Source organism: Micromonospora sp. C95 (assembly GCF_018070465.1).
Classification (GTDB): domain Bacteria; phylum Actinomycetota; class Actinomycetes; order Mycobacteriales; family Micromonosporaceae; genus Micromonospora.
In genome coordinates this window covers 1-115,343 of the sequence record NZ_JAGPXT010000017.1, presented here as the reverse complement: position 1 = coordinate 115,343, position 115,343 = coordinate 1, and the positions used below count along the sequence as shown (strand labels likewise).

General features: G+C 70.6%; 95 protein-coding genes and 2 pseudogenes (1 of these 97 running past the window's edge). 43 read left to right on the top strand and 54 right to left on the bottom strand.

The genetic code is table 11. The features are described from left to right. Together KBX00_RS19610 and KBX00_RS19605 are read left to right on the top strand one after the other, a co-directional pair. On the top strand, positions 1–989 hold the 3' portion of the coding sequence (locus tag KBX00_RS19610; RefSeq protein WP_210829037.1) for an ABC transporter permease subunit. It extends 775 nt beyond the left edge of the window; the window shows 989 of its 1,764 coding nt (coding positions 776–1,764); the start codon falls outside the window, past its left edge; its stop codon occupies positions 987–989. After that, the gene (locus tag KBX00_RS19605; protein ID WP_210829035.1) at positions 986–3,370 is read left to right on the top strand and encodes a hypothetical protein; all 2,385 of its coding nucleotides are present in this window, start codon (positions 986–988) and stop codon (positions 3,368–3,370) included. Before KBX00_RS19610 ends, KBX00_RS19605 begins: the two co-directional genes overlap by 4 nt. Before the next feature lie 8 nt (positions 3,371–3,378). On the opposite strand, the gene KBX00_RS19600 is transcribed toward KBX00_RS19605, so the two are convergent. Together KBX00_RS19600 and KBX00_RS19595 are read right to left on the bottom strand one after the other, a co-directional pair. Next, a complete protein-coding gene (locus KBX00_RS19600; protein WP_210829033.1) occupies positions 3,379–3,981 on the bottom strand; it encodes an MBL fold metallo-hydrolase in 603 nt (200 codons plus the stop codon). Positions 3,982–4,064: 83 nt separating this feature from the next. After that, a complete protein-coding gene (locus tag KBX00_RS19595; protein ID WP_210829031.1) occupies positions 4,065–4,601 on the bottom strand; it encodes a MarR family winged helix-turn-helix transcriptional regulator in 537 nt (178 codons plus the stop codon). A 109-nt stretch (positions 4,602–4,710) separates the two neighbouring features. Here KBX00_RS19595 and KBX00_RS19590 point away from each other — a divergent pair, with 109 nt between their 5' ends. After that, a complete protein-coding gene (locus KBX00_RS19590) occupies positions 4,711–6,297 on the top strand; it encodes an LLM class flavin-dependent oxidoreductase (RefSeq protein ID WP_210829029.1) in 1,587 nt (528 codons plus the stop codon). 157 nt (positions 6,298–6,454) lie between these two features. On the opposite strand, the gene KBX00_RS19585 is transcribed toward KBX00_RS19590, so the two are convergent. The 5 genes from KBX00_RS19585 to KBX00_RS19565 form a co-directional block, all read right to left on the bottom strand. Next, on the bottom strand, positions 6,455–7,324 hold the full coding sequence (locus tag KBX00_RS19585; protein WP_210829082.1) for a carbohydrate ABC transporter permease: 870 nt from the start codon (positions 7,322–7,324) through the stop codon (positions 6,455–6,457). Between the two features lie 71 nt (positions 7,325–7,395). Further along, positions 7,396–8,433: an ABC transporter ATP-binding protein gene (locus KBX00_RS19580; RefSeq protein WP_210829023.1), complete on the bottom strand. Its 1,038-nt coding sequence runs from the start codon at positions 8,431–8,433 to the stop codon at positions 7,396–7,398. After that, entirely contained in the window at positions 8,430–9,761 is a 1,332-nt protein-coding gene (locus KBX00_RS19575; RefSeq protein WP_301548242.1) for a sugar ABC transporter substrate-binding protein, read from the bottom strand. Before KBX00_RS19575 ends, KBX00_RS19580 begins: the two co-directional genes overlap by 4 nt. Beyond that, entirely contained in the window at positions 9,758–10,609 is an 852-nt protein-coding gene (locus KBX00_RS19570; RefSeq protein ID WP_210829021.1) for a carbohydrate ABC transporter permease, read from the bottom strand. Before KBX00_RS19570 ends, KBX00_RS19575 begins: the two co-directional genes overlap by 4 nt. Positions 10,610–10,635: 26 nt before the next feature. Beyond that, entirely contained in the window at positions 10,636–13,425 is a 2,790-nt protein-coding gene (locus tag KBX00_RS19565) for a sialidase family protein (protein ID WP_210829019.1), read from the bottom strand. A gap of 153 nt (positions 13,426–13,578) precedes the next feature. Between KBX00_RS19565 and KBX00_RS19560 the strand changes: the two genes are divergently transcribed. Further along, entirely contained in the window at positions 13,579–14,436 is an 858-nt protein-coding gene (locus tag KBX00_RS19560) for a pentapeptide repeat-containing protein (RefSeq protein WP_210829017.1), read from the top strand. A gap of 105 nt (positions 14,437–14,541) precedes the next feature. On the opposite strand, the gene rnhA is transcribed toward KBX00_RS19560, so the two are convergent. Continuing rightward, positions 14,542–15,021 carry a ribonuclease HI gene (gene rnhA / locus KBX00_RS19555; protein WP_210829015.1) on the bottom strand — a complete coding sequence of 160 codons (480 nt, stop codon included), beginning with the start codon at positions 15,019–15,021 and terminating at the stop codon, positions 14,542–14,544. Positions 15,022–15,162: 141 nt separating this feature from the next. On the opposite strand from rnhA, the gene KBX00_RS19550 reads away from it, so the two are divergent. Beyond that, positions 15,163–15,699, top strand: a complete 537-nt coding sequence (locus KBX00_RS19550; RefSeq protein ID WP_307868921.1) for a GNAT family N-acetyltransferase — start codon at positions 15,163–15,165, stop codon at positions 15,697–15,699. Here KBX00_RS19550 and KBX00_RS19545 read toward each other — a convergent pair. Continuing rightward, positions 15,693–16,967, bottom strand: a complete 1,275-nt coding sequence (locus KBX00_RS19545) for a lycopene cyclase family protein (RefSeq protein ID WP_210829012.1) — start codon at positions 16,965–16,967, stop codon at positions 15,693–15,695. The genes KBX00_RS19550 and KBX00_RS19545 overlap by 7 nt on opposite strands. A 128-nt stretch (positions 16,968–17,095) precedes the next feature. Then, on the bottom strand, positions 17,096–17,698 hold the full coding sequence (locus tag KBX00_RS19540) for a hypothetical protein (protein ID WP_210829011.1): 603 nt from the start codon (positions 17,696–17,698) through the stop codon (positions 17,096–17,098). Between the two features lie 722 nt (positions 17,699–18,420). On the opposite strand from KBX00_RS19540, the gene KBX00_RS19535 reads away from it, so the two are divergent. Beyond that, positions 18,421–18,912 carry a hypothetical protein gene (locus KBX00_RS19535; RefSeq protein ID WP_210829010.1) on the top strand — a complete coding sequence of 164 codons (492 nt, stop codon included), beginning with the start codon at positions 18,421–18,423 and terminating at the stop codon, positions 18,910–18,912. A 129-nt stretch (positions 18,913–19,041) separates the two neighbouring features. Then, complete coding sequence (locus KBX00_RS19530) at positions 19,042–19,656, top strand: class F sortase (protein WP_210829009.1); 615 nt, start codon at positions 19,042–19,044, stop codon at positions 19,654–19,656. Here the strand turns inward: KBX00_RS19530 and KBX00_RS19525 are convergent. Then, positions 19,628–20,173 (bottom strand): hypothetical protein, encoded by a 546-nt coding sequence (locus KBX00_RS19525; RefSeq protein ID WP_210829008.1) that lies wholly within the window; start codon positions 20,171–20,173, stop codon positions 19,628–19,630. The two genes, KBX00_RS19530 and KBX00_RS19525, sit on opposite strands and share 29 nt — an antisense overlap. 238 nt (positions 20,174–20,411) lie before the next feature. Between KBX00_RS19525 and KBX00_RS19520 the strand changes: the two genes are divergently transcribed. Continuing rightward, complete coding sequence (locus tag KBX00_RS19520; RefSeq protein ID WP_307868916.1) at positions 20,412–20,828, top strand: YchJ family protein; 417 nt, start codon at positions 20,412–20,414, stop codon at positions 20,826–20,828. Positions 20,829–20,834: 6 nt separating this feature from the next. Here the strand turns inward: KBX00_RS19520 and KBX00_RS19515 are convergent, their stop codons facing one another. The 5 genes and pseudogenes from KBX00_RS19515 to KBX00_RS19495 form a co-directional block, all read right to left on the bottom strand. Then, complete coding sequence (locus tag KBX00_RS19515; protein WP_210829073.1) at positions 20,835–22,061, bottom strand: MFS transporter; 1,227 nt, start codon at positions 22,059–22,061, stop codon at positions 20,835–20,837. A 658-nt stretch (positions 22,062–22,719) separates the two neighbouring features. Next, positions 22,720–23,365 (bottom strand): annotated as a pseudogene (locus KBX00_RS19510) (hypothetical protein); the annotation flags it as partial. Between the two features lie 152 nt (positions 23,366–23,517). Then, the gene (locus tag KBX00_RS19505; protein ID WP_210829006.1) at positions 23,518–24,198 is read right to left on the bottom strand and encodes a lytic polysaccharide monooxygenase; all 681 of its coding nucleotides are present in this window, start codon (positions 24,196–24,198) and stop codon (positions 23,518–23,520) included. Between the two features lie 307 nt (positions 24,199–24,505). Further along, positions 24,506–25,369: a hypothetical protein gene (locus KBX00_RS19500; protein ID WP_210829005.1), complete on the bottom strand. Its 864-nt coding sequence runs from the start codon at positions 25,367–25,369 to the stop codon at positions 24,506–24,508. Positions 25,370–25,415: 46 nt separating this feature from the next. After that, complete coding sequence (locus KBX00_RS19495) at positions 25,416–27,098, bottom strand: serine/threonine-protein kinase (RefSeq protein WP_210829003.1); 1,683 nt, start codon at positions 27,096–27,098, stop codon at positions 25,416–25,418. A gap of 238 nt (positions 27,099–27,336) precedes the next feature. On the opposite strand from KBX00_RS19495, the gene KBX00_RS19490 reads away from it, so the two are divergent. Further along, the gene (locus tag KBX00_RS19490) at positions 27,337–27,627 is read left to right on the top strand and encodes a hypothetical protein (RefSeq protein WP_210829002.1); all 291 of its coding nucleotides are present in this window, start codon (positions 27,337–27,339) and stop codon (positions 27,625–27,627) included. Positions 27,628–27,731: 104 nt separating this feature from the next. Here the strand turns inward: KBX00_RS19490 and KBX00_RS19485 are convergent, their stop codons facing one another. Next, entirely contained in the window at positions 27,732–27,944 is a 213-nt protein-coding gene (locus KBX00_RS19485; RefSeq protein WP_210829001.1) for a hypothetical protein, read from the bottom strand. Here KBX00_RS19485 and KBX00_RS19480 point away from each other — a divergent pair. After that, positions 27,934–28,908 carry a hypothetical protein gene (locus tag KBX00_RS19480; protein WP_210829000.1) on the top strand — a complete coding sequence of 325 codons (975 nt, stop codon included), beginning with the start codon at positions 27,934–27,936 and terminating at the stop codon, positions 28,906–28,908. The genes KBX00_RS19485 and KBX00_RS19480 overlap by 11 nt on opposite strands. Here the strand turns inward: KBX00_RS19480 and KBX00_RS19475 are convergent. Together KBX00_RS19475 and KBX00_RS19470 are read right to left on the bottom strand one after the other, a co-directional pair. Further along, complete coding sequence (locus KBX00_RS19475) at positions 28,798–29,490, bottom strand: hypothetical protein (protein ID WP_210828999.1); 693 nt, start codon at positions 29,488–29,490, stop codon at positions 28,798–28,800. The genes KBX00_RS19480 and KBX00_RS19475 overlap by 111 nt on opposite strands. A 159-nt stretch (positions 29,491–29,649) precedes the next feature. After that, positions 29,650–30,966, bottom strand: coding sequence for a hypothetical protein (locus KBX00_RS19470; protein WP_210828998.1), 1,317 nt, complete (start codon positions 30,964–30,966; stop codon positions 29,650–29,652). A gap of 152 nt (positions 30,967–31,118) precedes the next feature. Here KBX00_RS19470 and KBX00_RS19465 point away from each other — a divergent pair, with 152 nt between their 5' ends. Genes KBX00_RS19465 through KBX00_RS19455 form a run of 3 tightly spaced genes read left to right on the top strand, consistent with a single transcriptional unit; the run spans position 31,119 to position 33,330 of the window. After that, complete coding sequence (locus KBX00_RS19465; RefSeq protein ID WP_210828997.1) at positions 31,119–31,835, top strand: FadR/GntR family transcriptional regulator; 717 nt, start codon at positions 31,119–31,121, stop codon at positions 31,833–31,835. Beyond that, complete coding sequence (locus KBX00_RS19460) at positions 31,832–32,659, top strand: sterol desaturase family protein (protein ID WP_210828996.1); 828 nt, start codon at positions 31,832–31,834, stop codon at positions 32,657–32,659. Before KBX00_RS19465 ends, KBX00_RS19460 begins: the two co-directional genes overlap by 4 nt. A gap of 38 nt (positions 32,660–32,697) precedes the next feature. Beyond that, positions 32,698–33,330, top strand: a complete 633-nt coding sequence (locus KBX00_RS19455; protein WP_210828995.1) for a lysoplasmalogenase — start codon at positions 32,698–32,700, stop codon at positions 33,328–33,330. On the opposite strand, the gene KBX00_RS19450 is transcribed toward KBX00_RS19455, so the two are convergent. Both KBX00_RS19450 and manD read right to left on the bottom strand, forming a co-directional pair. Further along, a complete protein-coding gene (locus KBX00_RS19450) occupies positions 33,324–35,153 on the bottom strand; it encodes a long-chain fatty acid--CoA ligase (RefSeq protein ID WP_210828993.1) in 1,830 nt (609 codons plus the stop codon). The genes KBX00_RS19455 and KBX00_RS19450 overlap by 7 nt on opposite strands. Before the next feature lie 230 nt (positions 35,154–35,383). After that, complete coding sequence (gene manD / locus KBX00_RS19445; RefSeq protein ID WP_210828991.1) at positions 35,384–36,613, bottom strand: D-mannonate dehydratase ManD; 1,230 nt, start codon at positions 36,611–36,613, stop codon at positions 35,384–35,386. A gap of 175 nt (positions 36,614–36,788) precedes the next feature. Here manD and KBX00_RS19440 point away from each other — a divergent pair, with 175 nt between their 5' ends. Then, positions 36,789–37,406, top strand: coding sequence for a hypothetical protein (locus tag KBX00_RS19440; RefSeq protein WP_210828990.1), 618 nt, complete (start codon positions 36,789–36,791; stop codon positions 37,404–37,406). 84 nt (positions 37,407–37,490) lie between these two features. Here the strand turns inward: KBX00_RS19440 and KBX00_RS19435 are convergent, their stop codons facing one another. After that, positions 37,491–38,480: a CehA/McbA family metallohydrolase gene (locus KBX00_RS19435; protein WP_210828988.1), complete on the bottom strand. Its 990-nt coding sequence runs from the start codon at positions 38,478–38,480 to the stop codon at positions 37,491–37,493. Positions 38,481–38,612: 132 nt separating this feature from the next. Then, positions 38,613–39,692, bottom strand: a complete 1,080-nt coding sequence (locus tag KBX00_RS19430; protein WP_210828987.1) for a cellulose binding domain-containing protein — start codon at positions 39,690–39,692, stop codon at positions 38,613–38,615. Positions 39,693–40,159: 467 nt separating this feature from the next. Here KBX00_RS19430 and KBX00_RS19425 point away from each other — a divergent pair, with 467 nt between their 5' ends. Genes KBX00_RS19425 through KBX00_RS19410 form a run of 4 tightly spaced genes read left to right on the top strand, consistent with a single transcriptional unit; the run spans position 40,160 to position 43,434 of the window. Further along, on the top strand, positions 40,160–41,173 hold the full coding sequence (locus tag KBX00_RS19425; protein ID WP_301548241.1) for a hypothetical protein: 1,014 nt from the start codon (positions 40,160–40,162) through the stop codon (positions 41,171–41,173). Further along, a complete protein-coding gene (locus KBX00_RS19420) occupies positions 41,170–41,625 on the top strand; it encodes an ABA4-like family protein (protein ID WP_210828986.1) in 456 nt (151 codons plus the stop codon). The genes KBX00_RS19425 and KBX00_RS19420 overlap by 4 nt, the downstream gene beginning before the upstream one ends. 4 nt (positions 41,626–41,629) lie before the next feature. Continuing rightward, complete coding sequence (locus KBX00_RS19415) at positions 41,630–42,811, top strand: sensor histidine kinase (RefSeq protein WP_210828985.1); 1,182 nt, start codon at positions 41,630–41,632, stop codon at positions 42,809–42,811. Beyond that, on the top strand, positions 42,808–43,434 hold the full coding sequence (locus KBX00_RS19410) for a response regulator transcription factor (RefSeq protein WP_210828984.1): 627 nt from the start codon (positions 42,808–42,810) through the stop codon (positions 43,432–43,434). Before KBX00_RS19415 ends, KBX00_RS19410 begins: the two co-directional genes overlap by 4 nt. A 6-nt stretch (positions 43,435–43,440) precedes the next feature. Here the strand turns inward: KBX00_RS19410 and KBX00_RS19405 are convergent, their stop codons facing one another. The 6 genes from KBX00_RS19405 to KBX00_RS19380 all read right to left on the bottom strand — a co-directional run bounded on the left by KBX00_RS19405 (position 43,441) and on the right by KBX00_RS19380 (position 50,117). Continuing rightward, positions 43,441–43,743 carry a MoaD/ThiS family protein gene (locus KBX00_RS19405; RefSeq protein WP_210828983.1) on the bottom strand — a complete coding sequence of 101 codons (303 nt, stop codon included), beginning with the start codon at positions 43,741–43,743 and terminating at the stop codon, positions 43,441–43,443. Beyond that, a complete protein-coding gene (locus KBX00_RS19400; protein WP_210828982.1) occupies positions 43,740–44,855 on the bottom strand; it encodes a sialidase family protein in 1,116 nt (371 codons plus the stop codon). The genes KBX00_RS19405 and KBX00_RS19400 overlap by 4 nt, the downstream gene beginning before the upstream one ends. 139 nt (positions 44,856–44,994) lie before the next feature. Beyond that, on the bottom strand, positions 44,995–45,501 hold the full coding sequence (locus KBX00_RS19395) for a hypothetical protein (protein WP_210828980.1): 507 nt from the start codon (positions 45,499–45,501) through the stop codon (positions 44,995–44,997). Further along, positions 45,491–47,293: a RyR domain-containing protein gene (locus KBX00_RS19390; protein WP_210828978.1), complete on the bottom strand. Its 1,803-nt coding sequence runs from the start codon at positions 47,291–47,293 to the stop codon at positions 45,491–45,493. Before KBX00_RS19390 ends, KBX00_RS19395 begins: the two co-directional genes overlap by 11 nt. 133 nt (positions 47,294–47,426) lie before the next feature. Next, positions 47,427–49,040: a flavin monoamine oxidase family protein gene (locus KBX00_RS19385; protein WP_210828976.1), complete on the bottom strand. Its 1,614-nt coding sequence runs from the start codon at positions 49,038–49,040 to the stop codon at positions 47,427–47,429. Between the two features lie 96 nt (positions 49,041–49,136). Beyond that, positions 49,137–50,117, bottom strand: coding sequence for an NAD(P)-dependent alcohol dehydrogenase (locus tag KBX00_RS19380; RefSeq protein WP_210828974.1), 981 nt, complete (start codon positions 50,115–50,117; stop codon positions 49,137–49,139). 253 nt (positions 50,118–50,370) lie between these two features. Here KBX00_RS19380 and KBX00_RS19375 point away from each other — a divergent pair, with 253 nt between their 5' ends. Further along, positions 50,371–52,545, top strand: a complete 2,175-nt coding sequence (locus tag KBX00_RS19375; RefSeq protein ID WP_210828972.1) for an AAA family ATPase — start codon at positions 50,371–50,373, stop codon at positions 52,543–52,545. Positions 52,546–52,576: 31 nt separating this feature from the next. On the opposite strand, the gene KBX00_RS19370 is transcribed toward KBX00_RS19375, so the two are convergent. The 3 genes from KBX00_RS19370 to fxsA are packed head-to-tail and all read right to left on the bottom strand — an operon-like array spanning position 52,577 to position 57,676. Beyond that, entirely contained in the window at positions 52,577–53,593 is a 1,017-nt protein-coding gene (locus KBX00_RS19370) for a hypothetical protein (protein WP_210828970.1), read from the bottom strand. Positions 53,594–53,604: 11 nt separating this feature from the next. Then, a complete protein-coding gene (fxsT, locus tag KBX00_RS19365; protein WP_210828968.1) occupies positions 53,605–57,507 on the bottom strand; it encodes an FxSxx-COOH system tetratricopeptide repeat protein in 3,903 nt (1,300 codons plus the stop codon). Then, a complete protein-coding gene (gene fxsA / locus KBX00_RS19360) occupies positions 57,494–57,676 on the bottom strand; it encodes an FxSxx-COOH cyclophane-containing RiPP peptide (RefSeq protein ID WP_210828966.1) in 183 nt (60 codons plus the stop codon). Before fxsA ends, fxsT (KBX00_RS19365) begins: the two co-directional genes overlap by 14 nt. Before the next feature lie 276 nt (positions 57,677–57,952). On the opposite strand from fxsA, the gene KBX00_RS19355 reads away from it, so the two are divergent. The 3 genes from KBX00_RS19355 to KBX00_RS19345 are packed head-to-tail and all read left to right on the top strand — an operon-like array spanning position 57,953 to position 61,289. Beyond that, positions 57,953–59,152: an FxsB family cyclophane-forming radical SAM/SPASM peptide maturase gene (locus tag KBX00_RS19355; protein WP_210828964.1), complete on the top strand. Its 1,200-nt coding sequence runs from the start codon at positions 57,953–57,955 to the stop codon at positions 59,150–59,152. A 17-nt stretch (positions 59,153–59,169) separates the two neighbouring features. Then, positions 59,170–60,465 (top strand): HEXXH motif domain-containing protein, encoded by a 1,296-nt coding sequence (locus KBX00_RS19350; protein ID WP_210828963.1) that lies wholly within the window; start codon positions 59,170–59,172, stop codon positions 60,463–60,465. A gap of 35 nt (positions 60,466–60,500) precedes the next feature. Next, positions 60,501–61,289, top strand: coding sequence for a hypothetical protein (locus KBX00_RS19345; protein ID WP_210828961.1), 789 nt, complete (start codon positions 60,501–60,503; stop codon positions 61,287–61,289). Positions 61,290–61,307: 18 nt separating this feature from the next. On the opposite strand, the gene KBX00_RS19340 is transcribed toward KBX00_RS19345, so the two are convergent. Both KBX00_RS19340 and KBX00_RS19335 read right to left on the bottom strand, forming a co-directional pair. Continuing rightward, positions 61,308–62,423 carry an erythromycin esterase family protein gene (locus KBX00_RS19340; RefSeq protein WP_210828959.1) on the bottom strand — a complete coding sequence of 372 codons (1,116 nt, stop codon included), beginning with the start codon at positions 62,421–62,423 and terminating at the stop codon, positions 61,308–61,310. Between the two features lie 57 nt (positions 62,424–62,480). Beyond that, positions 62,481–62,870, bottom strand: a complete 390-nt coding sequence (locus KBX00_RS19335) for a MerR family transcriptional regulator (RefSeq protein WP_210828957.1) — start codon at positions 62,868–62,870, stop codon at positions 62,481–62,483. Between the two features lie 64 nt (positions 62,871–62,934). Between KBX00_RS19335 and KBX00_RS19330 the strand changes: the two genes are divergently transcribed. After that, on the top strand, positions 62,935–63,525 hold the full coding sequence (locus tag KBX00_RS19330; protein ID WP_210828954.1) for an NADPH-dependent FMN reductase: 591 nt from the start codon (positions 62,935–62,937) through the stop codon (positions 63,523–63,525). 17 nt (positions 63,526–63,542) lie between these two features. Here the strand turns inward: KBX00_RS19330 and KBX00_RS19325 are convergent, their stop codons facing one another. Beyond that, positions 63,543–64,832, bottom strand: coding sequence for a serpin family protein (locus KBX00_RS19325; protein WP_210828952.1), 1,290 nt, complete (start codon positions 64,830–64,832; stop codon positions 63,543–63,545). Positions 64,833–65,049: 217 nt separating this feature from the next. Next, complete coding sequence (locus KBX00_RS19320; protein ID WP_210828949.1) at positions 65,050–68,766, bottom strand: AAA family ATPase; 3,717 nt, start codon at positions 68,764–68,766, stop codon at positions 65,050–65,052. 379 nt (positions 68,767–69,145) lie between these two features. Between KBX00_RS19320 and KBX00_RS19315 the strand changes: the two genes are divergently transcribed. Continuing rightward, entirely contained in the window at positions 69,146–69,832 is a 687-nt protein-coding gene (locus tag KBX00_RS19315) for a hypothetical protein (protein ID WP_210828947.1), read from the top strand. Here the strand turns inward: KBX00_RS19315 and KBX00_RS19310 are convergent. Further along, positions 69,827–70,030, bottom strand: coding sequence for a hypothetical protein (locus KBX00_RS19310; protein ID WP_210828946.1), 204 nt, complete (start codon positions 70,028–70,030; stop codon positions 69,827–69,829). The genes KBX00_RS19315 and KBX00_RS19310 overlap by 6 nt on opposite strands. Next, on the bottom strand, positions 70,027–70,326 hold the full coding sequence (locus tag KBX00_RS19305) for a hypothetical protein (RefSeq protein WP_210828945.1): 300 nt from the start codon (positions 70,324–70,326) through the stop codon (positions 70,027–70,029). The genes KBX00_RS19310 and KBX00_RS19305 overlap by 4 nt, the downstream gene beginning before the upstream one ends. A 302-nt stretch (positions 70,327–70,628) precedes the next feature. On the opposite strand from KBX00_RS19305, the gene KBX00_RS19300 reads away from it, so the two are divergent. From KBX00_RS19300 to fxsT (KBX00_RS19285), 4 genes are all read left to right on the top strand, one after another. After that, entirely contained in the window at positions 70,629–71,516 is an 888-nt protein-coding gene (locus KBX00_RS19300; protein WP_210828944.1) for a helix-turn-helix transcriptional regulator, read from the top strand. Next, a complete protein-coding gene (locus tag KBX00_RS19295) occupies positions 71,509–71,721 on the top strand; it encodes a DUF397 domain-containing protein (protein ID WP_210828943.1) in 213 nt (70 codons plus the stop codon). Before KBX00_RS19300 ends, KBX00_RS19295 begins: the two co-directional genes overlap by 8 nt. A 176-nt stretch (positions 71,722–71,897) precedes the next feature. Further along, the gene (locus KBX00_RS19290) at positions 71,898–72,197 is read left to right on the top strand and encodes a trypco2 family protein (protein ID WP_210828942.1); all 300 of its coding nucleotides are present in this window, start codon (positions 71,898–71,900) and stop codon (positions 72,195–72,197) included. 3 nt (positions 72,198–72,200) lie between these two features. Continuing rightward, positions 72,201–78,395: an FxSxx-COOH system tetratricopeptide repeat protein gene (gene fxsT / locus KBX00_RS19285; protein WP_210828941.1), complete on the top strand. Its 6,195-nt coding sequence runs from the start codon at positions 72,201–72,203 to the stop codon at positions 78,393–78,395. 44 nt (positions 78,396–78,439) lie between these two features. Here the strand turns inward: fxsT (KBX00_RS19285) and KBX00_RS19280 are convergent, their stop codons facing one another. From KBX00_RS19280 to KBX00_RS19260, 5 genes are all read right to left on the bottom strand, one after another. Then, positions 78,440–80,017 (bottom strand): serine/threonine-protein kinase, encoded by a 1,578-nt coding sequence (locus KBX00_RS19280; protein WP_210828939.1) that lies wholly within the window; start codon positions 80,015–80,017, stop codon positions 78,440–78,442. A 101-nt stretch (positions 80,018–80,118) separates the two neighbouring features. Beyond that, positions 80,119–83,178 (bottom strand): type I restriction endonuclease, encoded by a 3,060-nt coding sequence (locus KBX00_RS19275; protein WP_210828931.1) that lies wholly within the window; start codon positions 83,176–83,178, stop codon positions 80,119–80,121. Further along, complete coding sequence (locus tag KBX00_RS19270; protein WP_210828929.1) at positions 83,175–84,461, bottom strand: restriction endonuclease subunit S; 1,287 nt, start codon at positions 84,459–84,461, stop codon at positions 83,175–83,177. The genes KBX00_RS19275 and KBX00_RS19270 overlap by 4 nt, the downstream gene beginning before the upstream one ends. Further along, positions 84,458–86,419 (bottom strand): class I SAM-dependent DNA methyltransferase, encoded by a 1,962-nt coding sequence (locus KBX00_RS19265; RefSeq protein WP_307868904.1) that lies wholly within the window; start codon positions 86,417–86,419, stop codon positions 84,458–84,460. The genes KBX00_RS19270 and KBX00_RS19265 overlap by 4 nt, the downstream gene beginning before the upstream one ends. A 118-nt stretch (positions 86,420–86,537) precedes the next feature. After that, positions 86,538–88,460 carry an N-6 DNA methylase gene (locus KBX00_RS19260; RefSeq protein ID WP_210828925.1) on the bottom strand — a complete coding sequence of 641 codons (1,923 nt, stop codon included), beginning with the start codon at positions 88,458–88,460 and terminating at the stop codon, positions 86,538–86,540. A 99-nt stretch (positions 88,461–88,559) separates the two neighbouring features. Here KBX00_RS19260 and KBX00_RS19255 point away from each other — a divergent pair, with 99 nt between their 5' ends. The 6 genes from KBX00_RS19255 to KBX00_RS19230 all read left to right on the top strand — a co-directional run bounded on the left by KBX00_RS19255 (position 88,560) and on the right by KBX00_RS19230 (position 95,491). Beyond that, entirely contained in the window at positions 88,560–89,129 is a 570-nt protein-coding gene (locus KBX00_RS19255; protein WP_210828920.1) for a DUF4352 domain-containing protein, read from the top strand. A 106-nt stretch (positions 89,130–89,235) separates the two neighbouring features. Then, positions 89,236–90,888 carry a DUF6119 family protein gene (locus tag KBX00_RS19250; RefSeq protein ID WP_210828919.1) on the top strand — a complete coding sequence of 551 codons (1,653 nt, stop codon included), beginning with the start codon at positions 89,236–89,238 and terminating at the stop codon, positions 90,886–90,888. Between the two features lie 62 nt (positions 90,889–90,950). Next, positions 90,951–91,319: an MmcQ/YjbR family DNA-binding protein gene (locus KBX00_RS19245; RefSeq protein ID WP_210828917.1), complete on the top strand. Its 369-nt coding sequence runs from the start codon at positions 90,951–90,953 to the stop codon at positions 91,317–91,319. A gap of 69 nt (positions 91,320–91,388) precedes the next feature. After that, positions 91,389–91,982 carry a dihydrofolate reductase family protein gene (locus KBX00_RS19240; protein ID WP_210828915.1) on the top strand — a complete coding sequence of 198 codons (594 nt, stop codon included), beginning with the start codon at positions 91,389–91,391 and terminating at the stop codon, positions 91,980–91,982. A 394-nt stretch (positions 91,983–92,376) separates the two neighbouring features. After that, on the top strand, positions 92,377–94,488 hold the full coding sequence (locus tag KBX00_RS19235) for a PQQ-dependent sugar dehydrogenase (protein WP_301548240.1): 2,112 nt from the start codon (positions 92,377–92,379) through the stop codon (positions 94,486–94,488). Between the two features lie 19 nt (positions 94,489–94,507). Beyond that, a complete protein-coding gene (locus KBX00_RS19230) occupies positions 94,508–95,491 on the top strand; it encodes a sugar phosphate isomerase/epimerase (RefSeq protein ID WP_210828913.1) in 984 nt (327 codons plus the stop codon). Positions 95,492–95,958: 467 nt separating this feature from the next. Here KBX00_RS19230 and pdxY read toward each other — a convergent pair whose 3' ends face one another. The 6 genes from pdxY to KBX00_RS19200 all read right to left on the bottom strand — a co-directional run bounded on the left by pdxY (position 95,959) and on the right by KBX00_RS19200 (position 101,070). After that, positions 95,959–96,810, bottom strand: coding sequence for a pyridoxal kinase PdxY (pdxY, locus tag KBX00_RS19225; RefSeq protein ID WP_210828912.1), 852 nt, complete (start codon positions 96,808–96,810; stop codon positions 95,959–95,961). A gap of 78 nt (positions 96,811–96,888) precedes the next feature. Next, a complete protein-coding gene (locus KBX00_RS19220) occupies positions 96,889–97,854 on the bottom strand; it encodes a zinc-binding alcohol dehydrogenase family protein (RefSeq protein WP_301548239.1) in 966 nt (321 codons plus the stop codon). After that, entirely contained in the window at positions 97,854–98,216 is a 363-nt protein-coding gene (locus tag KBX00_RS19215; RefSeq protein WP_210828911.1) for a hypothetical protein, read from the bottom strand. The genes KBX00_RS19220 and KBX00_RS19215 overlap by 1 nt, the downstream gene beginning before the upstream one ends. Then, on the bottom strand, positions 98,213–99,076 hold the full coding sequence (locus tag KBX00_RS19210; protein WP_210828910.1) for an extradiol ring-cleavage dioxygenase: 864 nt from the start codon (positions 99,074–99,076) through the stop codon (positions 98,213–98,215). The genes KBX00_RS19215 and KBX00_RS19210 overlap by 4 nt, the downstream gene beginning before the upstream one ends. Positions 99,077–99,088: 12 nt before the next feature. Beyond that, on the bottom strand, positions 99,089–99,877 hold the full coding sequence (locus KBX00_RS19205; RefSeq protein ID WP_210828909.1) for a citryl-CoA lyase: 789 nt from the start codon (positions 99,875–99,877) through the stop codon (positions 99,089–99,091). After that, entirely contained in the window at positions 99,874–101,070 is a 1,197-nt protein-coding gene (locus KBX00_RS19200) for a CaiB/BaiF CoA-transferase family protein (RefSeq protein ID WP_301548238.1), read from the bottom strand. Before KBX00_RS19200 ends, KBX00_RS19205 begins: the two co-directional genes overlap by 4 nt. 186 nt (positions 101,071–101,256) lie before the next feature. On the opposite strand from KBX00_RS19200, the gene KBX00_RS19195 reads away from it, so the two are divergent. Then, a complete protein-coding gene (locus tag KBX00_RS19195) occupies positions 101,257–102,714 on the top strand; it encodes an amidohydrolase family protein (RefSeq protein ID WP_210828901.1) in 1,458 nt (485 codons plus the stop codon). A 31-nt stretch (positions 102,715–102,745) separates the two neighbouring features. Further along, the gene (locus tag KBX00_RS19190) at positions 102,746–103,594 is read left to right on the top strand and encodes an IclR family transcriptional regulator C-terminal domain-containing protein (RefSeq protein WP_210828897.1); all 849 of its coding nucleotides are present in this window, start codon (positions 102,746–102,748) and stop codon (positions 103,592–103,594) included. Between the two features lie 177 nt (positions 103,595–103,771). On the opposite strand, the gene KBX00_RS19185 is transcribed toward KBX00_RS19190, so the two are convergent. From KBX00_RS19185 to KBX00_RS19175, 3 genes are all read right to left on the bottom strand, one after another. Next, complete coding sequence (locus KBX00_RS19185) at positions 103,772–104,776, bottom strand: MerR family transcriptional regulator (protein ID WP_210828895.1); 1,005 nt, start codon at positions 104,774–104,776, stop codon at positions 103,772–103,774. A 6-nt stretch (positions 104,777–104,782) separates the two neighbouring features. Next, on the bottom strand, positions 104,783–105,451 hold the full coding sequence (locus KBX00_RS19180) for a HEAT repeat domain-containing protein (RefSeq protein ID WP_374225329.1): 669 nt from the start codon (positions 105,449–105,451) through the stop codon (positions 104,783–104,785). A 105-nt stretch (positions 105,452–105,556) separates the two neighbouring features. Beyond that, positions 105,557–108,004, bottom strand: coding sequence for a M14 family metallopeptidase (locus KBX00_RS19175; protein WP_210828893.1), 2,448 nt, complete (start codon positions 108,002–108,004; stop codon positions 105,557–105,559). Positions 108,005–108,332: 328 nt separating this feature from the next. Between KBX00_RS19175 and KBX00_RS19170 the strand changes: the two genes are divergently transcribed. The 3 genes from KBX00_RS19170 to KBX00_RS29390 all read left to right on the top strand — a co-directional run bounded on the left by KBX00_RS19170 (position 108,333) and on the right by KBX00_RS29390 (position 110,636). Beyond that, on the top strand, positions 108,333–108,656 hold the full coding sequence (locus KBX00_RS19170; protein WP_210828891.1) for a hypothetical protein: 324 nt from the start codon (positions 108,333–108,335) through the stop codon (positions 108,654–108,656). A gap of 49 nt (positions 108,657–108,705) precedes the next feature. After that, entirely contained in the window at positions 108,706–109,185 is a 480-nt protein-coding gene (locus KBX00_RS19165; protein ID WP_210828889.1) for a hypothetical protein, read from the top strand. A 77-nt stretch (positions 109,186–109,262) separates the two neighbouring features. Then, complete coding sequence (locus tag KBX00_RS29390; protein WP_307868899.1) at positions 109,263–110,636, top strand: MFS transporter; 1,374 nt, start codon at positions 109,263–109,265, stop codon at positions 110,634–110,636. On the opposite strand, the pseudogene KBX00_RS19160 reads toward KBX00_RS29390, so the two are convergent. Further along, positions 110,632–111,492 (bottom strand): annotated as a pseudogene (locus KBX00_RS19160) (zinc-dependent alcohol dehydrogenase family protein); the annotation flags it as partial. The gene KBX00_RS29390 and the pseudogene KBX00_RS19160 sit on opposite strands and share 5 nt — an antisense overlap. A gap of 633 nt (positions 111,493–112,125) precedes the next feature. On the opposite strand from KBX00_RS19160, the gene KBX00_RS19155 reads away from it, so the two are divergent. The 4 genes from KBX00_RS19155 to KBX00_RS19140 all read left to right on the top strand — a co-directional run bounded on the left by KBX00_RS19155 (position 112,126) and on the right by KBX00_RS19140 (position 114,338). Next, positions 112,126–112,671: a hypothetical protein gene (locus KBX00_RS19155; protein ID WP_210828887.1), complete on the top strand. Its 546-nt coding sequence runs from the start codon at positions 112,126–112,128 to the stop codon at positions 112,669–112,671. A 446-nt stretch (positions 112,672–113,117) separates the two neighbouring features. Further along, positions 113,118–113,429: a hypothetical protein gene (locus KBX00_RS19150; RefSeq protein WP_210828886.1), complete on the top strand. Its 312-nt coding sequence runs from the start codon at positions 113,118–113,120 to the stop codon at positions 113,427–113,429. A gap of 2 nt (positions 113,430–113,431) precedes the next feature. Next, positions 113,432–113,827 carry a nuclear transport factor 2 family protein gene (locus KBX00_RS19145; RefSeq protein ID WP_210828885.1) on the top strand — a complete coding sequence of 132 codons (396 nt, stop codon included), beginning with the start codon at positions 113,432–113,434 and terminating at the stop codon, positions 113,825–113,827. A 37-nt stretch (positions 113,828–113,864) separates the two neighbouring features. Further along, positions 113,865–114,338 carry a MarR family winged helix-turn-helix transcriptional regulator gene (locus KBX00_RS19140; RefSeq protein ID WP_210828884.1) on the top strand — a complete coding sequence of 158 codons (474 nt, stop codon included), beginning with the start codon at positions 113,865–113,867 and terminating at the stop codon, positions 114,336–114,338. Between the two features lie 332 nt (positions 114,339–114,670). On the opposite strand, the gene KBX00_RS19135 is transcribed toward KBX00_RS19140, so the two are convergent. Beyond that, a complete protein-coding gene (locus tag KBX00_RS19135) occupies positions 114,671–115,030 on the bottom strand; it encodes a hypothetical protein (protein WP_210828883.1) in 360 nt (119 codons plus the stop codon). Positions 115,031–115,343 lie beyond the last annotated feature (313 nt).

Below are 115,343 nucleotides of genomic sequence, written 5' to 3'. Positions count from 1 at the left end.
GGGACGAGGCGGCGGTGCTCTCGCTGCGGATCTGGCAGACCTCGGGTGCGACGACCTCCGGCGAGGGCGCCGCCCTGGGCGTCGTCTGGCTGGTCGCGGTGACCGCCGGCATGCTGGTGGTGGCTCTGTTCGTCCGGCAGGCGTGGCCGCCGCCGCAGCAGCCGGCGGGCGGCGCCGTGACCGCGCCGCCACCGCGCCGGGTGGTCCGGCTGCTCGCCGGGGGTGCGGCGATCGCCTGGCTGCTGCCGCTGGGGGTGTTGGCCGCCACGTCGTTGCAGAATCCGGTGCGGGCGGCGACCGACGGCTGGTGGTCCGGCCCGCCGGGTCTGGACTCCTACCGGGCGGTGCTCAGCGGCGCGGAGCTGTGGCGCAGTCTCGGTTTCACGTTGGTGCTCGCCGTCGTCGTCACCGCTGCGGTGCTGGGCGTCGCGCTGCTGGCCGCGTACCCGCTGGCCTGGCTTACCGGGCCGGCCGCCCAGATCACCGGCCTGGTGCTGATGGCCGCGGTGGTGGTCCCGGTGCAGGTGATCGCCGGCCCGCTCAACGAGGTGCTCGGGCTGGCGCTGTCCTCCGGCACGGCCCGGGGGGTGGCCCTGGTGCACATCGCCCTGGGTGTTCCGTTCGCCGTGCTGGTGCTGCGCAACGCCTTCGCCGATCTGCCCGCCGACCAGGTCCGTGGCGCGCGGATCGGCGGGCGGCACTGGTGGGGCACGTTGCGCCGGCTGGCCCGGCACAACCGCACCGCGCTGGTGGCGGTGGCGGTCCTGGAGTTCGTGCAGGTGTGGAACGACCTGGTGGTGGGTCTGCTGTTCAGCGGGCCGGACGCTGCGCCGCTCGGGTTGTTCCTCGCCGGGCAGACCCGTGGCTTCGTGGCCGGCAGCGGCACCCTCGCCGCCGGTTGCGTGCTCGCCTCGATTCTGCCGGTGCTGGTGTTCGTGCTGGCCCGCCGGCAGGTGGTCGCCGGACTCGTCGCCGGGGGTGTGCGATGACCGGGCCGCCACCACGGCGGCCCGGCCAACGGTCACGGCTGTTGAGCGTGCTGCTGGCCGCCGGCGGGGTTGTCGGCGCCGGCGTCAGCGCCGTGCTCGGCAACGTCACCGGCAACCTGATCTCCGACCTGTCCCTCACCGTTCTCGGCTCGGCGAGCCTGGGGCTGGCGGTGCTCGGGCTGGCCGCTTCCTTCCTGGTGGAGTGGCGGCGGCGGCAACGCGAACAGCTGCTTGCCGGCGAGGAGACCGAGGCCCGGGCGAGCAGCGGTGCACCGACGCTGCCCTGGCCGGCCGGGTACTCCGGTCGGCGGGGCCAGGCGGAGGCGGTGGTGGCCATGCTCGCCCCGGAACACGCGGTGGCGGTGGTGGGCCGGCGCGCCGTCGGTACGTCCTGGTGCGCGATCCAGGCGGCGAACCTGAGCCGCGCGGACTTCCCCGACGGGCAGTACTACCTCGACGTACGCCGGGACGGCCGGGCCCACTCTCCTCGGGAGGTGCTGGCCGCGCTGGCCCGCATCGTCGGCACGCGGGCGCCCCGGTCCGGCCGACCGGACGACCTCGCCGACGCCGCAGACGAACTGCGCGGCCAGTTGGACGGCCGCAAGGTGCTGCTGGTGCTCGACAACGTGGACGCACCGGCGCAGGTCCGGCCGTTGCTGCCGCCCACCGCGCGGGACTGCCGGTTGCTGCTGGCCGGCACCGGCCGGCTCGCCGCGCTCGACGGGGTGGTGGCTTACTGGCTGGCCGAGCCGGAGGTCGACGATGCGGTGGAGATGTTCGCCGACGCCGGGGCGGCCACCGCGGTGGCCCGCCCACACCGCCCGGACCCGCGCTCCGACCCGGCGGTACGGGCCGTCGTCGAGCTGTGCGGACGGCAGCCGCGCGCGGTGACGGAGCTTGGCCGGCGCAGCGCGCAGCACGGCTGGCGGCCTGCCGACGTGCTGCACGCGCTGCACCGCGCCGCCGACACACCTCCGCACCAGCGGGTGGGCGGGTCACCGGTGACCGGGCTGGTCACCGCCCGCGACACCGCATACCACGCGCTCGGCGGCGAGGCTCGGCGGCTGTGGCGGTTGCTGTCGCTGAGCCGGGTGCCGCTGGACCGGGCGACCATCGCCGCGCTCGCCGGACGACGGCCGCACCGGGTCGCCACCCTGCTCGACGAACTGGCCGACGGTGCCTTCGTCGTCGGCGCGCCCGGCGACCGGTACGAGGTTCGTCCGCTGCTCGCCGGTTACGCCAGGATGCACCTGCGGGACGCCGAGCCGGTGCACCGGCGGGTCACCGTGCAGGCGCGGCTGACCCGGCACCTGGCCCGCCGGGCCGAACAGCAGGTGGCCGCGCTGGCGGCCGGTGCGCTGGACCGTGACAAGCGCCTGTCCGACGATGATCCGTACGGCTGGTTGGACCTGCACCAGGAGTTGCTGCTGGCCGTGGTGAAGGTGCCGGCCGGCGCGGTGGAGACGCTGCCGCGCCGGGTACGGGACTGGTGGTTCCGGCTGGCCGTGGCACTGTGCGGCTGGCTCGCCCACACCGAACGGCTCGACGAGTGGGAGGACGTCTGCCGGACGGTGCTGGCCAATCCCACCGCCCAGGACCGGCCGGAGATCGCCGGTTGGGCCCACAACGAGCTGGGTGTGCTGCGTCGCCGCCGGCACGACCCGTACGGTGCGGTGGCCGCGCTCAGTCTGGCGGTGGCCGGGCAGGGCCGCCGGGGTACCGCCCAGGCGCGGATGAATCTCGGACTGGCTCTGCTCGACCTCGGGCGCACCGACGAGGCGGTGGAGCATCTGGAGTTGTCGCGACGGCACCGGGCCAGCGCCGATCGCGCCGGTCAGGCGCTCAGCGACCTCGGGCTGGGCGCGGCGAGGCTGGCGCGATACGAGCTGGAAACCGCGCACGACCTGCTGGTACGGGCGGCGAACTCGTTCCGTTCGCTCGGCGACGCACGTGGCTACGCGGCGGCGTTGACGAATCTGGTGCTGGTCCACTCGGCGATGGGCGAGCACCTCGACGCGGCACAGGCGTGGCGGGCCGCGCTGCGGGAGTACGAGTCGCTCGGCGATCCGACCAACCGGGCGGTGGCGCTGCTCAACGCGGGCGTGGCACTGCTCGGCGTGGCACCGGGGCAGGCCCGCCAGGCGTACGAGCTGCTGGCCGAGAGCTGGCGGTTGCGCGAGGGTGGCCGCCCGGACGCCGGGCTGGGCCGGACGCTGTTGCATCTGGGCGACGCGGCGGCGGCGCTCGGTGACGACGAGGAGGCCCGTGGGCGCTGGGCGGACGCGGCGGACATCTGCGCGGTGGCCGGCGACGAGGAGGGTCAGCAGGCCGCCGACGCCCGCCTGGGCGGTGAGCGCTCCGCCGAGCCTCGCCCGGGATGACCGGAGGTTCAACGGGTCTCGCCCGGCGCGAGGTAGCGGTAGCCCGGTACGGTCTCGCCGAACCAGCCGTTGACGCTGGCCAGGCCACGCTCGTTGAGCTGCGCGTCGTGGATCGGGAGAACCTCGGACGCGTCGACCCCGACGGCGAAGTCGATCGCCTCGGTCAGCTTCAGCCAGGACGCCTGCGCCGGCACCAGCAGGGTCCGCACCGGCCGCTGCGGCGGGGCCAGCGAGTCACCCGGGTGGTAGACCGCGTCGGCGACGAGATAGCCGAGGTTGGGACAGTCGGGCTGCCCGCCGTGGATGGTGGCGTGCCGCCCACCCACCGCGGTCACCTCGATGCCGGCGGCGGTGAACCACTGCCCCGGCCGCACCCGGGTCACCGGTAGCGGCGCCAGGTCCGGTAGGGCGGCGCCCTCCGGCGCGAAGACCGGTACGCCGAGGCCGGCGAGCCGGAGCACGTCGATGTGGTCGGTGTGCTCGTGGCTGACCAGGACGGCGTCCGCGCCGACCAGGGCCCGCGGTTCGCTCCAGGTGCCCGGATCGATGACCAGCACGACGCCGTCGTGTTCGAGCCGGACGCAGGAGTGCGTGTACTTCGTGATCCGCATTCCGGGACGGTACGCCAGGGAACACGCCGCCGGTGCCCGTGCCGGCCGGTGCCGCCCCGCCAACGCACCCGCGAGACGGCAGGTCAGGTCCGGGTCGGGCGCCGCCGTGCCGCGCGTCCGGTCGGCGGGCGCTCCGCAGCCGCCTCGACCGCCTGGCACAGGTCGGTGAGCGGGTCGACCGCCTGCGCCGCACAGGCCACCCGTCGCAGCAGGGCCCGCAGGGTGCCGGCCTGCTCCGGCGACAACTCCCGCAACAGGCGCGACTCGACCGCGCCGAGGGAATCCCGGCGGTGCCGCGCGGCCTGCCGGCCGGTCTCGGTGAGGGTGACCAGGCGGCTGCGCCGGTCCGCCGGGTCGGGGCGGCGGACCACCAGCCCGGCCTGTTCCAGGTCGTCGATGAGGTACGTCAGCACAGTGCGGTCGATGCCCAGTTCCTCGGCGATCGCGCCCTGGTTGCGGGCCGGTTCCCGGTCGGCCGCGGTGAGCACCTGGTATCCGCGTGGTCCGCCGGGCAGGTCGCCGACCGCGTGGTCGGCGGCGCGGACGTAGGCGCGGAAAACGACGCCGAGCATCCAACCGAGGTCGTCGTTGATCGGGTCACTGGCCTGGGCGCCGCTCATCAGCCCACGATAGCGTAGGTCACATATTTTCTTGAGCAATGATGTTCTGTACGACATAACATTTCCCTGCGGTGCGGGTCCGCGCCGCAGGACCGGAAGGACGGCCGAGATGAGCGACTACGGGCACCCACTGACCTTCGGGTCCTTTCTCACGCCCGGCAACGCCGACCCGATGCGACCGGTCGGCCTGGCCATGCTCTCCGAGCAGGTCGGGCTCGATCTGGTCACGTTCCAGGACCATCCTTACCAGCCGGCGTTCCTGGACACCTGGACCCTGCTCAGCTTCGTCGCCGCCCGCACCGAACGGGTACGCCTGTCCGCAAACGTCACGAACCTGCCGCTGCGCCCGCCCGCGGTACTCGCCCGGAGCGTGGCCAGCCTCGACCTGCTCAGCGCCGGCCGGATGGAACTCGGGCTCGGCGCCGGCGCGTTCTGGGACGCCATCGAGGCGATGGGTGGCCGCCGCCTCAGCCCCGGGCAGGGGGTGCGTGCCCTGGCGGAGGCGATCGAGATCATCCGCCAGATCTGGGACGTCGACGCCCGCGGCGGCGTCCGGGTCGACGGCGAGTTCCACCGGGCGGTCGGCGCCAAGCGCGGGCCGGCCCCCGCCCACGACGTGAGCATCTGGCTCGGTGCCTACAAGCCGCGGATGCTGGCGTTGACCGGGCGGCTGGCCGACGGCTGGCTGCCCTCCCTGGCCTACCTGCAACCCGGCGATCTGGCCCGGGGCAACGCCATCATCGACGAGGCCGCCACCGACGCCGGACGCTCCCCCACCGACGTGCGCCGGCTGCTCAACGTCAACGGACGGTTCGCGGCCGCCGGGAGCGGCCCGCTGAACGGCCCGGCCGAGCAGTGGGCCGAGGAACTCGCCGACCTGGCCCTCACCGAGGGAATCAGCACGTTCATCCTGGCCAGCGACGACCCGGACGAGCTACGGCGGTTCGCCGCCGAGGTGGCACCAGCCACCCGGGAACTCGTCGCCGCCGAACGCGCCGACCCGCCGACCGCCGCCCCGACCGACCAGACCGCCGCCCAGACCGGCCAGACGGCCACCCAGACCGGCCAGACCGGACGCCCGACCAGGATCGGCGCGGCACCGTTCGCCGTGGTGCCGACGCCCGACGACGGCGTACGCCGCAGCGACGTGCGGGTGTGGGACGAGGCGGCCCGACCGGCCGGACCGGCCCCGGATCCGCAGCGCACCTACACCGCGCACGACCAGGCCGGCGCACAGCACCTGATCGACGTGCACGACGGTCTGCGGGCCGAGCTGGCCCAGATCCACGACCTGATCGAGCAGGTCGCGGTCGGTCTGATCGACGTGGGTACGGCCCGCTCGCACATCAACACGATGACCATGCGGCAGAACAAGTGGACGTTGGGCACCTACTGCGAGTCGTACTGCCGGGTGGTCACCACTCACCACACGATCGAGGACCGGTCGCTCTTTCCGCACCTGCGACGAGCCGACCCGCGGCTGGCACCGGTCATCGACCGGCTCGAGGAGGAACACCACGCCATCCACGACGTACTGGAGGGCGTGGACCGGGCGCTCGTCGCCTTCGTGGCCACCCCGGACGGGATGGCCGACCTGCGGGCGGCGGTGGACCTGCTCAGCGACACGTTGCTGTCCCACCTGTCGTACGAGGAACGCGAACTGGTCGAGCCGATCGCCCGCCTCGGCGCGCACTGACGTCGCGGTCGGCGCGGCGCACGGGTGGGGGCGGGTGGTGGGTCCGGCGAACCTGTCGAGCTGATGGCACAGCCGGATCGACGGCGATAGCAGGGACGGTTCAGGTCGACAGCGGGCCCACGTGGGATCCGCCCGGGACGGACGCCACGCGGCACCGTCACACCTGGTAGAAGCGACGGTAGCGGCGGATGAGCCGCCACTGCACCAGCACCGCGGCGACGGTCAGCAGCATCATCACCAGGGTCGCCGCCGCCGCGTAGCCGTACCGCAGGTACTCGAACCCGGTCTGGTAGACGAACAGCGACAGGTAGGTGGTGGCGTACGGCGGGGGGCCGCCGTCGGTGACCACGAACGCCGGCACGAAGGTGAAGTGCAGGCTGGCCACGGCGTCGCGGACGGCCAGCAGGGCGAGCACCGGGGCCAGCAGCGGCAGGGTGATCCGGCGGAAGACGTCCCAGCCGGTGGCGTCCTCGATGGCGGCCATCTCGTACACGTCGCGGGGCAGTGCCCGCCGGGCGGCCAGCAGCACCACGAAGGTCTCCCCCATGGTGAACAGGCTCATCAGGATGATCCCGGCGCGGGCACTTGTCGGGTCGGTCAACCACTGCGGCGGGGTACGCCCCAGCACCGTCAAGCCGTTCTCCCCGCCGGCCCGCAGCAGTTGGTTGATCGGCCCGTACAACGGATTGAACAGCCACAGCCAGAGCAGGCCGTACGCGATCTCGGGTACGGCGGTGGGCAGCAGCGCGGCGGTGCGAGCGGTGCCGACACCGGCCGCCCGGCGGTGCAGCAGCAGCGCCAGGCCAAGGGCCAGCAGCAGCCGCAGCGGTACGGCCACCAGGGCGAAGACCACCGAGTTGAGCAGCGCCACCCGGAATATCGGGTCGTCCAGCAGGGCGGCGAAGTTGTTTAGTCCGGCCCAGGTCGGCGGGCGCAGCAGGTCGTAGTCGGTGACCGACATGCCGAGCGTGACCAGGGCGGGCACCAGCACCAACCCGACCAGCCCGATCAGGTAGGGCGTAAGCATCAACGCCAACTGCCGCCGTGCCCGGCTGTCCGGCCGGGCACCTCGCCGGCCCGGCGCCGCACCGCCGGCGCTCACGGCTGGTACCGGCGGCCGGTGGCGGCGTGGAACAGGTGCGTGTCGGCCCACCGCACGTCGAGGCGTACCGTCGCGCCCCGGTCGGGCCGGCGGGCCGCCGGCACCCGGGCGACCACCTGTTGTCCGGCGGCGAGGCGGAGGTACGCGAAGGCGTCCTCGCCGATCACCTCGACCCGCTCGACGGTGGCCGGGGTGCCCTCGGTCGAGTCGAGCGCGACGGCCTCGGGTCGGAACCCGATCTCCAGCAGTTCCTCGTCCTTCAGCGTGGGCGCGTCGCCTCGTGGTCGCAGCGGGCCGTCGGCCGGCAGCAGGTTCATCGCCGGTGAGCCGACGAACCGGGCCACGAAACTGCTCGCCGGGGTGCGCCAAATCTCGTCCGGGGTGCCCACCTGCTCGACCTGCCCGTCCCGCAGCACCGCGATCCGGTCGGCGAGCACCAGCGCCTCGGTCTGGTCGTGGGTGACGTGCACCATCGTCGCCCCGATCCGCTCGTGCAGGGCCCGCAACTCGGCCCGCATCTCGGCGCGCAACGCCAGGTCCAGGTTGGACAACGGCTCGTCGAGCAGAAACACGTCCGGTTCGCGGACCAGCGCCCGGGCCAGGGCGACCCGCTGGCGTTCCCCGCCGGAGAGCTGCCCGGGCCGGCGGTCGAGCAGCCCGGCGCAACCGACCGTCTCGGCGGCTGCCCGGGCCTGTTCGCGAGCCAGCCGGCGCGGGGTGTCGCGGACCTCCAGCCCGAAGGCGATGTTCTCGACCACGGTCAGGTGCGGGAACAGGGCGTACGACTGGAAAACCATCGACACGTTGCGTCGACCGGGCCGTTCGTCGGTGACGTCGCGGTCGGCGATGCGGACCCGACCCGCGGTGACCGGTTCCAGGCCGGCGACCACCCGCAGCACCGTCGACTTGCCGGCACCGGAAGGGCCGAGCACCACCAGCAGCTCACCCCGGGCGACGGTGAGATCCACCTCGTGCAGCACGGTGGTGTCGCGATAGGCGGCGCTGACCCCGTCGAGGACGAGCCCGTCGGTCACCCGTTCTCCCCTCGGGCGAACATCGGCCGGCTCTTGGTGTCCAGTTCCCGGATCACGTCGTCGAGCTTGTCGCCACGGTGCACGGCGTTCTCCAGGATGCCGTAGCTGAGGTCCTCGATCTCGGGCCAGGTGGAGACCGTCGGCAGCGCCCGGACGGTCGGGATGGCGTCGAGGAAGACCTGCGAGTTGCGGGGCGGCTGATCCGGGTCCAGGAACGCCGGTGAGCGGGACACCCCCATGTGCGACGGTACGGTACGCCCGGTCGCGGCGATGATCCGTTGTCCCTCCTCCCCCATCGCGTACTCCATGAACCGCCACGCGGCGTCCTTGTTCCGCGACCCCCGGGTCATGCAGTACGCGTCGGAGTGCAGCACCCCGACCGGCTGCCGGTAGACCGGCAGCGGTGCGACGTCCCACTCGAAGCCGGTGATGGTGCGGAAGTTGGTGGTGGCCCGGCGGGAGGTCATCAGCATGGCGAGCCGGCCGTTGAGGAAACGAGACTCGTCGTCCTCCGCCTCCACCTCGGCGTCGCTGGGCACCACCCCGTACGCCTGCCGCAGGTCGATCAGGTTTCGCAGCGCCTCCCGGGCGGCCGGGCTGTCCAGGGTGAGCCGGGTCGGCCGGTCGGGGTCGTCGACGATCTCACCGCCGTTGGACCAGACCAGCGGGGCCAGCCGGATGATCGACGGTTCCACGCCGAGGCCGTGCACCGCCGGCAGCCGCGCCGCCCCCTCGGCCTCGGTGCCCTTGATCACCAGCCCCCGGTCGTCGCGGGTCATCAGGGTGGCGGTGGCGACGAGGTCGTTCCAGGTCCAGCCGGACTTCGGCTCGGCCACCCCGTACTTGGTGAACAGCGTGCGGTTGTAGTAGACGGCGAGGCTGGAGACGTTCTGCGGCAGGCACAGTTGGGCACCGTCCCACCGGAACGCCTCCATCGCGACCGGGTAGTAGTCGGCCGGGTCGAGGACCGACGAGGCGGCGATCCGCTCGTCGAGCGGCTCCACCACCCCCTTGGCGGCGAACTGTCCGTAGAAGCGGTAGTTCATCAGGAACAGGTCCGGCGGTGCGCCGCCGGCGACCGAGGTGGCGAGCCGGGCCAGCAGGTCCTTGCGGTCGCTGGCCTCGATCAGCTGGATCCGCTCACCGGCCCGGGCCTGCTGGTACGCGTCGGCGAGCGTGCGGTACGCGCCCAACTCCTCCGGAGCGCCGAACACCAGCAGCTTGACCGGGTCACCGGGGGCGGACCCGCCGCCGGAACCACAGCCGGCGAGGGCGAGCAGGGCGCTCACCGCGAGGGCGGACAGGGATCTGATTCGCACGATGGTCATCCCTCGGATCGGTCGTCGTGGCGCAGGAAGCGCCGCTGCGCCAGCGCGAAGACCACGAGCGCGGGCACCGTGGCGATCACCGCCCCGGCCAGGAAGACGGGAAAGTTGGTCGGGTCCAGCAGGGACAGCGACCGCAACGCCAGCGGCAGGGTGAACAGGTCGCGGTCGTAGACGTAGATCAGCGGGTCGAGGAAGTTCGACCAGGTCAGCACGAAGGTCAGCGCGGTGAGCCCGGCGGTCACCGGCCGCACCAGCGGCAGCGCGACCCGCCACCAGGTCCGCAGCGGCGACAGGTCCTCCACCAGGCAGGCGTCGTACAGGTCGGCCGGTAGCGCACGGAAGGCCAGGTAGTAGACCAGAACGTAGAGCGGCGAGGTGCCCAGCAGCGCCGGGGCGATCAGGGGTACGAGGGTGTCGGTCAGCCCGAGCAGCCGGAAGATGGCGAAGCGGGGCACCAGCAGGGCGGTCGCCGGCACCATCAGCGCGACGAGTGAGGCGGCCACCACGACGGTGGTGACGCGTGGCGCGATCCGGGCCAGCGCGAAGCCGGCCAGTGCGGCGACCAGCACGCTCAGCGGCACCGCCACGACGGCGACGAGCAGCGAGTTGAGCGAGGCGCGCAGCAGGCCGCCGAGGTCGAGGGCGCGCTCGTAGCCGGTGGTGGAGAGCGGGTCGGGTACCAGCTGCGGAGTCGGGGACGGTGGTAGTCCGGGCTCGGTGAGCGAGCCGGCGACCAGCAGCAGCAGCGGCGGGACGAAGACCAGCAGGACGAAGGCCGCGCCGAGGGTACGCCACAGCCGGGCGGCCCCTTCGGGCAGCGGTGAGGGGCCGCGAGCGCGACCCCTCACCAGTGTTGTGCCGATGATCGTGTTCCTTACTTCAACGTCATCTTCCAGGCGCCGAGGCCGTGCGAGGCAGCGTAGAGGATCCGCTCACCGGACACGATTGTCAGCCCCGCCACCTCGACGTTCGGCATGCCACGGGCCGCCTTGGTCCAGGACTTCTTGCCCTTGGGCAGCAACAGCACCCCGAAGTCCGTGGAGGCGTACAGGTCACCGGTGACGTCGTCGCGGACCAGGTCGGTGATCGGCTGGTCGCCGAAGTCGTACGACCTGTCGCTCCAGGTCGCCCCGTCGGCCACGGCCGTCACCTCGAAGGCGTGGCCGGGGGTGGTCGGCGTGTTCGAGCCGTACCCGCTGTAGGAGATCCACGCCCGGGCCGGGTCGGCCGGGTCGATGTGGATGCTGGTGACGAAGCGGTTCGGCGTGGCGGCGGTGTCCACCCGGGTCCAGGTCACCGCGGCGGCCGGCTCGGCGTCGACGTTGCGGCTGACGAAGACCCGGCCGGTGCTGGTGGCCGCCCAGGCGGTGGAGCTGTCCGAGTCGACCCGCTGGATCACCGACACCGCGCCGCCGGCCCGGTCGCCCCAGCCGGTACCGGTCAGGTTCGTGGTGCCCAGCGGCTCCCAGTCACCACAGTCCTCCTCGTAGGTGCCGGTCCAGGAGTTGCAGATCCGGTCGGCCTCGGCGAGGGTACGGTCGCCCAGGCCGAAGGTCTTGGTGCGGTACGCCGTCAGGCCGGTGCCGGCGAACATGGTGCCGCTGACCTTCGGGTCGCTGATCACCGGTGCGTAGAACAGGCTGCCCGGCTGGCCGTAGATCGGGTCGGCGGTCCAGATCCAGCTCGCGATGTCACCGTTGGCGAAGCTCACCTCGGGTGAGACGTCGTAGTAGGTGTGGAACCGGAACTCGGGGCGGGCCACGTCCCAGCCGGAGGCCCCGCCGTCACCGATCATGGTGTTGACCCAGCGCTGCCGCTGGCCCTTGTTCTCCCAGGTGCCGTTGTCCTGGGTACCGCCCTGCAACAGGTTCACGTCGTGCGGGCTGGCCGAGAGGCTGATGAACTGCAGGGTGTTCATGCCCTTGTTGACACCGTCGAGCTTCGACGGGATCTTCGACAGCATCTGCCGGCAGCGATCCTGCCGGGCCTGGGTGGTCAGGTTGCGGTCCGGGTTGTCGCACCAGGACGAGCGGTCGACGAACTCACCGCTGGAGCGCATCACGCCGCCGTCGTTGGCCTCGAAGAACTGGTACGGGTTACGCGGGTTGGTGACCAGGTCGTGCTGGTCGGGGTGCAGACCGTTGGGGTGCAGCTCGTCGGTGCCGTCGTAGGTCATGTCGGTGCCGCTGACCCCGGCGTCGGTGGACAGGATCACGGCCCGCTTGTTGGCCACCGTCTCGCCGTACAGGTAGGAGCCGCCGGTGTAGACGATGTCGGGGTGCCCCGCCGGGGTGTGCACGAACACGTCGTACCAGCACTGGCCGGTGCACTGGTTGTAGGTGGCGAAGCCCGGATCGGCCGGGTTGGAGCTGGTCAGGTCGGTGAACGTCGGAGTGCCGGCGGCCACGTCGTCGCTGCGGAACAGCCGCGAGTACGGGGTGCCGGTGTTGCCCTCGTAGACGTACATCCGGGTCTTGCCGCCGGGCAGGGCGGTCACGTCGATCGCCGGGCGGGTCTGGAACATCGCCGGGTTGAGCGACGGCTTGATCTGCGTCCAGGTGGTCCCGGCGTCGGACGAGCGCCACACCCCCCGCCCGTACGAGGAGGCGTAGACGATGTCGGCGTCGCGCGGGTCGAGCTTGACCTGCCGTACGCCGCGCGGCGAGCAGGTGGCCGTGTTGTTGTACTCGGCGGCGCTGCCGGTGCAGGCCGTGGCGTCGGCCGAGCCGTTGTGGATGAACTTCCAGCTCTTGCCGCCGTTCGTGGACTTGTACAGGCCCCACTTCTCGGCGTCCGGCACCGGCCGGGTGACCCCGGTGCAGCAGGAGCTGGACATGCCGCGCAGCGCGGTGGTGGTCGCCACGTAGAGCGTCTTGGGATCGCCGGGCTTGATGGTGATCTCACCGATGCCCTTGCCGCCGAGGGCGTCCTTGCCGAGCGGGCCGGACCAGGTCAGGCCACCGTTGGTCGACCGGTACAGACCGACTCCGGCGACACAGCCGGAGCCGCAGGTGTTGGCCTCGCCGGTGCCGACGTAGATGGTCAGGCCGGTGCGGTCGTTGCGGTCGATGGTCACCGCGCCGGCCGCGTTGATGCCCAGCGGGCCGCCCAGGTAGAACCACTTCGGTTCGGCGGCGAGGATGTTCAGGGTGCCCCAGACGCCGCCACCGGCCGGGGTGACGTACGCCCGGCAGAGCAGCTTCGAGCAGTCCGGGCTGATGTCGATGGAGGTGACCCGGCCACCGGCCACGTACTCGTTGGGCACGTAGTTGAAGGCGTTGCGGTACTCGGTGAACGGGTAGAGCGCCTCGCTCGGGCCGACGTTGGTCCACTTCCGGCTGCCCTTGAACCGCTTGTCGGCCGCCGTGAAGGCCGCCTTCGACCGGTCCAACTGGGCGATGGTGATCGCGTCCGCCGGGTAGGCCCGCTCCAGGAACGCCTGCTGGGCCGCGCCACCCGGCCCGTCGGGGGACATACCGCTGTCGCCCGGAACTGCTCGGCGCAGCCGTTCCAGGTGGGCACCGAGCGCGTTGGGCATCTCCCCGCCGACCGCGACGGGTGTCGGCACCTCGGCGCCGGCGAAGTGGATTCCGACCAGGCCGGTCGACGCCACCAGGGCACCTACCGCCAGGCCAACAAGAAGATGGCGACGTCTACGCTTCACGAGGGTTCCTCCGGCATGACGGCGTCACCGCAGCGCGGCATCCGGATTGGCGACCGTCGCTGGCAGCGTCCACGCAGGAATATGTCAGAGAGATCCACCGCAGGCAATAGAGCTGTCAGACGTGATGAACCGGCGTGAGGAGGGACGGATCGGATGTCCGAGGAGGGAGAGTCGGCCGGCACCGAGTTGCGGGCCGACTGTGCCCGCTGCTTCGGCCTGTGCTGCGTCGCCCCCGCCTTCGCCGCGTCGGCCGACTTCGCCCTCGACAAGCCCGCCGGCCAGCCGTGCCGCAACCTGGGGACGGACTTCGGCTGCGCCATCCACGCCGAGCTACGCGAACGGGGCTTCCCCGGCTGCGCCGTCTTCGACTGCTTCGGCGCGGGTCAGCGAGTCGCCCAGGTCACCTACGGCGGGCGGGACTGGCGCGACGAGCCGCGCACCGCCCGACAGATGTTCGACGTCTTCGCGGTGATGCGCCCGGTGCACGAGCTGCTGTGGTACCTGACCGAGGCGCTGTGGCTGAGTCCACCGGCCGAGCTGCGCGGCCGGTTGGCCGCCGCGCTCGACGAGACCGAACGGCTGGCCAGCGGTGACCCGGAAGCGCTGCTCGCCCTCGACGTCGACGCGCACCGGGCGACGGTCAACGGGCTTCTGTCGCAGACCGCCGAACTGGCGCGCGCCCGTGGTGGCGCCGGCACCGACCTGCGGGGCGCGATGCTGATCGGCCGCGACCTGCGGCGCACCACCCTGCGCGGGGCGAACCTGCGGGGCGCGATGCTGGTCGGCGCCGACCTGCGCGGGGTGGACCTGACCCGGGCCGACGTGACCGGCGCGGACCTGCGCGGGGCGGACGTGCGCGGAAGCGACCTGTCCGGTGCGCTCTTCCTGCACCGATCGCAGGTCGATGCCGCCCGGGGCGACCTGCGGACCCGGTTGCCAGGGCGGATCAGCCGCCCGGTCCACTGGTCGCACCTGCCGCTCGCCCCGGCGAGGGCGGCGCGGCGCCGCTGACCCGGTGCCGGGTCGCTTCCCCGGCCTGCTCGACCCCGCCAACGGCGACCACCGCGTGTCCGGTCACGCCCGGCACCTGTCCGGGGTGATCCGCTGCCCGGCCGGTCAGCGACCACCGGACGCGGCAGCGGTCCGGGCCTCGTTCATGCCCTGGTTGGCCAGCGCGTCGGCCCGCTCGTTCTCCGGATGCCCGTTGTGGCCCTTCACCCACAGCCAGGTGATCTGGTGCCGGGCGCAGGCCGTCTCCAGCCGCTGCCACAGGTCGGCGTTCTTCACCGGCTGCTTGGCGGCGGTCAGCCAGCCGTTGCGTTTCCAGGACGCCAGCCAGCTGGTGATGCCGTTGCGCACGTACGTGCTGTCGGTGTGCAGCTCGACGGTGACCGGACGGGTCAGGCTCTCCAGCGCCTCGATGGCGGCGGTCAGTTCCATCCGGTTGTTTGTCGTCGGGCTGGCCTCCCCACCGCACAGCTCGCGCTCGTGGGAGCCGTACCGCAGCACCGCGCCCCAGCCACCCGGGCCCGGGTTGCCGCTGCACGCCCCGTCGGTCCAGATCCGCACCACCCGGCCGGCCGTCTCGTCCACCATGGCGGCAGACCCTACCGTCCGCGAGCCCCCGGGTCGCTCGACGGGCCGTTGGTGCGGTGTCCGGGAACGTTTGCGGTGTCGCGATGAGGTCCCGGCGGCGATCCGGTGACCGTTCCTGGACAGCGCGCTAGGGTCGGCGGAGTGAGTGATGTCGTGACCGACAGTCGGCTGCTGATCCGCCCGGCGGAGCCGGGCGACGCGGAGATGCTGCACCGTTTCATCGTCGAGCTGACCGAGGCCGAGCAGTATCCCGGCGAGGTGGCGGCACAGTCTGCGGACGTGGCGAACGCGCTGTTCGGCGACCGACCGGTGGCCGAGGCGGTGGTGGCCGACATCGCCGGTGACCCGGTCGGTTTCGCGCTCTACTACCCCACCTACAGCACCGTGGCCGGCCGGCCCGGCATCCACCTCGAGGACCTCTACGTCCGGCCGGAGCATCGCGGCGACGGCGTCGGTCGGGCGTTGCTGGCCCACCTGGCGAGGCTGGCCGTGGCACGCGGTTGCGCCCGCCTGGAGTGGTGGGTGCTGCGTACCAACGATCCGGCGCTGCGCTTCTACCGACGGCTGCACGCCCGCACCGTCGACGAGATCGACGTGCTCCGGCTGGACGGCCCGCAGCTGCGGGCGCTCGCCGCCGACCACCACCGGTCCGAGGCCGACTCCGCTGTTCCTCAGTGACCTGGGGCGTCGACGTTCGGCGGCTCGCTGTCGACGACGGGCGGCGGCACGGTCCACGCCGGTCGGCGTGACGGCACGATCCGATCACGCACCCGAGCTGCGGCGTCGGCGACGGTGGCGGTGACCATCGGTCGCAGGCGGGTGGAGCGCATCACCGCCAGGTCCTCGGCGACGCTTGTGTCACCGTCGAGGAAGCGCAGCACCCGACTGGCCGGGTTGCGGTCGAAGAGGCGGCCGAAGAACTCCGGACCATTGACCAGGCCACCGTCAAGTGCGCGCAACGCGACCGCGTCCATCCACCGGTGCCGGTTCGGGTACGCGGGTGCCGGCACCGGCGGCCGGCCGGCGGCGACCGCCCGGGCCACCTGTTCGGCCTGACGGTGCATGGCCGAGAAGGTGAAGCCGGTCGAGGGCCGGGTGGCACCGCCAGCCGTGCCGAGCCGCACCACTCGCGGTGAGGGCCGGGCCACGAACGGGCCGTCGGTCATCGGGATGACACCGTTCTCGACCTCGGTCACGGTGAGCCGGGCCGGGTCGAGGCCGAGCAGGTCGCGGTAGCCGGCCAGCGCCGCGTCATACGCCGCCCCGGTCAGCAGGTCGGGTGCGAACTCGGTGTACTCGACCAGGGCGTACCGACTGTCGATGGGCAGGACGTAGCCGAAGGAGACCCCCCGGGCAGGCTGCGGGGTGCGAAAGTCCATCAGGACCGCTCGCGCCGGGTCGAAGACCGGTCGGTCGGCTCTCAACCACCAGCCCCGGAAGTGCTGCAACCAGTTGGTACGCCCGGGTCGGTGCGGTGGCCGCGGCCGGGAGTCCAGCAGCCAGCGGGCCCGCAGCAGCGGTCGACCGTCGACGGTACGCACCAGCACCCGGTCACCGTCGTCGTCGATGCTTCCAGCAGCGGCGACGATCCGGGTCACGCCCAGGTGCCGCTCCGCCTCGGCGGCGCGGGCGTAGATCGGGCCGGAACGCAGCATCGCGTACCGCAGGGGCGTCAGGTCCAGTGCGCGCTGCGCGTCCGGCGTGACCACCTCGACCCGTGACCAGCTGGCGCTGAGCAACTCGTCCAGGTCGTTGCCGGGCCGGCCCCAGAACGCCCAGGTGCGGTCCTGCCCACGGCGGTGCACCGGATCGACGACGGCGATCCGCACGTCGCGTACGCGGTGCCGGGCCAACGCGGCCAGCACCAGCGACGCCGCACCGCCCCCGCCCACCAGGGCGAGATCGACGTCGACCGGCGGGGAGTCCATCCGATCACGCTGCCACATCGTCAGGCTTGTCGAAGGAGCAGGGGCCGTTCCCGACCCTCCGGACGACGAAAGCCCGCCGGCCGGCACCCTGGGTCGGGTGCCGGCCGGCGGTTCTTGCTCCCCCTGTGGAGGAATGTCTTCGGTTGTCAGCTGGTCCAGTGTTGGGTGACGAGGTCGGCGGCCTGCTGTTCCCACTGGGCGTAGTGGTCGGGGTAGGCCGAGACCTGGACGGTCTGGGCTGCCTCGGTGAGGGGCATGTCCTGCCAGCCGTCGACCTGCTTCAACGCCTTGAGGAAGGCCATGGTCGAGTACTCGGGGTCGGTGATCTGCTCCACGGTGCCCCAGCCCGAGGTGGGGCGCTGCTGGAACAGGCCCTGGGAGTCGTGGTCGTTGCGGTCACCGAGGTGGCCCAGGTTCTCCAGCTTCGACTCCTGCAGGGCGGTGGCGATCGACACCACGGCGGCACGCTCGTCCATGCCGGCCTTCTTCGTCGCCGCGATGATCGCCTTCACATTGGCGGTCTGCTCGTCGTTCAGCTCGATCGTCGACTGGTTGCTGGGGGTGCCGTGCGGCAGCACCTTGCTCATGTCGGGCTTGTCAGCCTGCACCACGTCACCCTGCACCGTCGCGACCGGGGCGGTGGTGGCCGGGGTGGTGTCGGCGTGGGCGGCCACCGGACCGGCGAACAGGCCACCGGTGAAGGCCAGACCCGCGATACCCAGCACGCTCTTCCGCAGCATCGTGTTCATGACACAGCTCCAATTCGGGGGTCGACGCACACACACCCACAAGGGGGACGGGGCGCGCGCACGCAAGCACCGACAGGCGCTCAAAAAAAAGGGGGGGGGGGAGTCCTCCGGCACGCGGGGCGGATCGCCGCTTCGCATCGCCGGGACCATGTGTAACGACCGTCGACCCGCCATCATTCCCGGGCCCGCACCCACCCCGGAGGGCGGTGTCTTCCTCGGTCGTTCACCCGTGCACAACGCCCCCGCCCCCTGAGCCATTCCACCCCGAGCCCCCGACCACCCAGGCAATCTTGGTCCGAAACCGCCCACCCAAGGGCACAACCGCACCAAGATCTCCCCGGATCCCACGGAACCGGACAGCCGGCACACCCGGGCGAAGTGCACGCACGACGAGGGTGTGGCCCGCCGTGCCCGGCGCAGGGATCACGCCTGACCGCCCGGAGCCGGGCACGGCGGGCCACACCCCCCACAGCGCGGGCCACGAAGGGCACGACGGGCCACACCCCCCACAGCGCCCACCACGAAGGGCACGGCGGACCCCCGCCCCTTCGGCGACGGCTTACGGCGTCCGGGTGGACACGGGATGGCAACGAGGATTTCTCATTTTCACCGAGTCGGGTCTCAAGCCCACCTAGTGTTGGGCACACCGGTGCTAGTCACGGAGTTGGCCACCCGAACGACGTCCCACGCAGTCAGCGGACGAAAAGTGAGGGAAGACGCGTATGAAGGCAACAAGAGTTCTCATACCGGCGGCAGGCGGCGTCGCTCTCGGCGCGCTGCTGCTGCCCGGCATCGCGCTGGCCGACACGACCGTGTCGCCATCCACCACGCCGGTCGGCGGAACCGTCGTACTGACCGCGACGGGTTGCAACCCGAAATCAGGTGACGCGATCTTCCGCGTCACCGGGCCGGACCGCGACCAGAATGTCCGCTCCACCACCGCCGCCGCCGGCGGCGGGTTGAGTGCGGAGCTGTTCACCGCCGGTTTCACCCTGGGTACCTACACGGTGGCCGCCACCTGCGGCGACGGTACGCCCGACGGAAGCGCGACCCTGACGGTCACCCCGATCGGCGGCGCCGAGGCCGGGGGCCGGGACGGCGACGACGGTGTCGGAACGCTGACCACCGGCGCCACCCTGCTGGCCACCGCGCTCGGCGGTGCCGTCATCCTGGCCCGCCGACGCCGCCACGCCGTCACCGCCGGGACGCACTGATCCACGACTCACCCCATCCCATCCTGCGACGGGTGCCCGTACCGTGCTGCACGGTGCGGGCACCCGAGGTGACACCGGCAGGCGGAGTTCCGAGCCGCCCCTCGCGGGCACCGGCGAACGGAGGTTCCCGTGCGGGCGTACCAGTTGGGCCGTCTCCTGGTCGCGGCGCTCGCGGTGGCCGGCCTCGCGCTGGTCGGCGCGGGTGTGGCGGGGCTGCCGGTGCGACCACCGCAACCGGACGGTACTGCCGCTGGGCACCGGACGGTGCCAGCGCCACGCCTGCCACCGCTGCCCCGAGCCACGCCCGTCGAGGTACGCATCCCCGCCATCGACCTTCAGGCACCGTTGATGTCCGTCGCCGCCGACGCCGCCGGGGCGCTGGAGGTGCCGCCGCTGGACCGCCCGGACGCGGCGGGCTGGTACCGACTCGGAGTCAGTCCGGGAGAGACCGGCAACGCGGTGCTGGTGGGTCATGTGGACTCCCCCGACGGGCCGGCCGTCTTCTTCGACCTGGGACGGCTGCGTCCCGGGGACACCATCGAGATCGTCCGGAACGACGCCCGGCTGGTGCGCTTCGCCGTGCACGGGGTCGAGGCGTATCGGAAGAACCGGTTCCCCACCGATCTGGTCTACGGTCCGGGCGACGCGGCGGGTCTCCGCCTGATCACCTGCGGCGGCCGGTTCGACCAGGACACCGGCGCGTACGCCGACAACGTCATCGTGTTCGCCACCAGGGCAGCGTGAACCCCGCGTTTGACCGGCGGGGCGCCGGGAAGACCCGTCGCCAACGGCAGATTCGGCAAGGAGCGACGATGGCGCAGGCAGCACGGGCCAGCAAACGGACCGGCGCGGGCAAGGGCGGCCCGCCGCCGCGGAAGGTGGCGGCGAAGAAGGCGGCCACGGCGGCAAAGCGGGCCACCGGGGCCACCGCCGCGAAGACGCCCGGCACCAAGCCCACCCCGACGAGTTCCCGCGTCGCCCGCAAGAAGGCCGTCTCCGCCACCGCCACCCCGGCCCGCCGCCCGACCGCCAAGGCGACCGCGGCGAAGACCGCCCCGGTCAAGAAGGCACCCGCGAAGAAGGCCACGGCGGCGAGGTCATCCGGCGCGACCGCACCGGCCGGCAGGGCCACGGGTACGAAGCGGGCACCGACCAGGAAGACCTCGGCCTCCCAGGCCGCCGCGTCCCGGTCCCGCTCCGCCAGCCCGGCGCCGGCGAAGCGGGCCACCACGATGGAGTCGTTCGGCAATCGTCGGGGCACCCGCACCGGAACCCGCTGACCGGCACGCCGGAGAGAACGCCGGGAAGACAGGGCCCGAGCGAGCCGGCCGCCGGCCTGGACCCGCTGATGGGGACGGTCTGCACCGGGCACGTCCAGCGCCGACGTCCGGACGGCCGTAGCCGTGGCGACGGTTGCCCGACGGTTCCGCTGCCGGTCGGCGTTGACGGCGACCCGCCCCGGTGGCGGTGGCCGACGCCGCGACCGGAAGGATGGCGAGGTGGCCACACGAGACAGACGACCGGCCGGCGGCGAGGTGACCGGGACGTGCCCGTGCGGGCAGGGCCTGCCCTACGCGGACTGCTGCGGACGGCTGCACCGGGGCGAGGCCGACGCGCCCACGGCGGAAGCGCTGATGCGGTCCCGGTACGCGGCCTTCGCCGTCGGCGACCCGGACTACCTGCTGCGCAGCTGGCACTCCCGTACCCGGCCCCCACGGCTGCACCTCGACCCCGCCCAGCGCTGGACCCGGCTGGAGGTGCTCGACACCGACGGCGGTGGCCTGTTCGACAGCACCGGCACCGTGGAGTTCCGGGCCCACTATCGGGAAGGACGCGAGCCGGGCACGGTGACCGAACGCAGCCGCTTCGTCCGCGAGGACGGCCGATGGGTCTACCTGGACGACGACCTCGGCTGAGGCTGGTCACCGCCCGAGGTCGCCTCCCACCGGCACGAGCGGTCTCCGGTCGCCGGCCGGCCGGATCGCCAGTGCCGCCGCGATCAACAGGTACGGCACGGCGGCGACCGCGAACGCCACCGGGTTACCCGCGATGGTGGCGACCAGACCGTACCCGCCGTACACCACGATGATCGTCAGGTCGGTGCCCATGCCGGCGAGCGAGGTGACGGTGGCCCGCCCCGGCCCGGTGATCCGGGCCTGTAGCCGCGCGTCGGCCAGCACCGAGGCCAGTTGCAGGCCGCAGAACGCCACCGCCACCAGAGCGAACCAGGCCGGGTGACCCGCCAGCGAACCCCCGGCCAGGGCCAGCGCCGAGCCGGCCAGCAGCACCGCGTAGCCGCGACTGCCCAACCGCTGACCGACCGGAGCGAGCAGACCGCCGGCGATCTGCCCGACCGTGACGATCAGCAGCAGCAGCGGCACGGTGGTCAGCGCTACTCCGGTGTCGCGGGCCAGCAGCGGCGTGTACTCGTCCAGGGCGCCCCAGACGGCACCGACCCCGGCGACGAGCAGCACCGCCCGGCGTACGGTCCGGTTGCCACGGGCCTCGGCGACCCCCGCGCGCAGCCCCTGCCACCAGCCGAGTTCGTCCTCATCCGGGTCGGGTGTCGTCGCGGCCCGGCGGTGTTCGGGGAAGCGGACCGCGACGGCCCCGGCGAGCAGGCAGGCCGCGACGCTTGCCGCGCCGACCGCCGGATAGCCACCGAAGCCGAGCACCGGAGCGGCCAGCACGATCGACCCCAGTACCCCGACGGTGCCGGCGGTGCGCGCCCGGCCGATGACGCGGGCGTACCGGTCGGCGGCACCGAGTCGGTCGAGTTCGTCGAAGACCAGCGCCTCCGTCGCGCCGGAGACGAGCGCGCCGCCGGCTCCCCAGAGGACGAAGCCGGCGGCGAACGCCGGGTAGGACGGTACGACGGTCCACAGGGCGAAGCCGACGGCGGTGCACAGCGGCGCGAGGCAGAGCATTCGCCGTCGGGAGGTCGCGTCGGCCCAGGCGCCGGACGGCACCTCCAGCGCGATGCTGGCCAGCGACCAGATGACGAACAGCGAGGAGATCTGCCCGACCGACAGGCCGGTGTCGGCGAAGAGCAGTGCGTACACCGGGTAGAGCAGCACCAGGTCGGTGAGAAACGCGTACGCGTAGAGCGTGCCGGCCAGGCGGCGGGCACGCGGCGAGGGCGGGGTCATCGGGGCCTTTCGGGTGGGATGGGTCACGGACACCTGTGTCACGGTGTCCGTGGCGGCCCACGGCCTCGATTGACGGATCAATGTCGCCAGGTCATGGCGCTGATGCTAACGCCACACTCGGCGGTTCCGCACGGGTGATTCGGGCGTGACGACCAGCTCGGGCGGGACGGGACCGGCACCGGTCCCGTCCCGCCCGTCGGTCAGCGCTGCTCGCCGGTCTTCGGCAGCACGATCGTCGAGTCGCTGTCGGCGGAGTCGCGCGGTGCCGGCACCTGCGGCGGGTTCGGGGGGACCACCTGGGTGGCGTCCGGGTCGTTGTCCGGCGACGTCGAGGACTCCGCCGGCCCGGGCTGCGTCGGGGCCGGGCTCTGGCGTGGCAGCGGCGTGGTCGCGTCGGGATCGACGGCCGGCCCGGTGACGACCTGGGTCTCGTCGGAATCGAGGGGACGTCCGGTGACGACCTGGGTCGCCTCCGGGTCGTCGACGGACGACGAGCCGGCGGCGGTCGGTGCGGCAGGGTCGGCCACGTCACCGGTGACCGGGTGGGAGGTGTGCGGGGCGGCGCTGGTCGGTGCGGGTTCGGCGGGCTGCTCGTCGGTTTCCCGGCGGCTGGCGGAGTACGCCCGGGCGTGCTCGGCGATGGTCCGTGACTCCTGCTCGGCCCGGGCGAGCCAGGAATCCCACCGGCTCTGCATCGGCCGCACCAGCCCCCCGCCGACGCCGACCACGAGGATGCCGCCGATGGTGGCCAGCACGGCGACCAGCACCGGCGTGGTCACCGCGGTGGCGACGCCGATCTGGTTGAGCGCGGCGATGACGCCGAGACCGAGAATGAACGCCGAGGCGACGGTGGCCAGCAGCCGGCCGTAGGACAACCCGCCGAGCGCGCCGGAGATGATGTCCTTCACCGCGCTGGCGATGGCGGCGGCGACGACCACGATGACGATCGCCACGAAGGCGCGGGGCAGCCAGGCGATGACGCCACCGATCAGGTCGGAGATCGGGTTCGGCCCCCAGACGCCGAAGGCCAGGTAGAGGGTGAGCAGCAGGATCCCGTAGTAGGCCAGCCGGGCGACGATGTCACTTGCGTCGTAGCGGGATCGGGCCAGGGCCCGACGGATGCCGCCGCGTTCGACCGCGCGGTCGAAGCCGACCCGTTCGAGCAGCCGGTCGACCAGCTTCAGGGCCGCCTTGGCCAGCAGCCAGCCGACCACCAGGATGGCCACGAAGGCGAGCGCCTTGGGCAGGAAGAGAAGTATGGAGCGGAGGGTGTCCCCCACCGCGTCACCGAAGTCGTCTCGCATCGGATGGTCCTCCACAGGGGCAGGTGGTTCGTCCGGCCCGACCTACCCGCCTGCTCCAGAACGAAAACACCGGACTGCGCCCGCATGACCGCTCCGGCCCAGGACGACAGGTCCTGGGCCGGAGCGGTGGGACGGGTTGTGGAGCTGGTCGATCAGACGAAGTTCACGTCACTGCACCACATGTACGCCTGGTCGAGGTGCGAAGCCTGCCAGATGACGAAGACGATGTGGCGTCCGGTGTACCCGGAGGTCGAGACGTTGAACGAGATGTTCTGCGCGGGCGCGTACCTGCCGGTCTGCGTGATGAAGTCGAGGTTGCCCCAGCCGAGCTGCTGGGTGGTGGGGTCGAAGCCCTGCTTGCTGACGTAGACGCGGAAGAAGTCGGCGCCGTGGCTGGCCTGGTCGTAGAGCTGGACCGTGAAGTTGCCGCTCACGTTCGTCGTCCGCCACGCACCCGGCTGGTTCAGGCTGTTGTTCCTGGACAGCCCGTTGCTGCACAGTTGCCCGTCGGGGGTGCGGCCCTGGAAGTTACCGCCCAGACCGTCCCGCAGCGCGCTCATCCAGTTCCACATGGTGTCGGGGTTGGCCTGGAACGCCTGCCAACACATGGGGTCCTGCTGTTGCATGGCCGGGTTGGTGTGCTGGCTGCCCCAGCTCTGCCAGCACTGGTAGGCACGGGAGGCCGGGTTGATGATGGTGCCGTGGGCCTGGACCGGGCTGGCCCAGGGCAGCACGCCGACGATCATCGCGAGCAGCACGGCAAACGCCCGAAGGGGCTGGCGGACGGCTGACCGGGACCGTCCGCCGCTCTGATCAGGCTTGCGTGAACGCATGTGCGTCCTCCGTTCCTTGGTGGTGTCGGTGGATGGGAGCGCTTCCATCGCCAGACAAGCATCGAGTCGCATAAATGTCAACAATGATCTTAATTGGTGCCACTGTGTCCCGAGCCGGCCCGAGTCACCGTGAAGGGCACCAATGCCGCATCTGTGCTGCGACGATGACCCACTCCGCCACCCACCCGATCATCCGAACGACGTCCCGGATCGAAACTTTCGGTTGTTGACGGCCCACGATTCATCGTACGAGGGCGGCGTCGGGGCCGGCTCGTTCCAGAGGCGGATGTCGGTGTGGCTGTCGGAGTCAGCCTGGACAGGCGTAGCGGACCTCGGTCGCCGCCTGCGCCGGTGCCGGCGACACGATGTTCACCGTCGCGGTCTCCGTGGTGCTACCGACCCCGGTGAACGACCAGCGCAACGTCAGCGTGACGCTACGCTGTCCCCGACCGACGCGCTCGGTGAGCAGGGCACCTGGCGCGCCGCCGGTCCGCAGCCACTGATACTCGATCACGCCCGCACGGCCGTTGGTCCGCACGGTGGCGACCACGTCGACGGTGACGTCGCAGCGTGCGCCGGCCGGTCGGGGCACGCTCGCGGTGACATCGCCGATCTCCAGCGGGCTGAGTCGCTGCCAGATCCACAACCCCGCCGCGGTCAGCAGCGCGAGGCTCAGCAGCGCGGAGAGCACGGTGGTCAATCGACGCCAGGGCGACGGCCGGCGCGGCGGCGCGGGTGGTGCCGGCCAGGCCGGTGCCGCTGGCGGGGCGACCGGCACGCCGGGACCGAATCGCAGCTCACCGCCGGGCCCGACGGTGGGCGCGGGCAGGGCCGTGCCGCCGGTACGCGTACTCACCGTGACCTTCGCCGCCGTCGTGTCTCTCCCGGCCCCACCCAGCGGCAGCGTCGGCTCCGCACCATCGAGCGACAGCGTCGGCTCCGCACCATCGAGCGACACCGTCGGCTCCGCACCATCGAGCGACACCGTCGGCTCCGCACCATCGAGCGACACCGTCGGCTCCGCACCATCGAGCGACACCGTCGGCTCCGCACCATCGAGCGACACCGTCGGTGCGGTCACGGACGGTGGGTGTGCGGGCAGGGTGACGGTCGGCTCGGCCGGTACCCGTTGGGTGGGCAGGGCCTCCGTGGCGTCGTCCGGCTGATTCACGCTGTCGTCTCCTGCGTTCGTCGCGGGCCTGGGTGGGGGCGGCTGGTCAGCCGGGCGTACAGAAGGAGTAGAGCGTCACGTGCACCGTCGCACCGGTGGTGGTGTTACCGGCGGCGTCGGTGGCCAGGACCGCGACCGGAATCCGCGTGGTCGCTTCAGGTTTGGGCAGGTCGCCGAGCACGCCCCGGAACTGGCCGCCACGCAGCTGAGCCATGTTCTGCTCGTACGACCGCTTCTCGAGCGTGTAGCGCAGACGGACCCGCAGCTCACCCGAGTCGGTACGGTCGTCGGCGACGAGCGCGGTGACCGTGCTCGCGGTCGGCCCGAACGGGCAGCCCGCCGGATCCAGTTCGGTCGGACTCGCGGTGACCCGGTCGACGGTGGGCGCGGTGGTGTCCGACGGTGATGCAGGACTGGTGGACGACGTGGGCACCGGCGTCGCGGTCGGTGAGTCGCCCGCCGGACGCACCGACGGGCTCGGCTCGACCGTTGTGCCGCCCGTCGGGACGGTCCCCGTACCGGTCGGGGTGGGTGGACCGGGGGTGCCGACCGTCGGCTCGTCGGATGTGGGCGTCGGCTGCGGTGCGGCCGGAACTCCGACAGTCGGGACGCTCCCGGCGGTCAGATCCGTGCGGGCCTCGGTGGCCGCCGCTCCGACCGACGGTGGCTCGTCCTTCCCGGCGTAGCTGAGCCCGGCGACGCCGACCAGCATCGCGGCCACCAGGCCGGACCCGACCAGCGCCACCCGGGATTGTCCGGTCCGCCGAGGTACGGATCGGTCGGGGGTCTCACCCACCGGTGTCGACGCATGGGCACCGACCGCCGTGCCGGCCACGCTGATGCCGCCATCGCTGCCGTCCGGGAACGGAAACAGGGCCGCCAGCAGCGCTGCCCGGCGAGCCAACTCGCGCCACCCACGTTCCTCCCAGTCGTTCCCGTAGGCACCGGCGGCTACCTCCTCCAGGCTGGCGAGGAAGACCTGCGCGGGCTGTGGACGGTCGTCGGGCCGCTTGGCCATCCCGTCGCGCAGCAGGCCGTGCACCGGGCGCGGCGCCCGATCGGTGGGGATCGGCGCACGGATGTGCTGCCGGCGCAGCGTGGCCAGATCCCGCCCGTCGAACGGCGGGTGGCCGGTGAGGCACTCGAAGAAGGTGGCGGTGGCGGCGTAGATGTCGCAGGCCGGGCTGGCCGGCGCACCGGACCACTGCTCGGGAGCCATGTAGCGGGGGGTGCCGGTGACAGTGCCACCGGAGGCGGCACCGACCGGCATGGCGATGCCGAAATCGGCGAGCTTGCTCGTGCCCTCGGCGGTCACCAGCACGTTCTCGGGTTTGTAGTCACGATGCACCACGCCGCGCGCGTGCGCCGCACCGAGCCCGGCCAGGGAGCCCTTGAGCACGCAGAGCGCCGACTCCGGTGTAGTAGGGCCCTGCGCACGCAGCATCTGACGCAGCGACACGCCGTTGACCAACTCCATCACGATCGCCGCCCCACCGGACGCCTCGACGTACTCGTAGAGGCGACAGATGTACGGGTCGTCGATGTCGGCGAGCAGCCGCGCCTCGTCCCGGAAGTCGGCCCGCAACAGGTCGTCGTCGGGCCCGGTAATCAGATACTTGATCGCCACCGCGGTACCGGTGGCGTCGTGCACGGCGAGATCGACGCTGCCGGAGGCCCCGGCACCGAGCCGACGGACCGAGGTGTAGCCGGAGACCTGCCAACCGTTCATGTCGCCACTATCCGCGCCACGCGCAAGTGAACGGTGCCGCTGAACACGCCACCATTATCGCCACCGCCGCCGGTGACGCCATCGGCTCGGCGGGTGCACCGACCTCACCGGGTGGCCACCTGGCGAGTCGTCCGGTGGGCACGGTCGGCGGCCTTCCGCTGCGCCCGATGCGGCCGACCGGACAACGCTGACCCGACCGGCAGCGGGCCCAGGCGAGACACCGGTCGCGCTGGCGGCGATGACCGAGGCGGTGCGCTACGTCGTCGGTGTAGGAATACGCCGGGGGCTTCAGGTCACCGCCGACGCGCTGCGCCGCCTCTTTCGCGGCAGAGCAGCCGAATCAAAGACCGAACCGCTGGAGCTGACCCCCGAGGAGTGGACGGAACTCCGCCGGATCGTCGAGCAGGTCGCCCGACGAGGCGGGGTGGCACCCGAGCAGGCGGCGCTCATCGCCGACGCCGTGGTCGGTCGGGGCGTGCTCGGCGGGACCCACGCTGACCTTCCAGACCGCGTCGCCCCACGGCGGTGACCGTCCGGCCGTACGATCACAGCCCACCGCGGTCTGATTCGCTCTGCTGATCGGCGCGATCATCGCCGCCACCCTGTTGATCTTCCTTCTCCTTCCCGATGCAACTACCGGAAACGGCGGAACGCCTGGAACGGCAGGTCGCTGCCTGTGACGCGGCGTTCGTGGAGGCGGTGGCGCGGTTGGCCGCCGAGGGCGGCATCGGCGACGCCGATCGGATCGTGGTCCAGGCGGAACTCCGCGCCTGCCTGCGGCCGGCCTTCACCGGTCAACACCGCTGGGCCGCCGCCGGGTTGGGCGCCGGCCACGGTGATCGCCACGGCGCTGGTCGCAGGCACTGCCCTCACCGTCTGGCTGCCGCTCGCCGAGGTCACCTACGGTTTCGCGCTCAGGCCGGGCATCAGGCCCGCGACCGGTCCCCAGTGGTACGCGACGACGGCCATGATCGTCGGCGGCGAGTTGGGCCCGGCGATCCGAATCGTGTTCCATCCGCTGCCCCTGCCGGTGCTGACGCTGCTGTGGCTGGTGCCGGTGCTCGCCGCTCGGCGACGTGCCGAGGTGGCGTCACCGCTGCGCCGGGCGGTCCTGGTCGGGCTCTGCACCGGGGCAGTCGCGGCCGGGGTGGCGGCGGCGCTGCCCCTGCTGGCCCCGCTGGTGCTACCCGTCGGCGCCCGGAGCACGCCGCCGCCCGGAACTGCCGGGGAGCCTTACGCCACGGTCATCGGCAACAGCGTCATCGCGGCCGGGTCGCTTGCCGTGGCGGTCGCGGTCGTCGTGCCGGCGCTCGGGCGGGGCCCGTTGCGCCCGGCCGCGGCGGTGCTGGCCGCCGTGGTCAGCGGGTTGCTCGCTGGCGGCGGCTACTTTTTGCTCGGCGTGCCGGCCTACTGCCTCGCCAGCGTGACGGATCCCGGGTGGTGCCTGCCGGTGCCGTCGGCGGCGGAGATCTCCCGGATCACCCACTGGATCATCGTGCAGGGCGTGCTCATGGCGGCGATACCGCTGGTGATGGCGGCAGCGGCTACGGCGCTGCGGCCGGTCGGGCTGCCGGTTGAGGGCGCGGGACGTCGCGGGGTGGCCCGGGCGGGACCGCCGAGCCTGATGCCGGTGCGGGCGGAGCGACCCGCCCGCACCGGCTGCCCACCGGACACTCGTCCGCCGGACCAGTCGTGTCGGTCAGGACCGCATGCCGCCGTCGACCATCACTACCGTCCGGGCCGGTGCCGGCGGTCCGCCAGGTTCGTGGCGTCGCACCGGCCCCGGAAGCGGTCCGGACCGAACCCGTGACGTCGGCTTCCAGAGCACGTTCGTCACCTGACCGTCGGGCCTGGTCAGACGGTGCCGACTGCGGTAGCCCAGCCGGCGGTAGAGGCGGATGTCGTCGCTACGGTGCACCTCGGCGTAGGTGGGCAGGCCGAGGCTGTCCATGTACCGATGGCTGCCGGCGAGGACGGCGGCAGCCTGACCGGTCCGGTTGGCGTCCGGTGGCGCGGCGAGGAACGCGAGATGGTTGTGCGGCTCGTCGGGCCGCAGCCGGTGGAGGGCCTGGTCGAACCACCGGAACCGCCGGGCATGGTCGCCGGCCGCCTCGTCGAGTCGCTCGTCGTAGCGAGGTGGCGGCGGGATCGGGCGATAGCGGTGGAACCAGACGGTGGCGGCGGTGCCGTCCTTGAGCAGGAACGTGTCGCCGAACAGCAGGGCGTGCTCGGTCCAGATGCGGGCCGCGGCGGCGATCACGGCCGGGCGTCGCCGCTCGTCGGGCACCAGCCACGTGCCGAGGGAGGTCGGGACGATCGTGGCGGTGAGCAGGTCGACGATCCAGTCGAGGTCGCGCCATCGGGCGCGGTTGACCGGCAGGGTGACGTGCATGGGTACTCCTGGTGGGGCGTGAAGTCGCAAGGATGGTGGTGGAGGCCGGCACCGCGCGTTGTGCGGGCGGCCGGGGACGTCAGCTGGTTACGGCCGGCGTCGGGTGTCGCGCCGCGCGACCACGACAGACGTGGCGGCGGTAGGTGGCGGGCCCTGCGGTCAAGCTGGCCGACTGCGTGGGCGCGGCGAGCGGGAGGGCTGGTGCCGGGTATGCGGCAGGCGGGTCAACCTGCTGCTGACCGCAGGCGGCGACCACGCGCCCGCCGCCGTGTCGGCCGGGCCGTTCGGCGGGATCGGGGCCTGCTCGGCGCCGCTGGTGCCGGGTGCCGGTGGCGGGGGTGGCTGCCCCGGCGTGCGCTCGGCCTGCCGGTCCCGGTCGTGCTCTCCGTCGGCGGCGGTTGCCGCCATGGCTCGCGACAGCGATGCTGACGAACCTCCGTACCTTTGGCCGATGACCTGGTCGCCGGGGCGGATCAGCCGCGCGTTTGTCGGGTCGGGGTCGGCTCGGACCGGACCGCCCGGCAGCATGGGGTCGACTCCCGCTTCCGGTGCGGTGGGATCCGGATCGGGTTGGGGGGTCGGATCGGTAGGCGTCGGCGCCGGGGCGGGCTGGGGTGGGCCGTCGCCTGGTTCCAGGATGTCGAGCACCGGTTCCAGCAGGTCGCCGATTGGTGCCAGGACAGGATCCAGGCCGACAACTATGGGCTCCAGCGGCGGCGACCCGGAACCCAGGAGTTCCTCGAGGACGGCGAGCAGCGGGTCCGCGAGTGGCCCGGCGGCAGCGACCACGGCGGCCACCTCGTCACGTACCGCCTCGGGCAGTGGCCCGAGCAGCCGTGCCGCCTTCTCCGCAGATCGGTCGTCCGGCCCGCTCGGGACCGGTGATCCGACCAGGCGGCCGGCTGGCGGCGCCTGGTCCGCCCGGCCGGGACCGGCCCGAGGTGGCACCGGCTCCGCGGAAGCCGGGATCGACGTGGCCGGATAGGTCGGGTGTGGGCCGGGCCTGACCGGGGGCATCGGTACTGGCGGCGGCGAGGTGTCCTGCGGCGGCTGCCCACCGGCCGGCGGCCCGGCATCGGCGGGCGGTGCAGGCTTGTCCCCCGGCGGTGCCGGGTCGGCGGGGGCCGTCGGTGCCGGCGGCTTCGGGGGCGCCTCGCCCGTGGGTGGCGCGGGCGCAGGCCGCCCTGAGCGCTCGTCGGGCGGGTCGGCCGCAGGCGGATCGGCCGCCTGTGGCGGGGGCGGCGCGGCGGGCTCCGGGGCGGGCGGATCCGCCGCGAGCACCGGGGTGAGCAGGGCCCGGACGAGGCCGGGGCCACGGGGGGCCGGTGCGTCCTGAGCGGCGGCCGGCGGTTCTCCGGCGGCCTGGGCGACATCGGTCGAGGTGACGTCGTAGGCGTACCACGCCGCCCCGGCGACCACCGTCAGGAACCCGAGTCGCAGGACCACCCGGACCAGGCCACGCCGTCGTCTCGTCACCGGCGCCTCCCGTACCCGACCGCCACCCGCCGCGAACGCACCATAACTCACCGCGACAGCGCGGTCACGGGTCACGGGCGTGTCGATCCGACCGGCCGGCGACTGGTCCAACCAGTTGACGGGTTGATGTGTGCTGAGCCACACTGCCCGGCATGGCATTCGTTCCCGTCACCCGGGCCTCCGTCTCCGACCTGGTTTTCGGACAGCTGCGCGACGCCATCGTCAGCGGCACGTACCGCACCGACGACGCCCTGCCCGGCGAACGGGAGTTGGCCGCGGCCTTCGAGGTGAACCGGCACGCGGTACGGGAGGCGCTGCGGCGGTTGCAGCAGCTCGGTCTGGTCCGAGTCAGTCAGGGCGGAGCCACCCGGGTGCTGGACTGGCGGGTGCACGCCGGCCTGGACCTCGCACTGTCACTCGTACGCTCCGGCGACGTCCTACCGGTCGCCACCCTGGTCCGCGACATGATGGACATGCGGGCCTGTATCGGCGTGGACGCTGCCCGCCTCTGCGCCCGGCGCGCCGACGACGTGGCGCGACGACGGATCGTACGGGCGGTCGAGGAGTTCGCCGACCTCGCGCCCGACCTGACCGCGATGGGTGAGGCCAACATCGCCGTGTGGCGGCTCATCCTGGACGGCTGCGGCAACACCGCGTACCTGCTGGCCTTCAACAGCCTGGTGGCCGGTGCCCTGGCGGTGGCCGAGGTGCCGCCGCAACGGCGCGCCACCGAACTGCTCGACGTCACCGGGCACCGCCGGTTGGCCTCGGCCATCGCCGACGGCCGGGACGTCGAGGCCGCCGACCAGGCCCGGTCCCTGCTCACCGCCGCGCTCACCGCCCCGACCAGAAAGGACAGCCGAGCATGATCCCCGCCGTGCTCTACGCCATCCCCGCGTTCCTGCTGCTCATCACCGTCGAGGCGCTGTCGTACCGGTTCGCGCCCGACGACGCCGAGCGCGGCTACGAGGCCCGGGACACCGCCACCAGCCTGACCATGGGCGCCGGCAGCCAGGTCATCGGTGTGCCGTGGAAGCTGCTCACGATCGGGCTGTACGCCGCCGCGTACACGATCTCGCCGTGGCAACTTTCCCCCGGCGACTGGTGGGTCTGGGTGCTGTTGTTCTTCGCCGACGACTTCGCCTACTACTGGTTCCACCGGGCGCACCACGAGGTGCGGCTGCTGTGGGCGGGACACGTGGTGCACCACTCCAGCGTGTTCTTCAACTTCTCCACCGCGCTGCGGCAGAGCTGGACGCCGATGACCTCGCTGCCGTTCTGGCTCGGCCTGGCCCTGCTCGGCATCCCCCCGTGGATGATCTTCCTTCAGCAGTCGATCAGCCTGCTCTACCAGTTCTTCCTGCACACCGAGCGGATCAGCGTGCTGCCTCGACCGATCGAACTGCTGTTCAACACTCCCTCGCACCACCGGGTGCACCACGGCTCGAACGCCGAGTACCTGGACCGCAACTACGGCGGCATCCTGATCGTCTGGGACCGGCTCTTCGGCTCCTTCCAGGCCGAGGGGGACGCGGTCCGGTACGGCCTGACCAAGAACATCGGCACCTACAACCCGCTGCGGGTGGCCACCCACGAGTACGCGGCGATCTGGCGGGACCTGCGCACCGCCGGCTCGTGGCGGGAGCTGGTCGGCTACCTGCTGCGCCGTCCGGGCTGGCAGCCGGCCCGGTGACCGCCGCGACGAGCAGCACCGGCCCAGGGTGGCGACCCGTGGCCGAACGGCCGCACCGGGACACGGCGCTGCTCTGGACGTTCGCCGTCGTGGCGGGTGTCGAACTGGTCGCCGTCGCCACCGACGTCCCCCCGGTGCAGTGGGTGGTCAAGCCGCTGTTGGCACCGCTGCTGCTGGCCTGGCTGTGGCGGATCCGCGCGGCGGACGTCCCGATCGCGGTCGGGCTGGTCCTCGCCACCGCCGGGGACGTCGCGCTGCTGGTGCCGTCGGAGACCGCGTTCCTGGTCGGCATGGGCTGTTTCCTCGGTACGCAACTGGCGCTCATCACCGCCTTCGCCGGTCACCGCCGGGCCCGACCGGCGGCGGTGACCGGGTATCTGGCGCTGTGGGCGGTGGCGAACGCGGTGCTGTGGCCACGGCTGGGCGAGCTGCGGCTACCCGTGCTCGGGTACAGCCTGGCGCTGAGCCTGATGGCGGCGGCCGCCACCGCCCTCGGCCGGCGGGTCGCGCTCGGCGGCGCGCTGTTCCTCTTCTCGGACCTGCTGATCGGCCTCGGCGCGGCCGGTACGACGGTGCCCGGACACGGCGTGCTGGTGATGGCGACCTACAGCGCCGCGTTGTTCCTGATCAGCACCGGCTGGGCGGCGGCGACCCGGCACCGACCTCAGTGACCGCGGTAGAGGGCGGCGACCTCATCGGCGAAGTGGTCCTGCACGGCCTCCCGCTTGATTTTGAGCGTGGGGGTGAGTTCCCCGTCCGCCTCGGTCAGATCCCGGTGCAGGATCCGGAAGGTCTTGACCTGCTCGGCCCGGGAGACGCTCCGGTTGGCCCGGTCGATCGCGACCTGGATCTCGTCACGTAGCTCCGAGTCGTCCCGCAGCGCGGACACCGACGCCCCGGGGTGTCCGTGCTGCTCCCGCCAGCGCGTCCAGGACTGCGGGTCCACCGTCACCAGGGCGGCGGGGTACGGTCGGCCGTCGGCGACCAGCATCACCTGACTGACCAGCGGATGCGACCGGATCCGCTCCTCGATCGGCGCGGGCGCGAGGTTCTTGCCGGCGGCCGTGACCATGATGTCCTTGGTCCGTCCGGTGATCCGCAGGAAACCGTCGTCGTCGATCGTGCCCAGGTCACCGGTGCGCAGCCAGCCGTCGTCGGTCAACGTCGCCCGGGTGGCCTCCGGGTTGTTCCAGTAACCGCCGAACACCACCTCGCCCCGGGCGTGGACCTCGCCGTCGTCGGCGATGCGGATCCGTACCCCCGGCAGCGGTCGTCCGACCGTGCCGATCCGCATCGCCGTCGGCAGGTTCGCGGTCAGCGCCGGGGAGGTCTCGGTCAACCCGTACCCTTCCAGCACCGTGATGCCCGCGCCCCGGAAGAAGTGCCCCAGCCGCTCGCCCAGCGGCGCGCCACCCACGATGGCCATCCGGCACCGCCCGCCGAGCGTCGCACGCAACCGGCGGTACACGGCGAGATCGAACACCAGGTGCGCCAGGCGGAGCAGCTTCCCGGGCCCGCCCGGGGTGTCCAGCGCGCGGCTGTACCGCACGGCCACCCGCTCGGCGAGGCCGAACAGCCAGCCTCGGTGCGCGTCCTCGGCGGTGTGGCGGGCCTGGTCGCGCATCTTCTCGAACATCCGGGGCACGGCCAGGATGAAGGTGGGCCGGAACCGGCGTAGCTGGTCGAGCACCCCGGAGATGTCGGCACTGTGCACCATGGTGGCGCGGTTGTGCACCATGCCGATCTGGATCAGCCGGGCGAAGGCGTGCGCCAATGGCAGGAACAGCACCGTCGACGCACCCGGATGAAGCAGTTCGGGCAGCACCGCCGTGGCGTTGCCGATGTCGGCGGACAGGTTACGGTGGGCCAGCACGCAGCCCTTCGGCGGGCCGGTGGTCCCGCTGGTGTACACGATGGTGGCGAGATCGTCGCCGGTGACGGCGGCTCGGCGGGCCTCCACCTCGGCGGCGTCGACGGCGCGGCCCCGCGCCACCAACTCGATCAGCTCACCGGCGTCGATACGCCAGGTCTGCCGCAGCTCGGGCAGTTCCGGTCGTAGATCGGCCACGGCGAAGGCGTGGTCGGCGGTCTCCAGCACGCAGCCGACCGCACCGGAGTCGCCGAGCATCCAGCGGATCTGTTCGGCACTGGAGGTGTCGTAGATCGGCACGGTCACCGCGCCGATCGACCAGAGCGCGTAGTCGACGAGCGTCCACTCGTACCGGGTGCGGCTGAGCAACCCGACCCGGTCGCCGTGGGCGATCCCGGCGGCGACGAAACCACGGGCCACCGCCGCCACGTCGTCCCGGAACTGCCGACAGGTCACCGGCAGAGCGCCGCCGCGCCCCGACCGCCGCACCGGCCACGACCTCGGGTCCGGGGCGGGCCGGACGAACTGCACCGCGTCCGGATCCTCGGCCGCGTTGCGCCACACCTGCTCCGCCAGGCCGGCGTCGTCGCCACCGACGACCGGCTCGACCGCTGTCTCCCGCACGCCCGCCCACCTGCCGTTACGTCACCCAACCAAGGCCACCCGAACAGATGCTGAACTCCCCCCACGCGCCGCACCCCCAGAACCCCCGAATCCACCCCGCACCATCCCACCCCGTGCTACCGCCCCCACCCCCACTTCGTCGATCTTGCAGTTCCGGTCGGCGAAACAACCCTTTCGCGGCTTTCGCGGGGACAGAAAGTGCAAGATCGACGAGTGCCGGGCGGGGGCGGTCACCAGTCGTGGACGGTGCCGTCCTGGAGCCGGTTGAACGGCAGGTACGCCGGTTGGTACGGGAACCGGGCGGCGGCCTCCTCGTCCAGTTCGACGCCGAGACCCGGCTGCTCGCCCGGGTGCAGGTAGCCGTCGGTGAACGTGAACGACTTACGGAACACCTCGTTGGTGAGCGCGCCGTGCCGCATGTACTCCTGGATGCCGAAGTTGTGGATGGCCAGGTCGAGGTGGAGCGCGGCGGCCATGCCGACCGGCGAGATGTCGGTCGGCCCGTGGATGCCGGACTTGATCTGGTACTGCGCGGCGAAGTCGAGCAGCTTACGCATCGCGGTGATGCCGCCGGTGTGGGTGACCGCGGAGCGTACGTAGTCGATCAACTGTTCCCGGATCAGGGTCTGGTAGTCCCAGACGGTGTTGAAGACCTCGCCGATCGCCAGGGGCGTGGTGGTGTGCTGCCGGACCAGCCGCAGCGCCTCCTGGTTCTCCGCCGGGGTGCAGTCCTCCAGCCAGAACAGGTCGTACGGTTCGAGGGCCCTGCCCAGCCTCGCGGCCTGGATCGGGGTCATCCGGTGGTGCCCGTCGTGCAGCAGCGGCAGCTCGGGCCCGAACTCGTTGCGGACGGCCTCGAAGACGCCGGGCAGGTGGCGCAGGTACGCCCGGGTGTCCCAGTCCTCCTCGGCCGGCAACGGCGTGCGTTGCGCCGGCTCGTAGTCGTACCGCGTGCCGTCGGCGCTGGGCTGGGTGGCCACCCCGTACACGGCGTTGATGCCGGGCACGGAGGTCTGCACCCGGATCGATCGGAAGCCGAGATCGAGATGCGCCCGGATGGAGTCGAACAGCTCCGGCAGGTCCCGCCCGGAGGCGTGCCCGTACGCCATGACGCCGGTCCGGGACGCGCCGCCGAGTAGCTGGTAGAGCGGCATCCCCGCGGCCTTCGCCTTGATGTCCCAGAGCGCGACGTCGACGGCGGCGATGGCGGCCATGGTGACCGGTCCACGCCGCCAGTACGCCGAGCGGTACAGGAACTGCCAGGCGTCCTCGATGCGGTGGGCGTCGCGCCCGAGCAGCAACGGCACCACGTGGTCGCGCAGATACGAGGCGACGGAGAGTTCGCGTCCGTTCAGCGTGCCGTCACCCAGGCCGGTGAGACCGTCCTCGGTGGTGATCTTCAGGGTGACGAAGTTGCGGTCCGGGCTGGTGACGATGACGTCTGCGGCCACGATCTTCACGAGGGGTGCCTTTCCCGCGGGCCGTTAACCCGGCGGCGGCACCGGCGGCGAGTCGGGGGAACCCGCGTTGAGCTCGACGTTGTACTGGCCCGAGATGCTAGGCCACAACGCCGCCGCGCCGCCATCCGCAGCCGGGAACCCGCCGAAGCCGGTACTGATGCGTACGATGCGGCACATGGCGTTGTTGTACCGAGCGGACATCCGTCCCACCAAGCTGGAACTGTTGGCGACCTGGCTGCCGACCCGTGACTGGTACACCGGCGGTGCCGACGTGGCGCGCGTGGCCGGGTACCGGTTCGACGACCCCGCCGGGCAGGTGGGCATCGAGACGCTCCTGGTGCGCGGCGGCGACGGGCCGGTGCACCAGGTGCCGTTGACCTACCGTGCGGCACCGCTGGACGGCGCCGACGAGTGGCTGGTGGGCACCACCGAGCACTCGGTGCTGGGCCGGCGCTGGGTCTACGACGCGGTCGGCGACCCGGTGTACGCGGCCACCCTGGCCGAGGCGGTCCTGGCCGGCACCGGGCAGGCCGACGAGTACTTCGAGGTCGACGGCCGGCGCGAGGTGCGCCCGCCCAGCATGGGCATCATCAGCGACGTCCAGCCCGTCGACGTGCTCACGGTCGGCACGGTGCGCCGGGTGGTCGACGGAGATCCGGCGCTCATCGTCACCGACACCGTCGAGCTGGGCGTGTTCCGCCGCCCCGGATCCGCCGCCGCACCGGGCGGCGCCACGTTGACCGGCACCTGGGACGACGTCCTGGCCCCGCTGGCGTACGCCGCGCCGCGCTGAGCCGCCACGAACACCGCGCGGCGGGCACCGCGCCGAGTCGCCAGGCGGCACGTCGACCGGTACTGCGGAGGCGGGCGGCGCCGGTCAGGCCAGGACGACAGGGTTGGTCAGGGCCGCCATCCGCCGGTCCGGACGGCGTACCTCGGCCCGGACGAAGCCGCTGTCCCGCGCGGCGGTGCGCCAACGGATCGTGCCCGCCCCGTGGTCGGGAAGTCGCTCCTGGAGCACGGTGCCGCGTTCGGTGTGCAGACTGACGGTCCCCGACGGTACCCCGGACACCCGCAAACGCACCTCGATCGGTGCGCCGCCGGAGTCGAGGCGCTCACCCACACCGACGACGCGGTCACCTGTCGCAGCGGTGAACGCGAGGTCGACGGCGGCGGAGCCGGCGATCCAGCTCCGGCCGGCCCGCAGGCCGGCGAGGATAGCGGCGACGCTCAACTCCTCGGCGTGAACCACCGTGTGCGGGGTGCCGAGCTGACCGGCGAGGTGGGCATCGCTGTTGCCGACCGCCGGCCACCACCGTCCCCGATGGATGTCGTGGCCGAGGTTGCGCCCCCATTCGGCCACCGCCGCCTCGTTGTCGGCGTTCCACGGCAGGTCCGAGCGCCACTGTCCATTCCACACCTCCACCGCGTCGAAGCACCGGTACGGGTAGGCCAGGGTTCCGGACTCGTACGGCGCGTACGGGTGGGCGGCCACGCAGAGTCCACCGGACCGGCGGACCTGCGCCAGTTGCTCGTCGATGGCGTCGTCGCGCACGCCGTACCGCCACTCGACCTGGTGCCCGGGTTCGAGGCCGAGGGCGAGCCAGTGCCCGGTGTGGGTGGTGACCTCCTGTCCGAGAATGACCAGCAGGTCGTCGGCAGCGTATCGGCTCCAGTCACCGTGCCCGGCGGCGGTGTTGTGCTCGGTGGTGGCGACGAAGTCCAGCCCGATCTCGCGGGCGGCGGCGGCAAGCTGCGCCGGGGTGAGTTCGCCGCCGGCGGAGAGTGTCGTGTGCAGGTGAACGTCGCCCCGGTACCAGCCGGGCTTCGGGCAGACCGACTCGCTGGTCCCCCGGGAGGCCGCCATGGGTGGCAATTTATCTGATCGGGGTGGAGCACCACTGCGACAGACCACCGCCGGTCCCGGCGCCCGCCGCCGCCCGGTGCGCGGGCGGCGGCGGGCGGTACGAATCGGACCGCAGCCGGCAGGAATCTCGCACTAGGTGGCGGAGCACGTCGGGGCCATTCCCACCCCTGACCCGGTGCCCTGGAAACCGAACTCGGTCGACTGACCAGCGGCCACGGAGCCGTTGTAGCTGACGTTGGCGAACCGGACCGTTCCGGTGCTGCCGCTGCGGCTGGCGTTCCACGCGTTGGTGACGGTTGCGCCGGACGGCAGTGCCATGGTCACCGTCCAACCACTTATCGACGTTCCGCCCGAGGTCACCCGGACCGTGGCCACGAAACCACCGTTCCACTGATTCAGCGACACCGACGCGGTGCAACCCGGCCCCGGTGACGGAGTGGTCGGAGGTGGAGTGGTCGGCGGCGCAGTGGTGGGCGGCGGTGTCGTCGGCGGCGCGGTCGTCGGAGGTGGAGTATCACCGCCGATCGCACCCGGGACCGCCCGCAGGGCGTCGTACCAGACGGCGGCCATCTTGCTGTAGCCACGAGCGTTGGGATGCACGCCGTCCGCCAGGTCCGCCATCGTCAACGCGCTGTACATGTCGACCAGGTGCACGCGACGCCCGGCGTCGACCTTGCTCTGCACGATGCCGGGTATTGCCGCGTTGAACGCGCGCACCTGACTGTCCGCGCCGGACAGCGGCACGATGGTGGCGACGAACACATCCGCCGTCGGCGCGGTGGCGGTGATTTTGTCGATGAGCGTGGACAGCCGGGACGGTGCGCCGGACGAGTTGCCGAACATGTCGTTGGTCCCGATGTGCAGCATCACCGTGCGGGGTGTGGTGGCCCGCAGCCAATTGACCACGTTGGCGTCGATCTGCGCGATCGTCCACCCCGAGTGGCCCTCGTGGTTGCGATCACCCAGGCTGCTCGGGCCGTTGGACATCGAGCCGACGAAGTCGACCTGGTAGCCACCGGCCACCAGCTTCTGCCACAGGTCGATCCGGTAGCCGCCGGGCACATTGAACCCGTCGGTGATCGAGTCGCCGAGCGGCATCACCCGTACTGGGGCGTCGGCTGCGGCGTTGGTCGGGCCGGCGGCGATCGCCGTGGTAGCCACGACGGCGGCGAAAGCCGCGAAGAGCGCCGGCACATTCAATCTTCGTAGCATGGGCACGTTCCCCGATCTGATCCGTTGCGGTCGGTCGAGTCGCCACGGCCGTTGGCGCTTCATGCGTGGTGACGGTGGCAGCGGAGGACGGTCGTGCCCACGATCCATCCACTGACGGTGCCCTGAATACGCTCACGGCGGAGGCCAACCATGCCGCTGGCCGGCACGGACCGGTCGGCACGCCGCGATGCGTCGCACCCGAGCGCAGCCGATCCATGCGCTCGGAGCTGCCCGAGCTCCTACTCGCAGGCTAGCCGAAGAACCTCTGGACGAACAAGATTCGACCAGCTCTCCGCCCATTATGTATCTACAAACGCCGATGATTTGCTGCCCGGTCGAGAGAGCCTGTGACATGACGCCCGCCGCTGGACCCCTACCCAGGGAGGATGTGGAGGTCCACCCAGTGGCCGCGGCTGGGTCTCCTGGTCGGGCGCGGCGGGCAGTCGCTCGATCCAGCATCTACAGGCATGACTGACAACCTGTCGTGGCGGGCGTACCGGCACCGCCCACTGATGATCTTCGTCTCGGCGATGGCGGTGCTCGCCGTCGTCTGCGCGGTCGGCATCGTGGCCGACCAGCGGGTCCTGACCGGCGCGCCGGCCTGGCTCAAGCCGTTCAAGTTCGCGGTGTCCTTCGTCCTGTACGGCGGCACCCTGGCCTGGCTGCTCTCCCTGCTGCGTCGTCGTAGCCGGGTCGCGGAGTGGGCGGTCACCGTGGTGGTCGCCATGGGTGTGGTGGAGATGTGCATCATCGTGGGGCAGGTGATCCGCGGCACCACCAGCCACTACAACGAGACCACCCCGTTGAACGCGGTGCTGTGGCAGCTGATGGGCGCGGCCATCATGGTGCTCTTCGTCGCCCACGTCGTCGTCGGTGTCGCGGTGCTGCGGCAGCCGGTCGCGGGCCGGGCCGGCCGATACGCGATCGGTCTGGGGCTCGGGCTGGCGGCGCTCGGCATGCTGGTCGCGGTGCCGATGACCCTGCCCGCTCAGGCTCCCATGATCGAGGGCATCGCCGGGGCACACAGCGTGGGCGTGCCCGACGGAGGGCCGGGGCTGCCGCTGGTCGGCTGGAGCACCACCGGCGGGGACCTGCGGATCGGGCACTTCGTGGGGCTGCACGGGATGCAGGTGTTGCCGATCCTGGCGCTGCTGCTTGGCCGGTTCACCGGTGGCCGGCTGGACGAGCGGACCCGGGCACGGCTGCTGCTCGTCATGGGCGTCGGCTATGGTGCGACGACCGTACTGCTGACCTGGCAGGCGCTGCGCGGGCAGCCGCTGCTACGGCCGGACACACTCACCCTGGCCGCTGCTGCGGCGCTGGCGGTGGCGACCGTGGCCGCGGCCGGCGCGGTGCTGGCTCGACACCGGTTCTCGGCGACAATGGTCGAACATCAGCCGGCGGGCCCGGGTGAGCAGCGCGCCGCGGCTCGTCGCGACGGGCGCACCGGGGATGGCGAGCAGGCGGAGGTGACCGCGTGAGCGCCACGTTGTTCTCCTTGACATTCGCGGTGGCGGCACCCTTCTGGGCGCTGATGATCCTGCTGCCGAACTGGACGGTGACTCACCGGATCATCCGATCACCGCTGATCGTGGCGCCGGTCGTGGCGATCTACGCGATCCTGGTGGTCCCGGCGTTCGCAGAGGTACTGCCGGCGGTGACGGACCCCACCCTCGACGGTGTACGGGAGTTGCTGGGCACTGCCGACGGCGCGGCGGCGGCCTGGGCACACATGATCGCCTTCGACCTGTTCGTGGGTCGGTGGGCGTGGCTCGACAGCCGGGAACGGGCAGTCCCACCGCTGGTGATGGCGCCGGTGTTGCTGCTGACGATCCTGCTCGGTCCGATCGGCCTGGCGGCTTATCTGGTCGTACGCACCAGATGGGCTGACCCGACGGCCGCTTCTGGCCCTGACGAGCACCGCCTAGGCTGAGGCCGTGGGCTGGGTGGGGCGGCTGTTCGACGCACGGGACAGCCTGGTGCGGATGGTGCTGCTCATCCTCTCCGGCCTGGGCTACCTGTTCTTCGGCACCCTGTCCGCACCGACCACCACCCAGTGGTTCCTCGCCGTGCTGGCCTTCGCGGTCGGACTCTCGCTGCACCACCGGCCGCTGGCCAACATGCTCACCCAGACCGCGCTGCTGGCGGTCGCGATCTGGCTGGTCGACGACTTCACGATCAACCAGGTGGGTGCCAGTTGGGCACTGCTCGAACTGACCATGGCCGCCCGCCGGATCCGGACCATCTGGCTGGCCGCCGGGCTGCTGGCCGTGGTCGACCTGACCGACTCGATCGGCGACCCGCTGCCGCGCCTGCTCTCCGGTGTGTTCGGGCTGCTGCCGGAGGTCGGCGTACCGCTGCTGCTCGGCCTGGTCATCCGGACCACCCGGGAACTCGGGCAGCAGTCACGGCGGCGGGCCGAGGAGGAGCAGCGGCGGCGCGAGTCGGAGAACCGCGCGGCCCGCGCCGACGAACGCGGCGCGATCGCCCGGGAGTTGCACGACGTGGTGGCGCACCACGTGGCGTCGATGGTGCTGCGGGTCGGGGTGGCCCGGCACGTGCTCACCGATCTGGACCCACGGGTCGGCGCGGTCTTCGACGACGTGCACGGCACCGGCACCGCGGCCCTTGCCGACCTGCGCCGGCTGGTCGCGGTGCTGCGTGACCCCGACGGTGTACGCGGCGACGCCGCGCTGACCGCGATCGAACCGTCGGCGCTGCCGGCCGCGCTCGGCGCCGCGGTGGACCGGGCCCGTCAGACCGGTGTCACCGTGATCGCCGACATCGACCCGGCGGTCGGTACCCTCGACGCGGTACGCGGCCTCGCGGTGCTGCGGCTCAGCCAGGAGGCGTTGACGAACGTGGCCAAGCACGCCGGTACCGCCGCGGTGGCGCGGCTGTCGGTGACCGTGGTCGACGGGGCCGTCCACTGGGAGGTGGTCGACGACGGCCGCGGCAGGGTGCCCGCCCCGGTGCCGGTCGGCGGCGGCCACGGCATCACCGGCATGCGGGAACGGGTCGAGGTCCTCGGCGGAGAGTTAACGGCCGGACCGACCGGACCGGGCTGGCGGGTCGCCACCGTGCTGCCTACCGGTCGGCCAGCGGCGGAGCGCACATGATCCGGGTCCTGCTCGTCGACGACCAGCATCTCATCCGCGCCGGCCTGCGCATGCTCTGCGAGGCCCAGCCGGACATCGAGGTCGTCGGCGAGGCCGACAACGGCCGTGACGCCATCGCCCTCGCCGCCCGGCTGGTGCCCGACGTGGTGGTGATGGACCTGCGCATGCCCGGCGTCGACGGGATCTCCGCGACCAGCCGGATCCTCGCCGACCGTCCCGGTGCCCGTGTCCTGGTGCTGACCACGTTCGGCGACGACGACCACCTCTATCCGGCATTGACGGCCGGCGCCTGCGGCTTCCTGCTCAAGGACGCGCCGCCGACCGAGCTGCTCGACGGGGTGCGCCGGGCCGCGACCGGCGACAGCCCGTTCAGCTCGGCGGTGCTGCGCCGGTTGGTGCAGCGCGCGGTGCACGCCCGCGCCGGGACGCCGACGCCGGTCACCGGGCTGACCGCCCGGGAGCAGCAGGTGCTGGACCTGGTCGCCGACGGCCTGTCCAACGGCGAGATCGCCGAGCGGCTGCACATCGGCGTCACCACGGTCAAATCCCACATCACCAGCCTGATGACCAAGACGAGCAGCCCCAACCGGGTACGCCTGGCACTGTTCGCCCGGGGCCTGTGAACCGGATCATCCGCCGGCCATCGCGCCGAGGACGATGAACGGCTCCTCGCCGGCGACCACCCGTTCGGGCAGGGGCGTGTCGGGTGGGCTGTTGGACAGATCCTCCTCGCAGGCGTAGAAGCGGACGAAGGCGCGGCGCTTACCGCTGTGCCGGTCGCGGATGGTGCCGAGCAGCATCGGGTACCGGGCCTCGACGGCGTCGAGCACCAGGCGCTGGGTGGCCGGCCCGGGGCCGGCCACCTCGACCCGCACCTCACCGGTCACCCCGGCGAGGGTCTTCAGATGAGCCGGGAGGACGACCCGGATCACGGCAGCACCTGGACTTCCACGGAGAGCACGGGCGGCAGGTCCCGGACGATCGGCGCCCAGCTGTCGCCGCCGTCGGCGGAGCGGTAGACCTGGCCCCCGGTGGTGCCGAAGTAGATGCCGCAGGGGTCGAGCGTGTCGACGGCCATCGCGTCGCGCAGGATGTTGACGTAGCAGTCGGACTGCGGCAGCCCGTCGGTCAACGGCTGCCACTCGTCGCCGCCGGTGCGGCTGCGGTAGACGCGCAGCTTGCCCTCCGGCGGGTAGTGCTCGGAGTCGCTCTTGATCGGCACCACGTAGATGGTCTCCGGTTCGTGGGCGTGCACCGCGATCGGGAAGCCGAAGTCCGACGGCAGGTTGCCGCTGACCTCGCGCCAGTTCGCTCCGGCGTCGTCGCTGCGCATGACGTCCCAGTGCTTCTGCATGAACAGGGTGTCGGGCCGCGACGGGTGCTGGGTGATGTGGTGCACGCAGTGGCCGACCTCGGAGTCCTGGTCGGGGATCTCCCCCGACCGCAGCCCCTTGTTGATCGGAAGCCAGCTGGTGCCGCCGTCGTCGCTGCGGAAGGCGCCGGCCGCCGAGATGGCGGTGTAGATCCGACCCTGCTGGACCGGGTCCAGGATGATCGTGTGCAGGCACAGGCCGCCCGCGCCGGGCTGCCAGGACGGCCCGCTCGGATGGGTGCGCAGCGCGGTCAGCTCCGTCCACTTGCCGCCACCGTCGGTGGACACGTAGAGCGCCGCGTCCTCCGCACCCGCGTAGACGGTGTCCGGGTCGTCGCGGGACGGTTCGAGGTGCCAGATGCGCTTGAACTCCCACGGACGCGGCGTTCCGTCGTACCAGAGGTGGTCGCCGACGTCGCCGGCGTAGGCGAAGTCGTTGTCGACAGTGGTCCAGGTGCGGCCACCGTCGTCGGAGCGTTGGATCAGCTGACCGAACCAGCCACCGGACTGGGAGGCGTAGAGCCGGTCCGGGTCGGCCGGCGACCCGGTGAGGTGGTAGATCTCCCAGCCCCCGAAGTGCGGCCCGTCGACCGTCCAGCTGTCGCGTCTACCGTCGGCGGTCAGGACGAACGCACCCTTGCGCGTCCCCACCAGCACGCGTACACCACTCATCTGAGCATCCTCTCGTCTTCGTCGGGCCGGCGGCGGTCGCCGCGGCCCACCAACCGGCATGCACCGTTCCTGGTCGGTCTACTCCCCGGGTACGACGAATTGGCATCAGCGGAACGGACGACACCGGTTCGCCGGGGGCTCATCCCGCCCGGGACCGTCGGGCATCGGTGGGCCAGATGACGGTGGTGGGGATGCCCCGCTCGCGGGCCCAACCGACGGTCCGGTCGGTCGACGCGTCGTGGCAGCCCGGTTCGCCGTCCCAGACCGCCAGCAGCCGCTGCACCCGTAGCAGCAGCTCCCGGTTGGCGGCCACGTAGGCGGCGGTGCCGGAGGTGCGGTGGCCGGTGTGCAGGATCCGGGTGGCACGGCCGAGCAACTCGTCGAAGGTGCCCCGGGCCGCCGGGACGATGGTGTCCCGGTAGTCGGGAGCCGGCAGGACCACCTCGTACGTGCCACCGCCGTCCAGCACCGCGCGGGCGAAGATCTGGTCGGTGCCCGCCGCCAGGCAGGTGACACCGTGCACCGGCCGGTCGCTGATCCTGCGCAGTTCGAGGCGGATCGCCTCGGCGACCAGCCGCTCGGTGGCCGGGGTCAGGTTGATGTGGCCGGTGACCCCGACGCGGACCGGTTCGCGTTCAGGCGGCATCGGCTGAGCCTCCCCGCTGGACGGGCACGCTGGGGCCCAGCCGGATCAACTCGAATCCACTGTCGGACAACACGTCGGGCAACGCCCGGATCTCCTCCCGGTTCTGCTCCTTCGCCGCCGGTGGCAACTCGTCCCACGGCCGCAGCAGGTGGTGCCGGCGCCGGGCGTCGTCGCGCGGCTCGCCGAACGTCCAGCCCTCGGAGCGCCGTTCCCGGCACCACCGTTCGTGTTCGAGCCGGGCCAGTTGCTCGATCCGGTCGTCGATGGCCCGCCCGGCGGCCGAGGCGTCACCGGCCCCACCGTGCCGGGGCGCCACCACACAGCCCAGGTTCAACAGCTTCGCGGCGATGTCCTGGACATGGCTGCGGTTGGCGCGACGCAGCGACTCCGGCAGCCGGGACCAGGGCACCATGGCCGGCGCGTCGCCGAGGCGTACCCCGGCTCGCTGCTGGGCGTGCAGATACCGCAGGTGGATCTGCTGGGCGAGCCGTTCGGTGAGATCCTCGGCGATCAGCCCGGCGTCGCAGGCGTGCGTGAGCACCGGGTACAGCCGCAGCTTGCCGTGCACCTCGTCGAGCAGGTCGTGGCGGGCGTCGCCGTGGAAGGCGGCGGCGAGCGCGGCCTGCCGGTAGACCGGCACGAAGACGATGCTGCGCGCCCCGCGCCAGAGCGCGGGGGTGTCCAGTGCGAAGCGCAGGCCGCCGATCTCGTCGGGGGCGCACAGGTAGATGCGGTCGTAGCTCTCGGCGGCGACATGGTCCAGGCCGACCAGGCTGGCGATGTCCCGGTCGTACCCGGCCAACCGGCAGACCTCGCCGAGGAACGGATAGCGGGAGGTGGCCAGGGCGAGTTCGGCGCGGGCGTCCGGTGCCACCAGGTCCACCCGCAGCCGGCGGTCGGGTCCGCCCTGATCGGCCTGGTGCGCCCGCCAGTGCCGGGCCGTCTCCACCAGCAGCGCCCGGCGGAAGCTGCCGCCACCGGCGATGAGCACGGTCGTCGGCCGGTCCGGTGCCGACGGCAGCGGATGGTGCCGGTGCAGCGCCCGGGCGGCGATGTCGTCGACGTGGAAGTAGTCCAGGCGCACCCGGCTGGACCCGGCGGCGCCGAGCCGCCGGGCCTGCAACGACAGGCACATCTCCGGATCGTGGACCTGCACGTACACCCGGGGTGGCTGGCGCCGGTCCTGGATCAGCCGGTTGGCGGTGTTGGCGATGGCGTGGTTGCGGTCGTCGTCGTCGGTGCAGGCGTAGACGGTGTGCGCCCTTGGCAGGCCGGCACCCCGCAACACCTCCACGTTCGTCGGGTCGCCGACGACACCGAGGTAGCGGCGTCGGCGGTACTCCAGCGGCCCGAACGGTTCGGAGCGGACGACGACCACCCGGTCACCGTCGGCGTACAGCCGGTCGGCCAGCATGTGCGCGAACTGCGAGTCCCCGCAGACGACCGCGTGGCCACTGGCCCGCCGGGCCCGCCGCCGCCGGATCTCCGTGGCCAGCAGCAGTCGACCGGCCTCGGCCACCGCCAGCAGGGTGAACAGCGGTGCCATGAACCGGGCGACCTGCAACTGCCACGGATACGGACCGGGCTGCTCGAAGAGTTCGGCGCTGAGGAAGAACAGCTGCAGGTCGTAGTAGAGGATGTCGTACCGGTCCCCGATGGCCTCGGGGCGTTCCTGCGACAGGCGTTCCAGGCCGACGTAACCGAGCACCGAGGCGACCAGGCCGATCACCCCGAAGACGACCCGCAGCCACCACGCGGCGGGACGGGCCGCACCGGGGACCGGCTGGGTCATCGCACCAGCCACCGGATTACGACCATGCGCGTCATGCTATTGGACAGAGTCGATCACCAGGGCCGGCGACGTGCCGACCGTCCGGGCACTTTTCGCAGGTGACGCCGTTTCCTCGGGATCGCGCTGTCGGGGTTCAGCTCGACATGACCCGGGCGTGCAGGTCGGTGACCACCTTGCGGGCGGACTCGAACGCCCCGGCCTGCCAGGCGATGTAGTGGCTCAGATGGTCACCGGCGAAGTAGACCCGGCCGTCCGGCTCCAGCAGCCGACCGTACTGGCCGCTGGTGCGCGAGGGCCACGACACCCAGCCACCCTCGGAGTGGCGGGTGCGGTCCCAGGCCACCGAGAACGACGTCTCCAGCTCCGTCCGGTACGCCTCGCCGTGGATCTTCACGCCCTGGGCCACCGCTCGGGCCTCCCGCTCGGCGGGCGTCAGGGCCGCGTACGCCTGGGCGTTGGCGCCGAAGTTGTAGTAGCCGACCACCACGCCCTTCGCACCGTGGTAGCCGTAGGAGGGGTACCAGATCGTGGCGAGGTCCAGGTTGGTGTTGGTGATGCCGGAGTAGATGTTCTCGTCCTGCTCCCACCACCGGCGGCGGTACTGCAGGCCGATCTTGCCGGTGGCGTTCGGGACCGGGTACGCCAGCGCGTCCCGCACCGGTTGGCTGAGATTGGACGGGATCTTGGCCAGCACCTGCGGTGGGATGGTGCAGACGCAGAAGTCGGCGGTGGCGGTGCGCGGCCGGCCGCCCGGCCCGTCGTAGACCACGCGGACCCCGGAGCCGGTGTTGGAGATCGAGCGCACCTGCGCGTCGTAGGTGATGAGGCGGCGGCCCACGGCGGCTTCGAGGGCGTACGCGATGCGGTCCATCCCGCCGACCGGCTGGAACATCAGCATCGCCTGGTCGTAGCCGAACTCGAAGGAGAAGTACCGGCCGATGCCGCTGGCCAGCACGTCCGTCAGCGGGTACGGGGTGAGTTTCGGGGTGCCCGCCTCGAAGCCGGCGCCCGGCTCCACCAGGTAGCCGCGCCGGTTGGTGCCCGTGTACCGCCAGCTGGCCGCCGGGTCGTCGGCGACCCGGCCGCCGATCGCGCCGAACCCGCGCAGGAACTCCAGCAGCCGCTCCTTGTCCTCACCGGTCAGGTAGGTGTCGAGCGCGCCCTGGTCGGTGGCCTTGGCGAGCAGTTCGGAGACGTACCCGTAGACGTCCGCCTTGGCCTCGCGGTGCCGGATCGGCCGGCCGGACAGCGCGCCGGCGTTCTCGTTGACGTAGTAGGCGTCGGCGTTCTGGTTGCCGAAGATCTCGATCGGCACGCCGAGTTCCCGGCAGTAGTCGAGGGTCACCATGTGCTGGGCGATGCGGGCCGGACCGGCGTTGAGGTACTGGCCGTCGGCGAACCGGGCCCGCTGGGTACGCCCGTCCAGGTCGGTCTCGGTGGTGCCGCCGCGCACCGTCCAGTTGCGCCCGCCGGGCCGGTCACGCGCCTCCAGCAGGCGCACCCGGTAGCCCGCCTTGCCCAACTCGTACGCGGTGGCCAGGCCGGCGATGCCGGCCCCGAGCACCAGCACCGACTTGGCCGACCGGCCGGTCAGCGTGAAGTCGGACCGGTTCGGGGCCCGAAACGGTGGTGCCGCCTGGGCGGCGGGCGCCAGGCCGAGCGCACCCATCGTGCCGTAGAGCACGCCCGCCCCGCCGGACACCCCGACGGCCTGGAGGAACTGTCGTCGCGTCGTCGATATCGTCACCGCCACCTCCCGCGCAAGATCGAAGACCGACGATCCCAGGCGGCAGTTACATCGATGCTTCTCTCTTGTTTCGCGCCGGTCTCCGGCCGGTCCGGACTACCGGTCGCGGGCCGGCGGGACGTCGATCACGACGTTGCCGACCTTGTGCCCGGCGTCGACGTGCCGGTGCGCCTCGACGATCTCGGTCATCGGGTAGCGGCGGTCGACGACGACCTGAAGCCGCTCCTCGGCGAGCAGGTCCCGCAGGGCGGCGAGGGCCGCGTGCTTGCGTACCGACATCCCGGTCCGGACCCGTCGACCGCGGGTGAGGCTGGTGCCGAGCGCGAGCAGGCCGTTCGTCACCAGGCCGGTCGTGGGCAGGTAACGGCCACGCGGCGCCAGCACCGCCCGGCACCGGGCGAACGAGCTGCGACCGACCGTGTCGAAGACGACGTCGTAGCGCTCGCCGCTGGCGGTGAAGTCCTCCACCGTGTAGTCGAAGACCCGGCTGGCGCCGAGCGACCCGACCAGCGCGGCGTTGCGCCCGCTGCACACCCCGTGCACGGTCGCCCCGAGGTGACCCGCGAGCTGAACGGCGTACGTGCCGATGCTGCCCGAGGCGCCGATGACGAGTACCTTCTGTCCGGGTTGGAGGTCGGCCAGGTCGCGCAGGAAGTGCCAGGCGGTGGTGAATCCGTCGACGGTGGCCGCGGCCTGCGGGTAGGTCACGTTCGGCGGAATCGTGCTGATCGAGGCCCGCTCGGACAGGCACTTGTACTCGGCGTTCGCGCCGGCGCCGAAGCTGGTGAAACCGAAGACGCGGTCGCCGACGCGCAGTCGACGCACCCTCGGCCCGAGCGCCGTCACCTCACCGGCGAACTCCAACCCGAGCACCCGGACGCTGCGCCGTGGCCGGCGCAGACCGATGATGACCCGCCCCCAACGGGGCTCGCCCCGGCGCATCCCGCACTCGGCGGTGGTCACCGTGGTGGCGTGCACCCGGATCAGCACCTGATCGGCCCGGGGCTCGGGGGTCGGCAGCTCGACCTGGGTGAGCACCTCCGGTGGCCCGTACGCGTCGAACATCACGGCTCGCATGCGCACCATTCTGCGCCGCCCCCGCCACCTGGCTGGCGCCCCCGGACCTCGGCCGGCCCGCCGCCGCGGCCACCGGCAGCCCACCGATCGGCCCTTTTTCGCAGGTGAGACCGATCTGTCGCCTTCGGAGGTCCGCCGCGATGGCTACTGACGGCTACGATTTGAAGACGCCCTGGAGGCGCGGAGGAGCAGTGCCTGCCCGGGCCATGGGAGTTCCTGGTGCCCGGACCAGAGCTACCGGAGGATCAGAAAGATGGATGCAACCGAAGATCCACCGGCGGTCGGTCCGGTCAACCCGTTCTCGCCGACCGCGGTCGCCAGGGTGACCGGCGGCCTGGCGCAGGCGACCACGGTCACCACCGCCGCCATCCGCGACGCCCTCGCCCATCTGGACCACTACCTGCGCGGCGGCGACGGTGGCACGGTCGCGGTGGTGGGTGACTACGGCACCGGCAAGACCCATCTGGCCGCCGAACTGCTGGCCCACGCGCAGGAGAGCACCGCGGGGGCGATCAGAGCGGTCTACCTCGACGCCCCCGCCGACACGTTCCTGTCCCTGAGCCGCCAGCTGCTCGGTCGGTTGTCCCGCGACACGGTGCGGGCCCTGGTCGAGGACTACCGGGCGGAGTCACCTGTCGTGACCGCGCCGGACGACAGCCGGGACAGGCCGCCCGCAGCAGGGGGGCTGGGCGAGCGGCTCCGGGCGGAGTTGACCCCGGTCACCACCGACGCCTCGGTCGGCACGGTGCTGGCGATGCTGCTCGATCCCGCCACCGAGGCGGCAGCGTGGGACTGGCTGACGGGTTACCCGCCCGGGGCGGCGCTGGAGGCGGCCGGCGTACCCGCTCGGGTCGATGTGGAGTCCGACGCGGTGGCGGCGATGGGTGCGCTTGCCCTGCTGTGCGGGCAGCGTCACGGACGCTTCGTGGTGGTACTCGACGAGGTGGACAAGTTCCTGTCGGCGGCCGGTCGACCAGGCGACGACACGATGGCCCGGTTCTCCCGTCTGATCGAGATCTTCGCGTCCGCCGGCGCCTTCCTGGTGATCGCCGGGCTGCCGGACATGTTGCACCTGTTCAGCCCGGACGTACGGCAGCGGATCGGGCCGATCGTGCGGATGTCCGCGCTGAGCGCCCACGACCTGCGGGACTTCATCCGGCGCAGCCAGCTGCGCACGTTCGGCGAGGCACGGCTGGCCCCGTTCACCGTGGAGACCACCGAGTACCTCACAAACCTGACCGACGGGGTGCCCCGCCGGTTGATCCGGCTGTGCTACCACCTGTACCAGCGGGCGGCCCAGGCCGACACGCCGGTCACCCACCTGATGGTCCGGGAGGCGGTACGGGTTCAGTTCGACCTGGCCAGCCGGCAGGATGTGGCCGCCGACGTACGGCGGGTGCTGACCCAGGACGGCTGGTCGTACCAGCGGGACCACCTGGTGGGTTCGCTACGGGACCTGCCGGTCGACTTCTGGGTTCCGCTCGAGGAACAGAACGCCGGCTGCTGCGTGCTGCTCACCGAGTCGGTGCTCAAGTCCGAGGAGGTCGACGCCCTCAACCGCCGGGTGGTGGCGATCCGGGCGGCGGTGCCGGACAGCGAGGTCATCCTGGTCGTCGTCGGGCACCTGCCGGCGGAGTTCGCCGCCGACCTCACCGAGACGTTCAGCGTGGAGCCGATCGTCTACGAACCGCAGTCCTTTCCGGAGGATCTGTCGGGCAGCGTGAAGGCCTCCCTGCGCCGGCTTGAGCAGGCGCTCGGCGCGGACGCGCTGACCTCGGTGCGGACCCGGGTCGAGCGCATCCAGCGCCAGCAGACGAACGCCCAACGATCCATCGAGCGGTTGTCGTACCAGTTGGACGAGATTCGGGACGACCTGCGCCACGATCTGCGGAGTCCGGCGCAGCGGGAGCATCCGCCAACCCGACCGGATGTCGCTACCAGGACGCTGCCCGGCCCGGTCGCCCGGCTCTTCGTCGACGCCATCGCGGCGCTCGACCAGCTCACCGGCTTCGACCGCCACCTACGCGAGGCGTTCGCCCCGGCGGGCATCGAGATCCGGCGGGCGGTCGAGAACGCCGCGCTGCTGCGCTCGGGCCTGCGCTCCCGGGACGTGCAGCGGGCGTTGGGCACCTCGATGGTGCTGCGACGGCTGATCGAGGCGTTCCGCGACGGCGTCGAGAGGTGGTACGAGGGACACCGTCGGGCCCCTCGTCCGGGGGATCTGGACCGGTTGGACCAGCTCTGCGAGACCTACGACGGCATCGCCGAGTACCTACCGCTGTTCCAGCTGGACGTGCTCGGTGACCTGGCCGTTCCGGGTGACGGCGGCCCGACCGAGCCGCCGGAGCGCTCGCGCAGCTGGTCGGAGGCACGGTCGGTGTTCGATGGGCTGAGCGCTCGGGTGCGGCGGCTGCTGGTGAACGCCTGAGGTCACCTGCACCCGTCGCGAGCCCCCCGGCTCACGTGCCGGTTCGCACGTCCGACCGCGCCAGCTGCCGGCCCACCGCCGACATGTCGAGATCTGCCTGGGTGACCCAGTCCTGGTCGAGCGCGACGCCGAAGAGGTACTCGTCCGGCGCGAGCAGATAGTAGAAGACGGCACCGATCTCCAGGTCGAGCACCAGACGTTCGGCCTGCCCGGCCACGGTACGGCGTAGGTCCCGACTGACCTGCATAGCCAGGAGTGACAGGTCACCGGCCAGACGTTCGTAGCGGGCCCGCCGACCGGCGACGGTGACCCCACGGCTGAAGAATGACTCCAGGTCCGGGTGCCGCAGGATGTCGGCGGCGGCGGTCTGCTCCCCCGCCCGGTGGTGGCTGAGATAGTGCAGCCCGGCCGGCCGCAGCGCGCTGCTGAGCAGACCGCCGGGCTCCGGCGACCCGACCACGTACGCCATGAAGTCGGCGGCCGACGCCGAGACCGGCACCTGGGCGTCACCGGCGGTCAGCCAGCCGCCCGGGTTCTGCGAGGGCAGCCGTACCAGTTGACGCAGCGCGGTGGCGAGTTGGGCCGCCGCCCGGTCGATTCCGCTCGCCCGGGACGGGTCGGCGACCGTCTCGGTGCCGGCCGACGGAAGGGCCCCGAATCCCACCACATGTTCGCCACCGGCCACCGCGTTGCAGAAGACGAGATCGGCCCGGGTCTGGACGGCCAGCCGGACCAGCCCGCCACACTGCAGCTCCCACACCCGCCGGCTGAGGTCGGCCGCCCGGTAGACGAGTTGGGCACCCGCCCGGCGGTGCGCCTCGCGGCGCTGCGCAGGCTCGGCACCGTCGAGTGCGGCCGGCGTCGCCGCATGATTCAGGATGTCCAGCGAGAAGTCGAGCACCCCGCCGGTGTAGTGCGCGAGGTGGTAGATGCCGGTGCCGCCGCCGAGCAGCAGTTCCCGACACAGGTTGCGCTTCTTGCGGAACCCGGGCACATCCTGCTCGGCCGACTCCTCCGCCAGCGCGTCGATCAGCTGCGGATCCGTCACCTGTCCACTCCTCAGCTTCTTGGCACGTCGATGTCGGTATCGGTGAGGGCGGCGGGGCCAGCGCCGGGGGCACCGTCGCGGAGCGCCCGGATCGCCGCGAGGTTGGCGACGGCGTCGACCGTGCAGGGATGGCGTCGACCCAGATAGCGCAGGCAGGTGTGCTGCGTGTCCTCCTGGATCCGGATGGCGTCGGCGAAGTCGCCACGGGCCGCCAGGTGACCGGCCTGGGCGGTGGCAGCGGTGAGCGTCCACGGATGGGTGTCGCCGAGCCGGGCGCGGAGCGTACGCAGGCCCCGTTCGCCATCCCGTACGGCCTGGTCGTACTCTCCCGCCCCCCGCTGGAACAGCCCCAGGTCGACCGAGCAGACGGCGGTGAACGGGTGCCCGGCCTCCAACTGCCGCTCGTAGCCGCGCAGGCAGCTGTTGGCGTTTTCGACGGCGACCCCGGCGTCGCCGGCCCGGTAGTAGTCCACGGCCATGCTGAGCTTGCTGGACCGGGTGTACGGGTGGTCCCCACCGAACCGGTCACGGTAGCCCCGGAACGTCTCGATGCTGCGATTCTTCGCGGCGATGCCGAGCCCGAGCCGCCGTTCGGTGACCGCGAGGCTGCGGTTGACGCGCAGCTCGTCGAGGTGGCTGGCCGACCGCAGCTCGTGCACCCGTTCCAGGGTCTCGCGCAGGGTGGCCAGCGACAGGTCGTACTCGCCGGCCTCCCGCTCAAGCGTCCCCACCAGGCACGACGCCCGCCACGTCGCCGGTTCCTCCGGCCCGAACAGCGACATCCACCGGTCGAGCAACTGGTGGGCCAGCCGCAGTGCCTCCCGCGTGTCGCCGGTCAACTGGAAGGCGATGGCGAGGTTGTTGATCGCCATCAGGGTGTTCGGGTGATCGTCGCCGAGCACCTCCTGGTAGCCGATCAGGACCGCCTGGTCCTCCACCAGCGCCTCCTCGAATCGTCCGAGACCGCGCAGGTCACCACCGCGGCCCCGGCCCACGATGAGGGTCCGGAAGTGTCGTAGCCCGTGCCGGCGGCGTTGCTCACTGAGCACCTGCTCGTCCAGGCGCAGCGCCTCCTGGTGCTTGCCCAGCACCCGGTGCAGGTTGGCGGTCTGGACGAACAGCCGCATGGTCAACTGGTCGAACTCGCCGTTGGCCGTCCACCGGTCGCAGGCCTGCTGGGCCAACCGCACCGCCGACTGCCAGGCGTTGCTGTCGCCGAAGAAGAACAGGTAGCGGACCTGCTTCACCACCCAGTGCCGCACGGGCGCCTCGTCGGCCGTCAGGGCGCCGGAGGGCACCAGGTGGCGCTGCAGCTCCTCGAAGACCGGCAGGTGGCGGCGGTCGTCGGCCTCCGGGTCCGTCGGCGCGTAGCCGGCCAGCCCACGCAGAACCTGGCGATGGCGCTCGCGCCGCTGCGGCTCGGGCATCGCCTCGCGCAGCAGGACCTGGATGGCCCGGTGCATCCGCAGCGAGGCACCGCGCCCCCAGTCGATGTCGAAGAGGGCGAAGCGCGCGCCTACGGTCAGCACCAGGTCGACCTCCCCGGCGTCGAGTAGCAACTCCTCCGCGTCGAGGTCGGCGGCGGCGGCGAGTTGGGTGAGCATCGGCACCGACCGCAGCAGCGAAAAACCGATGCCCTCCGGCGATAGGAACGAACCGAGTTCGGCGACCCGGATCGCCAGCGAGCCGAACTCGGTTTCCCGCAGGGTGGCCAGGGTGATGTCCAGCACCCGGGACACCATCGAGGTGCGGGAGCCGGGAATCCACTCGGTCGGTTCCTCCTCGGCGGAGGGCCGCCGCAGCCAGTCCAGCAACTCGGCGACGCACCGGCCGACGGCCTCCAGGTTGGGCGTCCCCGCACGCTCCAGGGCCCGGGTCCGCTCGCGGATCCATGCGGTGGCCAACCGCAGCGCCAGCGGCAGGTGCTCCACGGCAGCCGCGATGGCCCGGGCGTCCTCGGCGCTGATGCCGAGGGTCCGCCGCAGCATCGCGGTGCTCTCGTCGCCGGTGAAGGCCGCCACCTCAAGCGGTGCCGGCAGGTTCGAGGAACCGTCGTCCCGCGAGGTGAACAGCACGTGCCCGACCCCGGAATGGGGCAGCAGTCCGGCCAGCACCTCCGCGTCGTCGGCGTTGTCGTAGATCAACAGCCAGCGGGCGAAGGCACTGCGCGGAGCCGACAGGGCGGCCACCGCCGCCTCCGCCGCCCCGTCGCTGTCGGCCACGTTGATCTCCTGGGCCAGCTCGCCCAGTGCCGCCTGGACGGTCTCCCGATCCTGCGCCGGGAGCCACCAGACGACGTCGTAGTCGTAGGCGAAGCGGTGGGCGAACTCGCGGGCGATCTCACTCTTGCCGACTCCGGCGCCGCCGGTCAGGGTCACCGGCCCGCCGCCGTCGGTGAGCTGATCACGCAGCCGTTCGAGGTACTCGCCGCGACCGACGAAGGACTCGTTACGCGGTGGCAGGTTCGTCCGCAACCGACGGTCCGCCTCGTACGGATAGCGCGGCGCGGTCCGCAGGTCGCCGGTGGGTTGCCCGGGTGCGATGAGGCCGAGCCGGCTGAGCAGTAGCGCCTGGGCCCGCGCCCCGTCGACCGCCCGGAGGTCGACGACCTGGCTCGGATCCAGCTGTTCCGGCACTTCCCCGCTGGTCAGTACGCCGAACACCGCGACGTCGGTGGCTGGCGCAGCCGCGCCGCCGGTGCCGAGGGCCTCGAGCACGCCCGGCGAGAGGATCGCCAGCACCGTGGCGTCCGGGCCGTGGGCCGGCGCCAGCCCCGACCGCACGACGTGCCGCTGGACCTGGGCGTTGGCCCGGCGCAACAGACCGGCGACCCAGTCGGCGAACGGCCGGTCGACGGGCTCGTAGAGCACCTGGATCTCGTCCGCGCTCTCGGCCGGGTCGAGCAGCACACCCCGGCGGTAGCGGCGACGGATCCGCTCGGGCACCTCGGCCAGCCGGGCCACCGCGCCACCGCTGATCCAGGAGGCCATCTGCTCGTAGGCCGCCAGGAGGGTGTTCTCGCTGCCCGGCGTGTCGGCCAGCACCGCCAGCACGTCGTCGTAGGTGTCGTACGCCGGCTCGGGTACCTCAACGATCTCCACCGTGGAGGCACCGGACAACCCGGTGGTCGACTCGTCGAGCAGGTTGGCGAACGCCTTGCGGGCCGAGTCGCGGGCCGGTCCGTACCACGGTTGGCTCATGTCGCGCAGCGTCGGTGCGGCGAGCACCCGGATGCCGCCGGTGGCCTCCCGCTGGAGCTGGGCAGCCAGCTCCGCCGCCTGCTGCATCGCCTGCCGGCGGGGCGGTATCGACACCACCGCCACGTCGCTGAGCGTGGCGGTGTAGGTGACGCCGGGCAGGGTGAGGTCGACCGGGGTGTCGATCAGCACGTAGTCGTAGCCGCCGTGTTGCAGCAGTTGCCGGGCGCGGACCGGATCGACCTCGGGTAGGGCGTTGACGTCGAGGCTGATGCCGATCATCTCGAACCCGAAACTCGACCCGGAGATCGCGTATCGGTAGAGCATGCCCTGTTCCGGCCCGGGGGGCGCGGTCGTCGCCGCCCGGTGCGGATGCGTGTCCGGATGCGGGCTGGTCAGCGTGGCGAGTTCCGGGCCGAGCACCCCGGCGGCCGGTACCGCGTCCACCCGGAACGAACGCAGATAGTCGTAGACCCGGGGTGTCTTGGTGCACCAGTCCAGGGCGAGGACCCGCTTGCCGTTGGAAGCGAGGATCCAGGCGATGTTGGCGACCGCGCTGCTGCGCCCGGTGCCGCTGGTGGGCGAGACGAAGGAGACGATGGTGCAGGTGCCGACGGACTCCTCCCGGCCCGGCTGGCCGGCCGGGCCACGGGCCGGTCGCTGCTGCGGAACGTCGCCCGGGACGACCGGGGCGTCCCCGCGGTCAGTCGTCGCCATCGATGGCGCTGTTCCAGCCCGCGTACTGGTCACCGGCAGCGCCGCTGCGGCGCTGCAACCGGTGCAACGCGGCCAGGAGCACCTCACTCGGCACGGCGTCGAGCGCGACCAGGTCCACGTCGGTCAGATCGATCAAATCGGAGCGCAACGAGTCCTCCCCGGTGTCCATCCCCCGATCACCGCCTGTCTGCCTCTCGCCCAATGATCGCGTCGCAAGCCGGACGTCGACGTTGGCCAGATCCGCTGCGTACGCCCATGATAACGGTATGACGTGGCCGCCAAACGGCCGTACGCGGGCCGGACCATTCGCCCGCCGCACCGATCCAGCCGGGGATCGACTCCCCGGATCAGGTCAAACACGGCGAACGGAACGTCACCTGTCGATGTATGCTGTGGACCCGTCGACCCCGGCCGACCGGCCGCAGCCAGGACGGTGAAGCGCCTGATGCCCGGATCCGACGACGGCCACCCGCCAGCCGGCGGCACCGCCACCCACCACGCCGCACCCGTCGCCTTCCGCCAGTTCGTGCTCAAGCTGCACAGCCGCTGCGACCTGGCCTGCGACCACTGCTACGTCTACACGATGGCCGACCAGCGGTGGCGCGATCTGCCCCGAGCCATGCGACCCGAGGTGCTCGACGCGACCGCCCGGCGCATCGGCGAACACGCCCGGGCACACCGACTCGACCGGGTGTCGGTGGTCCTGCACGGCGGTGAGCCGCTGCTGGCCGGACCGGAACGCGTCGAGGCGGCCGTGTCGGTCATCCGACAGGGCGTGGCACCGGTGCCGGTACGCATGACGGTGCAGACGAACGCCACCCGGCTGGACGACCGGTACCTCAGCCTGTTCGACCGGCTCGACGTGCGGCTCAGCATCAGCCTCGACGGTGACCGGGTCGCCCACGACCGACATCGGCGCGGGCCCGACGGGCAGGGCAGCCACGCCCGCGTCGAGGCCGCGCTGCGTCGCCTCACCACGGGTTACCCGCACCTGTTCAACGGGCTGCTGTGCACGGTCGACCTCCGCAACGACCCGGTCGCCACCTACCTCAGCCTGATCGAGCACCGGCCGCCGACGATCGACTTCCTGCTACCGCACGGCACCTGGAGCACTCCCCCGCCCGAGCGCCCGGCCGATCCTCGTCGGACCCCGTACGCGCGCTGGCTGATCTCGGTGTTCGACAGGTGGTACCACACACCGGGCCCACCGGTCCGGATCCGTCTCTTCGACGAGATCATCCAACTGCTGCTCGGCGGCGCCTCCCACCTGGCCGGGGTGGGTCTCAGTCCGGTGGTGGTGGCGGTGGTGCAGACCGATGGTCAGATCGAGATGGACGACACCCTCGCCGCCGCCTACGCCGGCGCGGCCGGTACCGGCCTGCACGTGCAGCATGATCCGTTCGACGTCGCCCTCGACCTGCCGGCGGTGCGGGCCCAGCAGAGCGGCGCGGCGGCGCTCTGCGCCACCTGCGGCGCGTGCGACCTGCGGCGGGTCTGTGGCGGCGGGCTGCGTACCCACCGCTGGCGGGCCGACAACGGCTTCGACAACCCGTCGGTCTACTGCCCCGACCTGTACGCCCTGATCGGCCACATCCGGCAGACGGTACGTCGGGACGTGGCGACGCTGCCGCGGGTGACCCGTTGATCCCGTCGGTGCACCGGATGCCGAGGGCGGTCCTCGACGAACTCGCCGCCGGCCGGGGCGGGGTGGCGGCGGTGACGTGGCTGCGGGCCGCGCAGCACAGCAAGACCCTCCTGCTGGTACGCGCCCTGCTGCTGCTGGTACGCGAGACGGCGCACCCGGATCGGGCGGTGGTCGAGTCGGCGTACCGCGTGCTGGCCGAGGTGCCCGCGCCGGACCGGGTGGCCGCGCTCTCCCATCCGCCCGTCGCCGCGTGGGCGTTCGGCACCGTGTCGCTGCTGGAGGCGGGCAACGCGGCGACTGCGTACCCGGGACTGCTTGCCGCCGTGGCGGTCACCGCAGCGGTCCGGGCCGGCGCCGAGACCGAACTCGACGTCCCGCTGGCCCCCGGTGCCAACGGCCGACTGGACCTGCCGGGCCTCGGCACGCTGGCCCTCCCGGTCACCGCGACCCGGGCCCGGGTCCGCACGTCCGGCGGGCAGGCGTGGGCGACCGCCGCCGGAGAGAAGGTCGACGTCGACGCCGACCGGCCGGCCGACCGGCGTTGGCGACCACTGTCCCGGCTGGACGTCGCACATGGCGGGTTGGCCCTTTCGCTGCTGGTGGACACCCGGACCTGGCAGTACGTACCTGGATTGAGCAGAGACAGCCGCGATGGCGGTCTCCCGACCGAGGTCTGGCGGTCACGTCTCGACGGCGCGTGGCGGATCCTGGTCGACCACCACCGGCCGGTCGCCGAGGAGATCTCGGCACTGATGGGTGCCCTGGTGCCGATCCCCGCGCCCCGGACGAGCACCCGCAGCGGCACCTTCCACCACGCCTTCGGGTCGGTGGCCATGTCGCTGCCACCGGATGCCCGGTCGACGGCAGTGGTACTCGCGCACGAGATCCAGCACGCCAAGCTGGCCGCACTCACCGACATGTTCGCCACGCTCGAACCGGGGTCCACCGAGCTGTTCTACGCACCGTGGCGGACCGACCCGCGGCCCCTGGACGGTCTGCTGCACGGCGCGTACGCCCACCTGGGGGTGGCGGGGTTCTGGCGTCGGCAGATGCAGGTCACGGAGTCGGGTGCGGCGCGGCACCACGCGGAGGTCAGGTTCGCCCGGTGGAGCAGGGCCGCCGCCGACACCGTCGCGGTGCTGGCCGCACAGCGGCGACTCACCCCGGTGGGTCGACACCTGGTCGACGGCATGGCCGCCGTGCTCGACCGGTGGTTGGCGGAGCCGGTCAGCGAGCGGGCGACCGTCGAGGCCAACCGACTGCTGGCCGCACACCGCAGCCGGTGGGACCGTTACCGGGCACCGACCGGCTGACCACCCGTCCCGCCAGCCTCAACTACGCTGGGTTCATGGGGGAGGACAACGAGCAGCCGACGCGTCGTGAGTGTTTCGTGATCGCCCCGATCGGTCCGGAGGACTCGGAGATCCGCAGACGCAGCGACCAGATCCTCAAGCACGTGATCCGCCCGGTGGTGGAGGCGCGTGGCTTCGTCGCGATACGTGGCGACGAGATCGAACGGGCCGGTCTGATCACCTCCCAGGTGCTGGACCGCATCATCCGCAACGACCTGGTGATCGCCGACCTGACCGACCAGAACGCCAACGTCTTCTACGAGCTGGCGGTCCGGCACGCACTGCGTAAACCGTTCGTCCAGTTGATGGCGAAGGACCAGCAACTGCCCTTCGACGTGCACGGCATGCGGACGATCCTGGTCGACCACACCGACCTGGACAGCGTGCACACCGCCAAGGAGCAGCTCGGCCGGGCCATCGACGCCATCGGCAGCGAGGCCGACATCGTCACCCCGATGTCGGTGGCCCTCACCCTGCAGGAACTGCGCGGCTCGTCCAGCCCGCACGAGGCCGGTCTGTCCCAGGTCATCGAGACGCTGCCGCAGATGATGGACATCCTCCAGGATCTGCAACGCCACCTCGGGGCGGGCGTGGTGGGGGTGACGGCGGCCGAGGACGACGACCATCGCCGGCTGCGGACGATGGTCGAGTCGCTGGCCGCCCGCGGCGGGGTCACCGAGGACGATCTCGCCGGACTGCTCGGTGGCGGCAGCAGCAAGTTCGAGCGGTGGGTGGAGAACCTGATTCAACGGGCGCGCGGCTCCAACAACCACCGGCCTGTCTGAGCAGGCTCGCCGGCCGGTTCAACCCGGCAGCGGATGGATCGGGGTGACCGTGGGGATGAAGGCGAGCGCGTCGAAGCTGCCGGCCAGCGAGGGCAGCTCGTAGTAGTGCTCTCCGTCGTGGTCCGCCTGGTAGAGACCGGAGATCAGCCGGGTCCGCCACGGTCGGCCGGGCCGGTCCGCGAGATCCTCGGCAACGGCGGTACGCAGGTCGACGACGCGGGTACCACCGCCTTGGAGCAGCACCGCGTCCAGTGACGATCCGACGGGGTACGGGATGTCCCTACCGGGGATGCTGCCGTGCCCGAAGGTGACGTGGACGGCCGCGTAATCGCTGCCCAGGGCCGCCCGCAGGTGTGCACCCAGCATGGTCGCGCCGTGCGCCGCGACGTGCGCGCTGCCCTCCCATAACACGACCCGGTCGCCGGTGACCCGCTGATGGTCGAGGAGTCGCTCGGCGGCGGCACGCTCTTCCGCTTCCGCGTCGTACCCGGCACCGAGGGCACGCGCGTGGAAGTCCACGATCGCCGCGATCAACGGTAGTGCTTCGTCGCGTTCCGGGCTGTCGGGTAGCCGGGCGGCAAGGTCGCGGGCGGTGCGGGCGAGATCGACGAAGGGCACGCCCGGGTGTGTACCGTGCAGCCGTTGGACGTGCTCACCGTTGTCGTGGGCGGTACGGATGACGTCGAAGATCGCACCGATCCGCGCCACGGTCGCCGGCTCCGCCGAGGCGAGCAGCGCCACGACCCGGTCGTAGTCGGCCGGGAGCGTACGCCGACCGTCGACGGCGACGACGTGTACCCGATCGTTCGGGTGACGTTCGTTGTGCCGACGTAACCGGACGAGCGCGTCGCGCATCTCGACCGTCCGCCACGGGCCCCACGCCTGGCGAAGCGCCACGTCCAGGTCGATGTCCTCGCCCCGGACGTACCGGTCGTAGCGCTCGCCAACCCGCTGGTTGTCCAGCAGCGCGACGACCCGGAACCCGCGCCGGATCAACTCGTGGGTGGTCTCCTCGACCAGCCGGAAGGTCTCGGTGGCCTCCCGGGTGCTGGTGCCGAGGCCGACGACGGTGGCCGTGTCGACGAGCGCGGCAAGCGTCCGGGCGGGCGGGACGGAGGTTGGCAGTTCGCTCATGCCCCGACGATCGGGGTTCACCATATGTTGAAGTCAAGACCGCGACGGCAGTCCGGGTCACCGGGCCGGATCGTCGCGCCCGATCTCGCACAGCCTGGTGCCCGACTCCAGTGCCGCGAGTTGCGCCTTGAGGTTGCGTACCCGCTCCTCGACCTCGGTCACCAGCCGATGGGCTACGCCCGCCCACTCGTCGGGCGTCGGATCGGCCGACAGGTCGGCGAACAGTGCGGCGATCTCGCGCACGCTCAGGCCCGCCCGCTGGGCGAGCTTGGCCACCTGGATCCGGCACGCGGCGGATCCGTCGAAGCGACGTTGGTTGCCGGCGGTGCGTACCGCGTTGATGACCCCGTGGTTCTCGTAGAACCGCACGGCGGACGGTGCGACGCCGCTGTCGACGGCGACCTCACCGACGCTGAACGTCCGAGGGGTACCCGTGAGAACTGTCATGGCCGCAGCGTAGGCGGGGCCGGGAGTTGACTTCAACATATGTTGAACCTGCACGGTTTCGGGCATGACCACTTCACCCGAACGCCACAGCTCTCCCGCCGGGGTTCGCGTCGCCGTGATCTCGGGCAGCGTGCGCAAGGACCGGTTGGGGCCGACGATCGCCGGCTGGGTCGCCGCCGCACTGGACCGACCGATCGAGGTCGACCTGATCGACGTTGCCGATGTCGCGCTGCCCGACGACAGCCTGCTCTACCCGGGCGGCGGGGCGCAGAGCGAGGTCGCCGACCGGATCGCCGCAGCCGACGCGTTCGTGTTCGTCACGCCGGAGTACAACCACAGCTATCCCGCCTCGCTGAAACGGCTCATTGACTGGCACTACGGCGAGTGGCGGCTCAAGCCCGCGACCATCGTGGCCTACGGCGTACAGGGTGGGCATGCGGCGATCGAACACCTGCGCGGGGTGCTTGCCGAACTCAGCGTGGTGACCACCCGCCGGGCCCTGGGCCTGCGGGCGCCGTGGGCGTCGCTCGACGACCAGGGTCGCTACGCGCCGGACGCGGAACTGTCCCGCGGCCTGACCGCGAGCCTGACCGAACTGCGCTGGTGGGCGGAGGTGCTGGCGGACGCGCGGCGGGACCGCCCCCTCACGATCTGACTGCCGCGCCGCGCCCGTCAACCGCTGACCAGCGGGTCGTGGACCCGGCCGATGAACAGCGGTACGCCGGTGACCCGGTCGTGGATGACGTACAGGAACGGCCGGTTCAGGAAGAACTGCGGTCCCTGCGGGATCGACGGTGGCCGGATGATGACGGCCGACGCGGCTGCCGCCTCGACGCCCTTCTCGTCCACGCCGATGAACGTCTCGTGCACCACGTCGTCGATGCACAGGTCCGGGTCGGTGGTGCTCATGCCGGCGAAGTCGGCGTACGGCGTGAAGGCCGTGGGCATGCCGAGGCCGCTCAGCGCCGCGCCCAACTGGGCGGGCAGGCGGAACGTCCACCGGGGCATCCGCAGTTGGATGTCGGTGAACTGGAAGCCGGCGAACAACGCGCTCAGCCATGCCGCGTCGAGGTTCGCCTCGACCGCGGCGAGGTCGTCCCGGGTCGGCATGACGACGGCCATGGCCAGCCCGTCGCCCGCGAGCGGCACGTCGACCGCCCGCCAACCGTCGCCCAGGACGTGCCCCATCCGGTCGAACGGGCCGCGCATCATCGGCACCTGGACGACGGTGCCGTCATCCCGGGTGAACGGCTCCTCCACCGTGGCCGACGCCCTGAAGGGGTAGTACCAGGCCGCCTTCAGGTAGGCCGTGTTGGTGAGCATCAGGCTGGTGTCGGGGCGCACCGTGTCCGGGGCCAACAGCTCCGGGATCTTCGCGTTGGTCCGATCGGACACCCAGGTGTTGATCTCCTGGCGGGCCGCCTCCGGCGCACCACGGAAGTCCACCGGATGCGCGACGGCACCGTAGTAGCCGGCCAGGGTGTCCTGGAAGCCGGATCGCAGGCCCAGATCGAGCCGGGTCCACACGGCGTTGGCCGTGGTCACCCGGGGCTGCCGCACACCGTCGCCGTCCTGGAACCGCTCGGCGAGCGACTGGTCGACGGTGTTCAGACCACTGTCGAGAGTGCCGGGTCGTGGCTGCGGCGCGTGCAGCACGGCATCCATCTCGTCCGCCGTGGTCGAGCCGGCACCCGCCCTGGCCATGGCGAGGGCCAGTTGGACCGAGTACGGCGCGCACACCACGTTGCCGCCGACCTGGCTCGCCGCGATCGTGCGGTAGAGGTCGGCGGTGAAGCCACGTACCGCTGTCGCGGCGGCCTGCATGGTGGCCGGGTCGGGGGGTACGCGTACCGGATCGCTGGACGCGGACGCTCCGGTGAGCCAGCGGGGGTGAGCCGGGGCGGCGGTCAGGGCGGCGGCGGCGAGTGGCACCGCTCCGAGAATCGATCGACGCGAGACCATGTCCCGACGGTAGAGCAGTGTTACCGCACAGTGACGGGCGAAGGTCCAAAATGCATCGAAGTTAACCAATGTTCGTTACTTGCGTACAACACCCGCCCCAGGAAGGGAAACGAGGCGACGGAACTCTGGTCCTCCTGCATCAGGACCCATCTTGCTGCTCGGGGAGGTTGGGGCAAGCCAGTGGCTTCGCCGGCAGCGGTTGATCCTCGACGGGCCGTCACAGCAGGTCCCGGATCTGCTCGATCTGCTGTGCGAGCGCGACCGAGTCGATGCCGGTGCCGGACTCCTCGGAGACGAACAGGTTCCGGCCGAGTTCGAAGCCGTTGGCCGCGTACCAGTCGCGGCGGCGCTCCCACGAGGCGCGGTAGCCCGGTCGGTCGAGCATGCCGAGGTGTTCCCAGATGATCGGGTCGTCACCCGCGTCGTCGAAGGTGAAGTCCGGGTGCACGGTGCCGCCGACACGTTCGCCGGGCAGCGGCCGTTCGTACCGGTAGTCCAGGCCGGCGGCGTGCAGCAGGTTGGCGATCACCACCTCGCTCTTGGAGCGGACCAGCTCGCCCCGTGCGGTGCGATGGATCAGGTGCTCGGCGAACGGCACCCCGAGGTGCGTGAGTCGTACGCCGCCGGTGAACAGGTTCGTGTTGCGCCGGGCGGTCTCGCTGTGCTCCGGTTGCGCGATTTCCCGGAGTTGACGGGCGTCGTGGCCCTGTACCAACAGGACCAGCCGCTGGCGGGCCCGGGTCAGGCTGGTGTAGAGCAGTTCCCGGGTCAGCAGCTTGCTCTGCTCCGGCACCACCATGAAGACGGTCTTGAACTCGCTGCCCTGCGCCTTGTGCACGGTCAGGGCGTACGCCAGCTCCAGGTCGACGCGTTCCGCGCTGTTGGGGGCCGCCCAGAAGTCGAAGTGCCGCCTCTCGCGGCCGGCAAAGGCGATCTTGAACCAGCCGCCGCTCTCCCGGGCGACAAGACCGACCTCACCGTTGGCGAGATAGTCCCTGACCTTGTGCTTGGCGCCGTGGTCGTATCCGTCGCGGGTGCCGTTGCTCACCAGCATGACCTTGTCCAGTCGGACGATCTCCTCCGGTCCGTAGCTGCGGCCCCGTCTGTCCCGGACGCGCCGCTGCTCAGCACCCCGAAAGTGGCTCTGCAGGAGACGGTTGAGTTCGAAGGTGCCCCACTCCCGCATCCGCACCGGCGAGAGCACCTGGAATCCCGTCGCGCCGTTGTGGTCGCCGAAGGGCACCCAGCCCTGCTCGGTCAGGCCGAGTGCGGCGTGATAACCCTGCGCGTCGTCCGGATCGGTCATGCCCAGGGCGGCGGCCAGTTCGTCGAGCAGTTTGGCGCGCAACTGCTCGGTCGTCTCCCAGAACACCAACCGTAGGTCGGAATCCTTGCCACCCGCACCGTCACCCGCCCCCTGCTCGCCGGCGTTCAACGCCAACTCGCCGAGTACCGAGTCCGCATCGACCGGCTGCGTCTCGCTGTTGTAGAGCGCCGCCAGCCGCAGGATGTCCGACGAGCGGTCGTCCTGGGTACGCAGCTCGATCGAGAGCCGGGCGAGCGCGTCGGCGCGCGCCGCGACGGCGGGATCGGTGGCACCCTGTGCCCCGGCGAGGTAGGCCACCAGGTCGGCGAAGGGGCGGCCCACGCCGATCGGCGGCAGTTGGCTCGGGTCGCCGACGAGGATCAGGCGCTGGACGTGCCCCAGGTCGAGTGCCTTGAGCAGCGCGACCAGGTGGTCCTCGGTGAGCATCGAAGACTCGTCCACCACCACCGTGCGTTCCTGGCGGTAGGGCGAGTCACCGGTGAACCGCACCCGCTGGCGTTGCCCGTCGTAGCGCTTGAGGCTGTGCAGGAACTGGGCGATGTTGCGGGCACGTGCCCCGGTCTTCTGCGCCAGCAGGACCGTCGCCTTGCCGGTCGGGGCGAGCAGCAGCACGCCGTCGGCCGCCAGCTTCGCGGAGGCCAGCAGCGCGCCGACCACGCTCGTCTTGCCGGTGCCGGCCGGGCCGACCAGGACCGAGAGCTTTCGGGTGGTGATCTGCTCCAGCGCCACGGCCTGTTCCGCCAGAGCGGTGCGGTGCCGCTCGTTGTTCTCGTCCACCTCCCCGCCACCATCGGTGATGGCCTGCCGCAGCAGGGTCTGCCAGTCCTCGTTCAGGCTGGGCAGGATCCGCTCCGCGCGGACGGAAAGTTTCTTGGTCAGGAACCGGCCCCGCTCGGTGAGATCGGCCAGTTGGAGGCAGCGCATCGGCGCCGTCGGGTCGCCGGTGGGCAGGTCGACCAGGCGGAGGATCCGATGGTCGGCGCCGATGTTGCCGTTGATCCAGTCGGTGGAGACCGTCAGCGGTGGGCTCAGCTTGAGGTCGGTGACCCGGCTGAGCGCCTCGTCGACCGAGAGCAGCGCGTCCCCCTCCTCGGCGGCGGCGCGCAGGACGGTGACGAGGGCCGCCTCCACGCGGCGCGCGTCGCCCGGCGAGTCGACCCGGCTCGGGGACGGCAGCGGTGCCGCCACCGCGACCGTCGGATCGGGCAGCAGGCCACGATCCACCACGGCGAGCGAGACCGGCGGGTCGTCCCGGCCACCGAGGTCGACCTCGGCGACCAGGTACGGGTTGCCGATGACGTCGAGATCGGAGACCGGCCGTTCGGTGGCGGCCGTGCGCAGGGCCGGCTCCAGCCAGCGGCGGGCGGCCGAGGTGGTGAGGGCGAACCGGCTCAGCAACATGATGAAGTCGCGCCGTGCCCGGGGCATCGCCGTCCAGGTGTTGCGGGCGGCGGCGAGGTCCGCTTCGTAGACCTTCTTCGGGGCCGGGCGTCGGCCGCACAGCAGGGCGTCCAGCAGCGGCCACGGGTCTTCGGCCGGGCGCAGTGTTCCGTCGCGGCTCAGCTCAAGCAGCAACGATGTCGCCAGGCGCAGGCCGATCGCCTCGAGCACAGCACCGGCACCGGGGAACGCGCCCCGATCGGCCCACGCTTCGGCGATCCGGGCGTTGAGCCACTCCTCCCGTTCGGTCCACGGACCTGACGCGACACCGTGCCGGATGACTGCGCGGACCGCCTCCAGCGACCGCTCCAGAACGGACAGGAGGACGTCGGAGGTGACCACCTCGCTGCCGTAGGAGAAGTCGGCGAGCTGCGCGTGGTCGGGGGCGACGGTGATCTCGGCCAGCAGTTCGCGGCGGCGCGCGTCCTCGGCCGGGTCGCCGGTCGGTTTCAGGTAGGCGTGGTACGGCAGCAGGAAGCCCTCGGTGCCGTCCGGTCGGATCGAGTGGCTGATCAGTCGATCCCACAAGGGATAGGTGGGCTGGCCGGCAGGTGCGTCGTACTCGATGATGCCGCGCATCGCGTCGATCCGGCCGACGCCCACGACCAGACGGTTGATGTGATCGCCGAGCGGGTGCCCCGACTTGGTGTAGAAGACGGCGAGCGAACTGCCCGGCGTGACCCGCCGGAAGCACGCGCCGAGCAGCTCCCGCTGCCGGGCGGCGGGAAACACCCACGGCGACGAGAAGGGCGGTTCCTCGTCGGGCGACAGGGGCTCGGGAAGCCGGTTCTCGATCTCCGCCGAGCGCTTCCGCAACATCCAGGCGAACGGGACCGCGAAGGTGGAGAACTCCGGAACCTTCACCGACGTCGGACGCAGCTGGCCGTGGGTGGCCGCGGTTGGTTTCAGCTCCGCGTACGGGTGCTTGAACTGACGCACCCAGGGCGTCGAGTTCATGAACGCCCCCGACTCGGCGACGCAGGCCGGCCGCTTGGTCAGGTCGAGTTCGGCGAAGGAGCGCCCAGCGGCGGCCTCCTCCTGAGCGTCGTTGCGCTCCGCACGAATCCGATCGAGGTCCAGGCAGTACGGGTTCCCACGGGGGTCACGGCATACCGCACCGTTCCATTCGCTGTCGTGCCAGGCAACGCGAACCGTCAGGTGATGCATCATCGCTCCACACGCCGAAGAGGGGGCCATCGAAGGGTCCTGAACAGCGAGGACCGTCTGCGCGGCGCCGATCGTAGCCAAGAGACAGACCGGTCGTCGCAGGCGGAAAAGTCATTCGACACGTCGAATTCTGACGATCGATGTCGATGGCATGACCGGGCATGCGATCTCGATTTCCGCAGGTCGGGAGGAAAAGTCAAGGTCCGCCGGTAACGCACACGCGGTCGCGACCACACTGCGAATTCCCGCCAGGACCGCGAACTGTCAGGAGTCTGACAACAGACGGTGGCCCCGCCACCCCTTAATCTGTCTCATCGCGACCCGGGAGGGGCGCTGTCCAGCCGCCTCCGGCAGTCGTCTCGATCAGGGAGTTCACCGCATGGCAGCAGATGCCCTCGACGGGCCGGTTCCGGCAGCAGCCGCTGCCGGGCAGCGCGTCCTCGACCTCCTGGACAAGGCGATCGACGCCCAGGGCTCGCTGGTGCGCAAGAACATCGCCCGGGCCCGCCAGCGGAATCCGGAGGCGACGCCAGCGCAGGTGATTCGCACCCTGGAGCGGATGTACGTGAGCGCCCTGACCGGTACGGGTGCGGCGGTCGGCGGGGCTGCCGCCGCGCCGGGTGTCGGCACCGGTGTTGCGCTGGCGCTGTCGGCCGGCGAGGCCCTCTCATCGCTTGAGCTGAGCGCCCTGTTCGCGCTCTCGATCGCCGAGGTTCACGGAGTTCCCATCGACGAGGTCGAGCGTCGCCGGACGCTCGTGATGGGAATCATGCTCGGCGGAAGCGGCTCCGCCACCATCACCAAGGTCGCCGAGCGCACCGGGCAGCACTGGGGGCGCCAGGTGGTCGCCAAGGTGCCGCTTGAGACGTTGCGGCAGATCAACAAGATCCTGGGCCGGAACTTCATCACGAAGTACGGGACCAAGCAGGGCATCATCGTGCTCGGTCGAGCGGCGCCGTTCGGGATCGGCGCCGTGATCGGTGGTGGCGCCAACGCCGCCCTCGCCACCCTGGCGGTGCGGGCCGCCCGTCGCGCGTTCGGCGATCCCCCGCCGGCCTGGTCATGACTCGTCGAAGCCGTCGTGGAACGCCCACGGCCGGTCACCGCGCCGGCTGACGTCCAGCCGGACCCGCACGACAAGTACCACCTCGCCCCGGTGGTGCCGTTCGTGGTGCGGGGCGGTCCGGTCGGCCATCGCCGACTGCCGGGCCCGCAGGATCAGCCGGTTGCGGATCTGCGCGGGCGACAGGTCGAAGGCGTTCATCGCCGGTATGTCCGCAGGCGACGCGCGATCGCCCGTCCCCGATTGCGCTCCCCGGTCCGGTCCGGGTCGTAGCGGCTCGGGCGTTGGTTCCGCGCCGAGGACGTCGCCGGCCGCTCCTCGGGAACCTCGTAGACTTCCGCGCCGTCGCACCGCGACGTCACCCGCAGCTCCGGTACGACATGCTCCACCGCCAACCGCCGAAACCGGCCCGGTACGTCCCCGTCCGGCACCGCCTGCCCGGTCAGGTCCAACGTGACCTCCCCGGGCCGCAGGAACCACTTCCACCGCCTACCCATGTGCCTTCACCTGCCCTGCAGCAAGGCCCGGTTGGACGGTGGCCAACTCACCGGCGACCCGTTCGAGGAACGTCATGTCGCTGCCTTTCCACGTTGGACGGGAGAGTGCGATCGGGGCGCGGCGGCCGTCCGGGGGGATCGGCCGGCCGCCGCGCTGTGACCATCCTGGAACGCTCCGCAGTGGATGCGCAACGTTCCGACGCTGAATTTCGTGCTTATGCATTGACTTTCTTTGCCGGAACCGATAAGGGTTACAGCGGCAGGTGACGCAGTGTTGCGACATGGAACCAGGGAGTGTGCGAATGGCCGAGGACCTCGGATCGACGGTGCCGCGCCGGCAGTTGGGCCGGCTGCTGCGCCAGTTCCGCAACGAGGCGGGGGTGACGCTCGACGCCGCCGCCGAGGCCCTGGAATACAGCCGGCAGAAGATCTGGCGGCTCGAATGCGGCATGGGCTCCGTCCGGGTGCTCGACGTCAAGGCGATGTGCGAGCTGTACGGGGTGTCCCCGGAGATGACCGAGGCGATGCGCGGCCTGGCCGTCGAGACGAAGTCCAAGGGCTGGTGGCACGCCTACGGCGACGCCGTGCCGAGCTGGTTCGAGCTGTACGTCGGCCTGGAATCCGCCGCCGCCCACCTGCGCCGATACGACGAGTCTCTGATCCCGGGCATTCTTCAGACCAAGGAGTACGCGCACGCGCTCTACCGTCTCGGCGGGCGGCTGAGCGACGAGGATCGAGAGCGGGCCGTCCAGGTGCGACTCCAGCGGCAGGGCCTGCTGGTCCGACGGCTGCCGGCGGCTCCCCGGCTCGACGCGGTGCTGTCCGAGGCGGTGCTCCGACGCGGTGTCGGCGGCCCGATGGTCATGAGCGGTCAGCTCGACCAGCTGCTCAAGCTCTCCGACCTGCCGAACCTGTCGGTGCGGGTGCTACCACTGTCCGCCGGGCCGCAGCCCGGTGCGGTCGCCGGATCCTTCGTCATCCTGGACTTCCCTCCCACCAAGGGCGGTCGCACCGCGCCGGAACCGTCGGTGGTCTACAGCGAGTCGTTGACCGGGGCGCTCTATCTCGACAAGCCCGACGAACTGGCGGCATACGAACGGGTCTGGCGGGGACTGGATGCGCTCGCCCTCGGCGAGGCAGAATCGAAGGACATGATCAAAAGGCTCATCGGGGAGATCCGGCATGACTGACCTGACCGGCGCCGTCTGGCGCAAGAGCACCCGCAGCGGCGACAACGGCGGTGACTGCGTCGAGGTCGCCGACAACCTTCCCGGCCTCGTCGCCGTACGCGACTCCAAGGATCGGGGTGGGCCTACCCTGACCTTCACCCCAGGAACCTGGTCCGCATTCGTCTCCGCAATCGGCGGTGATCGGCCCGCTCCCCGAGGTTTGTAGCCACACCCGACGAAACGGCTCGATGGACGAGAGAACAAGGCCGAGCGGGTTACCGCACCGGCCCAATCGGTGGGTGTCTTCGGCAGTCTCATTGGCGAGACTGGGTGAACTCGCCACCCTGCAATGATCGCCAAGCGCTTCGAATCGCCGCCTGGACCAGTTGGGGGAAGCCGTCCGTGATCGAGCTGGCAGATTTCGTTCGTGAGCTGCGCCGTGAATTGGAGACCGCGGTTGCCGCGGCCCCCGAGGATGGCCTGCGCTTCGAGCTGGGTCCGATCGAGATTGAAGTGTCTGTCGGGGTCGAGAAGACGGCCAACGCCGCAGCCAAAGCGCGCTTCTGGGTGCTGGAGCTCGGCGGCGAGGGGACGGTGGCCAGGTCGTCCGTCCAGACCGTGAAGCTGACCTTGAAACCACACGTGGGTAGCTCCGGCCTGCCACCATACGTCTCCGGGCAAGAGGCCGAACGAGAGCGCTAAGGGGTGACTGTGCCGAGAACCCCGCGGGCCAGTGTCGATATCGGCCGAGTTGCCGAGGTCATCGTAAAGGTCCAGGGAACCGGGCCAGGACGCCGAGGATCGGGCTACCGGGCGTCGCCCGGTCATGTCATCACGGCCGCGCACGTCGTGAAGAACGCCGCGAGCCTACAAGTACGGTTCTCCGCCGACCGACCCGACGAATGGGTCGCGGACGCAGCGGTGGCCTGGATGAACCCGGAAGTGGACCTGGCCGTTCTGGCCCTCGTGCCCGAGCCCGACACAGGTCCGGTCGCACCGCTCGCGTTCGGTCTCGTGGCTGACGAGGATCACACCCTGACCTGCAGCGCGGTGGGCTTCCCCCGCTCCAAGCTGCGAGACGACCGCGTTCGGCGACTGCCAGATGGTCGGGCCCAGCAGTACCGCGACTCCTTCCACATGATCGGAGAGATCTCGGCGCTCTCGCATCGTCGGGAAGGGACGTTGGCGATCATCACCTCCGAGCCGGAGCGTGATCCCGACCCGGCGGTTTCCCCGTGGGAGGGCATGTCAGGTGCGGCCGTCTTCAGCAACGGCCGTCTACTCGGGCTAGTCTGCGAACATCACCGCTCCGATGGCCTGGGCACGCTGTCGGCTACCCGAGTGGACCGCTTGTACGAGGTGCTCGACCCTGCGGCTCTGGGCCAGCTTCACGCATTGATCGGGCTGCCCCTCGACGTCACCGGGCTACACGAGATGGCCCCCGCCGATCCCGATGAGTCTGCCGAAGCCACCGGTGGTTCTCCCAGGAAGCAAGTATGGAACATGCCGCCGAGGAACCCGCGTTTCACCGGCCGGGAGGAAAGCCTGGCCGAGCTACGCCGGCGGCTCACGACTGCCAACGCGGTAGTGCTGCACGCGCTGTACGGGATGGGCGGTATCGGCAAGACCCAGATCGCGATCGAGTACGCGCACCGATTTCGCGATGACTATGACGTCGTGTGGTGGGTCCCGGCCGAGCACGCCGCGGTGACAAAGGCCCAACTGGCGCTGCTGGCGAGCAAACTAGGGATAACCCATCGCTCCGGCCCGTCCGACCTTGCCGCAGCCCTCACCGCACGCGGTCGATGGTTGCTCATATTCGACAACGCGCAGTCGGCCAACAACCTCCGCGACCAACTTGCGCTTGAGGGCGGGCACGTGATCGTGACCTCCCGTAACCCGAGCTTCGGGGCGGTCGGTGAGCGACTCGAGATTCACGTGATGCGCCGCGAAGAGTCGGTGGCGTTGCTGAGCCAGCGGATCGCGTCGATGACAAGGGAGCAGGCCGAGCAACTCGCCGAGGAACTTGGAGACCTTCCGCTCGCGCTGGAACAAGCCGCCGCCTACATCGAAATTGTTGGCCTGCCAGTCGAAGATTACCGCCGCATGCTCAGAGAGCGGCCGGGCGACATGCTCGCCGAAGGCGAGGTGTTGGGCACCGATGCGCGGGTGAGCACCGTCTGGGATCTGTCGCTTGAGCGCCTGAGGGACGAAGACCCGCCTGCTCTTGCCATTCTCGAAATGATATCCCTGCTGGCCCCGGAACCATTTCCCCTGCACCTTGTAAGCGACTACGCCGAGGAATTCGACGAGCCGCTCCGGGCGGTCGCCGACGACGAGGTCGCCCTGAATCGCGCCATCGGCGCCATCCGGCGCTACTCGCTGGCCCAACGCACCGGAGGCGCGATACAGCTGCACCGTCTCCTGCAATCACACATCAAAGCGTCGATGACCGAAGAAGTTCGCGGCGTGCGCCTCCGGCAGGCCATGGACATGGTCCTGCAAGCCTTTATGGACATGTTCGAAACCGACGAGCTCTGGCGACAGGGCGAGGAACTGTTGCCACACGCCCTCGTGCTTGAGGCAGATGATCGATCCGATTCGGCCACATCGGAATCCGCAGCATCGCTACATGCCCTGTGTGCTCTCTATCTGAGCGGTCTCGGGAACGTGCAGGCCGCGTTCGACGAGGCCCAACGGGCCTTTTCTCTCGCCGAGCAGGCACTTGGGCCGGACAGCCAGGAGGTCCTGTCCCTTTATCTCCCGCTCGTCGCCGAACTGGCCATCGGCCACGGTCGGCCCGAGTTGGCACGCTCGCTCCTTGAGCGGGGTTTGTCGATGGCGGCATCAGAAGGTAGCCAGCTTGCGAGGATGAGGATGATGGCGGCCCTCGCCATGAGTCTGCTCCCCCTCGGCCGGCTGCCTGAGGCTCTGGAACTGACCGAGCAGTTGATGACGTCATTGTCAGCGGCCCCGATACCGGATGACGAAAGGGACGCGATAACGCTGTCCGTGAGCATCGCGGCCAGCCAGGTGTACGCCCGAGCCGGGCAGCGCGCGAAAGCTCTGGACGCCGCAGACCGGGCCATGCATCTGACGGAGATGCTGGTGGGGCCGATGATGCCGTCAGCGGTGAACCTGCGAATTGCTCGTGAGAAACTCGCCAGCGAAATCGGTCGTACCACCGACGCCCAACAGGTGCTACAGACAACCTTGGATTCAGTCAAGGCACACTTCGGCGAGAATCACCGGATCACCTTCCAGTCCACGCACGTCATGGCCACCGCGCTGCACGAGATGGGCAAATATGCCGAAGCCGCGGACGTGCACAAGGAGATCCTGCAACAGAGGCGGGCTGTCCTCGGCGAGAATCACCCCGACACCCTACGCAGCGCACACGAACTCGCCGACAATCTTCGGCACCTGGGTGAGTACGCCCAAGCCCTCGAGGTTGGCGAGGATGCGCTACGTACACGCCGGGCCTCCCTGGGTGAAAGCCACCCCGACACCCTGCGCAGCGCACACGAACTGGCGCTCACCCTCCACGCAATGGGCAACTACGACCAAGCCCACGACCTCAAAAGGAAGGTCCTCCAACAACGCCACGCCACCCTCGGCGAGAACCACCCCGACACCCTCACCACCGGACACTCCCTCGCGATCACCCTGTACGCGATGGGCGATCACCGCCACGCCCACGACCTCGAGAGGAAGGTCCTCCAACAACAGGAGGCCACCCTCGGCGAGAACCACCCCGACACCCTCGCCACCGGACACAGTCTCGCCACCACCCTGCACGCGATGGGCGAGTACACCCAAGCCGCGGACCGGTACCGAGACGTCGCGCAGCGACGCCAGACCACCCTCGGTGAATACCACCCCGACACCCTCGCCACCCGGTACGCCCTCGCGATCACCCTGTACGCGATGGGCAAGTACGACCAGGCCCACGACCTCGAGAGGACGGTCCTCCGACGACGGGAGGCCACCCTCGGCGACAACCACCCCGACACCCTGCGCAGCGCACACGAACTAGCGCTCACCCTCCACGCAATGGGCAACTACGACCAAGCCCACGACCTCAAAAGGAAAGTCCTCCAACAACGGGAAGCCACCCTCGGCGAAAACCACCCCGACACCCTCACCACCGGAAACAGCCTCGCCACCACCCTGCACGCGATGAGCGAGTACACCCAAGCCGCGGACCGGTACCGAGACGTCGCGCAGCGACGCCAGACCACCCTCGGCGAAAACCACCCCGACACCCTCGCCACCGAACACGCCCTCGCGGTCACCCTCCACGCGATGGGCAACTACGACCAAGCCCACGACCTCGAGAGGAAAGTCCTCCAACAACGGGAAGCCACCCTCGGCGACAACCACCCCGACACCCTGCGCAGCGCACACGAACTAGCGGTCACCCTCCACGCAATGGGCAACTACCACCAAGCCCACGACCTCAAGAAGAGAATCCTCCAACAACAGGAGGCCACCCTCGGTGACAACCACCCCGACACCCTGCGCAGCGCACACGAACTAGCGGTCACCCTCCACGCAATGGGCAACTACCACCAAGCCCACGACCTCAAAAGGAAAGTCCTCCGACAACGGGAAGCCACCCTCGGCGGAAACCACCCCGACACCCTCGCCACCGAACACGCCCTCGCCACCACCCTGCACGCGATGAGCGAGTACACCCAAGCCGCGGACCGGTACCGAGACGTCGCGCAGCGACGCCAGACCACCCTCGGCGACAACCACCCCGACACCCTCGCCACCGAACACGCCCTCGCGATCACCCTCCACGCGATGGGCGATCACCGCCAGGCCCACGACCTCAAGAGGAAAGTCCTCCAACAACGTGAGACCACCCTCGGCGAGAACCACCCCGACACCCTCACCACCGAACACAGTCTCGCCACCACCCTGCACGCGATGAGCGAGTACACCCAAGCCGCGGACCGGTACCGAGACGTCTTGCAGCGACGCCAGACCACCCTCGGCGACAACCACCCCGACACCCTCACCACCGAGCACGCCCTCGCGGTCACCCTCCACGAGATGGGCAACTACGACCAGGCCCACGACCTCGAGAGGAAAGTCCTCCAACAACGGGAAGCCACCCTCGGCGAAAACCACCCCGACACCCTCGCCACCGGGTACTCCCTCGCGCTCACCCTGTATGCCATGGGCAGGTACGACCAGGCCCACGACCTCGAGAGGAAAGTCCTCCGACAACGTGAGACCACCCTCGGCGAGAACCACCCCGACACCCTGCGCAGCGCACACGAACTAGCGGTCACCCTCCACGCAATGGGCAACTACGACCAAGCCCACGACCTCGAGAGGAAAGTCCTCCGACAACGGGAAGCCACCCTCGGCGAAAACCACCCCGACACCCTGCGCAGCGCACACGAACTAGCGGTCACCCTCCACGCAATGGGCAACTACGACCAAGCCCACGACCTCAAAAGGAAAGTCCTCCAACAACGCCACGCCACCCTCGGCGAAAACCACCCCGACACCCTCACCACCGAACACGCCCTCGCCACCACCCTGCACGCGATGAGCGAGTACACCCAAGCCGCGGACCGGTACCGAGACGTCGCGCAGCGACGCCAGACCACCCTCGGCGACAACCACCCCGACACCCTCACCACCGAGCACGCCCTCGCGGTCACCCTCCACGAGATGGGCAACTACGACCAGGCCCACGACCTCAAGAAGAGAATCCTCCAACAACTGGAGGCCACCCTCGGCGAGAACCACCCCGACACCCTCACCACCGGACACAGTCTCGCCACCACCCTGCACGCGATGGGCGAGTACGCCCAAGCCGCGGACCGGTACCGAGACGTCTTGCAGCGACGCCAGAGCACCCTCGGCGACAACCACCCCGACACCCTGCGCAGCACTCAGGACCTGGCGCACAACCTGCGGCACATCGGCGAGTACGGCCAGGCCCGCGAGTTGGAGGAGGAGATTCTGCAGCGACGGCGGGCCACACTCGGCGGCGACCACCCCGACACGCTACGGATCGCTCACGAGTTGGCGGGCACGTTGTACGTGATGGGCGAATACGGCCAGGCCCGTGAACTGGAACAGGACATTCTGCAACGACGGAAGGCCACCCTCGGCGACAACCACCCCCATACGCTGCTCAGCGCCCACGAGCTAGGCGTCACGCTGTACGCGATGGGTGAATACGCCGAAGCCCGCGACCTGCACCAGGACACCTTGCAGCGACGACGGGCCATCCTCGGCGAGAACCACCCCGACACGCTGCGAACCCAGCGTCACCCCAGTCTGAACGTCCGCCTGGTCGGTGCAAGCGCCGACGACCTGCCTCGGTCAATGAGTGAGCTGACGATAGAGGCGTACCTTGCCGGCGCTGGTGGCCATCCTGATGGGCAGACCGGATCAGCGGAGGTACAGCGTCTCGACCTCGGCAGCCTGCAGATACCGGCCGTCCAAGGAGTTGACGTACGGGTGTCCGTCGACTCGAACCAGACTGTTCAACAGGTCCGCCTCGTCCACGAAACCAGCGCGCTCCAGATAAGCGCTTTCGCCGCCCCGGTGGACGAAGGCATCTGGGACGAAGTACGTTCTGAGATAGCCCAACAGCTGACCGAATCAGACTCGCCCGTCGAGGAGATCGTCGGAGATTACGGTGTCGCCCTCCATACGGTAATTGCCACCGAGGACGGTCAGAACGAGCTGCTGTTCATCGGAGTCGATGGGCCAGGATGGATGTTTCGGGGAGTTTTCCAGAACGCGGGGCGCGTGCCAGATCCGACAGCACCACTCTCACAGTGCCTCCGGAAAATCGTCGTCCGCCGCGGCGACAAGGTCCTTCCGGTACGGGAGCCGCTGCCGCTGCGCCTCCCTCCGCAACTGTAGACCCACACGTTCACCGCTCGGCTGGGGCCACCGCGTTCCACTCCTCAACGAGCGGCCCTGCTCAATTGTTCTATGCGGGTCAGCAGTACCTCGATCTCCCCGGCGGCCGGCGAGTGCGGGCCGTGCAGCCGGCGCACGTCGCGGAGTAGCTCGTCGATCTGACGCCGTGCGTCGATCACATCGCCGATGCCGGCCGTGAGCATCGCGACCTGCTGCCGCAATCCGAGCAGTTCGGGCGAGTCGTGCGGCATGACCTGCTGTCCCTCGGCGAGCAGCGTGCGCAACTCGGCCAGTGCGGCGCTCGCTTCGCCCAGCTCCGCCTGACAGACGGCGGCCTGTTGGCGGCAGTGCCAGATCAGCTCCTGGTCCGGCACCGGCCGTTCGGCCAGATCCTCGGCGAGCCGGGTGAACTCAGGCAGCGCCCGCCGGTACGCGCCGGCGAGCACGTACAGGTTGGCCAGGTTCAGCCGCAGCTCCAGGATCCTCGGCTGCTTGGCGTCGGGGCCTCTCCGTACCGGCCGGAGCGCCGTTTCGAGCAGCTCGGCCGCCTGGGTGAACCGTTCTTCCTCGGCCAGATCCCAGGCGCGTTCCTCGACGGCGGCCAGCTCTTCGAGGGAGGGCGGCGCCACCGGCTCCGACGCGGACCGGGGCCGCACGACGTCGACGCGGGTCGGCGTCAGCGGCGTGCGGGGTGGCAGCGGCCCGAAGGGGTACCGGTAGGGCATTGTCGGGTCGACCCGTTGCCCCTCGGCGACGGTCATCGCGAGGTCGACGGCCAGTTCCGGCGCGACCGCCCCGAGCGGGGCCAGCACCTCGTACACTGCGGCGGCCGACTCCGGACGATGCTGTGGGTCCTTGGCGAGCAGCCGGGTGACGAGGTCGACCAGAGTGTCCGCCACCCCGGCCCGGTGCTCGGCGACCGACGGGATCGGGTCGTTCATGTGCCGGTGCAGCAGGCCGAGCGCGGTGTTCGCCCGGTACGGCGGCTGGCCGGTGAGCAGTTCGAACAGGATGCAGCCGAGCGCGTACAGGTCGGCCCGGGGACCTACCGCGCTGTTCAGCGCCTGTTCGGGGGCCATGTAGGTCGGGGTGCCGAGGGTGTGGCCGGTGGCCGTCAGCCGGGGCACATCCGGGCCGAGCAGCGCGGCGACCCCGAAGTCGAGCACCTTCACCGAGCCGGCCGGGGTGACCATCAGGTTCTGCGGTTTGAGGTCGCGGTGCACCAGCGAGGCGGCGTGCGCGGCGGCGAGCACCGAGCAGATCTGCGCGCCGATCGCGGCGGCCCACGGCACGGAGAGGTGTCCCCGCTCGGCGATCAGGTCGGCCACCACCATGCCGGGCACCAGTTGCATGACGATGTATAGGTCGTCGCCGTGATGCCCGACGTCGTGGACGCTGGGTACCCCTGGATGGTCGAGCCGGGCGGTGACCCGGGCCTCCCGGATGAACCGCTCGACCGCGCCGTCCCGTTCACTGTCGAGGATGGCGAGCTTGCGGAGGAACTTGATGGCGACGGGCCGGTCGAGCTTCTCGTCGAAGCCGGCCCACACCTCGCCCATCCCCCCGCGACCGACCGGGTACGTCAGTTCGTACCGGTCGGCAACGCGCTCCTGCGCACGCATCCGGCTCCCTCTGTCAAGCAGCAGATTCCGCTGGCTTTCCCCACTCGTGCCTGATCGACGCTCTGGACGGGGACAATCGTCCTCCTCTCAGGAGTGTCCAGTTAGGCGATGCCCTTGCGGCGGCGGATCATCTGGTACGCCTGCCGGCGGGCGAACTGGTTGAGCTGTGCGCGCAGGCCCTCGTCGTCGAGGTAGCGCTGCATGAGCTTGCCGTTGTCGTCGTGGCGGGACAGGATCACGTCCTCGATCCGCCGGTCGCAGACCACACCGAAGTTGCTCTCGTCGTTGACCATCGCGGCGGCTTCGAGGGTGCCGTCCTCCGCCAGGGCGTTGATCTGCTGCTCGACCCAGACCTTGTCGGCCTCACCCAGCCCGATGCCGAACCGGTCGTTGAACTCGTCGATCAGCTCCGACAGGACGACCTTCTCCAGGTCGTGCTGGCGGCCGGTGCCGCCGCCCACGAAGCCCGGCAACATCTGCTCGCCTTCCGGGGTGAGCGACGCGTCGTGTTCGCCGGTCTTGCTGACCCGCAGGTGGGTCAGCTGCACCTCGCCGATGTCGACGGACGGGTCCTGTCGGCGGGGCAGCCGGTTGAGCAGCGCCCGCCCGTACAGGTAGAGCCGCTCCAGTTCCTCGTCGTGGTACGGCACGACCTGGCTGAGAAACGCGTACATGCGGAGGTAGTCGCGCAGGGCGGAGCGGAAGGTCTCGGCGGCCTCGGGGTCGTCGGCGGCCAGGGCTTTGTAGCGGTCGACGGCCGGTTCGGTGAAGCGGTACAACGTGGCGTGCGCCCGCGCGAGGCCGGTGTCGGTGGTCGCCTTGGCCTCGGCGGCGAGCAGCGCTTCGGCGTACGCCTGCATCTCGGAGTCGACCAGGATGGGGTACGCGGTGACGGCGTGCTGGGCGGTGTAGAGCAGGTTCGGGTCGGTGGGGGTGGTGGCGGCGGTCTCGAAGTACGGCTTGAACTCGGCGGCGATGTCGCCGGCCTCGTTGACGAAGTCGAGTACGAACACGTCGCCCTGGGTCTTGAGCGGGTGGGTGCGGTTGAGCCGGGACAGGGTCTGCACGGCGGCGACCTTCTTGAGCAGCTTGTCGACGTACATGGTGGTGAGCAGTGGCTGGTCGAAGCCCGTCTGGTACTTCTCGGCGACGACCAGGATCCGATATTCCACCGGCTGTTTCGCCTTCGGCGTGCCGGCGTGCCTGTCGTCGGCGGCGGTGTAGGCGAAACGTTCCGGCAGCTCGCCCTCGCTGAACCCGTTGGACCGCGCCTCGGTGTGCTGGACCCCGTCGACCTCCAGCTCACCGGAGAACGCGACAAGCGACTCACAGCCGACGTAGCCCTGCATGTCGGCGTACCTGCGGATTGCGGTGTGCAGCCGGACGGCGCCCTCGCGGGACGCGGTGACCACCATGGCCTTGGCGCGCCCGCCGAGACGCGGCGCGGTGTGCCTGCGGAAGTGCTCGACGATGATCTCGGCCTTCTGCGCCTGCATCGTCGGGTGCAGGCTGGCGAAGCGGGCGAGCTGCGCGCCGGCCTTCTTCGGGTCGACCTCCGGGTCGTCGGGGTTGGCGTTGGCGAGCTTCCAGTACGCCTTGTAGGTCAGGTACTGGCGCAGCACGTCGAGGATGAAGCCCTCCTCGATGGCCTGCCGCATCGAGTACGTGTGGAACGGCTGCGCGGTGCCGGTGACCGGGTGCGGGGTGCCGAAGAGTTCGAGGGTCTTCGGTTTCGGGGTGGCGGTGAACGCGAAGTACGACAGCGTTTCGTGCCGCCCCCGGGCGAGGGCCGAGGCGGTGAGCAGGTCGCCCGATTCGTCCACGTCGTCGCTGCCGAGCCTGAGCAGCACCTTCTTCAACGCGGCAGCCGAGTCCCCGGACTGCGACGAGTGCGCCTCGTCGACGATGACCGCGAACCGCTTGCCCCGCAGCCCCTGCACCTGGTTGAGGATGTAGGGAAACTTCTGCATCGTGGTGATGACGACCTTCGCCGTCTCGCCCTGGAGGGCGGCGGCGAGCTGCGCCGAGTCCTTGTCGATCCGCTGCACCACGCCGGGCACATGCTCGAACTGGAACACCGTGTCCTGAAGCTGCCGGTCCAGCACCACCCGATCGGTGATGATGATGACCTTGTCGAAGACGGGCTCGTTGGGGCGCAGCCCCTTCGCGCGGGCATCGTCGTCGAGGGCGGGCGCGGTGTGCAGGCTGGAGAGCCGGTGCGCCAGCCAGGCGATGGTGTTCGACTTGCCGGACCCGGCCGAGTGCATGACCAGGTAGTTCTGCCCCGAACCGTGCCGGGCGGCATGATCAGCCAGGTTGGTCACCGCGTGCCACTGGTGGTAGCGCGGGAAGATCAGCGCCCCGGATTCCTTGTCGTAGTGCAGGAACCGGCGCACCAGATCCATCCAGGTGTCCGGGTGCCAGACCTGCTCCCACAGGTACGAGCTGCGGTAGCCGGAGGCCCCAGCGGGCGGGTTCCCGGCCCCACCGGAGACTCCCGGCCCCGCCGACCCGGTGTTGAACGGCAGAAACCGGGTCTTCTCCCCCGCCAGCTTCGTGGTGACGAAAACCAGGTCAGGATCAACCGCAAAATGCACGAGCGTACGCCGAGCGAAGAGCAGTTCCTTCGGGTCCCGCGTCCTGCGGTACTGCTCCTTGGCGTCCTCGACGGTCGTCCCGGTCAGCGGGTTCTTCAGCTCAGCCGTGGCGAGCGGGATCCCGTTGACGAACAGCACCAAGTCGAGGGTCTTGTTGTAGCTGGTCGAGTAGGCGAGCTGGCGGGTGACGGTGAGCCGGTTGGCGCGGTACAGCCTGATCGCCTCATCGGTGATTGCATGCGCCGGCTTGAAGTACGCGAGGCGAATCAGCACACCCTTGTCCCGAACGCCGCGCCGGAGCACGTCAAGCGGCCCACGCTCGTCGATCTGCCGAGCGAGGTACTGCGCGAACTGCCGCTGCGCCTCGTCCGGGTTGTTGCCGTGGTAAGCCAGCAGCCTCGCCCACTCGTCGGGCTGGGTCGCCCCGATGAACGCGAACAACTCGGCACTATCGAGCCCCAACTGCCGGTCGTAGTTGGTGGTCGCCCCGCGCAGCCACCCCGAACCGAGCAATGCACCCTCGATCACCGTCTCGAATGACCGCTCCTGATGGGCCTGACTCACACGCCCACCCCCCGCGCCGTCGTTACGTCAATCTGTCCGGTCACCGCAGCGGTGATAAGCGCTTGCCGTCGCTCAGCAATTACTTGCTGTTGACGCCCGATCGCTTCTGCAAGCGCCTGCACCCGTTCCGATTCCAGGCGCATACGCCGGACGAACTCGCTCTGGGCACCGATTCCCGCCTTTGGAATTGGCCAACTCCTAATATCCTCCCCTCGCAACTTTACCATTGACTGCGAGGAGCCACGAGCGGTCGCCTCAATAAGACCCCGAACGCGCCCACCGAGTAGCACCTCTGCCACGAAATCAGGTTGGACAACCTCTGAGAGTCGCAGCCGATAGACCAAGTCGGGAAGGAGCCTCTTTGCGACGTCCCCGCGGGCAACCGCAACATCGCCAACTAAGTCTGGGGTATTCGCCCGCGTCACCAGGAGATCACCCTCACGAACCTCATACCTCGCCAGCGCGGCGCCGCTGGTTAATCTTTTGTTTTCGTGCGGGTAAAACTGTCCTCGTTTGACACTACTCAACTTGAGGACACCCCACTCGCCCGCGTCGGCAGGCTGGGAATCGCACAAGGGACTGCTGCCCTGTTCGATGCCTCGAATCATCCGCCGTAGTGGGACCTCACCGTGCGCTTCGCGAAGTGCATCCAGGCCCAGATTCCGCACTGCATTAAGGCGCTCTCGGAGAAGACCATGAAGGGATCCCTTGGATGCAGCAACAAGGTCGAGCAAGCGAGTCTCAGTGTCGAGGAAGTCGGCGATCCGCCGCTGCTCCTCTAGCGGCGGCAATGGGACTCTCAACGACTCCAGGTCAGGCAAGTAAATGGTCTTGTGCGTAGATCCATAAGCCAACCGATCCCACTCTTGATTCATTGCCATCAGCACGAGGAGGAGATACCTAGAATCCAGGAGAGGACCAGGTGTCCATGTCACGAATGCCTGCGTGGTTGCCATTGGTCGACCGATTAGGATGGAAAACCCGACCGATGCCGTACGACTCAGCATTACCGTGCCAGCAGGATGCAGAACCGCAGCACTGTTGGCCAGACCAACAGCACTGATCTTTTGCTGGGTGTCCATCAGAGGCTTAACGGACTGGGGCCGACTTGTTACATCCGGCGTAGTAACCCAAGGAATGGTGCAGCCTTCCCAGAAATTAGGCTTACTACGATCCGGAGTATGGCCGGTTCCCATTCTCGCAATAAAACGCAGCGGAACAACAGGCCAACGGTTGGAGTGACTTTCTAGCCATCTAAGTCCAGCAGCCGGTAGCGGTTTCATCTCACCATCCCGCCGAATAGCTCTTGAATCTCCGTCTCCACTGCCGCGATTTGAGCGTCGATCTCCACCAACGGTCTCGGCGGCCTGTAGACGTAGAAGTGGCGGGTGAAGGGGATTTCGTACCCGATCTTGGTCTTCGGCTCGTCTAGCCAGGCGTCGGGGACGTGGGGTAGGACTTCTCGTTTGAGGTATTCGTGGATGTCCTCGTTCAGGGGGACGTTCTCGTTGTCGCGGAGGTCGGTGTCGGGCAGCGGGTTGCCCTTGCGGTCGGTTTGGATCTCGCCTTCCGGGTCGCTGACCGAGAACGCCTCCCAGACCGCCTTCTCCACCGGGGCCGGCAGCTTGCCCAGGCCGCTCAGCTTCATCGCGAAGTCGGCACGGCTCGTGGACTCCGTACCGATGAGGGTCTTGGCGGACGCGAGCAGCGACTCACGGTCGGCGTACTTGACGACGGCGCGTGCCTCGGCGAGCAGGGCGACCGTCTCGTCGGTGACTTCGAAGCGGAGGCGGAGAGGGCGCTCGACGGTGATGCGTTGGTAGCCGAAGTCGGTGGTGGCGAAGACCTTGACCTTGGCGTGCTGCGGGTGGTCGGGGTCGTCGGCGATGGTCAGCGCTTCGACGTAGGCGCGGGTCAGCTCGGTGATGTGTTCGTCGGTGAGCATCTTGCGCTTGTCGCCGAGGCTCTTGCGCATCTTGGTCCAGTAGTCGCGGCCGTCGAGCAGCACCACCTTGCGGCGGCGGGCCGGGGCCTTGCGGTTGGTGAGGATCCAGAAGTACGTGGAGATGCCCGTGTTGTAGAACAGCTGATCCGGCAGGGCCACGATGCCTTCGAGCAGGTCGTTCTCCAGGATCCAGCGGCGGATCTCCGACTCGCCCGAGCCGGCCGCGCCGGTGAACAGCGGCGAGCCGTTGAACACGATCGCCAGTCGGCTGCCGCCGTCCTCGGGGCGTTTCATTTTTGAAATCATGTGCTGGAGGAACAGCAGCGAGCCGTCGTTGATCCTCGGCAGGCCCGCGCCGAAGCGGCCGGCGTGGCCACGGGCGTGCTCGGCCTTAATGACCTTTTCGACCTTCTTCCACTCCACCCCGAACGGCGGGTTGGCGAGCATGTAGTCGAAGCGTTCACCGTCGTGGCCGTCCTGGCTGAACGAGTTCCCGAACGCGATCTTCGTCGGGTCACCGCCCTTGAGCATCATGTCCGAGCGGCAGATCGCGTACGTCTCACCGTTCAGCTCCTGCCCGTACACCTCCACGGTGGCGTGCGGGTTGTTGGCCTGGATGTGGTCCTGGGCCTCGGTGAGCATGCCGCCGGTGCCGCACGCCGGGTCGTAGACCTTACGCACGATCCCCGGCGTCACCAGGTCGTCCTCGTCCGGGGCGAGCAGCAGGTTCACCATCAGCTTGATGACCTCACGCGGGGTGAAGTGCTCACCGGCGGTCTCGTTGCTGATCTCGGAGAACCGCCGGATCAACTCCTCGAAGACGTAACCCATCTGGTGGTTGGACACCACGTCCGGGTGCAGGTCGATGTCGGCGAACTTCGCAACTACCTGATACAGCAGGCCCGCCTCGGTCAGCCGGGCGATCTGCGGGTCGAAGCCGTACTTGTCCAGCACGTCCACCGCGCCCGGGGAGAAGCCACCGATGTAGGCGCGCAGGTTCAACGCCACATGATCCTGATCCCCCAGCAGCCTGCGGAACGACATCTCACTGGTGTTGTAGAACGACAACCCGGCTGTCTTGCGGAGCACCGGATCCATGTTCTGCACACCGAGCTGCTTGAGCTGGGCATGCCTGGCGAGCACCGCGTCCTTCGTCGGCTCCAACACACAGTCCAACCGCCGCAACACCGTCAACGGCAGGATCACCCGCCCGTACTCCGACTGCTTGTAGTCGCCACGCAGCAGGTCAGCCACCGACCAGATGAAGTTCGCGAGTTCGTGGTGCTTGGTGCTCACCAGTTTCCCTTCGATCGCCTTTGAGTGAAGCAGTATGGCCGTTGTCCTGGTTTGTTGTGGTCCTCCGCTCGGCGGGGACCATCAACCGAACGTCAGCGCAGCGTCGCTGACCGACGATTCATACTCCGTCGGATCGCACCACACCCCGGGCCAGGCCGTCGGCGGTGAGCTGGACCAGTTCCGCGCCAAGCGACGTCGCCTGCCGGAGCGCCGACTCGAAGGCGTCGAGCCGGCGGAACGCCTCGCCGGTGGCCCGTTGCTCGTCAAGTGGCAGCCGGCGCACCTGGGCCCGCCGGATGTCGAAGCGCAGCGTGCCGGAGAGACTCGACGCCTGCTTCTCGTTCGCCGAGGTGCGCAGCTGCCCGGCGAGGAACCACGGGTCAAGCGCCGCCCGGTTGGGTCGCAGCAGGTAGAGGTTGCGCCCCAGCCGGGCACCGGGGTTTGTCACGACCCGGGCGGTGAGCTGCCGGGCGACCATCGGCACCACCACGTCCCCGACGTCGAGAGGTATCTCCTGGCCGAGTCGCCCGTCGTCGGCACCGGACGGGGCGGAGCCGGCGAGCACGTCCGGCACGGTCAGCACGGGCGGACTCCCGGCGGCCGGCACGCCGTCGTCGACCGGTCCGGCCTCGGTGGACGTGGCCCGGATCGGGCCGAGCAGTTGCACCGCACCGGAGCGGGCCAGCTCCGCCACGGTCAGGAACTCCGCCTCCGGCTCGGCCGGGATCGGCGTGACCTGTGGCAGCAGCGCCGGCAGGTCACCGACGAGGGCGGCGAGTCGCGCTCTGGTGCGTACCACCTGCTCTCCGGTGGCCCCGACCGCGACGGCGGGTTGCCGGCGCGCGGGGGTGAGGTCGACCGCCTCGTCCAGCAGCTCGACCACCGGCACCGCGTGGGCGAAGCCGGCCTGCTCGATCTCCGCGTCGGTGCGGAACGCCCGCCAGGCGGCGAGGATGCGTGGGCCGGTCCCGGCCAGTTCACCGCCGGCCGCGTCGACGAGCAGCGTCCGCGCCGGTGGTGGCGCGTCCGTGGCGGGTCGCCGCAACACCCACAGGTGCAGCGGTACGCCGTGCGGCGCGGCCGCTCCGACCGGGAGCGCGATGACGGCCCGCAGGGCGCCGCGACGCAGCAGCTCGGCACGGATGCGCCGGCCGGCGCGGCGGCTGGCCACGGTCGGCGGCATCAGCAGTACGGTGTGCCCACCGGCCCGCAGGTGCGCCAGGGCGTGCTGCACCCAGGCCAGTTCCGGTTCGGTTCGTGGGGTGGTGCCGACGATCCACCGGGGATCGTGGCCGAGTTCCTGGTCGCCCCAGTTGGTGGCGCCGAACGGCGGGTGGCAGACCACGGCGTCGAAGGTGTGGCCGGCGAATGCGTCGGCGCGCAACGAGTCGCCGGTGTCCAGTTCGCCGGGCACCTCGCGCAGCGCCAGCCACAGTGCGGCGAGCCGGGCCAGGTCGTCGTCGAGTTCCTGCCCGTACGCGCTGGTGCAGCCGGCTCGGACGGCGGCGCGCAACACGGCGCCGGTGCCGGCCGCCGGGTCGAGAACGGAGCCGCCGCCGACGTCGGCCAGGGCGACCATCAGGTCCGCGAGGTCGTCCGGGGTGGCGAAGGGGCGCCCGGGACCGGGCGCGCTGAACCGTTGCCACAGCTCGTCGAAGGCGCGTTGCGGCCCGAGGTCGTCGGCCAGGGCGTCGATGTCGGGGGTCAGCGCCGCCAGGCGCGCATCCGCCGGGCGGCGAGGTCGCTTGCCGCGTTGCCGGTCGAGCAGGCGGGCACCGACGGCGGCGAGGCCGGCGGCCGGGGATTCGCCGGCCGGGACGAGCCGCCGCCAGAGCCGGTCGGCGGCGGTCGTCTCGGCCAGCTTGCCCTGCGCACGTAGCCACTGTTCGACCTGGATCAGGTCGAACTCCGGGCTGCCCGCCGTCCCACCGACGGGGGCCGGGAAGTCGGCGTGCCGTTTGCGCCAGTTGCTGACCGCGGCACGGCCGACCCCGGCCAGCCGGGCGATCTCCGCCGCCGTGATGGTCGGGTTCACCTGCACGTTCGGAGTGTTTCACACCCGTCAAGCATCATGTCCGTTGACACGATTCACAGATGATGTTGTCATTGACGCCGCCACGAAGCAACGGGAGGGACCACCATGCGCAAGACCACGACCACGACCATCGCTCTGCTCGCCACCGCCCTCATCGGACTGGGCTGCGGCGCCGGAGCCGTGGACGACGCCGGCAGCGCGGCGAACGCGGATGACGCTGGCAACTCGGACAGCGAGAACGCCGGCAAGGGCGAGGACAAGGGCGATGACAAGGCGACGGCGAAGATCGGCGACCCGGCGCGCGACGGCAAGTTCGAGTTCACCGTCAAGTCCCGCAAGTGCGGCGTACGCAAGGTCGGCAGCGACCTGCTCGGCGCGACCGCCCAGGGCCAGTTCTGCCTGATCACCGTCAAGGTCAAGAACATCGGCAAGGAGGCGCAGCTGTTCGACGGCAGCAGCCAGAAGGCGTACGCGGCCGACGGCACCGAGTACTCCGCCGACGGCACGGCCGGCCTCTACGCCAACGAGAACGCCGAGACGTTCCTCAACGACATCAACCCCGGTAACCAGGTCACCGGCGTCGTCGTCTTCGACATCCCCAAGAAGGTGAAGCTCACCAAGCTCGAACTGCACGACTCGCCGTTCTCCGGCGGCGTCGAGGTCGCCCTCGGCTGAGCCCTGCGCGTCGAGGGCGGGCGACCGAATCCTGCCCTCGACCGCCACCAACCGCAAGGATCGTCGCCGGCCCGATCCGCATCAGCCGACGCTCTTCGACAGCCCGGTGCCGCGGGCCACACCCGGTACCCACCCCACCACCGTCTACCGCCTCCGGGTCTCCCCCGCGCCTGACGGTTTACGGGAGGCACTCAACCTCCGCTACCTCAACGACAACGGCTTCGAGCCGGTGCCGAGATACGTGGCCGACGCGCCGGCCCTGCTGGTGCACGGCAGCGTTCCCCGCCCCCGCGCCGAGTGGTGCGACATCCTCGCCGGGCTCACCGGCGAGGATGTGGACCTCGGTTACAGCAGCGGCGGTGGTGCACTGCTCCTGGTGGTCGACGAGCGCGCCTACGCCCTGGCGTACGGAACCCTGGGCCGCCACATGGTCGACCAGGAGGCGATCGACCGGACCTTCGGGGTGTCGTTCGCCGTCCGTGCACTGATGCCGAGTGACATCCGGCAGGTACGCCGCCGGATGGTCGGCGCCAGCGGCCGAGTCGACCGTAGCTTCGTTCCCGCCGGCCAGCCCATCTGGAAGTACGGCATCGACAAGTGGGGCGAGATCGTCGGCCAGGTGGGCGGCCGTACGGAGAATATGCGGCTCTCCGTCTGCCGGCAGAGCGAAAAGCCGACCCGGATCAACGGGGGCGATGCCCTGCACATCCATCTCTGCGTCGAGCCTGGTGGGCTCCTGGCAGACCTGCGGGAGATCGAGCGGGTCTGCCAGGAGGAAGCGCCGCCCGCCGACCTGGAGTTCATCACGCAGATCCGCCCGGTACCGCCGTCCGACCCGCGTGTGCCGCGACTGCGCGACATCGTCGACGAGCGGTTGGCCCTCACCGACCCACCTGGTCTCGGCCTGGCCGTGCCCGGTGAGCTGGTCGGCGACATCGAGCACGTCGGGTCGTACCGGATCCAGGTGCCAAAGTCGGGGCGGCGCGCGACCCTGACCGGTGAGCTGGAATTGCCGGCGATCCTCGCCCACACCAACGTAGCGCTCGACGGTGACCGGTGGGACGGGCTGCGGAACGGCACTCTCACCCTCTACACCGACGCCAGCGGCAACGAGGAGATGCAGTCAGGCCGGCTCTACCGTTGGATCACTGCGGAGGTGGCCGTCGGCACCAGTCAGCTGCTGCTCCACGAGGGCAACTGGTACGAGATCGGCGAGCAGCACCGCGACTTCCTGCGGCGTGAGATCGTCGAGATCCTGGCTCGGCCGTCTGCCATCACGCTGCCACCCTGGACGGTCGAGCTTGCGGACGAGGACTCCTACAACCGGGCGGCGGCAGGTAGCGACCCCGGCCTGGTTCTTCTGGACAAGAAGCTGCTGCGTACCGCACAACATTCCCGCGGCATCGAGGCGTGCGACCTACTCGGCCCCGGTGGCGAATTGATCCACGTCAAGCGGGCGAAGGGCAGTTCCCCGCTCAGCCACCTCTTCGCCCAGGGCATCGTCTCCTACGAGGCGCTGCGCTACCAGGCGGACGCACGCGCCAGATTCCTCGACGTGGTGCGGCAGCAACCGAACGGACGGGACCTCGGCCAGGACTTCCGCCCCAGCAAGGTCGTCTACGCCATCGCGCTCGGCGGCAGCCGGCAGGTCACCGTCGACTCACTGTTCACTTTCGCCCAAGTGGCGCTCTACCAGGCGATGAAGACGCTGCGAAACGAAGGCGTCGACGTCGAGGTCATCGCCATCCCACCAAACTGATGCGGCAGGTTTGTTCACGGCGGTTGCCACGTCCTGTCGGACCGGTGTCGTAGCTTGGGCCGATGACCGACATGGTGGCGATCGTCCGGCGGGCCTGCCTGCGTCTTCCCGAGGTCAGCGAGCGACTGAGTCACGGCACCCCGACCTGGTTCGTCCGGGGCAAGAAGTCGTTCGTCATGGTCTGGCCGGACGGCCATCATCAGAACGACTTCGCCCACCTGTGGTGTGCCGCGCCGCCGGGCACCGCCGTGGAACTGATCGCGGAGAACCCGCGGACGTACTTCCGCCCGCCCTACGTGGGGCATCGCGGCTGGGTCGGCGTACGTCTCGACACCAGGATCGGCGAGGCCGAGCTGGCCGAGGTCATCGAGGACGGCTACCGGTCGGTGGCGTCCCGGACCTTGCTCGCCCGGCTCGACGAGCCTCGATGAAGCCACGCTCCGACACAACCTGGCGTCGAGCCGGAAGCAGTTGCAGTTCACTACCCCATGGGAGACAGCGTGTCGGGTCGGTTCGTGTACTGGATGAACGTGTCGGTCGATCTGCGGATCGAGCGCGCCCCGGGTGAGCAGGGCGGCGGCGACTGGATGCGCATCGGCGAGTCCTTGCATCGGGAGTTCAACAGGCGGGCGCGGGCGATGTCGCTGATGATCGAGGGCCGCACGATCTACGAGACGATGGAGGCGTTCTGGCCCGGCGCCCGTGACGACGACTCGCTGCCGGACTTCATGCGTGAGTACGGCGAGATCTGGACCTCGATGCCCAAGGTGCTGGTCTCGCGCACCCGCGACAGCGCCGGGCACAACACCCGGGTCATCGGCGGGGACGACGCGATCGAGCAACTAGCGCGCCTGCGGGCGCAGTCCGACGGTGACATCGGGGTCGGCGGCGCCACCCTGGCTACCAGCCTGCTGCGGGCGGGGCTGCTCGACGAGCTTCTGCTCTTCACGCACCCGGTCGTGCTCGGCGGCGGCCGGCCGCTGTTCGACGCCCACGACGCCCCGGTCGAGCTGGACCTTATCGAGCAGGCGTCGTTCGCGCAGGGCGTGACGATGCACCGGTACGCGGTCCGGAGCGCCGGCCCGGTCGCCTGACGGACCGCGCTGAGCCGCCGGTCCGACCTGCACCGCCTTCCGGCCCCGAGGATCCGCCCGCGAGACCGGAGGGCGATTTTTCGTGTGTGGACGATCCTTTCGGCACCAGGGCCGAAAGTTCGATTAAACCTGGCAGAAGCCATGGACATATCGACATGGCTTTTGTTAACTTCAGCCCGGATGTTACGACGGGGTGAATCGCCGCAGGGGCCAGCGCCTCGATCGTGACCTCCGGCGGCCCCTCGGACACCTACCCCAATCCTCAGTTACTTGCGCCCGCGCCGCCCACCGGCGGCACCACGGGCCATCCGGTGCTGCCCGACACCCGGAGGAGAAGCCCAGCACCCGTACGTCCCGACCTGCCCGACCCGTCCTCACACCCAAGGAGAGGCAGTTGAAGAGACGACTCGCGCTCGCCGTGGCCGGCCTGACGACCATCACACTCGTCGCCCCGCCCGCCAGCTCGATGGCCGCGCCCGGCACCACCACTCCCCCGCCCGACTCGGCCTTCCAGAAGGTCACCCTCAACGACCGTCCGGGCGAGCCGATGGACCTCGCGGTGCTGCCCGACGGTCGGGTGCTGCACGTGACCCGCGCCGGCCAGGTGTGGCTGCACAACCCCGACACCGGGCGCAACACGATCGCGGCCACCCTCGACGTCTACCAGCACGACGAGGAGGGCCTGCAGAACGTCGCCATCGACCCGGGCTTCGGCCGACGCGGCAACAACTGGATCTACCTGTACTACTCGCCGCCGATGGACACCCCGGTCGACGACCCGGCCACCCCGGACGTCAACGAGGGCGACGCGCCCGTCTGGGGCACCGAGGAGGAGCTCGCGCCGTTCAAGGGCGTCATCCGACTGTCCCGGTTCCGGCTGGTCAAGGACACCTTGGACCTGCGTACCGAGCAGCGGATCATCGACGTGCCGGTGGATCGGGGCATCTGTTGCCACGTCGGTGGGGACATCGTCTTCGACGCGAAGGGCAACCTGTACCTGTCCACCGGGGACGACACGAATCCGTTCGAGTCCGGCGGGTACGCCCCGATCGACGAGCGGCCCGGCCGCAATCCCGCGTACGACGCGCAGCGCACCAGCGCCAACACCAACGACCTGCGCGGCAAGATCCTGCGGATCAAGGTCGGCGCCAACGGCAGATACACCATCCCCAAGGGAAACCTGTTCAAGCCCGGCACCCGGGGCACCCGCCCCGAGATCTACCTGATGGGTCTGCGTAACCCCTTCCGGATCGAACTGGACCGCAAGACCGACGACCTGTACGTCGCCGACTACTCACCCGATGCCGGTGAGCCCGATCCGCTGCGCGGACCGGCCGGGCACGGCAAGTGGTTCGTGGCCCGCAAGGCCGGCAACTACGGCTGGCCCTACTGCGCCACCCCGCAGCTGCCGTACCGGGACTACGACTTCGCCACCGAGGAGTCCGGTGCCGAGTTCGACTGCTCGGAGCCGGTCAACGAGTCGCCGAACAACACCGGGCTGCGGAAGCTGCCCGCCACGCAGCAGCCGGACGCTTGGTACAGCTACGACCTGTCGCCCGAGTTCCCAGAGTTGGAGACCGGCGGCATCGGGCCGATGGCCGGGCCCGCGTACCGCTTCGATCGCTCCACCGCCCGGGGCCGCAACCCGGTGGCGTGGCCGGCGTACTACGACGGCAAGCCGCTGTTCTACGAGTGGAGCCGCGACTATGTGAAGGCGTTCCAGCTGGACCGGCGCGGCGAGTTGAGCGGAATCGAGCCGGTGCTGCCCTCGGTCGTCTTCGACAACCCGATGGACCTGGAGTTCGGCCCCGACGGCGCGCTCTACGCCCTGGAATACGGCGACGGCTTCTTCAGCGAGAACCCGGAGGCGCAGCTGTCCCGGATCGACCACATCGGTTGGGACGGCAACCACAGTCCGATCCCGGCGGTCTCGGCCAGCCAGACCGCTGGCCTGGCACCGCTGACCGTGGAGTTCTCCAGCGAGGGCACCACCGACCCGGACGGCGACCGGCTGCGGTACGAGTGGTACCTGGACGACGACGACCGGGTCGACTCGCGGTCGGCGAACCCCACCTTCACCTACCGCGAGAACGGCAGCTACGAGGCGACGCTGAAGGTGACCGACCGGAAGGGACGGTCGGCGTCGGCGTCGGTGCGGGTGGTGGTCGGCAACGCCGTGCCGGTGGTCGAGCTGGTCGCGCCGGTCGAGGGCCAACCCTTCGCCTTCGGCGACACCATCCAGTACGAGGTACAGGTCACCGACGACCAGCCGGTGGACTGCGCCCGGGTCAGCGTGACCTACATCCTCGGCCACGACGACCACGGGCACCCGCAGACCACCGCCAACGGCTGCACCGGCTCGATCCTCACCACCATCCCGTCCGGGCACGACCCGGCGACCGACAACCTGTCCGCCGTGTTCGTCGCCAACTACACCGACCCCGGTGACGACGGACTGCCGCCGCTGACCGGGACCGACCAGGTCGTGCTCGTACCCGGCGTGTAGATCCACGAGAGGAGTCATCATGTGTTACGGCTACGACGGGATGGCCGCGCTGCGGCGTTCCGTCCTCGACCGGCGGGGCCTGCTACGCGGCTCGGTGGCCGCGATGGCCGGCGTCGGCCTCGCCACGGCGGGGATGGGCGCGACTGCCGCCTCCGCCGGACCCAAGCACGGCCCCGGGCACGGACACGGTCCCGGGCACGGGCATGGTGGTCGGCGGCGGGTGCCGCCGGGGCTGATCAGTATCCAGCTGTGGACGGTCCGGGATGCGCTGAACGGCGAACCGGGGTACGACGCCACGCTGCGCCACCTCGCCCGGGTCGGCTACCCGAAGGTGGAACTGGCGCTGGGCTACTTCGGCCGCAACGCCGCCCAACTGCGTCGCTTCCTGGACAGCATCTGCATCAAGGCCACGTCCAGCCACGACGGGATCAGCGAAACGCCCGCCGCGCTACAGGAGAAGATCCGCAACGCGGTCACGCTGGGTCAGAAGTTCATGGTGGTGCCGTACCTCTACTCGGAGAACGCCGACGACTGGAAGCGGTGGGCGGAGCAGATGAACGTCGAGGCCGTCGCGGCGGCCCGGGCCGGTCTGCGGTACGGCTACCACAACCACGCCCACGAGTTCACCATCGACCTCGGCGGCGGTCGCACCCCGTGGGACGTGCTGACCGAGGAACTGGATCCCCGGCTCGTCCACCTGGAGATCGACATCTACTGGGCGGTCACCGGCGGCATCGAGTCCGGCGACGGTGTGACCGACCCCGAGGGCTTCACCCTGGACGTCATCCGTGCCGCGCCGCAGCGGGTGCTCCAGTACCACGTCAAGGACCGGCACGCCGCCGACGGCGACATGGCCGACCTCGGCACCGGGATGATCGATTTTGGGCGGATCTTCCGGAAGCACCAGGTGCTGGAGTACATCGTGGAGAACGACACTCCCGACGTGACGCCCCAGCTCACCGCCGAGATCGGCTACCGCTACCTGCGCAACCTGCGGTACTGACGATCGTTCCCCGGTAGCCGCCGGGGGGCCGGGTCGACCACGATCGGCCCGGCACCCCGGCGATGCGGAGGCCCGCACGTCGGTGGGCCTGCTCGCTCAGTCGAAGTCCGCGGCGGTGAAGATCACCGACGCTGAGCGGGAGCCGACGGCAGCAGCACAACCGTAAGCGACGGTCACACTGCGTGCGTGTAGCGCCTCCCACCACCTTGCCCTCATCCACGCTTTGCTCTGCTTCACCCCACGCACAACCGACATGAGCTGGGGTTGTCCGGGGACACCGCCCGACACATAGGTTGCTGAGCGTAATCAATGCGTGGGTTGAAGCAGAGCAAAGGACGTAGGGGTAGGGAGAGGTCGCGGTCGGGATGTCACTGAGTGTGAGAGGTCGGGAGGTGGAGATCGTCGCAGAGCAGCGGCTCACCTGAGTGCCGCCGGTCGGCCGGTGCGGACCCGCCTTCCAGGCCCCGTCAACGCAGCCGGCGGGCGGGGAACCTCGGCGGCGGGTCGGCGATCGCGTCCTGGGCGGCGACCAGTTGGAGTTCCCGGGTGCCGGTCGCCAGGGTCGCCTCCAGCACCGCGAAGATCGAGGCGGTGGTGCGTTCCAGCGCGGTGGCCGGCGACCCCGTCGTGGAGAGGTGCGCCAGGTACAGGGCGGCGGTGACGTCGCCGCCACCGTTGGGGGTGATCGGCAGCAGCGGGGTGGTCACCGCCCAGGCGCCGGCATCCGAGACGGCCACCACCTCCAGCGAGCCGGCCGGCAGGTCGCCGTGCAGCACGCTTGTAACCAGGACGTGCCGGGGCCCGGTGGCGCGTACCGCGTCGACGGCGGCCAGCAGGTCGTCGACCGTGTTCGTCGGGCGGCCGGCGAGGAACTCCAGCTCGAACTGGTTCGGGGTGACGATGTCTGCGCGGGGCACCACCACGTCGCGCAGGTACTCCGGGATGCCCGGACGGACGAACATCCCCCGGCCGACGTCACCCATCACCGGGTCGCAGCAGTAGCGGGCGTCGGGGTTGGCGGTCTTCACCAGGGTCACCGCGTCGAGGATCACCGCACCCATCGCCGGATCTCCCTGGTAGCCGGAGAGCACCGCGTCGGCATCGCCGAGCACCCCACGGTCGGCTATGCCGGCGATCACCTCGGCGACGTCGGCGGGGGCCAGCAGCGGGCCCCGCCACGCGCCGTAGCCGGTGTGGTTGGAGAAGTGCACGGTCAGCACCGGCCAGACCTCGTGGCCGAGCCGCTGCAACGGGAACACCGCCGCCGAGTTGCCGACGTGACCGTAGGCGACCGAGGACTGGATGGACAGGATCTTCACCGTCTCATCATGGCGGCCGGCGGCCCGCGATGGGGCCGGGCCCCGCTACCCAGCCGAGCAGGCCGGGCTGGTGGCGGCTCAGCGCCTCGGCATGGTCAGTACGATCCGGCCGGCTGCCCGACCGTCGGCCTGCCGGGTCCACGCGTCGGCGACCTCGGCAAGTGGCACGGTCTCGTGGGTCGCGGCGAGTCGACCGGCGGCGACGTGGCCGGCGATCTCCCGGATCGCCTGCGCCCGCCGCGCCGGGGCCAGTTCGTTATTGGTGTAGCCGAGGATGCGCAGCGAGCGGCTGCGCAGCGTCGCGGAGTCGAAGGGTGCCTGTTCGCCGGCCGAGCTGCCGAGGTTGACCAGCCTGCCGCGCGGGGCGAGGGTGCGCAGCGCGGCTGCGGCGGGTACCCCGAACAGCGGGTCGAGCACGACGTCGGCCGGCCCGTCGCAGGCGTCGACAAGCCAGCCGGCGAGGGTGTCCACGTCGTCGGTGTCGGTGAGGGTCACCACGGCGTCGGCGCCCAGCAGTCGGGCCCGTTCCCGGGCGGCTGCCGACCGGGCCGCCGCGACGACCCGCCGGGCGCCGTGCAGCCGGGCCAGTTGCACCGCGGCCTGACCGACGACGCCGCCGGCGCCGAGGATCACCACCTGCTCCCCCGGGCTCAGCTCGCCGCGCCAGGTCAGCGCCATCAGCGCGGCGACCGCGGAGAGCCCGAGGGCCGCCAGGATGGTGTCGACGCCGTCGGGCAGGGCGACCACGTCGGCGTCCGGCACGACGCAGTAGCCGGCCATGCTGCCGTCACCGGGCCGCATTCCGGCCGGCGTGGCGAACCACACGGGCGTGCCGTCGTCGAGGTGGCCGACGCCCTGCACCCCGGGCACGTACGGGGTGGCCGGGGTGCCGAAGTACGAGGTGCCGGTGGCGCAGAGGACGTCCAGCGGGGTGATCGGGGCGGCGGCCACCCGGACCCGTACCTGTCCGTCGCCGGGTCGTGGTGGTTCGCGACGTTCGACGACGGGCGGGCGACCGCAGGCGGTGACGACGGCGGCGTCCATCAGGTGGCGATGTCCGGGTACGGCAGCGAGAAGTGCGCCAGCCGGCGGGCGTACTCCTTCTGGAAGCCCAACGGTTCGGGGTGGTCGCGTTCGAACATGGCGATGAACAGCGTGAGGGTGAGGAACGGGTGGGCACCCAGCTCGAACAGCTTGACATAGTCGTGGGTGGTCAGGGCCTCCCGCTCGACCTCGTCGAACCGCAGCCAGGTGCTGGCCTCGGGGATGTGACAGTTGAGGATCTGGTTGGCGCGTTCGGCCTCCCACCAGGTGACGGTGCCGCGCGGGTCGTCCCGGTAGCGCTCGACCAGGTCGGGGTCGCGGTCGACGGTGTAGAGGAACTTGTTCAGCAGGTACCTGCTCATGCCGACGCTCCATTCGGGTACCAGGTGAAGTACGCCTCCATGGTGTGGAACAGGTCGAGCGTGTCGACGTAGTCGGCCTTCGCACCCTCACCGGCCACGCCCATCATCAGCATGAAGTCCATGAAGCCGTGGGTGGCGTTGCCGGGAGCGTGCAGGCTGTCCAGCGTCACCTCGGACAGGCAGCCCTCCAGGTCTCCGCTGGCGATCCACTCCACGGCCCGGCGATCGAACTCCGGGTCGGGCCCGTGCGGGCCGAACTGCCGTGGCCCGCCCAACTCCAGCGACAGGTGCCCGGTGCCGATCACCGCGACCCGCTGGTCGCCGGGCCAGGATTCGACAAGTTCTCGGATGGTCTTGCCGAGCTGCACGAAGCGTTTCGGCTGCGGCAGCGGCGGGGCGAAGATGTTCGTGTAGACCGGCACGATCGGCAGGTCGGCCTCGGGCCGCAGGGTGATGATCGGGCAGGTGATGCTGTGGTCGATGCGCAGCTCGTTGCTGTACGCCAGGTCGAAGCCGGCGTCGAGGCCCTCACGCAGCAGGTACGCCGACAGGTCCTCCTGGCCGCGCAGCACCATCCGGGGCAGGCCGAACTCGCGTTCCTCGTTGTACCAGTTGGCGTCGTAGAACGGCGCCTTGCCGATGAGGAACTGCGGCATGTTGTCCAGCCACAGCTGGTGGAAGTGGTCCGAGCCGACCATCACCAGCACGTCCGGCCGGGCCCGGGTCAGCGTCTCCCGGAACGCGGTGATCTTGCGTACCCATTCGTCGGCGAAGGGTGGCCGGTCCTCGCCCTGGGCGGTGCTGGCCCGATAGTAGAAGGGGTGGTGGGTGGAGGCGATGACCGCGGCCAGTGTGGCCATGGACGGCTCCTCTCAGGACGGGTCGGGGGTGGTGTAGGCGGCGTTGCGGTCGACGGTCAGGTAGACGTCCATGCCGATCGGGGTGCGGCGTTCCTCGGCGAGGTGCCCGAGCAGGCCGGCGGCGCGGGCCAGCAACGCGAAGCCGCGCAGCAGGTCGACCGGCAGGCCCAGGTCGGCCAGGGCCGCGCCACAGACCCCGGCACCGTTGAGCGGCAGAGTCCGGCCGAGCACCTCCGGGTGTACCCGGCCGATCGCCTCGAACAGCCGCAGGTGCGGCCCGCGCAGCTGCTCCTCCTCGGCGATGCGGATCAGCACCGGCGTACGCGGATCCTCGGTCTTGTGCACGGGGTGGCCGAGTCCCGGGACCAGCCGCCGGGCGGCCCGGGCGGCGGTGACGGCGTCGCGGGCCAGGTCGTCGAAGCCGGCATCGTCGGCGGGCACCGGACCGTCGACGGTGGCGAGCGTGTCGGCGAGGAACCGGCCACAGTCCTCGGTGACGCCGAGGAACCGGGAGCCGCCGCCGAGCAGTCCGGCGGCGAGGGCGCCCTGAAGTGACTCGGGGGCGCTGAGGTAGGTCAGCCGGGCGGCGATGGCGGTCGGGGTGAACCCGTGGTCGGCGAGCGCGACGAGCACCGCCTCGAAGACGCGTACCTCCGACGGGGTGGGGCGGCGCTGCGCGACCAGCCAGAAGGCGAGTTCACCGAAGCCGACGCGGCCCATCAGGTCGGCGGCGAGATCCTGACCGAGCAGCCGGATGCTGCTCGCGTCGGAGGTGCCGATGGACGTCGGGAAGCTGGTCACGGTTGGTCCTGCCTCTCGGTGAGCCACCTGCGGATCTCGGTGCCGTGCTCGTCGAGGCCGGGCGGTGGCAGGTCGTAGCGGGCCGGGGTGGCGGAGAAGGTGATCGGGTGCCGGACGCTGGGCACCGCCCGGTCGCCCGCGCCGACCTCGACGACCGGGTCGAGGTCGAGTTCGTCGGCGAGCGCCACCCCGCCGTCGATGGTGTTGATCGGGGCGCACGGTACGCCCGCGGCGATCAGCTCTCGGAACCACTCGTCCTTGCCCCGGGTACGCAGCCGTTCCAGCAGCAGTGGCCGCAGTTCCTCTCGGTTGGCGGTGCGGTCCTGGTTGCGCCCGAAGCGCGGGTCGTCGACCAGTTCCGGTACGCCGAGCACCTCGCAGAGCTTGGCGAACTGGCCGTCGTTGCCGGCGATGACCACCAGTTCGCCGTCGGCGGTGGGTAGCGGCTCGTACGGGAACAGGCTCGGGTGGGCGTTGCCCATCCGGTAGGGCACGGTGCCCCCGGCGACGTAGGCGCTGGAGTGGTTGACCAGCCCGGACAGCGCCGAGGAGAGCAGGTTGACCTCGACGTGCTGGCCCTGCCCGTCGGCGCCCCGGTGGTGCAGGGCGGCGAGGATGCCGATGGTGGCGTGCATGCCGGTCATCACGTCGAACACGGAGATGCCGGCCCGGTACGGTGAGCCGTCCGGGTCGCCGGTGAGGCTCATCAGTCCGGAGATTGCCTGCACCATCAGGTCGTAGCCGGGCAGGGCGGCACCGGGGCCGGTGCCGAAGCCGCTGATCGAGGCGTAGACGATCCGGGGGTTGGCGGCAGCGACCGTGTCGTAGTCGAGCCCGAAGCGGCGCAGTCCGCCGGGCTTGAAGTTCTCGATCAGCACGTCGGCCCGGCCGGCGAGGTCGCGGGCCACCGTCAGGTCGTCGGGGTCGCGCAGGTCCAGGGCGATGGAGCGCTTGTTGCGGTTGATTCCCAGGTAGTACGTGGAGACGCCGTCGCGTACCGGCGGCATCCAGGTCCGGGTGTCGTCGCCGCCAGGGCTCTCCACCTTGACCACCTCGGCGCCCATGTCGGCCAGCAGCATGGTGGCGTACGGCCCGGCCAGGATCCGGGAGAAGTCGGCGACGAGCAGGCCCCGCAGTGGACCACCGCCCGGCGTCGGATCCGGTTCGTGTCCGTGCTCCGGTGCCATCGTCATCCCACTCCCGACCGCTAGACGGACATGTGTCCGTGACTGCCGAGTATTGGAGCGGCAATGCACCCTGTCAACCGTTGACACCTGCCGGAAACGGCGCCCACACTTGCGCCCATCTCAGGTCCGCCCGCAGTACGGACAGCTGTCCGCAAAGTGGGCCGCCCCGACCACCGCTGGGAGTTGACCGCCATGAGCGCACCCGTATCAGGCCCGAGTCCCGACCGTCCCCTGCTGTTCCGCAACGGCCTCGTCCTGACCATGGACGACACGCACCGCGTCCTGCCCGGCACCGATGTCCTCGTCGTCGGCGAACGGATCGCCGACATCGGCGTCGGGCTGACCGCCCCCGAGGGCGCCATCGAGATCGACGCGTCCGGTGGCATCCTCATGCCCGGGATGATCGACACGCACCGGCACATGTGGCAGACCGCGATGCGCGGCTACGGTGCCGACTGGACACTGACCCAGTACTTCGTCTGGTACTACCTGGAGTCCGGCAAGCTGTTCCGCCCGGAGGACGTCTACGCCGGCAACCTGCTGGCCGCCGTCGAGGCCATCGACGCCGGTGTCACCACCACCGTGGACTGGTCACACGGCCTGCAGAGCACCGACCACGCCGACGCCGCCGTCGACGCCCTGCGCGAGGTGCCCGGCCGGTTCGTGCTCGCGTACGGCAACATCCAGCAGGGACCGTGGGAGTGGTCGACAAGTCCGCAGTTCCGCGACTTCGTCGAGCGTCGCTTCCACAGTCGGGACGACATGCTCGGCCTGCAACTGGCCTTCGACGTCACCGGTGACCCGGCCTTCCCCGAGCGGGCCGCGTTCGAGGTGGCCCGGGAACTGGACCTGCCGGTCACCACGCACGCCGGGGTGTGGGGCGCGACGAACGACGACGGCATCCGGCTGATGCACGAGAACGGGTTCATGACCCCGTCCACGGTGTACGTGCACGCCGCCACCCTCACCAACGACTCGTACCACCGCATCGCGGCGACCGGCGGCTCGGTGTCGGTGTCGACGGAGAGCGAGCAGAGCGCGGGCCAGGGCTACCCACCCACCTGGGCGCTGTGCCACCACGACATCCCGGTGTCGCTGTCGATGGACACCAGCGTCTGGTGGAGCGGCGACCTGTTCTCCGCGATGCGGACCACGCTCGGCGCCGACCGCTCGCGCGAGCATCTGGAGGCGCACGCTCGCGCCGACACCATCACCCACTGCCGGCTGCGCGCCGAGCAGGTCGTCGACTGGGCCACCCGGGGCGGCAGCCGCGCCCTCGGCCTGGACGACGTGGTGGGCAGCGTCGAAGCGGGCAAGAAGGCCGACCTCGTACTGATCAAGAACGACCGCTCGCCGGTGATGTTCCCGATCCTCAACCCGTACGGCCACGTCGCGTTCCAGGCCCAGCGTGGCGACGTGCACAGCGTCGTGGTCAACGGGCGGCTGGTCAAGCACGACCACCAGCTTCTCGGGATCGACCTGGCCAAGGCCCGCCGGCACGTCGAGCAGACCATCGACCATCTGGTCGGCGAGATGGGCGCCGAGGCGTGGGCCAAGGGCATGAACCCCGACATCCCGGAAACGAAGATCCAGGAGAACCCGTACACCTACACCGAGTGGGACGCCGGCTCGGCGCAGTGGAAGCATTGATCGGTACGTGACCCTCGGAAGGCAGGCAGTGATGGCACGCGACGCCCGACCCGACTTCATCGAAGCCCTCGCTCGTGGCCTCGACGTCCTGCGCTGCTTCCAGCCCGGTCGACCGGTGATGATGCTCAGCGAGATCGCCGGTGCGACCGGGCTGGCCCGGCCGACCGTCCGCCGGATCCTGCTCACCCTGGAGGATCTCGGTTACGTACGCGCCGCCGACCGTGGCTTCGCCCTCACTCCACGGGTGCTCGAACTCGGCATGACGTACATCAGCGCGCTGGGCGTGTGGGAGATCGCTCGGCCGCACATGCGACGGCTCGTCGCCCAGACCAACGAGTCGACGTCGATGGCGCAGCTGGACGGCAGCGACATCGTCTACGTGACCCGGGTCGCCGTACCGAAGATCATCACGCTGGCGGTGACCATCGGCACCCGTTTCCCCGCCCCCGCGACCTCGATGGGCAAGGTGCTGCTCGCCGCCCTGAACGACGACGAACTCGACCGGGTCCTCGCTCTGCCCGGCCGGTCCGGCATCACACCGCGCTGGCAACCCGACCGGGCCGCCCTCGACGCGTCGCTGCGTGAGGTGCGGGCCCGAGGTTGGGCGCTCGCGGACGAGGATCTCGCCCCCGGCATCCGGTCGATCGCCACCGGCGTCCGCGACGGCCGGGGCCGGGTGGTGGCCGCCGTCAACGTCACCGTGCACGCGGCCGAGACGTCGGTACGCACCCTCACCGAGGAGCACCTGCCACGCCTGCTCTGCACCGCCGCCGACATCAGCCGGGACTGGGCGATGCTCGACGCCGTACCCAACGTGCGCCAGGACGCGACCGTCGAAGCCGCCCCCGTTCCCGCCGCCCGGGTCGAGGCCGGCACCTGACCGACCGTCGGCGGTCCCGGTCGCCGCGTCATGTTTCCGGATCCGCCGCGACAGGTTGGGGTGTGTGGGGTGTCGGCACTGTCGAGCTGACCGCACAGACGGATCGCGCCCGCGCTGCGGTCGGTCGACATGCGCGCGTGGCCCGGGTGACGACCTGCCGGCGCCGCCAATGCCCCGCTATCGCCCGTCGCGCAGCGTGAGGACGTACCTGGCGGTGAACGCGACGGTGCGGTCAGCGTCCTCGGTCAGCTCGGTGAGGGCACGGGTGGCCGTGCCCCCCGGGATGTCGGCGAGGGCCTGGGTCAACCGGCTGCGTGCGGGCGGGGCGACGCCGTCGGCGGTGAGGCGCTCGACCAGGTGCCCGGCGATCTGCTCCGCCAGCGCGGGCGCACCGGCCAGCGCGGTCAGGGCGTCGGCTGCGTCGGCCTCGTTCGTCTCCTCGACGACCATCTCGATCAGGGTCGGGATCGCCTCGGCCACGCCACGTGCCCCGAGCGCGAGCGCCGCGTACCTGCGGACGACGGGGTCGGGGTGGGCGAGGGCGTCCCGCAGCAGCACGGTCGCGTCACCGTCGGGGATCTCGGCGACGGACTGGACGGCGCGTTTGCGTACCTCGGCGTCGGGTGCGTCGAGGCCCACCGCCAACAGCGCCGCCGCATCGCCGGCCGACTGCGCCAGCGCCCAGCGCAGCGCGCCGGCGACGTTCGGGTCCGCTTCGCCCAGCACCGCCTCGACAAGTGCCTCCGCCGGCATCGCCGTGTCACCGGCCGAGGACAGGGCGGCGCGCTGACGGTGCCCGGCGTCCTCGGAGCCGAGAGCCTGGAGCAGGGCGACGACCTGGAGCACGTCCGCCCAGTCGGCGGGTTGCGCGGCCCCGATCCGACGCAGCCGGGTGAGCAGCTCCGTCTGCGTGGCGATCCGCTCCCGGGTCTGCTGGATCAGGTCCGCCACGAGCCGCGCGGGGGTGAAGGCGGGATCGTCGAGCGCCCGCCTCACCTCCCGCAGCGACAGCCCCAGCGACCGCAGGCTCTCGATGTGGAAGATCCTCCGGATGTCGTCGCTTGAGTACTCGCGGTAGCCGACCCCGCTGCGCCCGGTCGGCTCCAGCAGACCGAGCGACTCGTAGTGGCGGAGCATCCGGGCACTGACGCCGGAGCGCCGCGCCACCTCACCGATCAGCACCGCCGGTCACCGCCGCCGGTCGTTCTCGCCGAGAGCCACCACGCGCTTCGCCTCCTCGATCGCGAACTCGAAACCGGCGTCCGGGTCGTCGAGCAGGCGTTCCGTGGCGATCGCGTGCCGCCGCACGCCGGGGTCGCCGTCCCGGGCCGCGGCCCGCAGGATCGGCGTGATCACCTCACCGAGCGCGATCAGCGCCCGGCTGAGGCTCAACTGCGTCTCCCGCCCGCCGCGCCCGAGCTGGGTCGCCAGCACGTCGGCCAGCGCCGGCTCGTCGCCGCCGGGTACCAGGACGACGGCCGCCCGCCAGGCGCTGCGGGCCACCTCGTCGTCGGCGTCGGTGAGCAACGCCCGGGTGATCGCCGGCCACGCCCGCCGGTCCCCGATCTTGGACAGGGTGTGCAGGGCCTGGCTGCGGGCCTGGGCGGTTTCCGAGCGCAGCTCCGCGACGAGCCCGGGGACAGTCAGTGCGGCCGGGTGCCGGATGAGGGCCCAGGTGAGCATCTCGCGTACGGAGAAGTCGGGCTCGACCGCACAGCGCTCCACCAGCTTGTCGATCAACTGCGGGTCGGGTGTCGTGCCGGCCGCCAGCGCCGCCCGCAGCCGCACCGACGGGTCGGCGTGCACCAGCCCACGCAGCATCCGCGCCGTGTGGGTGGCCTCCTGTGACGTCTTCATCCGGATCACCTCCTCGACACAGTGAAGACCTTGTCACTCTGTCAAGGTCAAGCCGTGGGTGCCGGCAGATCTCCGGGGGCACCCACGGCTCGCCGCGGCGTCCGGTCAGCGCTTCGGTGCCTTGACCTTCTGCTTGTTGTGGTTGTTGCCCCGACCGTCGGGCTTGTAGTTGCGCTCCACGTTGCCGGCCGCGTCCACCGAGAACCAGTGCACGGTCGTACCGACGGGGATGGTGAGCGTCTCGCCGCCCTCCCGGATGCCGGCCGAGCCGTAGAGCGCTGAGTCGTAGGTGGGTCGGCTCCGGTCGAGGGTGTAGAACACCGCCGCCGGTTCACTCGTGGAGAAGGTGACATCCACCATGCCCGGGTTGGCGCTCGCCCGCACCGACAGCGAGCTTCTCGGCCGCTTCCGGTCCGTGTCGAAGTCCCGGGCGACCCGCAGCATCTCGGTCAGGCCGTTGGCGAACTCCATCGTCTCGGCGTGCGCCTCCGGCCAGGCCGGCTGGAACGAGGTGCCGACCTCGAAGTTCCAGGCGTAGATGCCGTACTTGTACCAGAGCATGTCACCGGAGTTGCCGGCGGCCGAGTACAGCACGTCGGCGATCGGGCCGGTCCGGGCCGGGGTGACCGCCAGGTTGCGGTGCCGCTTGATGGCGGTCAGGATCCGCGACGATGCGCCCCAGAACAGCGACTCCTCGGCCAGCGTCGGCCGCGGTGCGGAGATCCGGCCGGGGACCGCGTACGAGCCGGGCGACCACATGAAGTAGTTGCCGGACGAGTGCAGGTTCATCGAGAACCTGATGTTCGGCCGGGCGGCCAGCCAGTCGACGTTGCGGTTCTCCGGCTCCGACAGTTCGCCCGGCCCGGCGTACGTGCCGCTGGTGCAGCTGGTCGACGCGCCCGCGTACCCGTCGAACAGGCTGTACTCGGTGTAGTTGCGGTTGTTGTCCACCCCCCACGAGTTACGGCCGAGAAAGTCCGCCGGCGCCTGCGGGGCGCAGTGGTTCGTCATGTTCTTGCGCTGGGAGTTGAAGTCGTAGAACGAGTAGTGCCCGCCGTCCGGGTTGATCGACGGAGCGATCCAGATGTCGAGGTTGTCGACAAGCTCGCGGGTCTTGCGATCGTGGGCGTAGTTGCGGAGCAGCCGCTCGGCGGTCTCGATCGTGACCAGCGGCGGCACCCACTCCCGGGCGTGTTCCTGGGCGTAGGCGAGCACTCCGAGCCGGGAACCGTCGCGGTGCTTGCCGATCCGGATGGCGTACACCGGGTGTGGGTCGCGGGAGACCGCCGCCGGTGCGGCGAGGCCGTCGGAGAGCGCGGTCCGCGCGGCCGGCGCGACCACCCCGGTGCCCGGGCTGCCCCGATAGGTGTACGCGGTCACCAGCGTCCCCGCCTGCGCGTTGAGCGCGGCGACGACCTGCTCGGCGGTGCTGATGACGGTGCCGCTGCCGTCGGTGGCGAGGTCGACGCGGACCTCGGTGCCGCTGACGGTGACCGTCAGGGGTGCGTCGGCGACGCCGGGGGCGGCGAGTTCGACGGAGATGTCGTTGCCGCCCTGGTGGCCCCAGGCCAGCGAGTCGACCGCGACCCGGCTGGCGTCGACGGTGCCCAGCACCGCCTGCGCCTTGCGCCGGTAGCCGTTGGTCCGGTGCGGCAGCTCGACGATCTCCGAGATCTTCGGGTACTGCGCGGCCAGGGCCTTGATCCGGTCGTACAGCTCGGTGGGGGTCAGGTAGCTGGCCACGAAGTCCTTCATGTAGCCCGGCCCCTCGGGGTCCTTCGGCGGGATCGGCAGCCACTCGTTGACCTTGGCCACCGCCACGTCACCGCTCGGACTGGTGATCCGCACGTACGCCGGACGGCTGGTCACCTGCGCCGCGCCCCGGTGGTAGAGGTAGACACCGGCATCGACGAACCGGGAGACGGTCTGGGTGCCGCCGGAGCCGATCTCGGTGCCCGGCCCGCTGTCCCGCTCGACGGTCAACGGGCTGGCGTCGGTCTGGCCCTGCGCCCACTTCGCCTCGACCGAGAGCACCTGAGTGTCGCCGGAGGTGTAGTAGTCCGCTCGGATGATCCTGACGTCGGCGACCGTGGATCGGGCGGAGAAGTCGGCGGCGGCCGCGTACTCCCGGTTCTCGGCCAGGTGGGCGGCGATGGTCGCCTCCCGCTCGGCCACCCGCTGCGCCGCGTCCTCGGGGGTGTGCAGCACCTTGCCGAAGGTGAAGCCGGCCCGGGTCAGCGTCGCGACCTCGTTGCCGGTCACCACGGCGTGCACGACGATGCCGTCGCCGGTGTGGGTGACGTGGTGGTCGAGGTCGACGCCGGTGGCCACCAGGGCGTCCAACTCTGCGCTGTCGGCCAGGATCACCTCGACCACGCTGGCCCGCTCGTCGGCCAGCCGGCCGAGGTCGGCGGGCGCGGTCACCGGCGCGGCGGCCTGCGGCACGATCGCCGCGGCGGGATCGACCAGCAGCAGCACGGCCGCGAGGGCGGCAAGTGCGGTGGCGGCGGGCAGCTGGGGTCGCCAGCGCAAGCCCGTTCGGACCTTGGACATGAGGCGGTCGCCCCTTCTCTCGGCACGCGGCGCGGAGGCAGCGGGTTCAGCGCGGATCCGCCGAGCCGCCCAGGGTGCGGGACAGCAACGGCGAGGCGCTCGGCGGTCGACGCTGCCCGCATCGCCGATTACGCAGCGTCGCGCATCCGGGTCGTAGGAGTGATCGAGATGCCGACATCCTTCGCCCGCAGATAGGGATCTGTCAATGATCGGCGGCCCCGCCCCCGGTGACCGCGCCCACCTCGCCCGACCGTCCCGGAACGAGTGTTTGACCTGCGTGCAGACTGGAGATCAAGAGCGTGAGGCTCGACAACGAGGGGGATCACGCGTGTCCGAGAACGCCATCGACCGGCACCACCACACCGCCGACCGTCCGGCCGACGTCACCGACCCGCTGCTGTGGCGGCTCGCCCTGGACGTCGCCGACGCGCACGCGCCGGGCGAGGACGGTGGCTGCACCCACCTGCTGTGCGCCGGCCAGAACTGGCCGTGCGAGCCGTGGCAGCAGGCCCAGCGGGCACTGAACCTCGCCCAGGGCGGCGCGGCCGACGAGCCTGCCGCTCCGTCCTCCGCCCCCGACGACACCTGGGCGGCCCCGGCCGCTCGACCGACCTGGTCGACGGATCACTCCCACCACCAGTCCGCCGCCTGAGCGACCGACCAGGACGGTCGACCGAGGGCTGTCAATGTAGTGTTGACGGGTGCGTGCGCCGCTCGACCAACTCGCCGGCATTCCGGCCACTCGGGAGCGGCTCGATGACACCGAACTCGACCTCATCGACCGGGCGCGGCAGGCCGGTGCGACCTGGACCCAGGTCGCCGAAGCCCTCGGCCTGGGCAGCCGGCAGGCCGCCGAGCAGCGCCGCCAGCGCCTGGCTGCGGCACGTACCGCCCGCCGAGCGGCGTCCGACCGGCGCTGGCCGGCCGAGGTAGCCGCGCTGCGCGGCCTCCTCAGCGACCTGCGGCGCTGGATCGACAACGATCGTCGCTGGGACACCCGCTTTCCGCGGGCCGCGCTGACCCGCCGCACCACCGCGCTCGCCTTGGAGGCCGATCCGGGCGGCCTGTACGACCTGGCTGCCCGGATCCGCGCCGATCTGCCGGTCGCCGACCCCGGTCTGCCCGCCCCGGTGCGCGCCGTCGCCCGCGACTTGGCCGACACACTGTCAACGCGGCGTTGACATCGTTCCGAACCATTGCCTCGGTTCGACTCAAGGCATGACGCTGTGAGCCACTCTGACTCAACTCCGGAGGGCTCGTGCGACGCAACGCGATCCTGTTCGTGGCAGTGTCCCTGCTGTCCGGCCTCGGTGGCAGCGCGATGGCCCTGGTCACCGGCATCTGGATCCTCGACCTCACCGGCTCCCCCGGCCTGGCCGCGCTCGTCGGCCTCTGCGGCTACGCACCCACCCTCGCCGGCCCGTGGCTCGGCGCTGTCGTCGACCGGCTGCCCCGACGCCCGGTCGTCATCGCGGCCAACCTGGCCGTCGCCGCCGCCCTGCCCGGCCTGCTGGCGGTGCGTGGCCCGGGTCAGGTGTGGCTGCTGTTCTGCGTGGCCACTGTCTACGGCATCGCGTACGTCCTGATCGACGCGGGCGAGAGCGCCCTGCTGCCGGCGGCCCTGTCGCCGGTCCAGCTCGGACGGGTCAACGGGTGGCGCTCCAGCGCCCAGGAAGGCGTCAAGCTGGTCGCCCCGCTGGCCGGCGCCGGTCTGTACACCTGGCAGGGCGGCCACCTGGTGGCCCTGCTCGCCGCCGTGCTGCCGGCCCTCGCCGCAGCCGGCTATGCGGCGCTGCGCCTGACCCACACCTCGGCCACGGCGGCGTCCCATGTTCGAGGAGTTCGCGCCGGGCTCACCGTCCTGTTCGGCGCGGCGTCCGTCCGGCGGCCGGTGGTGCTGGCCGCGGTCGCCATCGGCATGTCCGGCTTCACCACCGCCGCCGGCTACGCCGTCGTCACCGACACGCTCGGCCTGCCGGCGACGTTCCTGGGAGTCCTACTCAGCGCCCAGGGCGCCGGCTCGATCGCCGGTGGACTGGCAGTCGGACGGCTGATCACCCGATTCGCCCCGACAGCGGTGGCCCTCGCCGGGGCCGGACTCTTCGCGGTCAGTTGCCTGGTCCGGTGCCTGCCCTGGTGGCCGGGGGTGGTCACCGCGTCGGTGCTGGCCGGCCTCGGCCTACCGTGGGCGCTCGTCGCGGCCGTCACCGCCATCCAGACACACAGCCCCGACGCGCTGCTCGGCCGGGTCGCCGCCACCGCCAACACGGTCATGTTCGGGCCGATCGCGGCGACGACACCGCTCGGCGCCATTGCCGTACTGCTCGGCGCCCGGCCACCACTGGTCCTCGCCGCCGCCCTCTGCCTCACCGCCTGCGCGTTGACCCGGCGAGACCGGCCCGACCGGACACCGTCGTCCCCCTCCCCCGCGCCGGCTGACGTCCGGTCGGAGCTGACCGCCGGATCATCGCCCGAGTGCCTGGCGCATTCCGCTACGAGATGCGAGGGGGAAGCGCAACAGTCTCACCCGCCACATCGATCGCGACCTTGCCGCGGAGTGCATACAACTTCCTGTTTTCCAGGAGCTCATGAGCCTCGCTCATGCGAGCGAGCGGAAGCGTCGCGCCAATGATCGGCTTCACGAGACCGCGCTCCACCAGTGTGGTGAGCGCCTCCAGCTTCTCTCGGTTCTGTCGCGTGAAGACGAAGTGATAGGTGGCGTTCCTGCCCCACGCCTCGATGAGATTCTGCGGGTGCGCGATGTCGACGATGGTGACGAGGCGTCCGAAGTCGGCAAGCGTCAACGGGCTTCTGGTGAGCGTCTCACCACCGATCGTGTCGAAGACGACATCGACCCCCTTGCCTCGCGTCATCTCGGCCACGGCTTCGACGTAGTCCGTCGAGGTGAAGTCGATCGCCGCATCCGCTCCGAGAGAGCGCACGAACTCATGGTCAGCGGCTTTCGCGGTGGTGATCACTCGTGCGCCCATCGCCTTCGCGACCTGGATCGCGATCGTGCCGACACCGCCCGCGCCTGCATGAATGAGGATCGTCTCCCCCACGATGAGTTGAGTTCGCGTCACCAGGGCCTCCCATACCGTTCCGCCGACGAGGGTCAGGCTCGCCGCCTCCAGGTGCGTGAGGTTTTCCGGCTTCCGACCGACGAGGTCGACGTCGGCGACGTGCTGCTCGGCGTAGGAGCCGGGGCCGCCGAAAATTCGGGGCGTGTAGTACACCGCATCGCCGACCCGGAACTCGGTCACGTGGGATCCGACTTCCTCGACCACACCGGAGATGTCATGCCCGATGATCGCCGGGAGCGGCACATAATCCGCGTAGTCTCCGCGACGGATCTGAAAGTCGAGCGGGTTGACGGCCGTCGCATGGACGCGCACCCGTACCTGGCGGGATTCGACTCGCGGTACGGAGACATCGCGGAGTTCGAAAGCATCGGCCCCTCCGAAACGGGCGAGCACAACGGCTTTCATCGCATCAGTCATATCGATGTTCCTCGTCGTGGTTCTGGGGGCGCGACGCGCCGGTACGAGCTTTTTCTCCGTGCCGGGCGCACGATCCACACACTCTCAGTGTCGACGATGCCGATATCGGGGCTAGGCGGACACCTTCGTGGAAGGCCACCTCGCGGATCCAATACAGCCGGTGTTCGCGATGCGCCATTCAAGCGGGCCCATTCCGGCAGGTTAGCAGATTGGGCGTGGGCGGTGGGCAAAGACACCACCAGATAGACCATCTCTCGGGTGCGTTTGCCTGCGATCACGCGCGGGACAAGTCCATCGCCGCCCTGGACATCCGCTCGCGTTCCGAACACAAGTGCCGAGCGGCTCACCGCTGGCGGTCGACCTCCACCCAGCCAGGTCGGTCTGTCGAGCGTCGATGCGCTTCTGGTGGCCGCCGGACCGAGCCCGCACCGGGGGTTGTCACACCACCAGGGCGGCTTCCAGATCGCGGCGGGTCCATCCCTGCCAACACGTCGCACTCCGGCAGCAGCGCCACCATCGGCGCCCGTCGGCATTGTCAGAAACGTTGTGTCCTGAGCTCTCACACGTCTCATTCGGCCGTATGGTGACCGAGAGTGCTGTCGGGACATCTTCCATACTGAAGTGGAGTCGGTCGCGATGCGAGAAATCGGCGACGAGTTTTTTGTGACCATGGCAGAAGTTGCCGGTACGCTCATCGGCACATTCCTTATTGGAATCTTTTTCTACCTCGACTCCGACCTGCACAAGACCCGCCGGGGCGCAGCTGCGGCCGATCGTTACCTCCGCTCTGGGGTGCGGTGGGTCTTCCTGGTCTTGGCTGTGCCGCTCATCGTGTCCCTCACATTCGCCGGCCTGGAGCCGATATGGGGTGCTCTTACTTTCATCGCGCTCTCGGTCCTGCTGGTTGCCGCCACTGCCGACACGACCCACCGAATACTCGCTCGCGGCAGCTCAGCCATCTCGACCGCGTTCGTTGTCAACGAAGTCACCTCCACGGCAGCGGTAGTCGTCCTTGTCGCGCTGCCCTGGGTGCTTGGTGGCTGGGTGCCACCGCCCTCTGCCTTCGTGCCCTCGCTTCTGCTGGCCTTGGGATCTGGCTTCTTCAGCACCGTGGCGCTCGTCATGACTCTCTTTGGGCCAGCCCGGCAAGACGACACGCCTACATAGCACCGGCCCGGCTTCGACCTGCTTGAGGGGTGCTGCACATCGAGGTTCGAGGGTGGCGTCGGGTCGTTCGCGATCACCGTGTGAACGCCGTACGTGACATCTTCAACCTCGTCGACAAGGTCGAAGGCTCCCTCGACCGAGACCCGCACCGATCGCAACCATCGACAACCTTGATATCCGGTCGCGGTGCTCGCCGAGTGCGAAGTGCCATGTTCGGCGGTGGTCAGACCGGCGCCGCAGTCGCCTGCGCCCGCGTCATGCGCACCCACGACAAACGCGGTGGCTTGCCTGAGCTGTCCCCGGCTGGCGGTCGCCGGGTCCGGCCGAGCACGAGCCGCTCGGGCGTCGTGGAGTGACCCTTCTCGCACAACCTTGCGGAAGTGCGACCTTGAGTTGAGAGTTCAAGTCAGTACGCAGTCATACCGTGTGAGCAGGAAGGACGTGTGATGACCGAGAAGTTGACGGGTCGCAGTTACCGCTTCGACCTGGGCGATCTGAAGGTGCGGTTCACCTTCGATTCGCCGACCCAGGGCAGCTTTGTCGTCGTGCAGGGCGCGGGGCTCGCCCCGGACGGCCACGCGGAGACGGTGGTGCTGGACCTGCGGGAGATCCGTGAAGGCGTCTATCTGAACTCCTGGACCGAGGCGAGCGGGGCCACCGTGACGCACCTGGAGGACTTCGAGAACGGAACGGTCTATTCCAACGTGACCGTCGACGGCAAGCTCTACAACTTCGTCGGAACGATCAAGGAGGCCTGAACATGAGCCAGCACCCCACCGCCCAGGACGATCAGGCACAGCGGAACACCGACATCGTGCTCACCGCGATGCGGGAGTTGTTCACGGAGAAGGATCTCGGCGCGATCGACCGATACTGGGCCGAACCTTATGTCCAGCACAGCCCCCAGATGCCCAACGGGCTCGACACCTTGCGCAACGTCGTCCCCGGGCTGGAGGGCTTCTCGTGGGAACCGCAACGGATCGCCGCCCAGGGCGATCTCGTCTTCACCCACAGCATCGTCCACGGCTGGGCCCCGAACCCCGTGGCCATCGTCGACATCTTCCGCTTGAAGGACGGACGCATCGTGGAACACTGGGACGTCGTCCAGGACATCGTCCCAGCCGAGGACTCCGCCAACGGCAACCCCATGGTGTAGGCCCGGCAGGTCGACATGCCGGTACGTCGACGCAAAGATGGGCACCGTGACGGTGGGACGGGACGACGGCCTCGACCGGGCCGAGGTATGGCACGCCTTCGTGTTGGCTGCCCACCTTCTCGAGGTCGCGCTGGAACGACAGTCCCAGCGCGACGGGAGCATCTCGCACGGGCACGTCAAGTTGCTGGTCCTGCTCAGCGCCGCGGAGAACCAGACGCTGGGCCTGAAAGCGCTCGCCGGCATGCTGCGCTTCTCGCCCAGCCGCGTCAGCCACACGCTCAACGTCCTGGAACGCCAGGGTCTGGTCACCCGCGCTCGGGTACCTACGGGACGGCGAGCCTACGCGGCCACCCTCACCTCGCAAGGTCGGCTGCTCGTGGTACGCGTACTACGCGCGCAACGCGCAGAGATTCGAGACGTCCTCTTCGATAGCTTGGGCGCAGAAGATACCGCTGCCCTCGGCAAGATCAGCATGCGCGTCATCGACGTGCTCGACCAGTCAGGCACTTGACGATGCGCACTCTGCGCTGGTCATGAGTGCAGCTCGCCGAACGACGCGCTAAGGCCAGCGTCGGCGTGCTCATCTGGCCGCACTCGCGACGACCCTGCTGCCTCCGATCCGAATCGGTGGCAGGGCCTCAACCTGCTCGGCTTCGCACTTGTGCAAGTCCGTCAGGTCCTTCAGGACCAAGACGAAGCGGTGGCCGAGCCGCTGTCGGACGCCGAATGGACGGATCTGCCGCAGGGAGTTGCCCAGCCCACCGAACGGCGAGTCGTAGTTGCCGAGTAGCAGGTGCTGCCACCCGTCGATGCCACGCTCTGGCACGTAGAAGCCTGTAGCGATCAGGGTGGTGGCAGAGGCTGAAGGTCAGCGCCTGGGTCCCACCAGCGCGAGTCGGGGCCGTAGTAGATGGACGCGGCCCAGTAGTCCGCGTCCTCGTGGTAGACGATGTCCAGGCCGACGATCCAGACACGTGGGACGCGGCCCGCGACACCAGCGTGTGACCACTGGCGGTTGACGCGTGCCACCGCCTCGCTGTGGGAGATGTCGTAGCGGCGGGCCATCGCGTCAGCGATCTCTTCGCAGAAGGTCAGGGCCTCCGCGTCACCGGCGCAGGGGAAATTGCCGTGCGAGCGCAGCACCGACTCGTGCACCAGATACTCCTGCGGCGAGACCAGCCCGGACGTACCCCGCGCAGGCACGTGGACCCTGACTCGATCCCCGAGTTCATCTTCACGGAGGCCGTACTCCGCCAGGAGCCGATCGAGGTACTCCCGTGGTCCAACAGCCTCATAGGTGTCGTCGAACTGTCCTGCCGTGTCCACCACAACATCTTGCCGGCCGCCGCCACGAGTACGGCAACCGAGGAGGATCCCACCACCCGCTCATGCCGCCGATGGTGCGTCACGTTGCGTGATCCCCGGACGGCACTCGACGCGCGGTCTTGCCGATGTGCGTGTGCCCAGTCCGCCTCCGCGACCGGAACCGGAAGCACTCGGTGCGGTGTAGGCGACT

Bases quoted from the DNA above. Each gene is read 5' to 3' on its own strand.
- KBX00_RS19605 (WP_210829035.1), top strand. From the start codon at position 986: ATGACCGGGCCGCCACCACGGCGGCCCGGCCAACGGTCACGGCTGTTG.
- KBX00_RS19600 (WP_210829033.1), bottom strand. From the start codon at position 3,981: ATGCGGATCACGAAGTACACGCACTCCTGCGTCCGGCTCGAACACGAC.
- KBX00_RS19595 (WP_210829031.1), bottom strand. From the start codon at position 4,601: ATGAGCGGCGCCCAGGCCAGTGACCCGATCAACGACGACCTCGGTTGG.
- KBX00_RS19590 (WP_210829029.1), top strand. From the start codon at position 4,711: ATGAGCGACTACGGGCACCCACTGACCTTCGGGTCCTTTCTCACGCCC.
- KBX00_RS19585 (WP_210829082.1), bottom strand. From the start codon at position 7,324: ATGCTTACGCCCTACCTGATCGGGCTGGTCGGGTTGGTGCTGGTGCCC.
- KBX00_RS19575 (WP_301548242.1), bottom strand. From the start codon at position 9,761: ATGACCATCGTGCGAATCAGATCCCTGTCCGCCCTCGCGGTGAGCGCC.
- KBX00_RS19560 (WP_210829017.1), top strand. From the start codon at position 13,579: ATGTCCGAGGAGGGAGAGTCGGCCGGCACCGAGTTGCGGGCCGACTGT.
- rnhA (WP_210829015.1), bottom strand. From the start codon at position 15,021: ATGGTGGACGAGACGGCCGGCCGGGTGGTGCGGATCTGGACCGACGGG.
- KBX00_RS19545 (WP_210829012.1), bottom strand. From the start codon at position 16,967: ATGTGGCAGCGTGATCGGATGGACTCCCCGCCGGTCGACGTCGATCTC.
- KBX00_RS19540 (WP_210829011.1), bottom strand. From the start codon at position 17,698: ATGAACACGATGCTGCGGAAGAGCGTGCTGGGTATCGCGGGTCTGGCC.
- KBX00_RS19535 (WP_210829010.1), top strand. From the start codon at position 18,421: ATGAAGGCAACAAGAGTTCTCATACCGGCGGCAGGCGGCGTCGCTCTC.
- KBX00_RS19515 (WP_210829073.1), bottom strand. From the start codon at position 22,061: ATGACCCCGCCCTCGCCGCGTGCCCGCCGCCTGGCCGGCACGCTCTAC.
- KBX00_RS19505 (WP_210829006.1), bottom strand. From the start codon at position 24,198: ATGCGTTCACGCAAGCCTGATCAGAGCGGCGGACGGTCCCGGTCAGCC.
- KBX00_RS19495 (WP_210829003.1), bottom strand. From the start codon at position 27,098: ATGAACGGTTGGCAGGTCTCCGGCTACACCTCGGTCCGTCGGCTCGGT.
- KBX00_RS19490 (WP_210829002.1), top strand. From the start codon at position 27,337: ATGACCGAGGCGGTGCGCTACGTCGTCGGTGTAGGAATACGCCGGGGG.
- KBX00_RS19475 (WP_210828999.1), bottom strand. From the start codon at position 29,490: ATGCACGTCACCCTGCCGGTCAACCGCGCCCGATGGCGCGACCTCGAC.
- KBX00_RS19465 (WP_210828997.1), top strand. From the start codon at position 31,119: ATGGCATTCGTTCCCGTCACCCGGGCCTCCGTCTCCGACCTGGTTTTC.
- KBX00_RS19460 (WP_210828996.1), top strand. From the start codon at position 31,832: ATGATCCCCGCCGTGCTCTACGCCATCCCCGCGTTCCTGCTGCTCATC.
- KBX00_RS19440 (WP_210828990.1), top strand. From the start codon at position 36,789: ATGGCGTTGTTGTACCGAGCGGACATCCGTCCCACCAAGCTGGAACTG.
- KBX00_RS19435 (WP_210828988.1), bottom strand. From the start codon at position 38,480: ATGGCGGCCTCCCGGGGGACCAGCGAGTCGGTCTGCCCGAAGCCCGGC.
- KBX00_RS19430 (WP_210828987.1), bottom strand. From the start codon at position 39,692: ATGCTACGAAGATTGAATGTGCCGGCGCTCTTCGCGGCTTTCGCCGCC.
- KBX00_RS19425 (WP_301548241.1), top strand. From the start codon at position 40,160: ATGACTGACAACCTGTCGTGGCGGGCGTACCGGCACCGCCCACTGATG.
- KBX00_RS19410 (WP_210828984.1), top strand. From the start codon at position 42,808: ATGATCCGGGTCCTGCTCGTCGACGACCAGCATCTCATCCGCGCCGGC.
- KBX00_RS19400 (WP_210828982.1), bottom strand. From the start codon at position 44,855: ATGAGTGGTGTACGCGTGCTGGTGGGGACGCGCAAGGGTGCGTTCGTC.
- KBX00_RS19395 (WP_210828980.1), bottom strand. From the start codon at position 45,501: ATGCCGCCTGAACGCGAACCGGTCCGCGTCGGGGTCACCGGCCACATC.
- KBX00_RS19390 (WP_210828978.1), bottom strand. From the start codon at position 47,293: ATGACCCAGCCGGTCCCCGGTGCGGCCCGTCCCGCCGCGTGGTGGCTG.
- KBX00_RS19380 (WP_210828974.1), bottom strand. From the start codon at position 50,117: ATGCGAGCCGTGATGTTCGACGCGTACGGGCCACCGGAGGTGCTCACC.
- KBX00_RS19375 (WP_210828972.1), top strand. From the start codon at position 50,371: ATGGATGCAACCGAAGATCCACCGGCGGTCGGTCCGGTCAACCCGTTC.
- fxsT (WP_210828968.1), bottom strand. From the start codon at position 57,507: ATGGCGACGACTGACCGCGGGGACGCCCCGGTCGTCCCGGGCGACGTT.
- fxsA (WP_210828966.1), bottom strand. From the start codon at position 57,676: ATGGACACCGGGGAGGACTCGTTGCGCTCCGATTTGATCGATCTGACC.
- KBX00_RS19355 (WP_210828964.1), top strand. From the start codon at position 57,953: ATGCCCGGATCCGACGACGGCCACCCGCCAGCCGGCGGCACCGCCACC.
- KBX00_RS19350 (WP_210828963.1), top strand. From the start codon at position 59,170: ATGCCGAGGGCGGTCCTCGACGAACTCGCCGCCGGCCGGGGCGGGGTG.
- KBX00_RS19345 (WP_210828961.1), top strand. From the start codon at position 60,501: ATGGGGGAGGACAACGAGCAGCCGACGCGTCGTGAGTGTTTCGTGATC.
- KBX00_RS19340 (WP_210828959.1), bottom strand. From the start codon at position 62,423: ATGAGCGAACTGCCAACCTCCGTCCCGCCCGCCCGGACGCTTGCCGCG.
- KBX00_RS19335 (WP_210828957.1), bottom strand. From the start codon at position 62,870: ATGACAGTTCTCACGGGTACCCCTCGGACGTTCAGCGTCGGTGAGGTC.
- KBX00_RS19330 (WP_210828954.1), top strand. From the start codon at position 62,935: ATGACCACTTCACCCGAACGCCACAGCTCTCCCGCCGGGGTTCGCGTC.
- KBX00_RS19325 (WP_210828952.1), bottom strand. From the start codon at position 64,832: ATGGTCTCGCGTCGATCGATTCTCGGAGCGGTGCCACTCGCCGCCGCC.
- KBX00_RS19320 (WP_210828949.1), bottom strand. From the start codon at position 68,766: ATGCATCACCTGACGGTTCGCGTTGCCTGGCACGACAGCGAATGGAAC.
- KBX00_RS19315 (WP_210828947.1), top strand. From the start codon at position 69,146: ATGGCAGCAGATGCCCTCGACGGGCCGGTTCCGGCAGCAGCCGCTGCC.
- KBX00_RS19310 (WP_210828946.1), bottom strand. From the start codon at position 70,030: ATGAACGCCTTCGACCTGTCGCCCGCGCAGATCCGCAACCGGCTGATC.
- KBX00_RS19305 (WP_210828945.1), bottom strand. From the start codon at position 70,326: ATGGGTAGGCGGTGGAAGTGGTTCCTGCGGCCCGGGGAGGTCACGTTG.
- KBX00_RS19300 (WP_210828944.1), top strand. From the start codon at position 70,629: ATGGCCGAGGACCTCGGATCGACGGTGCCGCGCCGGCAGTTGGGCCGG.
- KBX00_RS19295 (WP_210828943.1), top strand. From the start codon at position 71,509: ATGACTGACCTGACCGGCGCCGTCTGGCGCAAGAGCACCCGCAGCGGC.
- KBX00_RS19280 (WP_210828939.1), bottom strand. From the start codon at position 80,017: ATGCGTGCGCAGGAGCGCGTTGCCGACCGGTACGAACTGACGTACCCG.
- KBX00_RS19270 (WP_210828929.1), bottom strand. From the start codon at position 84,461: ATGAAACCGCTACCGGCTGCTGGACTTAGATGGCTAGAAAGTCACTCC.
- KBX00_RS19255 (WP_210828920.1), top strand. From the start codon at position 88,560: ATGCGCAAGACCACGACCACGACCATCGCTCTGCTCGCCACCGCCCTC.
- KBX00_RS19245 (WP_210828917.1), top strand. From the start codon at position 90,951: ATGACCGACATGGTGGCGATCGTCCGGCGGGCCTGCCTGCGTCTTCCC.
- KBX00_RS19230 (WP_210828913.1), top strand. From the start codon at position 94,508: ATGTGTTACGGCTACGACGGGATGGCCGCGCTGCGGCGTTCCGTCCTC.
- KBX00_RS19220 (WP_301548239.1), bottom strand. From the start codon at position 97,854: ATGGACGCCGCCGTCGTCACCGCCTGCGGTCGCCCGCCCGTCGTCGAA.
- KBX00_RS19215 (WP_210828911.1), bottom strand. From the start codon at position 98,216: ATGAGCAGGTACCTGCTGAACAAGTTCCTCTACACCGTCGACCGCGAC.
- KBX00_RS19210 (WP_210828910.1), bottom strand. From the start codon at position 99,076: ATGGCCACACTGGCCGCGGTCATCGCCTCCACCCACCACCCCTTCTAC.
- KBX00_RS19200 (WP_301548238.1), bottom strand. From the start codon at position 101,070: ATGACGATGGCACCGGAGCACGGACACGAACCGGATCCGACGCCGGGC.
- KBX00_RS19195 (WP_210828901.1), top strand. From the start codon at position 101,257: ATGAGCGCACCCGTATCAGGCCCGAGTCCCGACCGTCCCCTGCTGTTC.
- KBX00_RS19190 (WP_210828897.1), top strand. From the start codon at position 102,746: ATGGCACGCGACGCCCGACCCGACTTCATCGAAGCCCTCGCTCGTGGC.
- KBX00_RS19180 (WP_374225329.1), bottom strand. From the start codon at position 105,451: ATGAAGACGTCACAGGAGGCCACCCACACGGCGCGGATGCTGCGTGGG.
- KBX00_RS19175 (WP_210828893.1), bottom strand. From the start codon at position 108,004: ATGTCCAAGGTCCGAACGGGCTTGCGCTGGCGACCCCAGCTGCCCGCC.
- KBX00_RS19150 (WP_210828886.1), top strand. From the start codon at position 113,118: ATGACCGAGAAGTTGACGGGTCGCAGTTACCGCTTCGACCTGGGCGAT.
- KBX00_RS19145 (WP_210828885.1), top strand. From the start codon at position 113,432: ATGAGCCAGCACCCCACCGCCCAGGACGATCAGGCACAGCGGAACACC.
- KBX00_RS19140 (WP_210828884.1), top strand. From the start codon at position 113,865: ATGGGCACCGTGACGGTGGGACGGGACGACGGCCTCGACCGGGCCGAG.